Origin of the sequence: Ancylobacter sp. WKF20 (assembly GCF_029760895.1) — a bacterium.
Lineage (GTDB): Bacteria > Pseudomonadota > Alphaproteobacteria > Rhizobiales > Xanthobacteraceae > Ancylobacter.
In genome coordinates, this window is record NZ_CP121679.1 from 833,844 (window position 1) to 949,186 (window position 115,343).

The 115,343-nt window shown below is 67.3% G+C and carries 69 protein-coding genes, 1 tRNA gene and 4 pseudogenes (2 of these 74 cut by a window edge); 48 read left to right on the forward strand and 26 right to left on the reverse strand.

Annotated features, from left to right (window positions below):
* The 4 genes from AncyloWKF20_RS03865 to AncyloWKF20_RS03880 all read left to right on the forward strand — a co-directional run.
* Positions 1–333 carry the final stretch of a tripartite tricarboxylate transporter permease gene (locus tag AncyloWKF20_RS03865; RefSeq protein WP_279316607.1) on the forward strand. Its footprint begins 1,167 nt before the window's first position, so the window shows 333 of its 1,500 coding nt (coding positions 1,168–1,500); the start codon falls outside the window, past its left edge; the stop codon is at positions 331–333.
* A gap of 48 nt (positions 334–381) precedes the next feature.
* The gene (locus tag AncyloWKF20_RS03870; RefSeq protein ID WP_279316608.1) at positions 382–1,146 is read left to right on the forward strand and encodes an HpcH/HpaI aldolase/citrate lyase family protein; all 765 of its coding nucleotides are present in this window, start codon (positions 382–384) and stop codon (positions 1,144–1,146) included.
* A complete protein-coding gene (glxR, locus tag AncyloWKF20_RS03875; RefSeq protein ID WP_279317872.1) occupies positions 1,143–2,066 on the forward strand; it encodes a 2-hydroxy-3-oxopropionate reductase in 924 nt (307 codons plus the stop codon). Before AncyloWKF20_RS03870 ends, glxR begins: the two co-directional genes overlap by 4 nt.
* A 239-nt stretch (positions 2,067–2,305) precedes the next feature.
* Entirely contained in the window at positions 2,306–2,833 is a 528-nt protein-coding gene (locus AncyloWKF20_RS03880; RefSeq protein WP_279316609.1) for a GNAT family N-acetyltransferase, read from the forward strand.
* Positions 2,834–2,842: 9 nt separating this feature from the next.
* On the opposite strand, the gene AncyloWKF20_RS03885 is transcribed toward AncyloWKF20_RS03880, so the two are convergent.
* Together AncyloWKF20_RS03885 and AncyloWKF20_RS03890 are read right to left on the reverse strand one after the other, a co-directional pair.
* Positions 2,843–3,559, reverse strand: a complete 717-nt coding sequence (locus AncyloWKF20_RS03885; RefSeq protein ID WP_279316610.1) for a hypothetical protein — start codon at positions 3,557–3,559, stop codon at positions 2,843–2,845.
* A 199-nt stretch (positions 3,560–3,758) separates the two neighbouring features.
* A complete protein-coding gene (locus tag AncyloWKF20_RS03890; protein WP_279316611.1) occupies positions 3,759–3,992 on the reverse strand; it encodes a hypothetical protein in 234 nt (77 codons plus the stop codon).
* A 335-nt stretch (positions 3,993–4,327) separates the two neighbouring features.
* On the opposite strand from AncyloWKF20_RS03890, the gene AncyloWKF20_RS03895 reads away from it, so the two are divergent.
* Together AncyloWKF20_RS03895 and AncyloWKF20_RS03900 are read left to right on the forward strand one after the other, a co-directional pair.
* Positions 4,328–5,038 (forward strand): glutathione S-transferase N-terminal domain-containing protein, encoded by a 711-nt coding sequence (locus AncyloWKF20_RS03895; RefSeq protein WP_279316612.1) that lies wholly within the window; start codon positions 4,328–4,330, stop codon positions 5,036–5,038.
* A 277-nt stretch (positions 5,039–5,315) separates the two neighbouring features.
* Positions 5,316–5,407, forward strand: a tRNA-Ser gene (locus AncyloWKF20_RS03900).
* On the opposite strand, the pseudogene AncyloWKF20_RS03905 reads toward AncyloWKF20_RS03900, so the two are convergent.
* From AncyloWKF20_RS03905 to AncyloWKF20_RS03920, 4 genes and pseudogenes are all read right to left on the reverse strand, one after another.
* Positions 5,378–6,997 (reverse strand): annotated as a pseudogene (locus AncyloWKF20_RS03905) (recombinase family protein); the annotation flags it as partial. The gene AncyloWKF20_RS03900 and the pseudogene AncyloWKF20_RS03905 overlap by 30 nt on opposite strands.
* A 21-nt stretch (positions 6,998–7,018) precedes the next feature.
* Positions 7,019–7,243 (reverse strand): hypothetical protein, encoded by a 225-nt coding sequence (locus AncyloWKF20_RS03910; protein WP_279316613.1) that lies wholly within the window; start codon positions 7,241–7,243, stop codon positions 7,019–7,021.
* Between the two features lie 109 nt (positions 7,244–7,352).
* Positions 7,353–7,529: a type II toxin-antitoxin system PemK/MazF family toxin gene (locus tag AncyloWKF20_RS03915; RefSeq protein ID WP_279317873.1), complete on the reverse strand. Its 177-nt coding sequence runs from the start codon at positions 7,527–7,529 to the stop codon at positions 7,353–7,355.
* A gap of 24 nt (positions 7,530–7,553) precedes the next feature.
* A protein-coding gene (locus AncyloWKF20_RS03920; protein WP_279314132.1) for an IS3 family transposase occupies positions 7,554–8,701 on the reverse strand; the annotation gives its coding sequence in 2 pieces (ribosomal slippage) (positions 7,554–8,467 and positions 8,467–8,701; 1,149 coding nt in all).
* A gap of 10 nt (positions 8,702–8,711) precedes the next feature.
* Here AncyloWKF20_RS03920 and AncyloWKF20_RS03925 point away from each other — a divergent pair.
* Positions 8,712–9,913 (forward strand): IS3 family transposase gene (locus tag AncyloWKF20_RS03925; protein WP_279317874.1). Its coding sequence is split into 2 segments (ribosomal slippage): positions 8,712–8,973 and positions 8,973–9,913, totalling 1,203 coding nucleotides; the frame shifts between segments, so codons are not numbered across the junction.
* Between the two features lie 114 nt (positions 9,914–10,027).
* Here the strand turns inward: AncyloWKF20_RS03925 and AncyloWKF20_RS03930 are convergent.
* Positions 10,028–10,792 carry a hypothetical protein gene (locus AncyloWKF20_RS03930; RefSeq protein WP_279316614.1) on the reverse strand — a complete coding sequence of 255 codons (765 nt, stop codon included), beginning with the start codon at positions 10,790–10,792 and terminating at the stop codon, positions 10,028–10,030.
* Positions 10,793–11,184: 392 nt separating this feature from the next.
* Between AncyloWKF20_RS03930 and AncyloWKF20_RS03935 the strand changes: the two genes are divergently transcribed.
* Positions 11,185–11,658, forward strand: coding sequence for a hypothetical protein (locus AncyloWKF20_RS03935; RefSeq protein ID WP_267582170.1), 474 nt, complete (start codon positions 11,185–11,187; stop codon positions 11,656–11,658).
* 47 nt (positions 11,659–11,705) lie between these two features.
* Positions 11,706–11,981, forward strand: a pseudogene (locus AncyloWKF20_RS03940) (integrase core domain-containing protein); the annotation flags it as partial.
* A 277-nt stretch (positions 11,982–12,258) separates the two neighbouring features.
* On the opposite strand, the gene AncyloWKF20_RS03945 reads toward AncyloWKF20_RS03940, so the two are convergent.
* Positions 12,259–13,170 (reverse strand): efflux RND transporter periplasmic adaptor subunit, encoded by a 912-nt coding sequence (locus AncyloWKF20_RS03945; protein ID WP_279316615.1) that lies wholly within the window; start codon positions 13,168–13,170, stop codon positions 12,259–12,261.
* Positions 13,171–13,603: 433 nt separating this feature from the next.
* Here AncyloWKF20_RS03945 and AncyloWKF20_RS03950 point away from each other — a divergent pair, with 433 nt between their 5' ends.
* The 6 genes and pseudogenes from AncyloWKF20_RS03950 to AncyloWKF20_RS03975 all read left to right on the forward strand — a co-directional run.
* Positions 13,604–38,962, forward strand: a complete 25,359-nt coding sequence (locus AncyloWKF20_RS03950) for an LEPR-XLL domain-containing protein (RefSeq protein ID WP_279316616.1) — start codon at positions 13,604–13,606, stop codon at positions 38,960–38,962.
* A 73-nt stretch (positions 38,963–39,035) separates the two neighbouring features.
* Positions 39,036–39,809 carry a SapC family protein gene (locus tag AncyloWKF20_RS03955; RefSeq protein ID WP_279316617.1) on the forward strand — a complete coding sequence of 258 codons (774 nt, stop codon included), beginning with the start codon at positions 39,036–39,038 and terminating at the stop codon, positions 39,807–39,809.
* Between the two features lie 23 nt (positions 39,810–39,832).
* Complete coding sequence (locus AncyloWKF20_RS03960) at positions 39,833–41,707, forward strand: HlyD family efflux transporter periplasmic adaptor subunit (protein ID WP_279316618.1); 1,875 nt, start codon at positions 39,833–39,835, stop codon at positions 41,705–41,707.
* Between the two features lie 15 nt (positions 41,708–41,722).
* Positions 41,723–43,873 carry a PqqD family peptide modification chaperone gene (locus tag AncyloWKF20_RS03965; protein ID WP_279316620.1) on the forward strand — a complete coding sequence of 717 codons (2,151 nt, stop codon included), beginning with the start codon at positions 41,723–41,725 and terminating at the stop codon, positions 43,871–43,873.
* A gap of 19 nt (positions 43,874–43,892) precedes the next feature.
* Positions 43,893–45,875: a prepilin peptidase gene (locus tag AncyloWKF20_RS03970; protein WP_279316621.1), complete on the forward strand. Its 1,983-nt coding sequence runs from the start codon at positions 43,893–43,895 to the stop codon at positions 45,873–45,875.
* Positions 45,876–46,220: 345 nt separating this feature from the next.
* A pseudogene (locus AncyloWKF20_RS03975) lies at positions 46,221–46,640 on the forward strand (integrase core domain-containing protein); the annotation flags it as partial.
* A 130-nt stretch (positions 46,641–46,770) separates the two neighbouring features.
* On the opposite strand, the gene AncyloWKF20_RS03980 reads toward AncyloWKF20_RS03975, so the two are convergent.
* The gene (locus tag AncyloWKF20_RS03980; RefSeq protein ID WP_279316622.1) at positions 46,771–47,721 is read right to left on the reverse strand and encodes a LysR substrate-binding domain-containing protein; all 951 of its coding nucleotides are present in this window, start codon (positions 47,719–47,721) and stop codon (positions 46,771–46,773) included.
* Between the two features lie 185 nt (positions 47,722–47,906).
* Between AncyloWKF20_RS03980 and AncyloWKF20_RS03985 the strand changes: the two genes are divergently transcribed.
* From AncyloWKF20_RS03985 to AncyloWKF20_RS04055, 15 genes are all read left to right on the forward strand, one after another.
* Positions 47,907–49,412, forward strand: coding sequence for a sugar ABC transporter ATP-binding protein (locus AncyloWKF20_RS03985; protein WP_279316623.1), 1,506 nt, complete (start codon positions 47,907–47,909; stop codon positions 49,410–49,412).
* Entirely contained in the window at positions 49,409–50,356 is a 948-nt protein-coding gene (locus tag AncyloWKF20_RS03990; protein ID WP_279316624.1) for an ABC transporter permease, read from the forward strand. Before AncyloWKF20_RS03985 ends, AncyloWKF20_RS03990 begins: the two co-directional genes overlap by 4 nt.
* On the forward strand, positions 50,353–51,330 hold the full coding sequence (locus tag AncyloWKF20_RS03995) for an ABC transporter permease (RefSeq protein WP_279316625.1): 978 nt from the start codon (positions 50,353–50,355) through the stop codon (positions 51,328–51,330). The genes AncyloWKF20_RS03990 and AncyloWKF20_RS03995 overlap by 4 nt, the downstream gene beginning before the upstream one ends.
* Entirely contained in the window at positions 51,327–52,280 is a 954-nt protein-coding gene (locus AncyloWKF20_RS04000; RefSeq protein ID WP_279316626.1) for a TMAO reductase system protein TorT, read from the forward strand. The genes AncyloWKF20_RS03995 and AncyloWKF20_RS04000 overlap by 4 nt, the downstream gene beginning before the upstream one ends.
* Before the next feature lie 19 nt (positions 52,281–52,299).
* Entirely contained in the window at positions 52,300–53,208 is a 909-nt protein-coding gene (locus AncyloWKF20_RS04005) for a polysaccharide deacetylase family protein (RefSeq protein WP_279316627.1), read from the forward strand.
* 26 nt (positions 53,209–53,234) lie between these two features.
* On the forward strand, positions 53,235–54,065 hold the full coding sequence (locus AncyloWKF20_RS04010; RefSeq protein ID WP_279317875.1) for an aspartate dehydrogenase: 831 nt from the start codon (positions 53,235–53,237) through the stop codon (positions 54,063–54,065).
* 12 nt (positions 54,066–54,077) lie between these two features.
* Positions 54,078–54,863 carry an SDR family oxidoreductase gene (locus AncyloWKF20_RS04015; protein WP_279316628.1) on the forward strand — a complete coding sequence of 262 codons (786 nt, stop codon included), beginning with the start codon at positions 54,078–54,080 and terminating at the stop codon, positions 54,861–54,863.
* 18 nt (positions 54,864–54,881) lie between these two features.
* Positions 54,882–55,583: an RraA family protein gene (locus AncyloWKF20_RS04020; protein WP_279316629.1), complete on the forward strand. Its 702-nt coding sequence runs from the start codon at positions 54,882–54,884 to the stop codon at positions 55,581–55,583.
* Between the two features lie 72 nt (positions 55,584–55,655).
* Positions 55,656–56,984, forward strand: a complete 1,329-nt coding sequence (locus tag AncyloWKF20_RS04025; protein ID WP_279316630.1) for an amidase family protein — start codon at positions 55,656–55,658, stop codon at positions 56,982–56,984.
* Positions 56,985–57,612: 628 nt separating this feature from the next.
* Positions 57,613–58,470 carry a MurR/RpiR family transcriptional regulator gene (locus AncyloWKF20_RS04030; protein ID WP_279316631.1) on the forward strand — a complete coding sequence of 286 codons (858 nt, stop codon included), beginning with the start codon at positions 57,613–57,615 and terminating at the stop codon, positions 58,468–58,470.
* 299 nt (positions 58,471–58,769) lie between these two features.
* A complete protein-coding gene (locus AncyloWKF20_RS04035; RefSeq protein WP_279316632.1) occupies positions 58,770–60,335 on the forward strand; it encodes an ABC transporter substrate-binding protein in 1,566 nt (521 codons plus the stop codon).
* A 61-nt stretch (positions 60,336–60,396) separates the two neighbouring features.
* Positions 60,397–61,320 (forward strand): ABC transporter permease, encoded by a 924-nt coding sequence (locus tag AncyloWKF20_RS04040; protein WP_279316633.1) that lies wholly within the window; start codon positions 60,397–60,399, stop codon positions 61,318–61,320.
* 4 nt (positions 61,321–61,324) lie between these two features.
* Positions 61,325–62,209, forward strand: coding sequence for an ABC transporter permease (locus tag AncyloWKF20_RS04045; protein WP_279316634.1), 885 nt, complete (start codon positions 61,325–61,327; stop codon positions 62,207–62,209).
* A complete protein-coding gene (locus AncyloWKF20_RS04050) occupies positions 62,206–63,915 on the forward strand; it encodes an ABC transporter ATP-binding protein (RefSeq protein ID WP_279316635.1) in 1,710 nt (569 codons plus the stop codon). Before AncyloWKF20_RS04045 ends, AncyloWKF20_RS04050 begins: the two co-directional genes overlap by 4 nt.
* Positions 63,912–64,868, forward strand: coding sequence for a hypothetical protein (locus AncyloWKF20_RS04055; RefSeq protein WP_279316636.1), 957 nt, complete (start codon positions 63,912–63,914; stop codon positions 64,866–64,868). Before AncyloWKF20_RS04050 ends, AncyloWKF20_RS04055 begins: the two co-directional genes overlap by 4 nt.
* Before the next feature lie 336 nt (positions 64,869–65,204).
* Here the strand turns inward: AncyloWKF20_RS04055 and AncyloWKF20_RS04060 are convergent.
* The 3 genes and pseudogenes from AncyloWKF20_RS04060 to AncyloWKF20_RS04070 form a co-directional block, all read right to left on the reverse strand.
* Positions 65,205–66,304: pseudogene (locus tag AncyloWKF20_RS04060) on the reverse strand (IS3 family transposase).
* A gap of 262 nt (positions 66,305–66,566) precedes the next feature.
* Positions 66,567–69,605, reverse strand: a complete 3,039-nt coding sequence (locus AncyloWKF20_RS04065) for an efflux RND transporter permease subunit (RefSeq protein WP_279317876.1) — start codon at positions 69,603–69,605, stop codon at positions 66,567–66,569.
* The gene (locus tag AncyloWKF20_RS04070) at positions 69,605–70,693 is read right to left on the reverse strand and encodes an efflux RND transporter periplasmic adaptor subunit (RefSeq protein WP_279316637.1); all 1,089 of its coding nucleotides are present in this window, start codon (positions 70,691–70,693) and stop codon (positions 69,605–69,607) included. Before AncyloWKF20_RS04070 ends, AncyloWKF20_RS04065 begins: the two co-directional genes overlap by 1 nt.
* Positions 70,694–71,019: 326 nt before the next feature.
* Here AncyloWKF20_RS04070 and AncyloWKF20_RS04075 point away from each other — a divergent pair, with 326 nt between their 5' ends.
* Genes AncyloWKF20_RS04075 through AncyloWKF20_RS04105 form a run of 7 tightly spaced genes read left to right on the forward strand, consistent with a single transcriptional unit; the run spans position 71,020 to position 76,458 of the window.
* Positions 71,020–71,523, forward strand: a complete 504-nt coding sequence (locus tag AncyloWKF20_RS04075; RefSeq protein ID WP_279316638.1) for a Na+/H+ antiporter subunit E — start codon at positions 71,020–71,022, stop codon at positions 71,521–71,523.
* Complete coding sequence (locus AncyloWKF20_RS04080) at positions 71,516–71,797, forward strand: monovalent cation/H+ antiporter complex subunit F (protein ID WP_279316639.1); 282 nt, start codon at positions 71,516–71,518, stop codon at positions 71,795–71,797. The genes AncyloWKF20_RS04075 and AncyloWKF20_RS04080 overlap by 8 nt, the downstream gene beginning before the upstream one ends.
* Entirely contained in the window at positions 71,794–72,081 is a 288-nt protein-coding gene (locus tag AncyloWKF20_RS04085; protein WP_279316640.1) for a monovalent cation/H(+) antiporter subunit G, read from the forward strand. The genes AncyloWKF20_RS04080 and AncyloWKF20_RS04085 overlap by 4 nt, the downstream gene beginning before the upstream one ends.
* Entirely contained in the window at positions 72,078–72,995 is a 918-nt protein-coding gene (locus tag AncyloWKF20_RS04090) for a hydrogenase subunit MbhD domain-containing protein (RefSeq protein ID WP_279316641.1), read from the forward strand. Before AncyloWKF20_RS04085 ends, AncyloWKF20_RS04090 begins: the two co-directional genes overlap by 4 nt.
* The gene (locus AncyloWKF20_RS04095; RefSeq protein WP_279316642.1) at positions 72,992–73,321 is read left to right on the forward strand and encodes an NADH-quinone oxidoreductase subunit K; all 330 of its coding nucleotides are present in this window, start codon (positions 72,992–72,994) and stop codon (positions 73,319–73,321) included. Before AncyloWKF20_RS04090 ends, AncyloWKF20_RS04095 begins: the two co-directional genes overlap by 4 nt.
* Position 73,322: 1 nt before the next feature.
* Positions 73,323–74,819 (forward strand): proton-conducting transporter membrane subunit, encoded by a 1,497-nt coding sequence (locus AncyloWKF20_RS04100; protein WP_279316643.1) that lies wholly within the window; start codon positions 73,323–73,325, stop codon positions 74,817–74,819.
* Between the two features lie 10 nt (positions 74,820–74,829).
* Positions 74,830–76,458 carry a complex I subunit 5 family protein gene (locus AncyloWKF20_RS04105; protein WP_279316644.1) on the forward strand — a complete coding sequence of 543 codons (1,629 nt, stop codon included), beginning with the start codon at positions 74,830–74,832 and terminating at the stop codon, positions 76,456–76,458.
* A gap of 5 nt (positions 76,459–76,463) precedes the next feature.
* Here AncyloWKF20_RS04105 and gltS read toward each other — a convergent pair whose 3' ends face one another.
* The 3 genes from gltS to AncyloWKF20_RS04120 all read right to left on the reverse strand — a co-directional run bounded on the left by gltS (position 76,464) and on the right by AncyloWKF20_RS04120 (position 80,295).
* Positions 76,464–77,669: a sodium/glutamate symporter gene (gene gltS, locus AncyloWKF20_RS04110; protein WP_279316645.1), complete on the reverse strand. Its 1,206-nt coding sequence runs from the start codon at positions 77,667–77,669 to the stop codon at positions 76,464–76,466.
* Between the two features lie 85 nt (positions 77,670–77,754).
* Complete coding sequence (locus tag AncyloWKF20_RS04115) at positions 77,755–79,206, reverse strand: GntP family permease (RefSeq protein ID WP_279316646.1); 1,452 nt, start codon at positions 79,204–79,206, stop codon at positions 77,755–77,757.
* Positions 79,207–79,209: 3 nt separating this feature from the next.
* A complete protein-coding gene (locus AncyloWKF20_RS04120; protein ID WP_279316647.1) occupies positions 79,210–80,295 on the reverse strand; it encodes a patatin-like phospholipase family protein in 1,086 nt (361 codons plus the stop codon).
* 202 nt (positions 80,296–80,497) lie between these two features.
* Between AncyloWKF20_RS04120 and AncyloWKF20_RS04125 the strand changes: the two genes are divergently transcribed.
* Entirely contained in the window at positions 80,498–81,781 is a 1,284-nt protein-coding gene (locus tag AncyloWKF20_RS04125; RefSeq protein WP_279316648.1) for an MFS transporter, read from the forward strand.
* A gap of 12 nt (positions 81,782–81,793) precedes the next feature.
* Here the strand turns inward: AncyloWKF20_RS04125 and AncyloWKF20_RS04130 are convergent, their stop codons facing one another.
* Positions 81,794–82,768, reverse strand: a complete 975-nt coding sequence (locus AncyloWKF20_RS04130; protein WP_279316650.1) for an AraC family transcriptional regulator — start codon at positions 82,766–82,768, stop codon at positions 81,794–81,796.
* A 212-nt stretch (positions 82,769–82,980) separates the two neighbouring features.
* Between AncyloWKF20_RS04130 and AncyloWKF20_RS04135 the strand changes: the two genes are divergently transcribed.
* The 5 genes from AncyloWKF20_RS04135 (at position 82,981) to AncyloWKF20_RS04155 (ending at position 88,875) form a co-directional block, all read left to right on the forward strand.
* Positions 82,981–83,991 carry a helix-turn-helix domain-containing protein gene (locus AncyloWKF20_RS04135; protein WP_279316651.1) on the forward strand — a complete coding sequence of 337 codons (1,011 nt, stop codon included), beginning with the start codon at positions 82,981–82,983 and terminating at the stop codon, positions 83,989–83,991.
* Positions 83,992–84,254: 263 nt separating this feature from the next.
* Positions 84,255–85,691, forward strand: coding sequence for a basic amino acid/polyamine antiporter (locus AncyloWKF20_RS04140; protein WP_279316652.1), 1,437 nt, complete (start codon positions 84,255–84,257; stop codon positions 85,689–85,691).
* Between the two features lie 24 nt (positions 85,692–85,715).
* Positions 85,716–86,954 carry an arginine deiminase gene (locus tag AncyloWKF20_RS04145; RefSeq protein ID WP_279317877.1) on the forward strand — a complete coding sequence of 413 codons (1,239 nt, stop codon included), beginning with the start codon at positions 85,716–85,718 and terminating at the stop codon, positions 86,952–86,954.
* 68 nt (positions 86,955–87,022) lie between these two features.
* On the forward strand, positions 87,023–88,465 hold the full coding sequence (locus AncyloWKF20_RS04150; protein WP_279316653.1) for a basic amino acid/polyamine antiporter: 1,443 nt from the start codon (positions 87,023–87,025) through the stop codon (positions 88,463–88,465).
* Positions 88,466–88,515: 50 nt separating this feature from the next.
* A complete protein-coding gene (locus AncyloWKF20_RS04155) occupies positions 88,516–88,875 on the forward strand; it encodes a hypothetical protein (RefSeq protein WP_279316654.1) in 360 nt (119 codons plus the stop codon).
* A 401-nt stretch (positions 88,876–89,276) separates the two neighbouring features.
* Here AncyloWKF20_RS04155 and AncyloWKF20_RS04160 read toward each other — a convergent pair whose 3' ends face one another.
* Entirely contained in the window at positions 89,277–90,092 is an 816-nt protein-coding gene (locus AncyloWKF20_RS04160; RefSeq protein ID WP_279316655.1) for a hypothetical protein, read from the reverse strand.
* 209 nt (positions 90,093–90,301) lie between these two features.
* Between AncyloWKF20_RS04160 and AncyloWKF20_RS04165 the strand changes: the two genes are divergently transcribed.
* Both AncyloWKF20_RS04165 and AncyloWKF20_RS04170 read left to right on the forward strand, forming a co-directional pair.
* A complete protein-coding gene (locus AncyloWKF20_RS04165) occupies positions 90,302–100,165 on the forward strand; it encodes an autotransporter outer membrane beta-barrel domain-containing protein (RefSeq protein ID WP_279316656.1) in 9,864 nt (3,287 codons plus the stop codon).
* A gap of 249 nt (positions 100,166–100,414) precedes the next feature.
* Positions 100,415–100,981 carry a cupin domain-containing protein gene (locus AncyloWKF20_RS04170; RefSeq protein WP_279316657.1) on the forward strand — a complete coding sequence of 189 codons (567 nt, stop codon included), beginning with the start codon at positions 100,415–100,417 and terminating at the stop codon, positions 100,979–100,981.
* 1 nt (position 100,982) lies between these two features.
* Here AncyloWKF20_RS04170 and AncyloWKF20_RS04175 read toward each other — a convergent pair whose 3' ends face one another.
* From AncyloWKF20_RS04175 to AncyloWKF20_RS04190, 4 genes are read right to left on the reverse strand one after another with little or no spacing between them, the layout of a single operon-like run.
* Positions 100,983–101,741, reverse strand: a complete 759-nt coding sequence (locus AncyloWKF20_RS04175) for an ABC transporter permease (protein ID WP_279316658.1) — start codon at positions 101,739–101,741, stop codon at positions 100,983–100,985.
* Positions 101,738–102,661: an ABC transporter ATP-binding protein gene (locus tag AncyloWKF20_RS04180; protein WP_279316659.1), complete on the reverse strand. Its 924-nt coding sequence runs from the start codon at positions 102,659–102,661 to the stop codon at positions 101,738–101,740. The genes AncyloWKF20_RS04175 and AncyloWKF20_RS04180 overlap by 4 nt, the downstream gene beginning before the upstream one ends.
* On the reverse strand, positions 102,658–103,887 hold the full coding sequence (locus tag AncyloWKF20_RS04185; protein ID WP_279316660.1) for an ABC transporter permease: 1,230 nt from the start codon (positions 103,885–103,887) through the stop codon (positions 102,658–102,660). The genes AncyloWKF20_RS04180 and AncyloWKF20_RS04185 overlap by 4 nt, the downstream gene beginning before the upstream one ends.
* Complete coding sequence (locus AncyloWKF20_RS04190; RefSeq protein WP_279316661.1) at positions 103,884–104,807, reverse strand: ABC transporter substrate-binding protein; 924 nt, start codon at positions 104,805–104,807, stop codon at positions 103,884–103,886. Before AncyloWKF20_RS04190 ends, AncyloWKF20_RS04185 begins: the two co-directional genes overlap by 4 nt.
* A 149-nt stretch (positions 104,808–104,956) precedes the next feature.
* On the opposite strand from AncyloWKF20_RS04190, the gene AncyloWKF20_RS04195 reads away from it, so the two are divergent.
* On the forward strand, positions 104,957–105,859 hold the full coding sequence (locus AncyloWKF20_RS04195) for a fatty acid desaturase (RefSeq protein WP_279316662.1): 903 nt from the start codon (positions 104,957–104,959) through the stop codon (positions 105,857–105,859).
* Between the two features lie 24 nt (positions 105,860–105,883).
* On the opposite strand, the gene AncyloWKF20_RS04200 is transcribed toward AncyloWKF20_RS04195, so the two are convergent.
* The gene (locus tag AncyloWKF20_RS04200; protein WP_279316664.1) at positions 105,884–106,726 is read right to left on the reverse strand and encodes a PhnD/SsuA/transferrin family substrate-binding protein; all 843 of its coding nucleotides are present in this window, start codon (positions 106,724–106,726) and stop codon (positions 105,884–105,886) included.
* 57 nt (positions 106,727–106,783) lie between these two features.
* On the reverse strand, positions 106,784–108,562 hold the full coding sequence (locus AncyloWKF20_RS04205; protein ID WP_279317878.1) for a methanol/ethanol family PQQ-dependent dehydrogenase: 1,779 nt from the start codon (positions 108,560–108,562) through the stop codon (positions 106,784–106,786).
* 234 nt (positions 108,563–108,796) lie between these two features.
* Between AncyloWKF20_RS04205 and AncyloWKF20_RS04210 the strand changes: the two genes are divergently transcribed.
* Positions 108,797–109,258 (forward strand): DoxX family protein, encoded by a 462-nt coding sequence (locus AncyloWKF20_RS04210; RefSeq protein ID WP_279316665.1) that lies wholly within the window; start codon positions 108,797–108,799, stop codon positions 109,256–109,258.
* Positions 109,259–109,264: 6 nt separating this feature from the next.
* Here the strand turns inward: AncyloWKF20_RS04210 and AncyloWKF20_RS04215 are convergent, their stop codons facing one another.
* Positions 109,265–110,488, reverse strand: a complete 1,224-nt coding sequence (locus tag AncyloWKF20_RS04215) for a CaiB/BaiF CoA-transferase family protein (protein ID WP_279316666.1) — start codon at positions 110,486–110,488, stop codon at positions 109,265–109,267.
* A gap of 273 nt (positions 110,489–110,761) precedes the next feature.
* On the opposite strand from AncyloWKF20_RS04215, the gene AncyloWKF20_RS04220 reads away from it, so the two are divergent.
* A complete protein-coding gene (locus AncyloWKF20_RS04220) occupies positions 110,762–113,812 on the forward strand; it encodes a hypothetical protein (protein ID WP_279316667.1) in 3,051 nt (1,016 codons plus the stop codon).
* A gap of 69 nt (positions 113,813–113,881) precedes the next feature.
* On the opposite strand, the gene AncyloWKF20_RS04225 is transcribed toward AncyloWKF20_RS04220, so the two are convergent.
* The gene (locus AncyloWKF20_RS04225) at positions 113,882–114,847 is read right to left on the reverse strand and encodes an ABC transporter substrate-binding protein (protein WP_279316668.1); all 966 of its coding nucleotides are present in this window, start codon (positions 114,845–114,847) and stop codon (positions 113,882–113,884) included.
* A gap of 27 nt (positions 114,848–114,874) precedes the next feature.
* Positions 114,875–115,343, reverse strand: partial view of an ABC transporter permease gene (locus AncyloWKF20_RS04230; protein ID WP_279316669.1) — the 3' portion only. 527 nt of this gene lie beyond the right edge of the window; 469 of the gene's 996 nt are visible here — the last part of the coding sequence; the start codon falls outside the window, past its right edge; its stop codon occupies positions 114,875–114,877.

Below are 115,343 nucleotides of genomic sequence, written 5' to 3' on the forward strand. Positions count from 1 at the left end.
CTGCTCTTTCCGGCCATCGTGCTGTTCTGCTGCATCGGCACCTACGGCATCTCCAACAGCGCCTTCAATGTCTGGCTGATGCTGGGCTGCGCGGTGGTCGGCTACTTCTTCATCAAGGTCGGCGTCGAGCCGGCGCCGCTGCTGCTCGGCCTCGTGCTGGGTCCGCAGCTGGAGGAGAATTTCCGCCGCGCCATGCAGCTCTCCGATGGTGACCCGTCGGTGTTCGTCACCCGCCCGATCAGCGCGCTGCTGCTCGCCATCGTCGCGCTCATGCTGCTCGCCATGCTGTCGCCAGCGGTGCTGAAGACACGCAAGCAGGCCCTCGCCGAGTAGCGGCCCGGCCTTTTCCCTCACCTTCCCCTACGACAAGGACGCTGACCCGTGGACCTGCCCGTCAACAGCTTCAAACGCGGCCTCAAGGCCGGCCGCCAGCAGATCGGCTTCTGGAACAGCATGGCGAGCCCGACCGCCACCGAGATCCTCGCCGGCTCCGGCTTCGACTGGCTGATCATTGACGGCGAGCACGCGCCGAACGACGTGCCCGGCGTGCTCGCGCAGCTTCACGCGATGATGGAGAACACCACGCACCCGATCGTGCGCATTCCCGTCAACGACCCGATCGTGTTCAAGCGCTTCCTCGACATCGGCACGCTCACCTTCCTCGTGCCGATGGTCGAGACGGTGGAGCAGGCGCAGGCGGCCGTCGCGGCGACGCGCTTTCCGCCCCACGGCATTCGCGGCTTTGCCGGGGCGGCCCGCGCCTCGCGCTATGGCCGCGTCGCCAACTACCACGCCCGCGCCCATGAGGAGATCTGCATCCTCGTGCAGATCGAGACCAAGCAGGCGCTCGACAATATCGAGGCCATCGCGGCGGTGGACGGGATCGACGGCCTGTTCGTCGGGCCGGGCGACCTGTCCTCCGATCTCGGCTATCTCGGCGATCAGGGGAACCCGTACATCGTCGAGCTGATCGAGGGCGCGCTCCATCGCATCGTCGCCACCGGCAAGCCGGCTGGCATCCTCACCGGCGACGAGACGCTGGCGCGGCGCTACATGGCGGCGGGCAGCACCTTCACGGCGGTGGGCATCGACACCGGCACGCTGGCGCGCAGCACCGAAGCCATCGCGAAGAAGTTCAAGGCCTGAGACCGGTTCAACGAGCGAGGACATCTGAGATGGCGAAGGTTGGATTTGTCGGTCTCGGCATCATGGGCGCGCCGATGGCGGGCCACCTGATCGATGCGGGCCATGAGCTGTATCTCTACGACATCAAGCCGGTTCCGGCGGAGCTGACGGGCAAGGGCGGCGTCGCCGCCGCGACCGCCACGGAGGTCGCGAAGAACGCCGACATCATCATCACCATGGTGCCGGACACCCCGCATGTCGCCGCCGCGCTGTTCGGCGAGAACGGCATCGCGGCGGGCCTGACGCCGGGCAAGATCGTGGTCGATATGAGCTCGATCGCGCCGGTCGAGACCAAGGAATTCGCCAGGAAGATCAACGAGCTCGGCTGCGACTATCTCGACGCGCCGGTCTCCGGCGGCGAGGTCGGCGCCAAGGCCGCCTCGCTCACCATCATGGTCGGCGGCCCCGAGCAGGCCTTCGAGACGGTGAAGCCGCTCTTCGAGAAGATGGGCAAGAACATCACCCTCGTCGGCGGCAATGGCGACGGCCAGACCACCAAGGTGGCGAACCAGATCATCGTCGCGCTGAACATTCTCGCCGTCGGCGAGGCGCTGCTCTTCGCCTCGAAGGCGGGCGCCGACCCGGCCAAGGTGCGCCAGGCGCTGATGGGCGGCTTCGCCAATTCGCGCATTCTGGAAGTGCATGGCGAGCGCATGATCAAGCGTACCTTCAACCCGGGCTTCCGCATCGAGCTGCACCAGAAGGACCTGAACCTGGCGCTGAACGGCGCGCGGCAGATGCAGATGTCGCTGCCCTCGACGGCTCTGGCGCAGCAGCTGTTTAGCGCCTGCGCGGCCAATGGCGGCGCGGCGTGGGACCACTCGGCGCTGGTCAAGGCGCTCGAGCTGCTCGCCAACCACCAGGTCGCCCCCGACGCGTGAGTGGGCACCAAGGCCGGATCAACCCGCACCGGCCGATCCCACCCGCAGGGGGAGCCCCGCGCGGCAGCGGCGCGTGATCGCCGCTGCCAATTTGCCAGCATATGGCCGACATCATCGTCTCAGACTCGGGACGGGGCCGCTCCTGTTGGCGATTTGCGGGCGCGCCGAGCCGGCGACCGCGACATTGTTCCCGCGTCGCGCTAGGACGTCGCGAATGGCTGGAAGGCGGGGAATCAGGAATGACGGATCAGGTGACGCCGGCTGATCGCGCGACAGGAACAGGGAGCGACGCACCCGCGACCGCGCCCATTCTCGTCGAGCCCGCCACCCGCGCGGACCTGCCGGTCATCGTCTCCATCCTCGCCCGCGAGACGCTATTCGGCGTGCGCGACAGCGCCGATCCGGCCGATTTCGCCGATTATGAGCAGGCCTTCGCCGAGATCGCCGCCGATCCACGCGCGACGCTCTATGTCGCCCGGCTGGGCGGGCGGGTGGTCGGCACCTTCCAGCTCATGATGATGCGGGCGCTGACCCGCCACGGCGCGCGCCTCGCCATCGCCGAGGCGGTGCAGGTCGATCCGGATCTGCGCGGGCAGGGCGTCGGAGCGGCGATGATGGAATTCGCCATCGCCGAGGCGAAACGGCGCGGGGCCTCTTCCTTGCAGCTCGTCTCCAACAAGAAGCGGCTCGACGCGCACCGCTTCTATGAGCGGCTCGGTTTCGAAAAGCGGCTCGACGGCTTCAAGATCGACTTTACCGTCGGCTGACAGCCCTACTCAGGGCAGGCAGCGCGCCATGAAGACGTGCCAGGCCTTGGCGCCGGAGAGATTGTGCCGGGCCTTGTAGGCCTGCCACTCGCCATTGCAGCGGTTCACCGCCGCGCGGTCGGCCTCGTCGCTGGGCTTTTGCAGGCCCTCGGGCGGTGGAGGGGCGAGCGTCGTCACCGTCGCCGGGGGCACCGTTGGCTTGGGCGCTGAGGACGCGTCTCCCGGCTTCACGCCCGTGGGCGCGTTCGTCGCATCCGCCTTTGCCGCGTCTCTGGCCGGCTCGGTCGGGCCGGTGCCGGCGAGGCATTGCTGGGCGAAGTCACGATAGGTGAGATCGCCGGTCTGGTTCTTCGCCTTCAGCTCGTTCCAGAGGTCCGCGCATTGGCGGATGGTCGGGCGCGCGGCGGTGGCGGCCGGGCCGGTGGGCGTCGCCGGCTTGGCTGCCGGTGCCGCCGTGCCCGCGCTGCCGGCCTGCGCGGCGCCGGCCATGCAGGACTGGTAGAAGTCGCGATAGGTCGTCGCGCCCGTCTGGTTCGCCGCCTTCAGCGCATTCCAGCGATCGGCGCAGGCCTTGGCGGCCATCGGCGCGGGCGCGCTTGGGGCGGGTGAGCTAGCAGCAGGCGCGGGCGCCTGTGCGCGGGCGGGGAGCGGCGCTCCATGGAACAGCGCCGCGCCCACGAGCAGCGCGGCGAGGCCGGGCAAAGCGAGGTGATTCGCGAGCGGCATCCATCCTCCAGCAGCCGGCCTCCGCGCCGGTCCGCGCCTCCTAACGCGCGAGGTCGTGATTCGTCGCAGGCGCGACCTTCACCAGCGCGTGCGGTGCCGGCGTGACCAGCGGAATCATGGGCCGCGCGACGGGCCGGCGCCGGGGTTGCGCGTCGGCCCGCCTGCGATCCGGGAGCGGCTCAGGCGCCTTTCTGGCAGGTCACGCGCCCTTCTGGCACTTGGCGAGGAAGTCCTTCTGGTCGAGGCCGCCGAGTTTCCCGGCCTTCTCGCCGGTCTTCCATTCCTTCTGGCAGGCGGTCTTGGACGCGCTCGCGACTTTCTGATGCGTGGCGGTGGCGGGCGCGGCGGTCGGCGCCAGCGTGGCGGCGAAAGCGGAGGCCGAGGCGAGGCCGATGCCGGCGGCGACAAGCCCGGCGAGGAGACGATGGGTCATGATGTTTCCCTCGTAAATCCCGTTCGCGATGCTGCGAACAAGGAAGATTTCAGCCGCGTCGCCCGGCATAAGTGCGGTGCAAAGACGATGAAATGTTGAAGATCATCACGAATACATGACTCCCATTCCCATGGGGCATGTATATTTCGTCGGATACTCGCCGACATCGGTCCCGGCGGCAGGCATTCTTGCTTGTGGGCAACGGCGCCACGGCTTTGCCACAGCTTCGCGGGCGCGCTTGCCAGCGTGCCCGGCACGTCCTAGTTCTGATGGTTAACGGCCGCCAGGGGGCGGACGCGAGAAACGTCCACGAGCGTTCCAAAAGGCGCAAGGCCATGGCCCAGCTTCAGACCCAGCCGATCCAGCTTCATTACTGGCCGACCCCCAACGGGTGGAAGATCTCCATCATGCTGGAGGAATGCGGGCTGCCCTATGAGGTGCTGCCGGTGAACATCGGCAAGGGCGAGCAGTTCCGCCCGGATTTCCTTGCTTTGTCGCCCAACAACAAGATTCCCGCCATTCTCGACCCGCAAGGGCCGGACGGCGCGCCGATCTCGGTGTTCGAATCCGGCGCCATCCTGCAATATCTCGGGCGCAAGACCGGGCTGTTCTACCCGGCCGACGAGCGCGCGCGCGTCGAGGTCGACCAGTGGCTGTTCTGGCAGATGGCGGGCCTCGGGCCGATGGCCGGTCAGGCGCATCATTTCCGCATCTACGCGCCGGAAAAGATTCCCTACGCCATCGACCGCTACACCAATGAGGTGCACCGGCTCTATGGCGTGATGAACAAGCGCCTCGCCGACCGCCCCTTCCTCGCCGGCGAATACTCCATCGCCGACATCGCCTGCGTGGGCTGGGCGAAGCTGTGGGAGCGGCAGGGGCAGGACATCAAGGAATTCCCGCATTTCGCCGCCTGGCTCGAGCGCGTGCTCGCCCGCCCGGCGGTGAAGCGCGGCCTGGCGGTCAATGCCGAGGATCGCGGCAAGATGGACCTCGCCACCGACAAGGACGCGCAGAAAGTGCTGTTCGGCCAGCGCGCGCGCTGACAGCTGCGGCGCAAGGGGCGGCAACACGGGCGCGCCGACGCGGGCGCGCTCCGCCTGCCGGACAGGCCGGCGCCGCCCCGCGGCCGCCGGCTTCGGCGGGGGTGTCATCCCTCGGTCGCGGTCTTTCGATATCTCCCGCGCCGGCTAGCTTGCGCCGGGCATGTGGACGGCGCGCCCTCATCGGATGCCAATCCCGCTAAGCCCTTGACCGCGAGGCGCCGGAAACCTAGACAGAGCCCCGCTGGCTGCCGAACCCGTCAAGGGCCACGCGCCGGCTGGAGACGTGGCCGAGAGGCTGAAGGCACTCGTTTGCTAAATGAGCAGGCCCCCAAAAGGGCCTCGAGGGTTCGAATCCCTCCGTCTCCGCCATTTCAGTCCCTGAGTGGGCACTGTGTTTACGCCATTAGTCGATACCAGCGTCTGAAGCAGCCGGGATTTCGATCCCATGATCCGCACTTCACCTTCGGCAACTTCGACGCGCTGGGCGAGTGCGCGGAGATGGTCACGGCGATAGCCGCCGCCCTCTAGGCGGATACGCTGACGCGCAGCTTCGGCGAATTTGCTCAACATCTCCGGCGTGATGGCCTTGCTCCCGGCGTTCTGGAGCATGGCCTGGGCGCGGTCGGCATCAGCCTTAGCCTGATCGCGGATGGCTTTCAGGCCGACGATGCGGTCCTTTAGCGCTGGGTCGTCCAGATCGGCGACGCCGGCCTCTATGGCGTCATAAAGCCGCCTGAGGCGGGCTTCCGATTCGGCTGCACGCCTGTTCAGCTCGGCGATATGCTCGCGCTGGCGCTCAGATCGCTCCTCCCGCCGGTCGAGCACTGTGGCTAGAATCGTTTCCAGCCGCTCCGGCTGGAGCAGGCGTTCCTCCAGATGACTGGCGACAAGATCGTCCAGCTTTTCCATCGGCACGGCCATGCCGGTGCAGGCGGTCGGCCCCTGCCGCGCCTTCATGGAGCAGGCGTAGTAACGGTAGCGTCCACCCTTGCCGGTGCGGATGGTCATGGCCCCGCCGCACTTGGCGCAATGGATCAGGCCGGTGAGCATGGTCGGGCCGCTGATCACGGCGGATGGCGTCACCTTGGGATGTCGCGCCTTGAGGAGCGCCTGCACGGTATCGAACGTGTCCCGACTGATGATCGGCGGCACGGGCACGACAACGATCTCGCTGACCGGCTTCAGTTCCTTGGTCTTGGACCGCTTGTTGAACTCATGTTCGCCCATATAGGTGCGGCGGGTCAGGATGCGTTGAACCTGTCCGATGCCCCAACGCCCGCCGTCGCGCGTGAAGATGCGGCGTTTGTTCAGATAGGAGACGATGTTCTTGACGCCCATCTGGCCGGTGGTGCCGTCGCCTTCAAGGGCGAGCCGATAGATCAGCCGCACGGTCTCGGCGTGGAGCGGGTCGATCTCCAGCTTCTTCTTGGTCTTAGCCCCGCGCTGCTCGGCCGCGACGATGAGATAGCCGATCGGCGGCAGGGCACCGTTCCAGAAGCCTTGCCGGGCATTTTCCTTCAGGGCCCGCATCACATGCTTGGCGTTCTCCTTCGACTGATACTCGTCGAACAGCGCCATGATCTGGCGCATCATGACGTGCATGGGGTCGTCGCCCATCTCCTGGGTGATGGAGACGAGCTTCACGCCGTTCTTCGCCAGCTTGCGGACGTAGAATTCCAGCTCGAAATGATCGCGGAAGAAGCGGCTGAACGAGTGGACGATCACCACGTCGAAGGGCGCGGGTTTTGACGTGCCCGCTTCGATCATCCGCTGGAACTCGGGGCGGCGGTCATTGGTGGCCGATGCGCCCGGCTCCACATAGGTCTCGATCAGTCGGTAGCCCCGCGCGGCGCACCAGGCTTCCCCCTGGCGTCTCTGGTCGGGAATTGAGACATCGTGCTCGGCCTGGCGCACCGTCGAGACGCGCAGATAGAGGGCGGCGCGCAAAGGTGCGGTCATGACTGGTATCTCCCGAGAGGATCAGGTGTCCGGGCCGAGCAGATCATCGAACAGGTCGCCGAACCAGCGCTCGAAAACGTCGATCTCGGCCTCTGTGACCGGCACAGCTTCGGGCCAGTCATCGGTGACGATCCAGGTTGCGGGATTGTGCTTCGGAGGTCGGCCCGCAAACGGCCACGGATAGCCCAGCAGGGCCTCAAGCTCGGCGGATGCGCCGGAAGGGGGATGTCGTCGCGTTCTCGCCATGACGCCAGCTTCGCCCGGGACCGCGCTCGGACGAAGGGCCGATATCCACGCCACAGCCCACCGTTTCGCCCCGCGTCGCATAACGCTCGAACAGCGGGGACGCCGCACATCATGGCTCACTCCCTTTCCGGCTTGCCCGTGGCGACGCGGCCAACCCGAGGAAGACGATCATCGCCTGATTGAGCCGGACCATGTCCTCGTCGTCCAGGCGACCGACCTGCTGCCCGAACTTCGCCTTCCGAACCGTCGTGATCTTGTCGACCATCAGGCGGCAGACCGCGCGCAGGCCATTTGAACCGCCCCGCGTTTTCTAGACGCCCTCGGCTTTGGCTTTGTACTGCCGTTCGAACTCGATGGGCGACAGCATCCCATTCCGTGCGTGCTTGCGGGTGGGGTTGTAGAACATCTCGATGTAATCGAACACGTCCCCGCGTGCCTCGTCGCGCGTGCGGTAGACCTTGCGGCGGATACGCTCGCGCTTGAGCAGGTTGAAAAAGCTCTCGGCGACGGCGTTGTCATGGCAGTTGCCGCGACGGCTCATCGACGGCTGCAGATCGTGGTGTTTCAGGAACGAAGCCCACTCCATGCTGGTGAACTGGCTTCCCTGGTCCGAATGCACCAACACACGCTCCTTCGGCTTACGTCGCCAGACGGCAGCCAGCAGCGCCTGAAGCACGACGTTGGTCGTCTGCCGGGCCTGCATGGACCAGCCGACGACGCGGCGGGAGAAAAGATCGATCACGACCGCCAGATAGGCGAAGCCCTCATGGGTGCGGATATAGGTGATGTCGGTCACCCAGGCCTTGTCAGGCGCCTCCACGTCGAACCGGCGATCGAGCGTGTTGTCGACGGCCAGGGACGGCTTGCCGGCATAGTGGCCGGGGCGGCGCTTGTAGCCGATCTGCGCCCGGATGCCGGCAAGTCGCGTCAGCCGCGCAACCCGGTTTGGGCAGCAGCTCTCGCCCATGTCCGCCAGATCGTCGTGAAGCTTACGATAGCCATAGACCTTGCCGCTCTCGCTCCATGCCGCGCGGATCAGCTCGATCTGTCGTTGGTCCTCCCGAGCGCGCCTGCTCAGCGGATCCTTCAGCCAGGCGTAAAAGCCGCTGGGCTGGACACGCAGGCACCGACACATGGCGCGGATCGAAAACTGCAGGCGATGCGCGGCGATGAACGCGTACTTCACTTTGCATCCTTGGCGAAGTACGCGGCCGCTTTTTTTAGGATGTCGCGCTCCTCCGTCACGCGCTGCAACTCGCGCTTCAGCCGGCGGACCTCGGCAGCCTGATCGTCATCGCGGGCCACGGCGGCAGGCTTGCCGTACCGTTTCCTCCACTCGTAGAGCGAGTACTTGCTGATCCCTAGCCGCGCCGCCACCTCCGCAACCGGATAGCCCCGCTCGGTGATCTGAAGGACCGCGTCGCGTTTGAAGTCCTCGGTGAAGTTCGCTTTGCCCATCGGGGCCTCCTTGCCTCAAAATTTAGGGAAGAAGGCGTCCAGGAATCTAGGGGCGGTTCAGATCCTGAAGGAGCACGAGGCCGGGGTGCCGGTCGCGGACCTGTGCCGGAAGCACGGGGTCAGCGACGCCAGTATCTACAAGTGGAAGGCCCGTTTCGGCGGGATGGACGTATCGGAGGCCAAGCGGCTGCGGGCGCTCCAGGACGAGAACGCGAAGCTGAAGCGCATGCTCGCCGACGCGATGCTGGACAATGTCGCGATGAAGGATCTCCTGGGAAAGAAGTGGTGACGTCCTCTGCCGAGCGCAGGGCTGTCGCCCATCTCATGGAAGCCCATGGGATGAGCGAACGGCGGGCGTGTAAAGCCACCGGCTTCTGCCGCATGACCATGAGATACAGAGCCGCGCGCGGGAATGACGCCTCGCTACGTGAGCGCATGAAGGCCATCGCCCTGGAACGGCGGCGGTTCGGGTATCGACGTCTCCACGTCCTGCTCAGGCGGGAGGGCTTCCGGGTAAACCACAAGCGGCTGTTTCGCCTTTACCGCGAAGAGCGGCTGATGGTCCGACGGCGCGGCGGTCGCAAGCGGGCGATCGGGACCCGGGCGCCGATGATGATCCCGATGCGACCGAACGAGCGCTGGTCGCTCGACTTCGTTGCCGACCAGATGACCGATGGTCGGCGCTTCCGGATGCTGGCCATCGTCGACGACTGCACCCGCGAATGCCTGGCGCTGGTGGCGGACACGTCGCTGTCCGGGGTGAGGGTCGCTCGCGAACTCAATCGGCTGCTGGCAGAGCGCGGCCGGCCGAAGATGATCGTCAGCGACAATGGCAGCGAGTTCACCTCCAATGCGATTCTGGGCTGGGCCGACGCCGCGAGGGTTGAGTGGCACTACATCGCGCCGGGCAAGCCGATGCAGAATGGCTTCATCGAGAGCTTCAACGGCCGCCTGCGGGACGAGCTGTTGAACGAGACGCTGTTCTCCAGCCTGTCCCAGGCCAAGGCCGCTCTCGCCCGGTGGCAGGTCGATTACAACACCGACCGGCCGCACTCCAAGATCGGATGGCAGACGCCAAGCGCCTTCGCGGCCACGTTCCACAAGCGCCGGGATCAGACGCTACGAAACGTGAATAGCTCCGCGTCTGCCCACGCCGCTCAACCCGCCCGAGAGGGCCAAACCAACCGCCGGAACGAACTGACCGCTGGATAGAAGTTGGGGGGCAACGTCAGCCCAACGCAGCGGGCCACTACCCGGCGCAACCGTGGGCGGCTCGCCGGGTAGTCGTCTTTCCGGGCGGTCATCTGCCGACCGGGCCGATCGCGATCAGGGCAGCAGGCCCTTGCGGCTGAAGCATTCTTCGATCTTGGTCACAACGGCCGCCGAACCTGTGAGCGGCCACTTGACCGGTTGCGTGCCTTTGATCTGGGTGGTCAGCAGTTTGCCGTTCCTGAGGGCGGCGACAAAGCGATCGTCGAGCCCCGCCTCGCCCGCGCCTTCAGCGGTAAAGCCGAACTGGGCATCCACGCGGCGTCCGTCGAGCGTGATAATGCCCCCCTCAAACCCTTCCGTCTGTTCAGCAGGGACGCGCAGTTCCCAGCCATACGTCTTCTTCTGAAGGATGAGGAAGCCGGCCGGAAGGCTGATCGACCCGGCACAGCCGACAAACTCCGACCCCGCATGCAGCGAGACGACCTCCCAGCCGCGAGTGGAGCCATAGGGCACCATTTCAAGATCGGCTGTCGGCTGTAAGCTGGGGTCGGCCGGCTCGGCGCCTGCCTTCATGCCGGGCTCGTCGGCGACAGGCTCGCAGGAGAACTCCTCGACGCCAACGAAAAGCTTCGGCCCGTCGCCTTCCGGCCAGAACTGCAATTCACGGCCGGGATTCACCCAGGCGCCCTTGCCATCGGGCACGAGCGGCGCGCTGAAGGTGCCATGAAAGTTGCCACTGCTGTTCTCTGGATGGGTCTCGACAACAAGGCCGAGATCGCCGCCGCATTTGTAGAGAAGCTCGCCTTCCGCCCGCGCTGATCCAGCAGCGGCCACAAGTGCAGCCATAACAAGAAGGAGTTTGATCAGGCGGGTGTCCATGGATTGTCCGGCCAAAGGGGAGGGAGGGAGGGAGCAGGCGTGGGCACGCATTCTGACGTTGCCTGAGCATCGACAGACCTTGCCTGGGCATCGACAGACCTTGCCGATCCACAGGGTCGGATCTGCCGATAGCTTTAGCTGCGAGACACTGGGCGCCGATTTTGCACGTCCCCTGATACCGTTCAAGGTTCGTTAGGCCGGGAATCCGTGGCAGACGTCGACCGGGGAGGCCGCGTCCCGCATTGCGGTAATACTTCGCTGTTTCGGTAACCCCGGACGCCTGAAAGCAGCTTGACCGGGTTTTACGCAAAGGTATCGTGATGGCTGTAAGTCTATGAAGCTCCTTGAGCGGCCAGCCTGCGCGCGCGCCCTCCATCGCTGCGAAAGACATCATGAACAAGCCTGCACTTTTGGCGCTGGCCCTTGCCGCGTTCAGTCTTCACGGGGCTCCCGCACTCGCGGACGAGCGCGTCCTAGCCACTATCGGGGGATGGCGCGTGATTCTGAACCGTAACAATGACAACAGTTTCAACCGCTGCATCATTGAGACCAACCAGAATGGTCAGGTGCTGCGCGTAGCCCATAACGGCAAGGGCTCGGATTACAGCCTCTCGGTCCCGGCGCTGGGACACAGGAACGGCGACGACGCGACCATCGGCTTCAACGACGAACAGCCGGAATATTTCCGCTTCGCGTCCGACCGGCAGCGCGCCTGGACATCGATGAGCTGGGACATGTCGCAGCTTTTCGAAACGGCCCGCACAATCGAAGTCTGGATCGGCAACCGTGAGCTCAAGTGGAATCTCCGCGACGCGCAGAAGGCGATAATTCGCCTGACCGATTGCGTTAACGAGAATGCACAGTGAAGCTTAGAACGGCTTGCAGCGCACGTTCGTCATCGGCGATTGGGTTCGACGCCACCCGCGAATGCCTGACGCTTGTCGTCGACACCTCGCTCTCTGGCCAGCGGGTCGCCCGCGAACTCGATGCCCTCATCGACCTTCGCGGCGGCCGCTCATGGGCGTCAGCGACAACGGCACCGAGCTGACATCGCGGGCAATCCTGCAATGGCAGGAAGACCAGGGTGTCGAGTGGCACTACATCGCGCCCCGGCAAACCCATGCAGAACGGCTTCGTCGAGAGCCTGAACGGTCGCTTCCGCGACGAGTGCCTCAACGAGCACATGTTCCGCAAGCGCAAGGAGATCAAGACGTCCGCATCATGGGATCGAAGTCGGAACTGCTGCGAACGCTGGTGGCCGCTTCTAGCGGGCAATCGGCGGCATTCGGCGTTCATAGTTCTGTACTGAAATGGCGCGCCGACCAAATCGAAACTGCGAACACCTATGTCGTTGAAATTGCATTGGGTTAGCAGGTGCCGCCGCCACCTTTGCGGCTGCAACGGTCTTTGCGCGGTGATCCGAAGCAACGCCTGCGCTGCGCCAAGGCGAGGCGGTTACGCTTGGTTCAGTCCTTCTGGAAACGCAGGCGGCAGCGCAGGCCGGCGGGGATGGCGAGGTCGGGATTGGGCAGCGTCAGGCGCACCGCAAAGGTGCCACTGCCGGTGTCGAGGATCTGGTCGGCCACAGTGACGGTCGCCTGATGGCGCGAGGCGAGAGGAGCGTCGAAGGTGACTTCGGCGTGACGACCGGGAGGGGTCGCGCCGTAATAGGCGACGGGAATGAAGACCTCCACCTGCAGCGGATCGATCTGGGCGAGGGTAAGGATGCTGGACTGCTCATTGCGGTACTCGCCCGCCTCCATGGTCCGCTCGACGACGATACCGTCGATCGGGCTGACCACCCGCTTCTGGTCGAGAACCGCCAGCGCCCGCTCGACATCGAGCGCGGCGGCCTCAAGGTTCAGCTCGGCCTCGCGCAGGTTGAAGGCCGCGATATCGGCCTGCGACGTTACCTCATCGAACTGAAGCGCGGTGACGGCGCCGGGATTGGTCTGTTTCAGGCGAATGATGCGGTCGGCCGCCTGCGCGGTGAACTTCACCCGCGCCTGCGCCGCTTTCACCGGCTGGTCGTTGCGCGCCCTCGACCGCGCGATGGCGAGCTGCGCGCGCTCGACATTGGATTCCAGCTCGACCAACAACTGGCCCTTTTTCACCCGGTCGCCCCGCTCGACATGGATCGCCTCGATCAGACCGGGCACGGCGGCGCTGAGCTTCACCCGTGCCGGGGCGTCGACGAGGCAATCGAAGCTGCTGTCCTCCAGCGCGCGCCCCTGCGCAAAGGCCGAGGTCACGGCCAGTAACTGGGCCAGCGCAAGCGCCGCCGCGGCGAGGGGAGCAAGACTGCCACAGAGCCAATCAAGCCGCAGACCCGGGACGCCGAGCGGGTTGCGTGTAAGCGCGGCGGTGCTGCGTGACATTGTTCCGTCTCCTCGCTCATCGGTGCCTGCCGGCTCCGTCCGCGACCTATCCGCCTCCTCCCGACGATTCGCGGGAGGCATTCATATCGGGGCCCAGCACACCGGCACGCAACAGCGCTCCGCCGCCGCCATCGCCCGCCACGCGCTACCTTGCGGCGGTAACGCGGCCGGGCAGATGGCAAGTGAGCCACAGTGCCCAGAAATATACGGAAATTCATATTAATGAGATTGACGGTACTTCGGTGTAGCTTAGCATTTCTGCGCCATCTGGATTGCCGGTCGGCATGGGGCGGTACGCTGTGGGGGCTGCCGTCCTGCGGGTTTGACCCGGGCGTTGGGGGACGTGTTGGCGGGTGCAGATGGGAAGGCGCGTTCGCAGGAGCGCGCGCGGGAACTTTATCGCTGGTTGCGCTCCACCGCGTCGCGCGCTGTCATGGCGCCGCGCGAACGTCGTTCCGCCCTGCGTCTCGAGGCACTGGAACCCCGCCTTCTGCTGAGCGCCTCGCCGCTCACCATTGATCTTGCCACGGTCGGCGTGGACGTCGAGCCGCGCTCCGTTTTGCTGCGGGTGGTGGAGACCGCGGACGCCCAGCGGACCCACAAGCTACAGGTTGTGAACACCCGTAACGACCAGACGGTCTCTGAACTTGACCTGTCGACGGTGCTCAGCGTGAAGCTGGTCGGCACCGCTGGCAATGACACAGTGACCATCGGCGCCGGCTTCCCGACCACGACCCAGGTGCTGTTCTCCGGCACGGCGGGCGACGACAAGCTGATTTTTGCGGCGGGCAACAACGAGGTCATCGACGAGCTGACCGTGCGGCGCGTTGCCGTGAGTTCCGGCATCATTGCGGCGGACGGCTTCAACTCGGTGCTGTTCGACAAGGTCGGCACCGTCGAGATCACCTCCGAAGTCAATCACCTGACGCTGTGGGATGATCGTGCCGCGGCAAATGATCTGGTGCTTGGCGATGCCGGTGTCGCCGCTGAAGATGGTCGCCTCGTTTTCGCCGACGCTGGCGCCGTCGCCGGGCAGGGAATCGTCTTCCAGTCGCCGCGCCAGTCGCTCTCCGTGTCGGGCTCGCGCACGCTCTTCGCGGGCGACGACATCACCATCCGTACGCTCGATCCGGACTTCGCCGCCGATCTCGATGTAACGACCTCGCGGGGCTATGCCCCTTTCGCCGATGAGCCGGAAGAGGACGCGGGGCTGAACGCCGCGGACAGCTCCTTCTTCGGAAGTCTCATCGGCGCGGTGGCGCCCAGCGTGCCGGACGAGCAGCTGTTCGCCTATCTGACCAATGCCGGTTCGATCACGCTGGAGGGGCGGGTCGCGACCGGTGGCGGGACCGTCACTCTGGTCGCGGATGCGCTGACCATTGCGGAGACCGGGCGTATCGACACCTCCGTGTCGGGCGAGGAATCCGGTGCGATCGAATTGGGCGCGCGCAGTCTCTCCATCGCCTCCGGCGCCGAGCTTCTGGCGGGGGCGGCGGGTGCGGGGGGCGAGGCCGGGGATGTCACCATCAAGGTCGAGGCGCGGGAATCGCTCGCCAAGGCGGTGCTGGGTGCGCTGGTTCCCTTCAGCTTCGACCGGCAGGCGGCGGCCATCACTATCGGCAAGGCGACACTGACGGGCGCAAATGTCGAGATTTCCGCCACCTCTATTTCCGGCACGCTCGACGATGTCGATCTGGGCGTCGCCCTGCCGGCATTGCCGACTTTTCTAAAGGATGCGCTGGCCGAGAAGCTCGCCAGCATCCCCGGCCGGTCGGTAGCCGACTCCGCCCTGTCCAATCTCGGCGCGGCGGTATTCTTCAAAGGTGCCGACGCCACGATCACGCTCACCGACGCGTCGATCCATGCCGCGGGCAATGTCGCCATCGAGTCCGGCGCAAATATCTCGCTGCGGCCGGATGTGGCGGTGGAGCCGGGCGAGGACGCCACCTCCATCGGCGCGCAGATCGCCGTGGGAATCGGCAGCGCCGCCAGCAAGGTGGGCGTGGAACTGCTGGGCACGACCACCCTCGAGGCCGGCGACGACGTGCTGATCAAGGCCGGCGCCGAGCTGGAGATCGAGGGCAAGGTCGAGATTGCCGCCAAGAGCACGGAAAACGCCGGAGGCGCCAGCGCCGGCAACGCAAAGTCGCTGGCCGTCATCATAGGCATGCTCGATCTCGACGCCCATGTGACGGTGGCGTCGGGTGCCTCCATCTCCAGCCTCGGCGACGTCAATTTTGTCGCCGAGGGCAACCTTAAGATGAAGGCCGAGTCGGCCAGCAAGACGGTTGGCGATGCCAAGGGGGCCGTGGCGCTCTCGCTTGCCTTCTCCAGCGCCGATGTCGAGACGCGGATCGACGGCCGGGTCACAGCCCGCGGGAGCGTTCAGGAAGGCTCGCCCGATGATGAGGCGGAAAGCCCGGAGGCGTTCGACGGCGATGACACCGAGGTCGTGGACCTCGATGAGGACAGCTTCAGCATTGCCGAGCACGGCTTCGTGCAGGGGCAGAAGGTCTATTACAAGGCTGAGGCTTCCCCGGTGCTGGGCACGCCCGTCGCGGGCAGCGCCATTGGCGGGCTGGAGGATGGCGGCGTCTATTACGTCATCAAGACCGACGACGACACGTTCCAGCTCGCCGAGAAGCCGTCCATCGATCTGGGGACGGACGGGCTCGATCCGGAATCCACCCACAGCTTTCAGATTCCACAGGCGGCCAGCGGCAGCCTGAACGCTCTATCCGGCGCGACGATCCGCATCGATGGGCATGGCTTCGAGACGGGAGACCGCATCACCTATCAGGCGCCGGCCGGCGAAACGGCGATCGGTGGGCTGACGGACGGGGCGAGCTACATCGTCGAGGTTCTCGACGCGTCGACCTTCCAGCTCAAGGCGACATCCGGGGGGCCGGCCATCGCGGTGGCGCAGGGGGGAGCGCTTGGGCGGCACCTGTTCCAGCGCGCGGCGGAAGGCACGCGCGCGGCGCATGAGGCCGGGTTGACGCTGATGCGGCTCAACGACGTCGCCAACACCATCACGCTGCGCAATCACGGTTTTTCGACAGATCCGGCGGCGCCGACCACCGTGCATTACGCGCTGGACGGGGCGGACGACAGCGAGGCCCTGGCCGGGCTCAGCACCAGCGCCACCTATGCGGTGCGCGTCATCGACGCCGACACGTTCCAGCTTCTCGACGCCAGCACCGGCGCGGTGATCGACCTTGGCGCCGCGCCGTCCGGTGGCACGCATATGTTCGCCTTCCTCGGCGGCGGTGTCGCGATCAACGCGGCCAGTGCGGTGGACGATGATACCGATCTCGTCACCGCCACCGCGCACGGCTTCGTGGATGGACAGCAGGTCGTCTACCGCGTCGACCCGACCCGCACCCGCAGCGTCGAGCAGACCGTGCAGGATGGGAAGGGTACACTTGCGACCGAGACGGTGACGCTGGCGGATCGCGCGATCTCGGGGCTGCGTGACAACGCCACCTATTATGTCGTCGTCATCGATGCCGATCATTTCCGCCTTGTGGAGGAGGCAAGCGACGTCGAGGGCGCGCACGCCATCGATCTCACCAGTCTGGGCTCGGGCGACAAGCACAGCCTGTCGCCCAACGACCTCACCACCGGCGTCGGCGTCCATGCGGTGCTGAATGTCGAGCTGGAGAACGCCGCCGAGACCGAGACGGGCGCGGAGGAGGAAGAAGAGGACGACGGCGAGGAACGCGGCGACGTTGCGGGCGCCGGCGGTGACGCGCAGGATTATCTCGACGCGCTGCTTGGGGGCGCCACGGCGGATGACGCGCTACCCGACGCAGAGACCTCCGGCGAGGATGGCGACCCCGCCAAGGCCGGCGGCAAGGCCGAGGTGAAGGACGGCACGGAAGACGAGAGCGCTGCCACCAAGGAAGCGCCGAAGGCCGGCGCCAATGGCGGGCTCAGCATCGGCGGCACGGTTGCCTTCTCCTTCACCAATCACAAAGTGTCGGCGCTGGTCGGCACCGATCCTCTGGCGCGCACCGTCATCACCTCCGGCGCCGATGTCGATGTGAAGGCGGCGATCGAGCAGAAGTCGATCCTGGCCGCCAAGAGCTTCACCGTGAAGCCCGAGGACGGCGGATCCGCGTCTGACAAGGCGGTGGCGCTCGCGGTGACGGTCGGGGTCTACGGCAATGACACCAAGGCGGTGATTGGCGGCAGCGCCGATGTCGATGCGGTGGATACGGTGACGGTCGAGGCGACCACGCAGTATCCGTTCCTCGCCAGCCTTGAGGATGTGATCGGCGAGAGCCCGTCCGATTTCTTCGACAAGCAGCTCGAAGCCTTCAACGAAGACCCGGAGGATGCGCGCGAGACGTTAATGGACGGCACGCTGGGCTTCTCCCAGCTGGTCAATAACTGGTCGGTTGCCCTCGCCAACACCGGCGCGGCCGGCTCCATCGGCGTGTCGGGGTCCATCACCACACTGGTCTATGACGACAGCGCCAAGGCGCAGATCCTCAGCGGCGCGCGCATCAATCAGCGTTCCGACGACCTGTTCGGTCAGCCCTGGAGCCCGTCCGACGAGCAGAGCGTCGCGGTCAACGCGCTCGTGCTGCACGAGACGGTGGACATTGCCGGCTTCGGCAACTGGTCACTGGGCGAGGAGCTTTCCGACACCATCCGCAAGGAAGGTCTGGCGGAAGCAGCGAAGGGCGGCAGCCTGGTTGATTTCTTCAACCGTTCCGGCGGCTCGGGCGCCGGCGGCTCGCTCGGGGTGGCGGTCTATCTCTCCGACAGCGTCGCCCGCATCGAGGGCGATGTGCGCGTCGCCATCGGCGAGGAAGGCGCGCTCGACGTTACCGCCACGGAGACGCTGACGCGGGTCGCGCTCTCCCAGGCTGGTGCGCTGACGGGCGACGATGCCAGCTATGCCATCGCCGGCTCTGGCATCGTCACGGTCGTGCGCTCGCGCGTGGATGCCGGGATTGTCGCGACCGCTACCGCGGCGCCGACCATCACCGGCGGCGGAGCGGTCACGGTCGAGGCCGTGAATGACGGTTACATGTTCAACCTGGCCGGCGCCTTCGTCTGGGGCGGGTCGAACACGACCAGCGTGGGCGTCGCCTTCGGCGTGTTCAATGTCGACCGCGACGTGACCGCCTTCATCGGCGCCGATTCGCGTGGCGATATCCGGTCCACGCCGACGGCGGCGATCCGTATCGAGGCGTCTGAGGTGACCGTTTCCGCCAAGGCGACGGGAACGGCCGTCAACATCATCGCGGCCGGCGCGCTGAGCGGGCCAAGCGGGGATGGCGACGCGGAGTCGGCGCCGGAACTGGAATCGGACGCGACGCAGGAATCCGATCTGACCGGCGATCTCAAGCCCTCATCATCCATGGCGGGCGGCGGCGGCAACAGCGGCGGCGCGTCGCAGGTGGCCTCGCTCGATGCGTCAAAATCGGCGCCCTCCTCGCGCAGCGGCATCGGCCTTGCCGGCGCGGCGATGGTGTGGGTCGGCAACGACACGGTACGCTCTTATGTGAACGCCACCGGCGCCATCACCGCCTCCGACATGACGGTGGAGGCGGTGAACCAGGCGGACCTGTTCAACCTCATCGGCGGCGCCACCGTTGCCTATGGCGGGCAGGGCGGCCATGCGATAGGCGGCGCGTTCTCCGTCACGGTGAATTCCTCCATTACCGAATCCTTCGTCGCCAACCGCCTGAGCGGCCCGACGCCGAGCAACGCGCTGCTGATCACCCTCGCTGGGGCCGCGACCGCGGGCGCGGTGGCCGGCACGCGGCCGGGCAAGTTGTCGGTGAAAGCCACGCAGGCGGGCGAGATCGACACCTTCACCGTCGGCATCGGCGTCACCACGAATGCGTCGAAGCGCGGCTTTGGCGGCTCGGTCGCGGCCACCCACATCACCAGCAAGACGACGGCGACGCTGGACGGCGTGAACGTCGAGCGCGGCGAGGACGGGGCGGCGACCCCCGCCACCATGAGCGCGGCCGATGTCGCGGTGGAGGCCCGCAACGCGCTGGACATCTTCTCCATTGGCGGCGGTGTTGGGATCGGCGTGTCCGGAGCCGGCGTGGGCGGTTCGGTCGCCCTCAACATGCTGGTGTCCAGCACCAAGGCGGAAGCTCTCGGCACGACGCGCCGGGCCGATCTCGATCTCGGCACGGGCAACCTGGCCGTGAGCGCGGCCAATGAGCAGGAGATCGAGGCCTATGCCATCGGCGCGGGCGGCGGCGGCGGCTCCGGTGCCTCGGTCGGCTTCACCCTGGCGGCGAACCTCATCACCACCGATGGCGATGTGTTCGAGCGCGACAAGGGCGGGCAGACCGCTGCGACGCTGAAGAACGCCACGGTGACGGCCGGGTCTGTCGCCGTCGAGGCTACGGACAATGCCGAGATCACCGCGGTGGCGGGCGCGCTCGGCCTCAGCGGCAACAGCAGCGGCATTGGCGCTGCGCTCGGCTGGAATCAGATTTCCACGCGGACCACCGCGACCATCGACAGTGCGACGCTGACCACCTCGCGCGCCGGCGTCACCGTCAGCGCGCAGTCGAACGCGAAGATCGCCTCGCTCGCGGTCGGGGCGGCCCTCAGCGGGAAAACAGCGGTCGGTGCCTCACTCTCGGTGAACGGCGTCCTCAACTCGGTCTCCGCCGAGATCACCGGGCTTACCTTCATCGAGGCATTGGGCTCCGGCTCCACTGGCGGCGATGTCGAGGTGAGCGCGCAGGACGATTCCTCTATCCGCTCGCTCACCGGCTCGCTGGCGCTATCCGGCGGGACGGCGGTCGGTGCCGGCATCGGCGTGAACTACATCGTCAACGACGTCACCAGCCGTATCGCGGTCGCCGGGACCAGCAGCTATGACGGGCAGAGCGAAAAGGCGTTCGTCCGCACCGATGGCGATATCCGCGTCACCGCGCGGGAGGCGGCGACCGTCAAGACCCTGACGGCGGGCGCCGCCGGCGGGGCGCAGACCGCGCTCGGTGGCTCGGTTTCGGTCAATGTCGTCGACAATGACGTGCTGGCCGCCATTGACGGTGCCTCGCAGGTCGATGCCGGCAATAATGTGCAGGTACTGGCCGAGAACGGGGCGACCATCATCGCCGGCGCCGGCCAGATCGCGCTGGCCGGTACAACCGCGCTGGGTCTGTCCGCGACCGTTCTCGTCGCTAGCACGACGACCACGGCGCGGATTTCCTCTGGCGCCACGGTCAATGCCAGCGCGCGCCGGTCCAAGACCTTCACCGATCTCGAGGGCGCCGCGCGGCAGGGTGTGGGGGTGGAAGCCCGCTCGAACCTGCCACTGCTCATCATCGCCGCGGCCGGTTCCGGCGGTGGCAGCACGGCGCTCGCGGGCGCGGCGAGCGTCACCACGGTCGACGACACGGTCACGGCGACCATTGGTGCGGCCGATGGTACGGGTGGCCAGGTCACCTCCGCGGGCGATGTGGTGGTCAAGGCGCGGGGTGACCTTGAGCTGACCGGTGTCGCCGGCTCGCTCACCCTCGGCGGCTCGGCGGCGATCGGCGCGGGCGTCGATGTCGGCGTCCTCTCCCGCACGGTGGAAGCCTCCATCGCCGCGAAGGCGAATGTCGAGGCCCAGCGCGATGTCGTCGTCACCGCCGACAGCAGCGCGTCCAATCTCGGCGTCTCCGCGGCAGGCAGCCTCGGCGGGTCGGCCGCCGGGGCTCTCACGGCGGGCGTCTCGGTGGCGGATTTCACCACGCGCGCCTTTATCGGCGACGATGCCACGGTCCATGCCCGCGGCAATGTGGTGGTCGAGGCCGATTCCGACGTCGTTCTTACCGCCGTCTCGGCCAATCTAACGGTCGGCGGGTCGGCGGCGGCAGGTATTCCGCTCGCCATCGGTGTGCTGGACGTCACCACGCAAGCCTATGTCGGCGCCCGCGCCAAGGTTAGCGCGCTGGGCGAAGGAATGGCCGCTTCTGTGAAGGATGGCACCTTCGGGCAGGTGAGCGACACGAGTCCCGAGAACTCCGACCAGTCCGACCTGCCGCTGATCGTCAATTTCGACGACGCGGACGTGATCGGCTCGGCCATCACGGTCGCCGGCCATGGCTATAAGACCGGGCAGGAGGTCACCTATCTCGCCAATGGCGTCGCGCTGGGCGGGCTCACGGATGGCGCGCGCTATTATGTCGGGCGCATCGACGACGACAGCTTCGCGCTCTACCGCTCAGCAGCGGCCGCGGCGAGCGGACAGGCCGCGGACCGCGTGTCGGTGACCGATGCCGATAGCAGCACTCTGGGACGCCACAGCCTGGTCCCGACGCTCAGCCTGCGCGCGCCGGAGATCGACAATGATTCCTTCGATGAGGATCTCGACGACAGCAGTCATACCGGGGCGCTGACCTCGACGCGCAAGGGTCTCTCGGTCACGGCGGTCAGCACCAACCGCTTCCTCGGCATCGGGGCGGGCGCGGCACTTGCCGGGTCGGCCGCGGGGACGATCGCTGGCAGCGTGGCGGTGCACGACATCGCCACGAAGGCCGAAATCCGCGAGGGCGCCCGCATCAATGAGGGTGCGACGCCCTTTAACGAGGCGGGCGTTTTCGTCGCGGCCGGGCGCAGCTATGAAGCGTTGAGCATCGGCGGCGGCCTTGCCGGCTCCGGTACGGTCGCGGGCGCGCTGGCAGCGAGCGGCATCATTCTCTCCGGCGATACCATCGCCCAGATCAAAGGCACGCAGGCCGCGACGACGTTGGTGAATGCCGGTGGCGACGTCACCGTGCGGGCGCAGGCCGAGGCCGATCTCATTCTTGTCGGTGCGGGTGTAGGCGTGGCCGGCAAGGTCGCGCTGGCTGGCAGCTTCACTATCACCGACATTCACACGAACACGAAGGCGCTCATCGATGGCGGCGTGACCGTCACAGCCGGCGCCGATGTCGATGTCACAGCGACGGATACGACCGACATCATCCAGGTGGCGGGGTCGGTTGGCGTTGCCGGTTTGGGCGGCGGTGCCGGCGCGGTGGACTACATCTCGGTCGAGAAGACCACGAAGGCGCTGATCGGCGACGGGGCCACCGTCACGGCGACGAACGGCAGGGTCACGGTCGGCGCCAGCTCGGCCGAGAATACGACCACGGTCGCGGCCAGCCTCGGCGGCGGCCTCATCGCCGGTATCGGTGGCGCGGTCATCTATATCGCCCTCGACTCCGACACCACGGCCGCCATCGGCGAGAATGCCAGCCGTGCGCCGGTGGTCGACGCACGCGACGTGTCGGTCGCGGCCGACAACAAAGCCGATGTCACGCTCATCGCCGGCGCCGGCGGTGTTGGTATGGTCGGGGCCGGCGGATCCGTCGCTGTGGGTACGCTGCGCAACGACACCAAAGCCTCGATCGGTCCGTCGGCCCAGGTGACCGCCAGCGGGTCGGTCGCGGTGACGGCGGCGTCCGACTGGACGCTGGACACGACGGCCATGGCCGGCGGCGCCGGCCTTGGCGCCGCAGCGGGCGGCGTTGTCGTCTTCTCCATCGGCGGCAATCTCGACGACAGCTACGAAACGGACGGCAAGACCGGCAATGCACTGACGGGCGACAGCGGCAGTGTCAGCGACTCGACCAGCGGCATGCTCTCCTCGCTCCACGGCAAGCTGGGAACCGACGTCAGCGGCGGCCCGACGGAGGGCGCGACGGCGGCCGACAGGCAGGCCCGTCAGCGGCTAAGGGCCTGGGCAGCGCCGGAGGTGGAAGCCGTGGGCACGGCGGTCGATCCGGCCGGCACCAGTGCCTCGGTGCGTGATGGCGCGCTCGTCACCGTTGGCGCGAACGGCGGGACGGGCTCGCTGACGGTGCAGGCGACACAGGACGTCGATGTCACGGTGCGTGCGGGCGGCGCGGCGCTGGGTCTTGCCGGCATGGGTGTGGGCGTCGCTGTCATCTCGCTTGACGCCGATCTCGCGGCCTATGTCGGCGCGGGCGTCTCGGTCACCTCTTCCGCCGCTTCCAAGGTGAATGTGGCCGTTGCGGTCAGGCGCACGACGGAGCTCGATGTTCTTGGTTTCGCCGGCGCCGGCGGTGGTTTCGCGCTGGGTGGCGCTGTGGCGCTGATCCGCGACACCAGTTCGGTTTCCGCTTACATCGGCGTCCGGCCGGGCGACACCGGCACAGGCGCAAGCCTGACCCGCGTCGGCTCTGTGAGCGTCCGGGCGGAGAGCACGGATGTCATCGCCCAGACCGTCGCGGCTGCCACGGTGGGTGGTGTGGCGGTGGGCGTGGCGCTGCTCTCGACCACCCAGAATGTCGACGTGCTCGCCGCCATCGGCGATGGCACGCAGATCGGCGAGAACACGGACGGGGCGCGGGCGTCCTCGGTCACCGTGGATGCCGTTCGCCATACCACCCTCAAGCCGCGCGACGCGAAGGTTCTCGGCCGTGATGTGCCGATGGGCCTTGCCCTTTCGGCCGGCGGTATCAGCGCCCAGGCCGGCGCGCTGCTCATCAATGTGGGCGGCTCCACGACCGCCAGCGTCGGCGAGGACGCCGAGGTGAACACCAACGGCACCCTGAGGGTGAAGGCGGATTCCGTCGTCACCGTGCAGGAGGCGAAGGTGCTCGGTGGCCAGATCGGCTTCCTGGCGGCGGGCCTGGTGCTTGTCAACGTCTCGGCCAATCCGCGCACCAGCGTGACGGTCGGCAGGGGGGCCGCGCTGCGCGGCGGCGACGTCGCCCTACATGCGGAAGGCCGCGCGACCGTTTCCGCCGAGGGCCAGTCTGCCTCTTTTGCACTCGATTCCGGTTCGGGTCTCAGCGTCACGGTGACGGCGACGCCCGAAACCACTGTGACCGTCGAGGACGATGCCTCCATCGCCGGCACCAATATCGCCATCGGCACGGACGCCGATGTGACGCTCAATGTCACGGCGGACGGACGCAGTCTCGCCCTGCGCTCCGCCATTCTCGCCAAAGCCGTCGCGGAGAACGCACAAGTTAGTCAAACGCGGATCGGCAGCGCGACGATCACGGCGGGCACCAATCTCGATATCGTCAGTGAAGCCAGCCAGACGCTCGACGTGACGGCCTATGGCGGCAGCGGCGGCATCATCGCCGGGTCGCTGGCGAGAGCCTCGGTCAAGAATGCGAGCACGACCACGACGTCGATCGACTCCGACGCCGAGCTGAGAGCTGGAAGAAACCTGACGCTCGATTCGCGCACCGCGACCGAGATGGCGGTGGATGCCAGCACCAATTCGCTGGGTGGTGTCTCCGGTTCGTCCGCGACCGCCACCGCCGACAACAGTTCAACGACTCTCACCAGCGTCTCCGCGACGACGCTCACGGCGGGCGAGGCCCTGAACGTCCTCGCCAGCGTCACCAAGCTGCGCGTGACTTCCGATGCCGAGTCGAAGACCAGCGCCGGTGTGAGTGACACCAATGCGACGTCGACGATCGGCGGCACAGGCTCGTCCGTTGACGTGACGATTGAAGGCGCCGCCAAACTCTCGGGTCGCGCGGTGACGCTCAAGGCGGCCCAGGCCGGGATCTACGAGCGGGCGAGGGCCAATGCCGACATGTTCGGCCTTGGCGGCGACACGGACAGCAGGGCTGATCTTCTGGCCAAGATCGGCACGAATGTTACGGTCGGGCGCAATGTGGAAATCAACGCGGTGACGCTTGATGTTCTCGTCGATGCGCAGGCCGACGCGCAATTCTGGAGCAATGCCTATCGCAGTTCCGCGCTCGTTGATTTCGGCGATGCGACATGGAACCGCCAGGTCCAGTACACCCGCGCGATCGACTTCAATGGCACCGTCAAGCTCGCCGGTACTGGCGCGCCAAGCATCATCATCGATGAGAGCGGCCGGGTCGCCAAATCGGGTGTCACGGCGGATGTGACGGTGACGGACGATACCGTGACCGTCGGGGACATCAGTGCGGGGCAGGGGGGCGCGTCGCGTGCCCTGTTCCGCATCACGCCCTCCGATTGGGATGGGGGGGCCTCGAGGGCGACCATCGGCGGTGGCGACGCAAAGTTCTTCGCCGTCACCGGCTTCGAGACGCTGGGTATCACCAACAAGTCGAACAAGACGCTCCGGCTCGGCGCCATCAATGCTACCAGCATTAGTGCGTCGACAGCGAGTATCGTCGTCGAGGGTGGCACGGCGGAGGGCGCCTTCGTGACCCCCACGGTGAAGCAACCCGACACGACACCGGCCGGCAATGTGGCGATTGCCTCAAATGGCAGCGTCCAGCTGACGGGGGCGATTTCGACCACCGGCACCGTCGGGATCACCAGCAATTCCCTCAGCGGCGGCATCTATGGAGCGGGTGCCGCATCGGCCATTGATGCCGCCAGTATCTCGCTGGCCGCGGAGTACGGCGCGGTGGGCAATGCGGAGGCTGCGGTCGTCATCAAGAACGGCACGGTCACCGCGAATGCCTATAAGAGCGTGCGCATCGACGCGCTGGACGACCTTAAGGTCGTCAGCATCTCCAAGAGTTACGGAGAGGGTATTGTAACGCTGAGCGCCGGCGGCGGCATCTATGCCGCGGACACGGGAGCCGGGACAACCGCGGCCATCAGTTCCGTCAACACGCTCGAACTCAACGCGGGAACGCTCATCGGCAGCACCGATGCCGCGCTGATCGTGACAACCCACACGCTCTCGGCCGTCGCGGGCGGCCTCATCAATGTGGTGGGGACCGGCAGTCTGACCATCGGCACGGTCATCGCCCGGACCGGCGACATCACCCTCGCCACGCTGGAGCGGAGCTCGAACGGGGAGTCCATCAGCCTGACCCGCACCACGCTGGTGCAGGCAAAGGAGGGGGCGGTCACGCTGAAGGCCGCCGACAATATCACCATGGACCAGGCCGCGCAGATCGAGGCCGGTGGCGCCGCCGGCATCACGCTGCGGGGCGATGTGCCCAGCCTGAACGGCGAGAAGCAGCTTCAGACCGACGCCAACGGCACGATCCTCACCCTCGATGGCCAGCTCAAGGCGGCCAAGGTGACGATCGAGGGCGGCGCGGATGGCGACAAGATTTCCATCAGCCGCATCGAGAGCGACACGATCCTCGCCGTGAACGGGCTCGGCGGGGCCGACACGATCACGTTCAGCGCCGCTAATCCATTCCTGCTGGCCGGCAAAATCACGGTGACGGGCGGCGACGGCAGTGACAGCGTGCTGCTCGACCTGTCATCCGCCAGCACCTCGCTCGCGCTCGGGCTCACCACCGCCGGCAGCGCGACCCGCGTCACCGGCCTTGGCACCTCCGGGTGGCTCGATCTCGCGGGTGCAGCCGCAGGTGATGAGTTTGAGATCAGGACCGGCAAGGGCGAGGACCGCCTGACGGTCAGCGGGGTCGCGAGCGAGGCGCTGCTCAACCTCGGTGATGGCGACGATGCCGTTTCGGTCGACCCGACCGGCGTCTCCGGCCTGCTGCGCGTGCGCGGCGGCGCGGGAACGGATTCGCTGTTCATCGATGCATCCAACGCGACCTCCGCGCTGGTCGGCGTGCTGGAGAATGACGGGCTGCGGGTCACCGGGCTCGGCGTAGCGGCCATTGACCTTGGCACCTATAAAAATGTGGCCGGCAGCGTCGAGACGCTCGGCATCACCTTGGGGAAGGGGGCTGATCGCTTCACGGTTGAGGCCGCCTCGGCGTCGGTGACAACGACGATCACGTCCGGCACCGCCACCGCCGATGATGGTGCGGATACGATCCTCGTCGGCGATAGGAAGGCCAGCGGTGATTTCGCGGCTATTGCCTCGATGCTGACCCTCCGCGGCGGTGCCGACGACGCGGTGTCGTTCTCCCTGAAGGCCGACGCCATCGCCAATATCGCCTTTACCCTTGGCACCGATATGTCGGGCCGGGCCAGCGCGACCTACAAGGCCGATGGCAAGACCGCGACGTTGGCAAGCTTCGCCGGCTTCGGCGGCACGACCAGCGTGGAGCTTGGCGCCGGCGACGACACGGTGATGCTCACCGGCCCATCGGGGGCCGTCAGTATCGACACCGGCGGCGGCAACGACACGGTGACGGTCAGCCAGATCCGTCAGGCCGTTACCGCCAAGCTCGGCGCCGGCAAGGACGTGCTGGTGATCGGCGAGGCCGTTGCCAGCATTGTGGTCGATGGTGGCGAGGGCCATGAGGACGCGGTGCGGCTCGACCGTTCCGCTGCGACCGATACGCTGTCGGTCGACATTCACGACGAAGCCGGCGGTGTTGCCTTTGACGGTCTGCTGACCGGCGCGTTCACCTCGTCCGGCATCGAGGGCATCGATGTCGCGCTCGGCTCGGGCAATGACCGCGTCATCGTCAACACGACAGCGGTGGCGCAGGGCGCGCTCAAGATCACGGTGAGCGCCGGCGGCGGCAATGATGAGGTGCGGGCCATCAGCGTCGGCGGCGACGTGTTCATCGATGGCGAGGAAGGCAGCGATACACTCGCCGTCGTCATCCCGCCCACGATCGATACGAGCATCACCAATCGCTTCGCCAAGCTCTCCAAGGTGGTTGAACGCTTCGTCGCCGACGACAGCGCGAGCGGCGCGGCGCGCGACTGGGCCTATAATGGCGGTATTCTCAAGCAGGACGGCATTGTCGTGCTCGATGCCGACGGTGCCGACGAATTCGTGCTCAAGGCGGGAACTTCGAGCAGCGACCGGCTGACCGTCACCTCCGGCAGCGGTGGCGACGTCACCGGTGTGATCAATGGCGACCTTGTGCTGATGTCGGCCGATCCCAGCATTGTCAGCCAGACCGATCCGCGGACGGATTTCGACCGCCTATCGGCCATTCTCGGCGTCATTTCCTTCGACGGGACGATGGGTACCCGCTTCTACAGCGAGGATGGGTTCAACTTTACCATTGCCGCCGCCAATCCTGCCGGCAATCTCGCCCTGCAGGACCATGGCGGGCGCGTGCTGACCTCGACAGCCGGCACGACGGTGACGATGAAGACTTCGGCCACCGGCGGCGTGTTCAGCCTACAGGGGCTGACACTGCGTCTTGCTGAGGGCGCGAGCGGAACGGTGACCATCACTGGTACGACGCTCTCCGGCCAGACCGTGGCGAAGAGCTACACTGTCGACATGGCGGGCACGCCCCTGGTGTTCGGGGATGATTTCGCCGCGCTGACGCAGGTGAGCTGGAAGCTTGACGGGACGGGCAGCCTTTATGTCGACGACGTCAAGGCGCGCAGCCTGTTCGAGCGCGACAGTGTCGTCAAGTCGCTCAGCAATACGGTGTCTGCCACGGTGGTCCAGTTCGGCACGAGCGATGCCTCGACCCTGACCATCGACACGAGTGGCGCCACGCCGTCCATCAGCGGCTCCTGGTCGCGCCCGCACAGCTCTCTCGCGATCTGGGCCGTCGATGACGTCACCGGTGTCGCCACGCTCACGATTCACGGCAATCTCAAGATCACCGACAAAACCACAGTGAAGGTGATCGGCACGCGGGCGCTGGCGCTGAACGTGCTGGGCGACGTCGAGATCGGCGCCAATGTCATCTTCCAGTCCAATGGCGGCAATGCCTCTGAAGGCGCCGATGGCGCGCTCGACGCGGCGGGGACAGCCGGTGCGGGCGGCGGCGGCGGCGGGGCCACGAGCGCAGCCGGCACCGGCGGCACGGCGGGCACGGCCGGTGATGGGGGCGATGGCGGCCGGGGCGGAGCCGGCTCCCGGGCCGAGCGGCGCACCGCGAATGTCGATCCTCAATACGCTCCTTGGGGTCATTATCACGGCGAATGGGGCTTCGCGGGTGAGGATGGCACAGCGGCCGGGGCGAGCACCTCCGGTACAGCCGGCGGTGCCGGCGGGTCGGGCGGTCATGCGATGGCGGGCGGTTCGGCGGGCGGCAGCGCCTCGACGGTGGCCCAGGGCGGCGCGGCGGGTGCGGCGGGCGCGGGTGGCGATGGCGGCGGGGTCCTTGTCGACGGCGCGCTGACCGGGGGCCGGGGCGGCGGCTACTCCGATTCAGACGAGCGGAAACCTGAAATCATTGCCAGCAAGGAAGCCTACAAGGGCAAGACCTCGGATGCGCTAACCGGCGCCAGCATTGATGGCCTTGCCGGCGCGGCGGGCGCCGATGGCGCGGCTGGCAAGGGCGGCAGCAATAGCGGCACGGGTCTCGCCCTCTCGGCCGGCGGCGGTGGCGCGGCCGGCGGCTCGGGCGCGGGTGGCGGCGCCGGCGGCTCGGGGGGGGGCGGTGGCGGTGGTGCCGGCGGCGGCGGCGGCGGTTCGGAGCGTGGACCCTCCGGGCTGGGTGGCAAGGGCGGCGCCGGCGGCTCGGGCGGCGATGGCGTCGCGGGCGGCGCGGGTGGCGCCGGCGGCGCCGGTGGTGCGGGCGGCGGCGGTGGCGGTGCCTTTGCCATTATTGCCGCCGGCAAGATCGTCGCGCTGGGCGGTGGCACGCTCGAGGCGACCGGTGGCCAGGGCTCGAGCGGCAGTGCCGGCAGCGCCGGCGGGACATCCAGCTTTGGCACCAACGGGAGCGATGGCACGGCCGGCGGTTCCGGTGTGAATGTGGATTCCACGGGGGCGACCGGCGCGGCGGGCGCGGCGGGTGGCAATGGCGCGGCAGGTGGTGCGGGCGGCGACGGCGCGGGTGGTTCCGGCGGCGCGGGCGGCACGGTGCAGCTCATCGCCTCCGATATTCGCATCAACGGCATCGACGTGAAGGTGTCCGGTGGCGCGGGCGGCCTGGGTGGCGGAGACGCAGCGGCGGGCGCCAGCGGCAGCAATGGCCGCGCCATCGTGCTCGACAACACCGCCTATGCGGGCGGGCCTCATGACATCATCGGCAGCGCCAGCGTCGACACGGGCCATGCCACGGGAAGCGGCGGTGTCAATGCCATGTTCAATGGCACCGTGGAGACTGCCAACATTGTCGGCCTGCAGCACGGTGCGGGCACCGCGGGCATTCTGCTGAACGCCAGCGGCAACCTGCTGGACGGGCGCGGACTCGATTTCGATGCCGGCACGATCGGTATTCAGGCAGCCGATCCCGAGGCGCTGGTCGCGGTCATGCGCTTCGACACCATGGCACAGCTTTCCGCCCTGTCCGGCGGCGCCATCACGCTCGACCAGGATTATGCCGGCTTCGACGTGATCGTGGTGGTGAACCTCACGGGCACCGGCACCACATCCGGCATCACCTTCAACGCCCCGAAGCTCGGCATTAATGACGAGGCGGGCAAGGCGCTGACGCTTGATGGCTACCTGACCGAGACTTGGGATTCGGCCAAGCAGCAATGGGTTACCGGCCTGACGCAGGTCGACAAGCTGCTGCCGGGCCAGGTGTGGATCACGCTGGTGCGCGAGACCGATACCGGTGTCACCGCGAGCGTGGTCGCGGGTGGCACGACATTGTCGCTCGCTCCGCAGGACAGCATCATCGAAGATGGCGGGATCGCCTACATCACCATCGCGCAGGAGAAGTCGGCCGGCAGCAGCGACCTGCAAGGGCTTGACGAGGCGGTGCGCGCCACCACCACGACTGGCGCGGTGTTCTACGGCATCGACAAGTCCACCAATACGCTCGTGGTCATCGCCACGGACGGCACGGTGAAGCAGGCCTTCCGGCAGGGCGTGGAGGGACGCACCGAACTCGGCGCGCTCGGCACCATCACGGTGTCCGCCACCGAGCTGCACGTGAATGCCACCAACGCGGCTAACGAAACCGGCGTTGCGATGTTTACCCGCGCGGCCGACGGCACACTGACCTTCAATAAATTCGAGAAGGGTGCCCGCAACGCGGAGTCCCAGACGGCCACGACCAGCAGCGGGCTCTTTACCTTCACGATCACGGCCGGGATTCAATCCCCCGGGTCGTCCGGGGCGACGACGACACTGACGGTTGACAGCGCCTCGGCCTCGCTGTGGTCGGCGACGGCTTCGGGGACCGTCACGACGGTGGTCCGCGACGGCGTGATCGACACGGGGATTCCTACCCACACCGACGGTTCCTCGACGCGCCCGACCTTCGCCAGCCTGACGGACATGGCAATCACCGGCGCCTGGGTCCACATCAACGCGGTGACCAGCGAGGGCGTGGGCGGCCAGCTGCGATTCTTCCGCGACCTCTCGACCGGCGCCCTGTCCTTCGATGCGTTCATCACGTCCCGCCTGATTCCCGCCACCTCAAACGGCAGTTCAGTCGGCAGCATCAAGAGCGAGATCCGCTATGTGGCGCGACCGTCCCTGAACGGCTTCGACGTCTATCGTGGCGGCGTACTGATCCAGGAAGTGCGGCAGGGCGTGGACAATGCCCGCGGTGCGACCGACATTACCGATTTCGCGGTTGTGCCGGGCGGCAAATATGTGGTGGCTCTCAATGCCACCGGCGCGATTTCGATATTCGAGCGTGACGACACGACCGGAAAAGTCAATCCGCGGGCGATCCAGATCTTCCGCCAGGGCTCGGGCGGGGCAACTGGCCTGGTCGGCGCCAGCTCGATCATTCTGGGTGACCAGGTCGGCAATCGGCTCACGGTCTATGTGACGAGCATCGGCAATCCTTCCCAGCGCGGCGGGATCGCCACCTTCCATGTCGATTTGTCGGACGTGGTGACGCCGAAGGACTCGGTGCTGCGTCATCAGGGCGTGGACGATCTGATCGTCGAGACCGGCGGCGGTGCCGACCGCATCTCCTATATCGCCGCAGCCACCGGCGTGGCTTCCGTCACCATCAATACCGGCTCCGGCGCCGATCGGGTGGTGCTGTCCGATGTGGGCGCCCTCACCGTGGTCAATCTCGGCACCGGCGACGACACGATCTCGCTGCGCTCTGCAAATGCCGTGTCAAGCATCACGGTCAAGGGCGAGGAGGGCGACGACAGTTTCGATGTCGTCACGACGGGCACTGGTGCGCTGGCGCGTGTTTCCCTGGACGGCGGTGAAGGGGCGGACAGTTTCATTATCGGCGGCGTCGGGGCTTCCGCGTCGTTTGTTGCCTATGGCGGCGGTGGCAATGACCGTTTCACCGTCTATGCGACCGGTGTCGGCGCCATTGTCACCCTGTATGGAAACAGCGGCGCCGACCGCTTCGATCTTGTGCGCGTCGACGCTTCGCAGATCTCTGTCTACGGTGACAGCGGCTCGCAGAATGTCGGCAGCGACGGCATCGACACAGTAAACGTCACTGGTCAGGGGATGTCGAACGGCGCGACGGTTAATCTGTACGGCGATGGCGGCGCGGATGTGCTGTCCTTCGATCCCGGAAGCAGCACCCTGCTTGCCTATAACTCTGCGGGCACGCAGGTTGGATCGCTGGTGTTCGAAGACGGTCAGGTCGCGGCCACCGGCTCCGGACGAGTGATCTATTCCAGCTTCGGCACCTCGGCCCCGCCACCGACCGGCACCACCGGCCGGACCCTTCTGCCGCCGAGTATCGCCTTCGGGCCGGTGGCGGCGACGCAGGAAGGTTCCGGCATCGTGCTGAAGGTCGCGGTGAGCGACATTGGCAGCGCGGCGCTGGTCAATGGCCTCATCTCCTTCGACCTTGATGGCGACGGGCAGTATGGCGACAAATTCGCCCCGGTGGTGAACGGGCAGGCCATGCTGACGCTCAGCTGGCTCGATCTGCTCGCCATCGGCATCCTCGGCGATGGCAGCTTCACCTTCGCCGCGTTGGCGACGAATGAGGACGGACTTTCCGCCTATGCCAGCGTGCGCGTCACGGTGAACGACACCAAGCCGCAGGTCGGCGTCACGGTCGCGGCCAGCACTGTCACTTTCGGCGCCGCGGCGACCGTGCGCTTCTCCAGTACCGATATCTCCGAGGAAGACGTGCCGACCGGCTGGCGGATCGACTGGGGCGACGGCACGGTCAAGACTTATGGCGCCGGCGTGCGCGAGGCGAGCCATGTCTATGAGACGCCTGGCAGCTTCCAAGTGACGGTCGGGGTGTTCGACCAGGACAACCCGACCACGCCGACGACCGCGACGCCGGTGACGATGAGCGTCGTCATGCCCGCGCCCTCCACCACGCCGGGCGCCGGCGACACGGTCGTGCTCGCGGATGCCACCATGGTCGCGGGCGGCGCCGTGCAGCTCTCGGTGACCGCGATGGGCCTGCCGACCAGCTATGTCTGGAGCGTCAACAATGTGGTGGTGGCCGGACTGAGCGGTGCGGCGCCGACTCTGAGCTGGGAACAGGCAAAGGCGGCCGGCATCATCGCCAATGGCATCTTTGCCAACGCGATTTCGGTTGACGTGATCTACGGTTCGGGCGGCAGCGCGACCTCGATCACGCGTCAGGCGGACCTCACCGTCACCAATGCGGTGCCGACGTTTACCGCCTTCAGCCAGCTCAAAGCCGGCACCGAGGGCGCGTCGACTCCCGATACGCAGACGGTCATCGGCTTTACCGGGGCAACCGATGCGGCGCCCTACGACGCCGCGCGGCTTCGTTATGATTTTGATTTCAACGGCGATGGCACGTGGGATCTGACGGACCAGATGACGGCGACCGTGGCCATACCGGCGGCTTATGCGTTGCGCTCCGGCTCCTTCATCGTTGCCGGACGGGTGAAGGACACGAGCGGCGCTATGGCCCTTGGCTACGCGTCGGTGACCATCGCTGACATCGCCCCGACCGTGACGATTACCGACACAGGCGCGGTCAAGGAGGGCGATCCGGTCACGCTCAACCTCACCGCGACAGACCCGGGCTTCATCGACCCCACCCAATCCGTGCTCGTGGGCGACAGAATTACCGGCTGGACCATTGACTGGGGTGATGGCGCGACGGTGAGCCTTGACGCCGGCGCTAGCAAGGCCGCCACGCACAGCTATGGCGCGCAGGGCACCTACACGGTGAAGGTGACCTATTTCGACAGCGAGGGCCGGACCGATACGCTGCAGCACCGGGTGAGCGTCAGCAATGCGGCGCCGGTACTGAGCGCTGTCAACGCGCCGACGACGATTGCCGAGGGCACTCCCTTCCGCATTACCGGACTGATGGCCGATGCGGGCCTCAGGGATGCACGGAGCCTCGCGGTGAACTGGGGTGACGGCAGCAGCAGCGACTATGACTTTGCCGCCGGGACGGCGAGCTTCGACATTGCGCACGTCTATACGGCGGACTCGGCCGGAGTGCCGCGCATCGTCATTCTCACGCTGAAGGATGGCGACGGCGGCAGCGACGCCACGGCGCTGTCGGTGACCGTGACCAACGCCGCCCCGGTGGTGACGGAACTCGCCGTCTCCAGCGCGACGCTTGACCAGATGGAGGCGGTGCTCATCACCGGCCGCTACAGCGATGCCGGGTCCGGTGACCGGCATTCCATCACCATCGACCTTGGCAACGGCACCGTGCTTTCCGGCGCCGCTGTGAAGGTGAACACCGTGACCAGAACCTTCTCGGCGGTTGGGACCTTCCCGGTCGCCGGGGTCTACCAGATCAAGGCCGTCATCGCCGACACCAACGATACCAGCTCCAAGGGCGAGCGCAGCACCAGCGTGAACGTGGTGAACCCGCAGGCCTCGATCCGCAACGTGAAGGTCAATGGTGTGGATGGCACCGAGGGACGCGCCAGCGCGGCCGTGGTCAGCATCGACAAGGGTGAGGCGGTGACGGTGAGCTTCACGCTTACCGATCCAGGCAAGGAGGGCAGCTACACCGTCCAGATCGACTGGCGCGATGGCCGCGGCCCGGTGACGCTCGAGGCGACGACCTCGACCTACGACGCCGCAGAGAACCTTACCGTCAACACCTACACGGCGACGCGCGTCTTCACACGCGGCGGCGGCAATGCGGCGGACCCGACTCTCTCCGGCATCGACATTCTCATGGGCGAAGGGAGCGCCACGCCGATCCTCGCCGGCAGCATCGCCATTGCGGTGTTGAACGCCGCGCCGATCGTCAGCACGCTCACCGTGACACCGCAGGACACGCGCGAGTCCGGCTCGGTGACGGCGACGCTGGTCTTCACCGACAGTGACGTGGACGACATCCATGGCGCCGTCTTTACCTGGGGCGATGGCAGCACCACGACGCTCGATGCAAGCGCGCGGGTGCTCGAAGTCGGCGGCGGCTATTCCTTCTCCGCTACCCATACCTATGCCGACAACGCGGCGGGCGTGGCCAACTATGTCGTCTCCGCCACGGTGACGGATCAGGATTTCGGCACCGCCACCAGGACGGCACTGGCGCCGGTCGCCAATGAGGCGCCGTCCACCCTGGTCGTCGCTCTGGACGAGAGTCGGGTGGTCGAGGGTGACTATGTAACCCTGCGCGGCAGCTTCGTGGATGCCGGCCTCCTGGATACGCACAGTGTCACCATTGACTGGGGCTTCGGCACCGACGCGGTACGCTACGAGACGGTCACCCTGAACGGGGGCGAGCGCAGCTTTGTGGTGCAGCACCGCTATGGCGAGGGTCTGCGCGTCGCCAGCGGCGCGGTGCCCCTCGCGATCGCCATCAAGGTTGAAGACAAGGATGGCGGCGCGGGCGAGGCGCGCCTGGCGCCGGAGGTGGCGAGCGAACCGCCGAGCCTGACCGGCCTCAAGCTCGACACGCCCACGCTGGTCGAGGGCGGTTTTATCCGGCTCACCGGTCTCATCGAGGACGCCGATGTCTCGGACACGCACAGCCTCGTGATCACCTGGGGCGATGGGGCGGTGGAGACGGTGGCCATCAGCGCGGCCGACCGAGCCATAGACCTGAAACACCGCTATGCCCAGGACGCGAAGACTGCGCTCGGCTCCGATAGCTACGCGATCTCGGTGCGCGTCACCGACGCTGTCGGCAAGAACGCCACGCAGGATCTAGCGGTGGCGGTAACCAATGCCGCGCCGCAGCTTGGCTCGGTCAACCTCACCGGCATTGTCGCCGAGAACGGCACAGTCACGCTCACCGGCAAGGTGACCGATGCCGGCCGGCTTGATGTGCTCAGCCTCGTCCTCCTCTGGGGTGACGAAGCGGCGGGCGCGAGCCCGGTCACGGTCGACCTCGTGCCGGATGGCAGTTTCACCGCCTCGCATCGCTATCTCGACGATGCCCGCTCGGCTGGCCTTGAGGCGGACAGCTACACGGTGACGCTGAGCGCCGGCGACGGCGTGACCCAGACCGTGACCACCCGCGCAGTGACCGTCACCAATGTCGCGCCGGTTCTTAACGATGTCGCGGTCACCTCCACCATCGACGAGAACGGCACTGTCACCTTGACCGGCACCGTGACCGATGTCGGCACGCTCGACGGCCATGTGCTGACGATCCTGTGGGGCGACGAGGCCGAGGGGGGCGTGGGTCAGAGCGTGACGGTGGGTGCCGACGGCACCTTCCGCGTGACGCATCGCTACCTCGACGATGCCTTGTCCGCCGGTAGCAAGGTCGACAGCTACACCGTCGCCCTCCGCGTGACGGACGAGGCGGGCGACGATGCGACCGCCTCGCGCAGCGTCGTGGTGGTCAACACCGCCCCGAAGCTCACCGACATCGCGATCACCAGCGCAGTGGACGAGGGCGGGTTGGCCCGCTTGACAGGCGTGATCGTCGACGAGGGCTCGCTGGATACCCATGTACTGACCGTCGACTGGGGCGACGGCACGGTGCGCGACTACAGCTTCACCGCTGGCCGCGCCATCGATCTGACCCATGCCTACGCCGATGATGGCCGCAGCTTCGGCAATCTCACCGACAGCTACACGGTGAAAGTGGCGGTGAAGGACAATCGCGATGCTAGCTCGGCGGTTTCCGAGGCCAGCGTGCGGGTCGACAATGTGGCGCCGGAGTTCCACCAGGTCACCGTGACCTCGGCAATCGACGAGAACGGCATCGTCACGCTCACCGGGCGGATCAGCGATGTCGGCGTCAATGACAGCCATCTGCTGACCGTGTTCTGGGGCGACGAGACCCTTGGGGCGACGCCGGAAATCGTCACGCTCACGGTGGATGGCAGCTTCACCGTCACGCACCGCTATCTCGATGATGGCCGCTCCTTCGGACTGGCGACGGACAGCTATGCGGTCAGCCTCACGCTCACCGACAATGCGGGCGCAAGCGTCGGGGCCGGGGCTGCCGTGCAGGTCTCCAACGTCGCGCCGGAACTGTCGGACATCATCCTGACGCCGGAAATCGACGAGGACGGCACGGTGACGCTGAGCGGACGGGTCAGCGATGTCGGCTCGCTGGACAGCCATGTCATCACCGTGCTGTGGGGCGATGAGTCCCTGGGCGAGATGGGTGAGGTGGTTACGCTCGCGGCGGATGGCACCTTCACTGCCGCTCATCGCTATCTCGACGATGCCCGCTCCTTCGGCCTTGAGGCTGACAGCTACACGGTTCGCATCACGGCGGTGGACGACGCCATTGGCGATAACGTGGCGCGGGAGGATGTTGAGACGGCGCAGGTTCTCGTGCGCAACGTCGCACCGAGCCTCCCGACGGTCGCGGCGACGGCTGAGATCGACGAGAACGGCATTGTCACTCTCACTGGGACAGTGGCGGATATTGGCAGCCGCGACACGCATGAGGTCGTCGTCGACTGGGGTGACGGCGAGGCTTCGCTGGTAACGGTTGACCCGCTCACCCGCAGCTTCAGCGTCGAGCACCGTTATCTGCAGGACGCACCGACGGCCCTCGGCACGGAGCGCTACACCATCGCCGTCACCTTGGCCGACAATGCCGGCGCCACAGCGACGGCCGTGCTGGAGACGACGGTCAACAATGTGGCGCCGGTGCTGGCCGATATTGCCTTCGTCCGGCGCGGGGCGATCCTGCCGGGCGCGGTCGATCTGAGCGGGCGCGTCACCGATGTCGGCCTCAAGGACATTCATCAGGTGAGCATCGACTGGGGCGACGGGCGGTCGAGCACGGTCGCGGTCGATCCGGTGACCGGCACCTTCGATGTCCGGCACTTCTTCGGCCGCAGCGGCGCCTTCAACGTAACCATCACCGCCATGGACGATGCTGGCGATGTTTCGGAAGCGCTGTCCATCGTCATGACGGTCACCGTGCCCGATCTGACCGCCACGCTGGAGCCGAATATCGACGGGGCGCCGGCCGGCTCCACCGGAACGGATGAAGGCGCGGCGGCACCGGGCGAAGATGGTCCTGGCGACGACGGGACCGATACCGGCGTCCAGTTCGGTACCCCGCCGAGCTTCGGCTTCTTTGGGCGTGACGGCGCCGAGGACGGGGCCGATCCGGAAGGTGACGGGCAGACGATCCGCTTCAATCTGGAAACCCCGAGCGGCGGGCGGTCTCCCTCGCAATTCGGTGGGGCGGGCCCGACGATCGAGCCCGGTTCTGGGGCGCCCGCATCCACGGGTGGGAGCAGCGGATCGGGCCAACCGGACGAGACTCCGGCGGGCAATCAGGGCCAGCTTCGCGAGGAGGGTGTGCCCGCTACTCAGGGACAGTTCCCCCCGGAGGGCGATCCCGCCTCGCGCGGCGCCGCGCTGCCCCCGCCGACACGTCTCGCGCTGGCCTCGGCATCCGGCATTGTCTTGCCGGAACTCGCGGTCATGCACCCCTTCGCCAGCGCCGCAACGCTGGCGCCGAGCCTGGAGGCGGTCATCGCGCTGCGTCCGGCAGTGGCGCCGCATGGCGAGGCTCCGGGGATGGACGCGGATTACCGCGACAGGCGCGACGCGGAACCGTTCGTCGGGGGCGCCTCGCTTGCCGCCGGAGGGCTGTTCGCGCTCACCGCCGACCGAGCCTCGGCGCGTCACCGCCGCAAGCGGGCGCAGGCCCTGCGTGAGGCGCTCGGCCTGCCCGTGAATGATGCGTGGGAAGTTCCCCATCCCTCCGCCGCGCCATTGGCGGGTTGGGGCGAGAGGGTAGATGTTTCACAGGATTGGCGCTGATTGAGGTAATTTAATACCTCGATCGAATGCCTGTCCCCGGCCTTACGGTTCTCAAGAAACGGATCGACGAGATATGTCCGACCTGCCGCTGTTTTATTCTTCGGTGGTGCCGCTCGACAGCCAGGCGCACCGCTCCCACCGCATCGCCACGGCGCAGGCTCCCTTCGCCTTCGCCGCCGGGGCGCATCTCATTCCGGCGGTGGTCGACGAGTTCGCGGCGGCAGCGCGGGAAATCCCGGTGGTGTTCGCACCGGCCGGCACGCGGTATGCGGCGGTGTTTCTGTGCGGGTTGAAGCCGCAGAGCAACCTGTTCGTGGATGCGCAAGGTCGGTGGACCGGCACCTATCTGCCGGCCTATCTGCGCCGCTATCCCTTCATTCTGGGCGAGCGGCAGGGGGGCGATCCGCTTGTCTGCGTTGATACGGGCTTTGCCGGCTTCGCCCCGGATGAGGACGGGCAGGCGCTGTTCGACGCGGAGGGCAAGGCGACGCCGGCTCTGAACGCCATGGTGAAGCTGGTGACGGACTACGCCACTTCCGCCAAGCGCACCGAGCTTCTGGGCAGCAAGCTGCAGGAATTCGACCTTCTGCGCAGCGTGACCATCGATGTGCAGGGCGCCAATGGCCCGAGCGCGAGCATTCACGGGTTGTCGATCGTCGACGAGGCCAAGTTCGCGGCTCTGCCCGACGCGGCGCTGCTGGAGCTGCGGCGGCTGAACCTACTGGGCGCGATCTACGCGCATCTGTTCAGCGTCGGCGCGACGCAGACGCTGTCGGCCAAGCTGAAGGCAAATGAAGCGACGGCCGCAGAGACTGGCGCAGACGCTTACGACAAGAGCGCGGCCTGACGGCGCAGGGGAGATCGGCGCCCGTGCTTCACAGTCTGCCGCGGGATCGTCACGGCCCGGAGGCCTTCGCCGAGAGCGAAGGCTGGCAGCTTCTGGGCGCCGAGGCGGGCACGCGCGCCCTTTCCGACGTCACGCAGCTGCGTCCCTGGCTGGAGGCGTGGCTTTCGCTGCAATGCGCGCTGATTGGCGATGTGGCGGCCGCCACGGTGACGCTCGACGCAGCGGTTGGCGTGTCGGTCTCCGTTTTCTGGCCGCCCGGTTCGCGCGCGTCCTATCCCGTGGAAGCCGCCGCCAGCGTCCGCACCCGTACGCGCGGCATGGTCAAGGATGAGGCGGAGGACGGGGCGGGCGCGGCGACGGTTCTGCTCGCCTTTCCGCTGATGCTCGATGGACAGGCGTTCGGCGGTGTCGCGCTTCGCCTTGAGCCGCGCTCCCCCGAAGCCCTGCGCCTCGCCATGCGGCACATGCAATGGGGCGTCGCCTGGCTGCGGGAATGGCAGGCGGGCGGGCGGCTCGACGCGCTGCGCGCCGGCGATTCCGCCGGACGCGCGCTGCTGGATCTTCTGGCCGCGGCGCTTGAACCTCATGGCCTCAAGGCAAGCGTACGCAGCCTTGCCATCGAGCTGGCGGAGCGCTTTGGCTGCGAGCGCGTCTCCGTGGGCATCGTCCGGGGCAATCACGCCACGGTGCTTGCGATCTCCCACAGCGCGAGCTTCGGCAAGGACATGAACCTCGTGCGCCTCATCGGCGAGGCGATGGACGAGGCGATTGACCAGCGCGCGCTGGTGCAGGTGCCCGCGCCGCCGGGGTCGCTGGTCGCCAGCCGGATGCATGAGCAGCTGATGCGGGGCCATGGCGCCGCGACGGTGCTGACCGTGCCGATGCCGCTGCGCGATGGCTTCATCGGGGCGATCACGCTGGAGAGGTCGGGGAGTGACGCCTTCGCCGCCGAGGATGTGCGGCTGATCGACCTGTTGGCCACTGCGCTTGCACCGATCATTGAGGAAAAGCGGCTGAATGACCGGCCGCTGGCGGTCAAGGCCTGGGATGCGCTGCTGGCGGAGATCGGCAGGTTCACCGGGCCGCGCCATGCCCTGCGCAAGGCGTTTGCGGCGGGGGCTGTGCTTCTCCTGCTGCTCTTCACCTTCTGGTATGGCAGCTACCGCGCGACAGCCGATGCGCTGATCGAGGGGCGGGTGCAGCGTGCCATGACGGCCGGCTTCGACGGTTTCCTGCGCGAAGCTCCGGTGCGGGCCGGCGACCAAGTGCGCGAGGGCGACGAACTCGCGCGGCTCGACGATCGTGAACTGGTGCTGGAGCGGCTCCGCTGGGCGACGGAACGCCAGCGGCTCGCTTTCGAGTATGAGCGCGCCCTAGGCGAGCGCAACCGCAGCGAACTGCGCCTGCTGACCAATCAAATCGAGCAGGCCGATGCGCAAATTCAGCTGATCGATGCCCAGATACAGCGGGCCCGGATCACCGCGCCCTTCGATGGGTTGATCGTGTCCGGTGATCATTCCCAATCCATCGGCGCGGCGGTGCAGCGTGGGCAGGTACTGTTCGAGGTCATCCCCGACGGTGGCTACCGCATCGTGCTGCATGTGGATGAGACGCAGCTTGGCGAACTGCGGCCCGGGCAGAAGGGTGAACTTGTGCTCGCCGCCCTGCCGGGAGAAACCTTCCCTTTGACGCTCGCCCGCATCACCTCGGTCGCCGAGGCGGCGGAGGGACGCAACCGTTTCCGGGTCGAGGCGACGCCCGACGGCGCCACGCAGGAGCTGCGGCCGGGCATGCGTGGTGTCGCCAAGATCGAGGTCGGCGAGCGCCGGGTTATCTGGATCTGGTTGCGCAGCGCCATCGATTGGATGCGTCTCGCGCTCTGGCGCTGGATTCCCTGATCAGGCAGGGCATTCATGGCCGTTTCCCACCACAGCCCCTCCTGGTACCGCGTCTGCGGGCTGCGCCCTCGGCTGCGCGCGCATGTGCAGATCCACCGGCAGAGCTTCCGCGGTACCGTCTGGCATGTCGTGCAGGACACCCAGTCGGGTCGGTTCCACCGCCTGTCGACAGCCGCCTATCACCTTGTCTGCCTGATGGATGGGAGACGGACGGTTGAGGAGATATGGCTCGCCGTGTGCGAGCGGATGGGCGCCCAGCAGCCAACGCAGGAGGACGTGGTGCGGCTGCTCTCCCTGCTGCACGCTGCCGACCTGACGACTGGCGGCACTGCGCCTCATCTCGACGATCTCACCGAGCGCGAGCGTGCCAAGAGCCGTCAGGACATGTGGTCCCGGGTGCGCAATCCGCTGGCGATCCGTCTTCCGCTGGTGGATCCCGACCGGTTCCTGACCGCCACATTGCCCTTTCTGCGGCCGCTCTTCACGCGCTGGGCGCTGGTTGCCTGGAGCGTTCTGGTGCTCATTGGCGCGGTGCTGGCGGCAGTGAACTGGGACGCCCTGATGGCGTCCGTGTTCGAGACCGAGTTTCTGGCGCAAAACATCGCGCTCGCCTTGCTGATCTTTCCCATCGTGAAGCTCGTTCACGAGCTTGGGCACGGCTACGCGACCAAGATGTGGGGCGGGGAGGTGCATGAGCTCGGCGTCATGCTGTTGGCCTTCATGCCGGTGCCCTATGTCGATGCCTCGGCCTCGACCGCCTTTCGCGAACGCGGCCGCAGGGCCGTGGTGGGCGGGGCAGGGATCATTGTCGAGCTGGCGATTGCCGCCCTCGGCATGATCGTCTGGGTGCTGGCGGAGCCGAGCCTTGTCCGCGCGGTGGCGTTCAACGTGGTGCTGACCTGCTCAGTCTCGACGCTCGTCTTCAACGCCAACCCGCTGCTGCGCTTCGACGGCTATTATGTGCTGAGCGACCTGATCGAGGTGCCCAATCTCGCCCAGCGGTCCAATCGCTACATCATGCATCTGATCCAGCACCGGCTGTTCGGTCTGCCGGACCTCGAATCGCCGGTGGAGGCGCCGGGCGAGCCGCTGATCTTCGTCGTCTACGCGGTTGCCTCCTTCATCTATCGCACGCTGGTGATGGTAGGTGTGGCGCTGTTCATCGCCACGCATTTCTTACTGATCGGCGTGCCGCTGGCCATCGCCAGCCTTGTGACGGCAATTGTCTGGCCACTGATGAAAGGGCTGCACTATGTGCTGGCCGATCCGCGGCTCGGGGCGCATCGCCGACGCGCGGTCATAGTGAGCGGGCTCGGCGTCGGAATCCTTCTTGTGCTGCTCCTCGCTGTGCCGCTCCCCTATGCCACCCTCGCGCAAGGCGTGGTGTGGGTCGCCGACGATGCGGCGACGGTGCGCGTGCGCAGCCCGGGCGTGGTTGCCGCCGTGCCGGCCGGCGATGGGAGCAAGGTGGATGCTCAGGCCCCGCTGATCGACCTCTATGATCCCGTCCTCGCGATCAAGGCGCGCATCGCCGAGAAGCAGCTGGAGGAACTGCGCATCAAGCTGGAGGCGCTCGACCTGACGGACCGGGTCGGCGGCAACATCCTGCGCGAGCAGATCCGCGAAAGCGAAGCACAGCTTGCCGATATGCGCCGCCAAATCGACGATCTGGCCCTGCTATCCCCGGCCGAAGGCCGGCTTCGGCTGCTTGACGCCACCGACCTGATGGGCCGCTACCCCCGCAAGGGCGACGTGGTCGGCTATGTCGTCAGCGGGGAGGGGCCGGTCGTGCGGGCCTTCGTGCCGCAGAGCGAGATTGACCTTGTGCTGCGCCATACCAGCGCCGTCGCCGTCCGCCTTGCCGCGGACAAATCCCGTAGCCTTCCGGCGCAGATCGAGCGCCAGGTGCCGGCTGCGGTGACGGAGCTGCCACATCCAGTGCTCGCGCCGGGGGGCGGTGGCAGCCTGCTGGTCGACCCGAATATGCCGGGCCGGCTGAAGCCACTCGACACGCTGTTCGAGGTGGATCTACGCGTCAGCGGCCTGCGCGATGACGCGCCGCTCGGCATGCGGGCTTATGTGCGCTTCCAGCATCCCCCGGAGCCGATCGCCCTTCGCTGGATACGGGACCTGCGCCAGCTCTTCCTGCGGCATTTCGATGTCTGAGCCGGTTGATGGATGGGCGATGGGGCCCCTGCCAAGCCCAGTGCTCTATGCCGAGCGTTCCAGCGAGCCGCCGCGCCGGGCCGACCGGCTGCTCAAGCGCCTTGAAGGCTTGGTCATTCCCCACTTTGCCGGCCGACGGCAGGCGCAGCTCGCCCGCATCGTGCCCCTGGTTCATGCCGCCGCGGCCGAGTTGGAGGGGGTGGGTGAAGATGAGGTCGCCAGCCGCGCGCGGGCTATGGCGGGGCGACTGCGGCGCAGCCGGAGCCCGGCGATGGAGGATATCGCCGCGACCTTCGCTCTGGTGAGGGAGGTTTCCGGCCGCACGCTCGGCATGAAGCATCATGATGTCCAGCTCATGGGCGGGTTTGCCCTGATGAGCGGTATGGTCGCCGAGATGAACACAGGCGAGGGCAAGACGCTCACCGCCACGCTCGCCGCGGTCACAGCGGCGCTCGCCGGCAAGCCGGTGCATGTGGTGACGGTGAACGACTATCTCGCCCGCCGCGATGCGGAAAAGCTCGCGCCCATCTTCGGCTTCTTCGGCCTCTCCGTCGGTGTCGTCGCCGCCGGCATGGAGCGGGAGGCACGGCGCGCGGCCTATGCCTGCGACGTGACCTACTGCACCAATAAGGAACTGGCGTTCGATCACCTCAAGGATCGGCTGGTCCTTGCCGGAGCCGGCGGCAATCTGCGCCGCAAGATGCGTTTCGCCGGGATGGGGACGGGTGGCGATGCGCCCGGCCGTGATCTTCTGTTGCGGGGTTTGCATGTCGCGATTGTCGATGAGGCCGACAGCGTGCTGATCGACGAGGCGCGAACGCCGCTCATCCTCTCCGGGGAGGTTGAATCCGCTGCCGAGGCGGAATTGCTTCGCCAGGCGCTGGCGGTGGCCCAAGCTCTGAGGGCAGGGCACGACTACGTCCTCGTCGCCCATCAGAGCCGGATCGACCTTACCGAGGTTGGTCGCAAGCGTCTGGATGGCGAGGCGGCGGCGCGGGGCGGCCTCTGGCTCAACCAGGTGCTGCGCGAGGATGTGGTGGTCAAGGCGCTGACCGCGCTGCATGTGATGCTGCGGGGCGAGCAGTACATCGTCCGTGACGGCAAGGTGGAAATCGTCGATGAGTACACCGGCCGCATCATGGCCGAACGCTTCTGGAGCGATGGGCTTCACCAGCTCGTGGAACTGAAGGAGGGCGTATCCCTCTCCCCGCGCCGTCGCACGCTGGCCCGCATGACCTATCAACGTCTCTTCCGCCGCTACGAGCATTTGTGCGGTATGTCGGGCACGGTGGCGGAGGTGGCGGGCGAACTCTGGGAGGTTTATGGCCTGCGCATCGCGCGGATTCCGACACACAAACCACCACGGCGGAAGTTGGTCACGGATGTCATCCTTCCACGTTCGCAGGAGCGCTGGAGGACGGTCGCCCAAATCGCCGCGCGTTTCCAGCGCCAGCAGGTGCCCCTGCTCATCGGCACGCGCTCTGTCGCGGCCTCGCTGGAGGCCAGTCACCATCTGAGCGAGGCCGGTGTGGTCCATCAGGTGCTCAACGCCACTGACGAGGCCGCGGAGGTCAGCATCGTCGAGAAGGCGGGCCATGCCGGGCAGGTTACGGTCGCGACCAATATGGCCGGCCGCGGTACCGACATTCCGCTCGGCCCGGGCGTCGCCCAGCGGGGTGGGCTGCTGGTGTTGATGACGGAGCGGCACGATTCTGCCCGTGTCGACCGCCAGCTCGCGGGCCGCACCGCGCGTCAGGGCGACCCCGGCGTGTTCGTCGCGGTGCTGTCGCTTGAGGACAAGCTTCTGGCCGACTGCCCGCTGCTGTCGGTGCGCCTTGCTGCGAGGCTCGCCGCGCGATGGGGCTCTGCGCGCCTTGCCCGCCTCGCCATGCGCCTCGCTCAGCGCCATGCCGAGCGCGATCACGCCCGCATCCGCCGCCAGCTGCTTCAGGCCGATGAGGCGCTGGAATCCGTGCTGGCGATTACCGGCACGCTGGAATAGCCGGCGCGCGGCTTTCCAGCCGCAGAACCGCGCATTTTCTGCGTGGAACAAGAGAGCAGAGTTTTGTTGATAGAGCCTCTACCCTCCACAGAGGGGTCGCGGCGACTAAGTCGCACCACGGAGTAAAGTTGGCAGTGCTGGCGCGCCCGGCGCGATTCGAACTATCTTTTGATCGTGAGGCTATCGCAATGATGTTCGTCCGCTTTTGGGGATCCGCCCATTCGAACCCGAATGTCCGCAATCGGGGCGCCTTGCTGACAGGCGGCTACGGGGCCGTAACCGGACTGTCGGCTCCTGGGTGAGCAATGCGCATAGCGGGACTTTCGGCGTCTGCCTCAAGCGGACACCCGCGAATGCCTGGCGCTTGTCGTCGACACCTCGCTCTCCGGCCAACGGGTCGCCCGCGAACTCGATGCCCTCATCGACCTTCGCGGCCGGCCGCTGATGGTCGTCAGCGACAACGGCACCGAGCTGACATCGCGGGCAATCCTGCAATGGCAGGAGGATAGCCAGGTCGAGTGGCACTACATTGCGCCAGGCAAGCCGATGCAGAACGGGCTTGTCGGGAGCCTGAATGGTCGCTTCCGGGACGAATGTCTGAACGAGCACATGTTCCATAACCTGCCGACCGCTTGCAGGCTGATCGAAGAATGGAGGATGGACTACAATGCCCACCGGCCGCACACGAGCCTTGGCGGCCTCACCGCAAACGAGTTTGCAACCCGGTCCAGGACGGACCACATCGAGAACAGAGTCCAGTTATGAACGAGGGCAAATAAGGGGCAACGTCAGCAGAAACTGACTTGGCGCTGGGCAATACGCGAATGTTCTTCCCGCGCGACGATCTGACAAGCTCTGGAGGATACGAAGCGGCTACATGGGAAGTGACGAAGAGTTATTCAGTCATTGGCGTGAAGCTGCGTGTGCGCAAAGTCACCGCTTCGTCGAGAACCCATGATCGGAAGATTTGCACCCGGCTATCCTCCATCCGAGATTCATGGATGAGTAGGTAATATTCTCCGGCACTCGCAATCTCGCTGGAATAGGGAATGCAAAGGCCCCGCTCACCTTCCTCCTGCGCCAGGAGGATATCGGGCACCAAGGCGATGCCGCGGCCCTGCCGCGCCGCGTCGAGCGCCATGAAGAAATGCCCGAACTGCAGGTGCGGATCGCTCTCCGCCTCGTAGCGCAAGCCATTGGCCCGCAACCAGTCGGGCCAGGCATAACGTCGCGTTGAGGTGTGGATCAGCGGATAGGCGAGGAGATCGGCCGCCTCGCCCACGGCGCCGGTCAACAGCGCCGGCGCGCAGACCGGTACGAGCCGATCCGGGAATAGTTCGTCCGCGTGCACGCCGTCCCAGCGCGTGACCATGGGCAGCTCGATGCGAGGTTGGTTGCGCTCATAGCGGCGGCCCGGCAGGCGACCGACCCGAATGGCGATGTCGGCATCATGGGCGAGCAGGTCCGCCGCATCGATCGAGGAGACGATACGCGCCTCGATTTCCGGATGGCGGGCGACCAGCAGGTGCAGCCGGGGCATCAGCCAGACCGTGGCGATGGTTGGAAGCGCGCTGATGGTGATGGCGGGATCACTGCGCCGGCGCGTCAGGCGCAAGGCGGCGCGCTCCAGATCGTCGAAGACCCCTTCCACCACGCGGTAGAACTGCTCGCCCTCGGCGGTGAGCTCGATGCGCCTTGTATGGCGCACGAACAGGTCCTGACCGAGTTCGACCTCGAGTTCCTTCACCTGCCGGCTGACCGCGCCCTGGGTGAGATGAAGCTCGTCGGCCGCACGAGTGAAGGAGAGATGACGCGCCGCGGCCTCGAACCCCTTCAACGCATTCAAAGGCGGCAGTCGCCTCTTTCTCATCCAGCACCCCCATCATGCATGAACATAGATCATGCATGAGTGCCGAACAAATCGTTTGTGACAGGCCCACCCGCCCGGCATCGTAGCGGCACCCGATTTCCACCGGCCAGCCACCATCGTCGCACGCACCTCGGACCCACGGCGTCCGGGCGAGGATTCCCATGCCCGCATCCGATGAAGCGCTCCTCGCCACCGGCATCGCCAAAACCTATGGCGCAACCTGCGCGTTGCGCGATGCGCGGCTTACCCTACGGCGCGGGCGCGTGCATGCGCTGCTTGGCGAGAACGGCGCGGGAAAGTCCACAATGGTCAAGATCCTTGTCGGCGCGGTGACGCCCGATGCCGGCCGCCTCGATCTGAACGGCGCACCCGCCGCCTTCGGCTCCGTGACGCAGGCGATCCGTGCCGGCATCGTACCGATCCACCAGCACCTCAGCCTGTTCCCGGAATTGAGTGTGCATGAGAATCTCTCGGCGTTCGCTCTGGCCGGCGGCGGCGGACTCTGGGCGAGGTGGCATCTCGTCGATCCCGCCCGCGCCCGCGGCTGGCTGGCCGAGGTCGGTCTCGATGTCGATCTTGCCGCGCCGCTTGGCACATTGTCGCTTGGCGAGCGCCAGTTGGTCGAGGTGGCTCGCGCGCTCAGCCTCGACTGCCGCGTGCTGGTGCTCGACGAGCCGACCGCCGCACTCAATGCCGGCGAGGCCGAACGGCTGTTCGCCGTTGTGCGCCGGCTCTGCACGAACGGGACGGCGGCGCTGTTCATCTCCCATCGCTTCGACGAGATCGAGGCGCTCGCCGACGATGTCACCGTATTGCGCGATGGCCGCACGGTGATCGACGCCGCGCCCATTGGTCGCCACAGCCGCGAGGAACTGACCCACGCCATGCTCGGAGCGGGGATCGAGGCCGTACCGGAACGCCTCAGCGCGCGTGCCGAGCCGGTGCTGGTCGGGCGGGGTTTTGCCGGCCATCGCGACGCAGGCGGCGGCACCGACGTAACGGTCCATGCCGGTGAGATCGTCGGGCTGGCCGGCCTGATCGGCTCCGGTGCGCTCACCCTCGCCGCGTGGCTGGCCGGCGCGCAGGACGGCGCGGGAGAGCTTTCGGCGGCGGGCCACGCCTTCACACCCGGCGACCGCAGACGGGCGGCGGCGCTCGGCATCGCCTATGTCCCCGCCGATCGTCACGTCGACGGCCTGTTCGCGCCGCTCTCGGCGCGGCGCAACGTCTCGGTCTCAGCGCTTGGCCATCTGGCGCGTCTTGGCTGGCTGCGCGCGTCCGAGGAGGCGGAGCGGATCGACCCGCTGCTCCGCCGCCTGAAGCTGCACCCAGCGCATCCCGAGGCGGACGCGCGGACCTTCAGCGGCGGCAATCAGCAGAAGCTGCTCATCGCACGATGCCTCGCTCTGCCGGGACTGAAAGCGATGGTCCTTCTGGAGCCGACACGCGGGGTCGATGTCGCGGCGCGCAGCGTCATCCACGATGCCATCCGCGAAGCCGCCGCAGCGGGTATCGCGGTCCTGATCGCGACCAGCGACCTCGACGAGCTTATGGTGCTGGCCCATCGCTACCTCGTGGTGCGTGACCACAGGCTTGCCGCCGAGCTGCCACAGGACGCCCCGCGCGCGGCGCTGCTGGCGGTACTGTCCGGGAGCGCCGCGGCATGAGGACCAAATGCCCGCCGGCGGTGGCGCTGGTCTGCCTCGGCCTGTTCCTGCTGTGCTGCCTGTTCGTGCCGCGCTTCGCCACTCTCGGTAATATCGAGAACGTGCTGCGCGTCGCCGCCATCCTTTGCATCGTCGCCTGCGGGCAGGCAATCGTCATCATTCTCGGCGGCATCGAGTTCTCGTTCGGTGCTTCCGTGGCGCTCTCCAGCGTCGTGACCGTAATGACGCTGCCCACTGCCGGGCCGATCGGGGGTCTGGTCGCAGGCGGCGCGACCGTCATCGGCATCGGCGCAGTGAATGGCTGGCTGGTCGGGCGCATGGGGCTGCCGCCGGTCATCGTCACCCTCGGCACGCTGATGATGGCGTCCGGCACGGCCGCCTGGCTGGTCGGCGGCCTGCCGCTTGATGCCCCGCCTTCCGCCGTCTTCTCTTGGCCGGCGCGTGGCCGCGTCCTCGGCATTCCCGTCTCGATCCTCACGGCCATGCTCGCCTGCCTCGCGCTGCATCTGCTGCTGGCCCACGGCCGGATCGGGCGGCTCTGGTACCATGTCGGCGCCAATCCGCCGGCCGCCCGGCTCGCCGGGATCGATGTCGCCCGCATCACCCTGCTCGGCTACGTGGTTGCCGGCGCCTTCTGCGCCGTCGGAGCCATCATCCTGACGAGCCGCGTCGCCTCCGGCCAGCCGGCCCTCGCACCAAATCTGGCCTTCGAGACCATCGCAGCCTGCGCCATTGGCGGCCTGCCGCTGTCGGGCGGGCGGGGGCATGTGCTGCAGGTCGTGTTCGGCGTGCTCACCGTCGCCATGCTCAACAACGCCGTGGTTCTCATCAACCTGCCCGTCGCCTGGCAATTGGTGCTGCTCGGCCTCGCAGTGCTGGCGTCGGTCGGCCTGCAGAAGGACTGGGGCGCGCTGAAGCGCCTCGCCGGGAGGGCCGACCGATGAGGCCCCTCAGCGATAGCGGCGCCCGGTTCCTCGTCGCGCCCGCCTCTATTCTGGCGGCATCGGCTCTGTTCGGCCTCGCCACGCCCGGCTTCCTGACGCTCGACAACGGACTGAGCATTGCCGGCCAGCTCTGGATCCTCGCCCTGCTGGCGGTCGGGCAGATGTTTGCCCTCACCGTGCGCGGTTTTGACATCTCGGTCGGCGCGGTCGCCGCCTTGTCGGGAACGCTCGGCGTGATGGCGGCGAACGCCTTCGGTTTGCCGGCGCTGCTTCTTGCCGTGCCGGTCGGCCTCGCTTGCGGCACCGTGAATGGCTGGCTGGTCGGCCGTGCCCGCTTTCAGCCGATTGTCGCCACGCTCGGCACGGTGCTGGCGGTGAAGGGCCTCGCGCTTCTCGTCACCGGTGACGGACAGGTGGTGCCCCTTGCGGCGGGGGACACGGCCGGGCTGGCCTTCGACACGGTGCTCGGCCTGCCCCCCCTCGGCTGGACTTCTCTCGCCTGCATCTTCTTCGCGCATCTGCTGCTTCGCCACCTGGTCCTTGGCCGGCGCCTCCTGATGCTCGGCTCGAACCCGGAAGCGGTCGCGCTGGTCGGCGGGTCTCCCTGGCGCATCGAAATGCGCGCCTACCAGCTCTGCGGCGCCTTCGCCGGGCTCGCTGGTGCGCTGATGGCGGCCCGCGCCGGCGCAGGTCTGCCGACCGAGGGCGCCGGCATGGAACTGCAATCCATCGCTGCGGCGGTAATCGGCGGCACCGCTCTGGCGGGCGGACGCGCCAATGTGTGGGCGGTGCTGGCCGGTGCGGCCTTCGTCCAGGTGGTGCTCACCGGTCTGAACCTGTCCGGCGTCTCGCCCTTCTTCGCCCAGATCGCCGTCGGCGCCGTGATCATCGCCTCAGGACTGATGGACAGGGGCCTGCGCGTCCTTCTTTCCCGCCTTTCCAGAACCTTCCAACAAAAAGGGACATTCCAATGAAGCTGTTCCGTGCCGCTTCTCTCGCCGCCCTGCTCCTGTCGACGGCCTGCGCGCCGGCCCTCGCCGCCGAACCCGTCATCGGGGTCTCAGTCCCAAATCTCGGCTCGTCCTTCTGGATTTCCGTGCTGTACGGCGTCGATACCGCCGCCAAGGCCGACCAGGCGAAACTCGTCACGCTGAGCGCCGGCGGCGATGCCAATTCGAGCCAGCAGATCTCGCAGATCCAGGATCTGATCCAGCGCAAGGTCGATGCGATCATCGTTGGCGCCACCAATGGCGACGCGGTGAAGGCGATCGTCGAGCGGGCGGTAGCCGCCGGCATTCCCGTGGTCGGCATCTCCTCGCCGCCCAACACGGACAAGCTCGCCGCCATGGTCAGCGCCGACCATTACGACATGGGCAAGCTTCAGGCCGAGTGCCTGGCCAAGGCGATCGGCGGCAAGGGCGAGGTGGCGATGATGGCCGGCCCGAGCGGCCAAGCCTGGTCGGACCTGCGGGCGCAGGGCTTCAAGGACACCCTGGCCAAGGTGGCACCGAACGTGAAGATCGTCGCGGAGTCGCGCCTCGCCGACAACCGCAACGCCGCACTGACCACCGCCGACGACTGGATCCAGCGCTTCCCGGACCTCTCCGGCGTCTACAGCGCCACCGACGACATGGCGGCCGGTGTGGTCTCCGCGCTCAAGAGCGCCGGCAAGGGTTCGGTGAAGGTGTCGGCCTCCAACCTCTCGCCCACCGCCCAGCAGATGCTGAAGGACGGTGATCTCGCCTGCACCTCGATCCAGCAGATCGTGGCGCAGGGCAGGGCGGCGCTCGATCAAGCGGTCGCCGCCGCGACCAAGGGCAAGGTGGAAGCGAAGGTGGTCACACCCGCCGTGCTTGTCACGCCGGACAATGTCGGCAGCATCGACCTCAGCCTCGTCGTCGCCCCCGCCGACTATCGGCCCTGATCGTTCTGGAGCCCCTTTCATGCTGCCGTCCCATGACCGCTTCGCCTATTCGCCCATCACCGCCCGGCCGGACTTCTCCTGGCCGGACGGCAAGCGCCTCGCCGTCTATGTCGCGCTGTGCGTGGAGCATTTCTCCTATGGCTCCGGGCTCGGCCTCGCCTATTCGCCGGGGCTCAGCCATCCGAATTCCTACAATTGGGGCTGGCGCGAATATGGCAACCGCGTCGGCGGCTGGCGGCTGATCGAACTGTTCGAGGAGTATGGCCTGCCGCTGACCGTGCTGCTCAACAGCGCCTGCTACGACCATTGCCCGGAACTCGTCGCCGCCCACCGCCGACGCGGCGACGAGATCGTCGCCCATGGCCGCACCAATTCCGAGCACCAGAACGGCATGGATGAGGCGAGCGAGCGCGCGATCATCGCCGAGGTGACGGCCAGAATCCGTGAAGCCGAGGGCGCGCCCCCCGCCGGCTGGATGAGCCCCGGCGCGCATCCGAGTGCGCGCACCGAGGATCTGCTGGCGCAGGCCGGCTACGGCTACACGCTGGACTGGCCGATCGACGACCAGCCGGTGTGGATGGCGACAAAGGGCGGCCCGCTGCTCGCCATGCCCTATCCGCACGAGGTCAACGACGTGCCCATGGTGGTGCTGCATGACGGCACCGCCACCGCCTTCGCCGACATGGCCATCGACAATCTCGAGGAGATGCTGGCGCAATCCGAGCGCCAGTCGCTCGTCTACGGCATCACCATTCACAGCTTCATCGTCGGCCAGCCCTTCCGCCTCCGGCAGTTCCGCAGGGTGATGGAGGCGCTGGCCCGCCATCGCGACCGCATCTGGTTCACCACGGCGGGCGCCTGCGCGCAGCATTACGCGACGCTGTTTCCCGCCCCCGGCGATCTTTCCACGCAAGGCACGCAGTCATGAGTTCTCCCGACACCGAGCCGGCACGCATGTCGGCCACCACCGATCACAGTAGGGGCGTGCGTCGCGTCGCCATCGCCGGCCTCGGCGCGGTCGGCCTGCGCGTCGCTGAGGCCCTCGACCAGGGCCTGCCCGGCTGCACACTCGTCGCGGTCTCCGCCCATGACCGTATGCGCGCGGCCGAGCGGCTGGCGCATCTGCGGCGCCCGGTGCCCGTCGTGCCGGTCGAGGAACTGGAGGCACTCGCCGACATCGTTGTCGAATCCGCGCCGGCGGCGCTGCTGCCAGCCATCGCCGAACCCTTCCTCAGGGCGGGTAAGACGGTGATCGTGCTCTCCTCCGGGGCGATCCTCTCGCATCAGGAACTCGTCGAACTCGCTCGTACCCATGGCGGGCAGATCGTGGTGCCGACCGGCGCCCTACTGGGGCTCGACGCCGTGACGGCGGCGGCGGAGGGTGACATCCGCTCGGTGCGCATGATCACCCGCAAGCCGGTGAAGGGCCTCGTCGGGGCGCCCTATCTGGTCGAGCACGACATCGCCATTGACGACATCACCGAGCCGCTGCGCGTCTTCGACGGCACGCCGCGCGAGGCGGCCATCGGCTTCCCCGCCAATCTCAACGTCGCCGTGGCGCTGGCGCTGGCCGGCATCGGGCCGGACCGTACCCGGCTGGAGATCTGGGCCGACCCCGCGCTCACCCGCAACACTCACACGATCGAGGTCGACGCGGATTCGGCGAGCTTCACCATGTCGATCGCCAATATCCCCACCGACAACCCCAAGACCGGGCGCATCACCGCGCTCTCGGTCATCTCGTACCTGCGAAAGCTGAACGCGCCGCTGCGGGTCGGGTCGTAGAAGGTCATTCCCATGGATCTGCAACTGAACGGACGCGCGGCGCTGGTTCTCGGCGCCGGCGGCGGGCTCGGCCGTGCCATTGCCCGGACATTGGCGGCGGAAGGGGCAAGGGTCGCCCTCGCCGACATCGATACCGACGCGCTGAAGGCCACGCAGGCCGAGGTTGAAGCCGGCGGAGGGGCCGCGCTGCCACTGCTGTGGAACATCGCCGACATCGAGGCCTGCGACGGCCACGTCGCGGCGATCGAGGCGGCGCTCGGGCCGGTCGACATTCTCGTCAACAACACGGGCGGCCCGCCGCCGAGCCCCGCACACGGCGTCGCGCCGGCAGACTGGGAAGCGCAGTTCCGCGCCATGGTGCTGTCGGTCATCCATCTCACCGATCGCGTGCTGCCGAACATGCGGGCGCGCAAATGGGGCCGCATCGTCACCTCCACCTCTTCCGGCGTGGTGGCGCCAATCCCCAATCTCGGCGTGTCCAACGCGCTGCGCTCCACCCTTGTCGGCTGGTCGAAGACGCTGGCGCGCGAGGTGGCGGGCGACGGCATCACCGCCAACATCATCCTGCCCGGCCGCATCGCCACCGCCCGCATCCGCTTCCTCGACGAGCAGAAGGCCAAGCGCGAGGGCCGGCCGGTCGACGAGATCATCGCCGAGAGCACGGGCTCCATCCCCGTCGGGCGCTACGGCACGCCGGAGGAATATGCCGATGCCGTCGCCTTTCTCGCCAGCGCCCGCGCCGCCTACATCACCGGCTCGGTGATCCGCGTCGACGGCGGCTATCTGCCGAACATCTGACCTTAGGGAGACTCCCCGATGACCACCACGGACAACGCGCCGGCCCTCACCCCGGCGCAGAAGGCCGATATCCGCCAGCGCTACCTTGCCGTCGACACCTCGAACGTCGCCGACGTACTCGACACGCTCGGCTTCATGGACCAGAGCCTTTCCGCCGATTTCGCACCCTATCCCGCGCACAACAACCGCATTGCCGGCTGGGCCTACACGATCCGCGGCCAGAAGACCCCCTATCCGCTCGGCGGCGACGCCGAGAAGATGAAGGCCTGCCACGGCGTCGGCCCGGACGAGATCACCGTGTGGAGCGGCGACGGCGAGGGCGTGTGCTATTTCGGCGAGCTGATCGCCCTCGGCATGAAGGAGCGCGGCAGCGTCGGCGCGGTGATCGACGGCGGCATTCGCGACATACGCTGGATCGGCGAGCACGGCTTTCCGGTCTTCGCGCGCTACCGCACGCCGACCCAGTCGATCGGTCGCTGGAAGGTAAATGCCTGGCAAATTCCGGTGGTCATGCGCGGCGCCACCAGCCGCACCGTCAAGGTTTGCCCGGGCGACTTCCTGCTCGGCGACGAGGATGGCGTGATCGTCATTCCGGCCGGCGTGGTTGAGACCGTGCTCGTCGAGGCCGAGCGCCTCACCCGCACCGAGGTCGCCATCCGTGCTGAACTGGCCAGCGGCCTCTCGCTTGCCGATGCGCTGGCGAAGTACGGTCACGTCTGACACACGCGCTTGCGTGCACGGCCGGCGCCGTTGCCCTGCCGGTCGTGAGCTTTACTCGACGCGGAGCCGATCATGCCCGAGAGCCTCGACGACCTCGCCGCCGATCTCGCCACCGGCCGGACCGATTCGGTCCAGCTCGTCGAGAGCGCGCTGGAGCGGGCGCGGGCCTCCGACGCCGTGTTCATCACGCTGATGGCGGAGACGGCGCTTGCCGACGCCCATGCTGCCCGCCAGCGCTGGACGCAGGGGCGCCCGCTCAGTCGCCATGACGGCATCCCGATCGCGTGGAAGGACCTGTTCGACATTGCCGGCACGCGCACCAGCGCCGGTTCGCGCACCCGCGACGAGGTGCCGCCGGCGACGGTGGATGCGCCCGTAGTCGCGGCGACACGGCGCCTCGGCTTCATCCCGATCGGCAAGACCAATCTCAGCGAATTCGCCTTTTCCGGCCTTGGCGCCAACCCGCATTTCGGAACGCCGACCGCGGACCTGCCGGGGAGCGCGCGCATGCCGGGCGGCTCCTCCAGCGGCTCGGCGGTCGCCGTCCAGCGCGCAATTGTGTCGGCAGCGGTCGGCACCGACACGGCCGGTTCTGTGCGGGTGCCCGCCGCCTTTACCGGGTGTGTCGGCTACAAGGCCTCGCAGGCGCGTTACGACATGGCCGGCGTGTTTCCTCTGGCGGGCAGCCTCGACAGCCTCGGGCCACTTGCCAGCTGTGTCGCCGATTGCGTGACGATGGACGCGGCGATGCGCGGGGTTGCACCGCGACTCCTGCCGCTCACGCCGCCGCAGTTCGTTGTCGACGATTCCATACTGGACGACCCCGCGGTCACGGCGCCGGTTCGCGCGCATGTCGAGGATGTTCTGGCACGAGTGTCGTCATACGCGCCGATCCGTCGCCAGCGCGTCGAGGCCTGGCACCGTGCCCGCGAGGCCATTACGACTCTCGGCTGGCTTGGCGCCTATGAGGCGCGCCAGCTACATATCGACACGCTGACCGGCCCCAAGCGCGCCCTTGTCGATGCCCGCGTGCTAAGCCGGCTGGACGGAGCCGCCCACATCTCGGCCGAGGCGGCGGCGGAGCTCGTCGCGATCCGCGCACGGGAAATGCAGCGCCTGCGCGCTGAGCTCGCTGGCTCGATGCTGATCCTGCCGACCGTCAAACATACAGCCCCGCTGCTGGCCCCGCTGGAAGCGGATGCCGCGCGCTTCGCTGAGGTCAATGTCGCGACCCTGGCCCTGACGATGATCGCCAGCTTCCTCGACATGCCGGGTGTGGCGTTGCCCACGGGCTTCACGGCTGACGGCTTGCCGCTCTCGACCCACCTATGCGCGCTTTCGGGGCAAGACGACCACGTTCTCGCTCATGCGAAATGGCTTGAGCAGATTCTACTACGTTGAAGGCAGCGCCCCTGTCCGCGCGCTTGAACCGGCTACGATGTGGAGGCGGTTACGAATGGGATGCTGACGCGCAGATCCCGGCGAGCAACTATCTGTCTCGATCTTTGCCAAGGCGCTCCATCGCCCCCTCAGGGCAACGACATAACTTCAGAAGGGAGGTTCTGGAACGAGCAGCTGGAGGCGTGTGACCTGCTGGCCAGCCAAGCGCTGCATGTCGGCATTCGGCGGCAGTATCATGATCCCGCTGTCTGTCGACAGCATTTGGCGCGCCGACCAAGGTGAAACTGCGAGCACCTATGTCATTGAAATTTCAATGGCGTAAGAGGCAAGGGGGATGGACTTAAGCGACGTCTCGAAGTCGAGAAGGCGGTTGCCGCACAAACACATTCGCGCTGACCGCCGATTCTACCTCGTCCAGTTCCGCCCGCTCAGCCAACTTCTCCCTGTTGTCTGCGAGCGAGGCCATAAGCCTCTGGCCGACATCAGGCGCTGTTGATCATGCGCCTATGGGAGAGCCTGCGCAGGACATTTCCGACGCGAGCTTACGCATGGAGTCCCATAGCAAGCTCTTCAATTCTGTGTCGGATAAGAGTATAGATGCCACGAAAATTTCATTTTTGAAAAGCCGATGGCCGAGACGACTCTTTCGCAGCGCATCCTTGAAAGCTATGACGACCTGACGCGGCAGGAGCGACGGCTTGCGGATCTCCTGCTGGAGAATCCCGATCTCCTCGGCTTGCACTCCGCGACCGAAATTTCCGACAAGGCAACCGTTTCCAAGGCCACGACCGCCCGCTTCTTCCGGCGGCTCGGCTATCCCAGCTTCAAGACAGCGCAGAAAAAGGCACGGGAAGGGGCCAACGCGTCCGAGCCGCGGGCGCTGCCCAAGGGGCTGGAGCGCAAGGTTGGGCGCGGCCAGTTGGCGGACCATCTGGCGGGTGACGTCCAGAACCTAGTGCGCACTATCGAGACGTTGCGCAGTGACGAGCTGAACATGGCTATCCATCTGCTGGCGCGGGCGGAAAAGTTCTGGGTGGTGGGGTTTGGCGACAATTACCCGCTAGCCCATTTCGCCCGCGCCCTGCTGATCCGCATCAAACCGGATATTCGTATGATCCCGATCGGCGGCTTCTCCGTGCCGGAAGAGTTCGCCTCGATCAGCCCGACCGACGCCATGCTCGCGTTGGGTGTGGGGCGAAAGACGCGCAATCTGCGCTCCATTATGCGCTCGGCGATCCATGCCGGGGTCCAGGTGATCTATCTCACCGATCAGGCCGGGCGCGGCTCGGCGGAAGTGGCCAATGTGACGCTGCGCTGCCGGACACGCGGCGTGTCGGTCTATGAGTCGGTCGTCGCCCCCGTGTCGCTCATCACCTATCTCTGCTCGGCGGTGGCCTTGCGGATCGGCGAGCAGGCTATCGAACGGCTGCACTTCATCGAGCACATTCACGAGGAGTGGGGCGACCTGGTGCCGGGCGACCTCTGATCGCAGATCATTTCTGAAACGAATTTGAGAGTTTCGGCGATATTTGTTTCATCGCGGGAAATAATATTGTCAGTTCTGAAATTCCGTTGACTTGCCTTCCCGCCTAAATCAGCTTGTCGGCCAAGCGGAAGGGCACGTCACGCGCCACGCCTCGCCGGGGTCCGACAGGCCCGGCAGGAGACGGCGACCGTCACGACATAAGTCATTGGGAAACCTCTCGCGGGCCTGGCGTCCGCGAGCTCGCGGACCCGTGTCTGTCAGGTCTTCCCGCCAAGGAACCAGGAACGGGGACAGGAACGATGGGTGCAATTCGCCGTCTATCTCATGGCATCGCCGTCGCGGGCGCGATCGGCCTTTCCGGCATCACCGCCGCGCATGCCGCCGACATCGTCTGGGCGCGCTATGGCGATATCGACACGCTGGACCCGCAGAAAGCGACCAGCACCTTGTCGCTCCAAGTCTGGAGCTTGATCTACGACACGCTGCTCGCCACCGACAAGGACGGCAACCCGGTGCCGAACCTCGCCAAATCATGGACGGTGAACGGCGCCGGCACGGAATATGTATTCACCCTCAATGCCGGGGCTGTGTGCCATGACGGCACGCCGCTCGACGCCAATGACGTGAAATACACCGTGGACCGCGCCTTCGACGCGGCCGCGCCGAGCGTGACTAAGGCGAGTTGGGGGCCGATCAGCAAGGTTGAGGTGGTCGATCCGCTGACGGTGAAGTTCACGCTCGACAAGCCATTCGTCGCGCTGGTGCCCTTCCTGGCCGACAGTTTCTCCTCGATCGTCTGCGATTCCAACAAGGGTAAGGAAGGCTTCGGCACCAGCTCCGCCATCGGCTCCGGCCCGTGGAAGCTGGTGTCCTGGACCAAGGGCGACAAGATCGTCCTGGCGAAGAACGGGGCCTACAAGAATTTCGGCAAGCTCGCGGCCAATAAGGGTGCGCCCTATATGGACGGCCTGGTCATCACGGTTGTGCCGGAGCCGCAGGCCCGTCTTGCCGCCCTGAAGACCGGCGAGGTCGACATTGCCGAACCGCCGCTCGACGATGTGGAGGCGCTCAAGGCCTCAGGGGCTCTCAAGATCGCGGTCGCCGGCAATACCGGACAGAACGTGTTCTGGGAGTTCGCCGCCCACCGCCCGCCCTTCAACGATGCGCGCGCCCGTCTCGCCGTGGGCTACGCCACGGATGCCGCCGCCGCGATCAGCCTGGTCTATGGCGACCTGTCTCTGCCGGAGGCCTGCCCGGTCTCGCGCGGCGTGTTCGGCAACGATCAGGAATTCTGCCTGAAGTACCGGCCGAATTACGACCCGGAAAAGGCCAAGGCGCTGCTCAAGGAACTCGGCTATGGCCCGGCCAAGCCGCTGGAAACCAGCATGCTGGTCTGGACCGGCGGCAATCGGCAGAAGCTTGCGGAGGTGTTCCAGGCGCAGCTCGCCGAGGTCGGCATCAAGGCCAATATCGAGATGATGGACATCGGCACCATGAATGCCCGCGTCCGCCAGGAGAACGAGACGGCGACCGGCAAGGGCAGCATGGATATGATGACCTGGTCCTGGTACGACCCGGACATTCTCTACGCCCTCTGGCACTCGCCCGGCGCCTATCGTGGCTACACCTCGCCCGAACTCGACAAGCTGCTGGACGAGACGCGCGTGCTGACCGATCCGGCGGCCCGCAAGGCCAAGGTGCAGGAGGTGTTCAAATATCTCCTGAGCAAGGGCATCCACATTCCGCTCTACACGCCGGGCTGGGAATGGGTGTTCGCCGCGCGGCCGGCCGTCGAGGGCTTCCAGATCGCGCCCTTCGTCTATCCCGTCTTCAACGATGTGAAGATCGGCGACAAGAAGTCCTGATCCTGCCCGACGGGCCCGGTCTCGTCCGGGCCCGTCTCTCCCCTCCAAGGGTTCGGCTCTCATGTGGCGCTACGTTCTCGGTCGCCTCGCCATGGCGCTCCTCACGGTGTTCATCACGACGGTGGCGGTGACGCTGCTCATCCATCTGGTGCCCGGCGACCCCGTGCAGATCATGTACGCCCAGAGCCAGGGCACGACGCCGGAGCAGATCGAGGAGATCCGCCGCAGCCTTGGCCTCGATCAGCCGATCTACGTCCAGTACCTCACCTATGTCGGCAAGCTGCTGCAGGGCGATCTCGGCTACACGATCCGCGGCCATCAGCCGGTGCTCGACGTCATCCTGCAGCGCCTGCCCAACACGCTGCTTCTGGCCAGCGCCGCCATGCTGGTCGCCATCGCCATCGGCCTGCCCATCGGCTTTCTGGCGGCCTACAAGCGCGGAACCCTGCTCGACACCGGCTTGATGATCGGCGCCATTGCCGGGGTTTCCATCCCGCATTTCTGGCTCGGCTTGCTGCTGCTGCTGTTCTTTGCCGTCGATCTCGGCTGGTTTCCGGTGAGCGGCACCGGCCTTGCCAATCTCGTGCTGCCGGCGGTGACGCTCGGCCTGTCCAACGCCGCCATCATCGCCCGCATGACCCGTTCCTCGATGATCGACACCCTGCATCAGGATTTCGTGCGCACCGCCGAGGCCAAGGGGCTGCCCAAGGCCGTGGTGCTGCACCGCCACGTCCTGCGGGCGGGCCTTGTGCCCATCATCACCATGATGGGTCTGCAGTTCTCCTTCATGATGGGCGGCGCCATCGTGGTGGAGAATATCTTCGCATGGAACGGCGTCGGCCGCATGGCGATCGAGGCCATTTTCCAGCGCGACTACCCGGTGATTCAGGGCTTCATTCTCACCTTCTCGATTGTGGTGGTGCTGGTGTCGCTGTTGATGGACACGATCTACGCGCTGGTCGATCCGCGCATCCGGCGGAGCTGAGGTGATGGCGGATATCGTCGACGCCTCGCCCGCGGCGCAGCTTTCCCCCAACATTCGGCCCGGCTTCCTGCGACGCGTGGCCCGCACGCCGGCCGGTACGATCGGGTTGACCCTTGTCGGCCTCCTCATTCTCAGCGCCGCATTTGCCGATATCCTCGCGCCGTACTCCCCGATCAAAATGGGCGTCGGCAAGCGCTTTCTCCCGCCGAGCCTCGCCTATCCCTTGGGAACGGACGAGTTCGGCCGCGACCTATTCTCGCGGATGCTGCATGGCAGCCGGCTGACCTTGATGATCGGCGCCATCGCCGTGGGCATATCCATGACGGCTGGGCTCCTCGTCGGTCTGGTGGCGGCCTATCGCGGCGGTTGGACCGAGCGGGTGCTGATGCGGCTCACCGATGTGCTGCTGTCCTTCACCGAAACGCTGATCGCACTCGCCTGCGTGGCGGTGCTTGGGCCAAGCCTGACCAATGCGATGATCGCGGTGGGGCTGGCCGGCATTCCTTTCTATGCCCGCACGTGCCATTCGGCCGCTCTGGTCGAGCGGTCGAAGCCCTATTTCGAGGCCAGCATCGCCGCGGGCGCAGGGCATGGCCGGCTAATCGTGCTGCACCTGCTGCCGAATGTGCTGCCGACCATGATCGTGGTGGCGACCCTCGGCATTTCCGGCGCCATACTGGCGGCGGCCGGTTTGAGCTTTCTTGGCCTTGGCGCCCAACCGCCGCAGCCGGAATGGGGGGCCATGCTGTCGGGCGCCCGTGACTACATGAACCGCGCTCCCTGGCTGATGGCGATCCCCGGCATAGCGATCGCGTTGACCGTCCTCGGCTTCAACCTGCTCGGCGATGCCCTGCGTTCCGCCCTCGATCCACGGGAGAACGGCACATGAGCGAACCACCGGTGCTGGACGTCGAGAATCTGCGCGTCGTCTTCGGGCGGGCCCCGCATGCGCGTGACGTGGTGCGCGGCATCTCCTTCACGGTCGGCGCCGGAGAGACGCTGGCCATTGTCGGGGAGTCCGGCTCGGGCAAGTCGGTGACGGCACTGGCGATCATGGGCCTGCTGCCCGAGCCGGCGGCGCGGATCGCGGCGGGCAGCATCCGCCTGCTGGGCGAGGAACTGGTGGGCTTGCCGCCAGAGGCGATGCGACGGCACCGCGGCGCGCGCATGGCCATGATCTTTCAGGAGCCGATGACATCGCTCAATCCCGTCCTGACCATCGGCCGGCAGATGACAGAGGGGCCTATGGCGCATGGGCAGGCATCCGTTCGGGAGGCGCTGGCCGAGGCGGCGCGCATGCTTCACCGCGTCGGCATGGCCGATCCCGCCCATTGCCTGCGGCAGTATCCGCACGAACTGTCCGGCGGCATGCGCCAGCGTGTCATGATCGCCGCCGCCATGATGATGCGCCCCGCGCTGCTGATCGCCGACGAACCGACAACGGCGCTGGATGTCACCGTGCAGGCGCAGATCCTCGACCTTCTGCGTGGTCTCGCGCGGGAGAGCGGTACGGCGCTGATGCTCGTTACCCACGATATGGGCGTTGTCGCCGAGATGGCCGATCGCGTCCTTGTCATGCGGCAGGGGCAGGCGATCGAACAGGCGGATGTGGGCCCGCTCTTCGCCACGCCCGCGCAGCCCTACACGCAGCGCCTGCTCGCCGCCGTGCCGCGCGAGGAGCCGCCGGCCGCCCGCACCACGGGCGCTGATCCGGCGTCGGAGCCCGTATTGACGGCCCGCAACCTCTGCAAAAGTTTCGGCGTGGGTCGCCTCTTTGTCCGCGGAACACCGAAGCGTGCGCTTGACGATGTGAGCTTCAGCCTCGGCCGCGCCGAGATCCTCGCCGTTGTGGGCGAGAGCGGTTCCGGCAAGTCGACGCTCGGGCGCGCCGTGGCGCGGCTCATGGATGTCGATGAAGGTACGGTCAGCTTCGAGGGGCAGGATCTCACCCGCCTGTCCGGGCGGGCCCTCCGGCGCCATCGGGCAGGCATCCAGATGATCTTTCAGGATCCCTATGCCTCGTTCGACCCGCGCTTCACCATTGGCCGCACGTTGGCCGAGCCGATGCTGATCCATGGCCATGCCGACCGGGCGGAGGCGGGCGCGCGCGCCGAGGCGCTGCTGGAACGCGTCCAGCTGGAGCCGGGCATGACGCGTCGCTACCCGCACGAGTTCTCCGGTGGCCAGCGCCAGCGCATCGCCATCGCCCGAGCGCTCGCCGCCCAGCCCAGGATCATCATTGCCGATGAGCCGACCTCCTCGCTCGACGTGTCGGTGCAGGCGCAGATTCTCGACCTCCTCGCCGAGTTGCGGGCGCGAGACGGGCTGTCCTTCCTTTTCGTCTCGCACGATCTCGCCGTGGTGCGCCGCATCTCGGATCGCGTCGCGGTGATGCGGGGAGGGCGCATCCTGGAGATCGGCCCGACCGAGGCGGTGCTGCGGGCGCCCGCCCATGCCTACACGCGCGCCCTGCTCTCCGCCGCGCCGGTGCCGGACCCGCGGCAACGCCAGCGCCCCCGCCTGTCCCTGTCGGGTGAGGGGTATCCGATAGGTCCGCTTGTTGAAATCTCTCCCTTGCATTGGGTCGCGTCATGACGATCGGAATAGCTGCCTACGGCCCTCGTGCCGGCCTTGCGATCCTGCGCGCGCTGGCGGCGGTCGAGACGATCGGGCGCGGCTCCATCGGCGGCTTCGTCAGCGTCGTCGCGCTGTCGCCCACAGGCGCCATCATCCGGGCCGAGGCGCAGCAGGGCGGCAGCCGGGGCATGTTCCCAGCGGGAATCGACAGCGCCCCCTCGGAACTTCTGACAGCGCCGGTAGCGGGTCTGATCTCGAGCGGCCCGAACCGTCCCGAACCGCTCGCGCAATTCACCCCCGCCCTTGCCGGCGTCGGATTGGTGACGGGACACCGCATGCCGAATACGGTCGGCGTCAGTGGGCGCCAGATCAATGATGAGGTTGTCGACCTCATGCGTGAGGGCATCGGCGCCGAAATGGCCGTGCGGAGGGTGTTGGCGGCCAATCCTATGGCCGATGCGGGCATCATTGCCCTATCCTGCGATGGCGATCTCTTTGCGGCCGATTCCGATTATGTCACGCGGCGGGGCGATTCCGGGCAGGCCATCGCCGGCTCTCGCGAAGGCGGTGCGGTCGTCGGCGTGCTGCATAATTCCATCCACCCGTCTCGGCCGATCGCCACCCTGGCTGCGGAGGTCGCCTTGGACGTGATGCAGCCGATGGACAGGATTGACGGATGGATCATCCTGCGCGCGGACACGCCACTCAGGGCAGGATCCGCCAATGCGGTTGAGATCACAGGAACCGGCGGCGTCGACATGATCGTGGTGGAAGACCATCGCTTCCTCAGCGGGTGCTGGAGCGTCGGTCTCGGCTACGAGACTCCCATCATGCAAGGCGGGGACTATGTTGGCATCATGCTGCACGAGCCCTACATGGTCGTGCGCGATGCCTGCGTCGTCACCATCGATGGCGAGCGGGAGCTGAGGATCCCCATTCGCACCGTTGGGCGGACTGCGACAATATCTTAGGTACAAGCATCCAAAGGAAGACCATAGCCCGCGAGACTGTGGAGGTACCGCATGCCGGGCGCTTCACGCGCGTCCGCAGGGATGATTGTACGGTTGTCCTTGCTCCGGAGACCTTCTGATCGGTGCGTCGCACTACGGAGTACAATCGGCGGTGATGGCGTAACGGGGGAGATTCGAACTTTCTTTTGATCGTAAGGCTATCGCAATGATGTTCGTCCGCTTTGGGAATCCGCCCATTCGAACCCGAATGTCAGCAATGGCGGCGCAACAGGACCTCTAACCTGAGACGCTTTTCTTCTCCGGCTTAGGAGAGAGTCCTTGGGTTGATTTTTGGCCTCATGCGGCCTGGGTTTCCAATGGGATTGTTGCCGCGAACTCGGCGGGGGATCGATTGCCGAGAGCTGAATGAGGGCGGTTTACATTGTAGTCCTCCTTCCACGAGGCGATTGCGGCACGGGCTTGGCCCAGGCTCGAGAATAGGGTCTCGTTCAGGCACTCGTCCCTGAACCGACCGTTGAAGCTCTCGACGAAGCCGTTCTGCATCGGCTTGCCGGGAGCGATGTAGTGCCATTCGACGCCGCTCTGCTGGCACCATTTGAGAACGGCCATCGAGGTCAGCTCGGTGCCGTTGTCGGAAACGATGGTTGCGGGCCTGCCTCGGATGGCGAGCAGCGCATCGAGTTCGCGTGTCACCCGAAGTCCCGAGAGCGAGGTGTCGGCCACCAGCGCCAGGCACTCCCGGCTGAAGTCGTCGACGACGGCCAGCACGCGGAAACGCCGACCGCCCGTGAAGGCATCCGACACGAAGTCGAGGCTCCAGCGGACGTTGACCCGATCCGGGACCAGGATGGGACGCCTCGTGCCGAGCGCTCGCTTGCGTCCTCCGCGGCGGCGGACCTGAAGCTTCTCTTCCCGATACAGCCGCCGGAGCTTCTTCTGGTTCATGACGATGCCCTGGCGCCTCAGCATGATGTGGATGCGCCGGTAGCCGAAGCGGCGGCGCTCGCCGGCCACGGCCCGCATGGCCTCCCGCAGACTTGCATCGTCGGAACGGATGCTTCAGTAACGCACGCTGGTGCGATCGACGCCTGGCGCCTTGCACGCCCGACGCTGGCTCACCCCGTGCGCCGCACAGGCATGAACCACGGCTTTGCGCCTCGCATCGGGCGTCACCATTTTTTTGCGCTGACATCCTTCAGGATCGCGTTGTCGAGCATCTGCTCGGCCAGCAGCCTCTTCAGCCGCGCGTTCTCCTCCTCGAGCGCCTTCAGCCGGCAGGCATCGGACACATCCATGCCCCCGTACTTGGCCTTGAACTTGTAGAAGGTCGCCGAGGAGATGCCGTGCTTGCGGCAGACGTCAGCGGTCTTCGCGCCCGCCTCCTGCTCCTTCAGCATCCCGATGATCTGTTCCTCTGTGAAGCGGCTGCGCCTCATGTTCTGGTCCTCTCATTGGGCCAGAACGAACTTCAAGCTGGATTAGCCGGGAGGGGCAACGTCAAAACGCCTCGTGGATCTGTGCTCCCGTTATCGCCTCCTACACTTGGATGGCGCCAATTCCCGGCACTATTGGCGGGCCCGAGGATGCGCCTCCCGGGGAACGGAAAAACCATGCCTTTCTCGGGGATCCCGCGCCGGCTGGCCGCTTCCTATGCCATCTCAAACGCGCTTGGCCGCCAGCGCCTGTTGACCGCCGGCCTCACCCCGGCGATGGGCGTTCCCGCCCGATCGTCGCCAGATAGAGAGCTGGCAGGAAGACCAGTGTGAGCAGTGTGGCCACCATCAGCCCGCCCATGATGGCGAAGGCCATGGGGCCCCAGAAGACAGTGGGGGCGATGGGGATCATGCCGAGCACGGTGGACAGCGCCGTCAGCATGATCGGGGTGAAGCGGGCGCAGGCGGCGTCGATCACCGCCTGCCGCGCATCCTTGCCGCCGGCCCGCTCGGATTCGATCTGACCTACGAGAATCACAGCGTTTTTTATGATCATGCCGATCAGCGCCAGTACGCCGAGAATGGCGACGAAGCCGAGCGGGCGGCCGGACAGCAGCAGTGCGATGACGACGCCGATGAGACCGAGGGGAGCGACGCTGATGACCAGTGCGGTCAGCGAGAACCGCCTGAGCTGGAACATGAGGACGGTGAGCATGATGAGGATCATCACCGGCACCACCGCGATCACCGAGGCGAGCGAGGCCGCGCTCTCCTCCACCGTGCCGCCGGTCTCGATCCGGTAGCCCGCCGGCAGCGTCGCCGCCAACGCGTCGATGGCGGGGGTGAGCTGGTCCACCACCGTCTCCGGCAGCTCGCCCGGCGCGATGTCCGACTGCACGGTAAGCGCCGGCAGCCGGTCGCGGCGCCACACCAGCGGATAGGTCTGCTCATAGCCGAAACTGGCAAACTGGCTCAGCGGCACGGTGCGCCCGCCCGGCAGCGGGACTTCCAGCGTGCGCAGCGTGTCGAGCGAGACGCGCTGTTCGTCGGTGGCCCGCAGCACCACGTCGATGAGATAGATATCGTCGCGCACCTGGGTCACCGGGGCGCCGGTGACCACGGTGTTCAGAACCGAGCCGATAGCCTCCGTCGACAGGCCGAGCAGCCGCGCCTGATCCTGGTCGACGCGGATGCGGATTTCGCGGGCCGGCTCGATCCAGTCATAATTCACCGTCCGCGTCAGCGGGTCGGCGGCGATGACCTCGGCGAGCCTGAAGGCGATGTCGCGGACCTGGCCGAGATCGGGCCCGACCACGCGGTATTGGATCGGCCAGCCGACCGGGGGGCCGAGTTCCAGCGGCGAGACGCGGCTCACCACATTGGGGAACTCGTCCGCCAACAGCGTCGCCAGCTTCGCTTCCAGCCGCTGCCGAGCCGCCACATCCTTCGCCACGACCACCGCCTGGCCGAAGAAATCATTGGGCAGCTGGGCGTTCAGCGGCAGGTAGAAGCGGATCGCGCCCTGCCCGACATAGCCGCTCCAGCGCGCCACGTCCGGGTCGTCCCGCAAGGCGTCGTCGAGCCGCTCCATGGCGCGCTCGGTGGCATAGATCGAGGCGTTCTGCGGCAGCTGCAGGTCGACCAGCAGTTCGGGACGGTCGGATGAGGGGAAGAACTGCCGGGGAATCAGCGGCAGCGCCATCACGGCAGCGACGAACAGCGCCAGCGTGACGGCGATGGTGACCCAGCGGGCGGCAAGCGCGGCCGAGAGGAAGCCGCGATAGAGGCGCATGATCCGGCCCGGCTGGCCATTCGTCGCCTTTGGCGGCTTCAGGATGACCAGCCCGATCAGCGGCGCGAACACCACCGCCACCAGCCAGGAGACCAGCAGCGCGATGGTGACCACCGCGAACAGGGTGAAGGTGTATTCGCCGGCCGAGGAGGCAGCAAAACCCACGGGCACGAAGCCGGCGATGGTGACCAGCGTGCCAGCCAGCATGGCGAAGGCATAGGTCTTGAAGGCAAAGACCGCCGCCACTTCCTTGGATTCGCCGGCGGCAAGGCGGCCAAGCGTGGCGTCGGTGGTGGTCATGGCGTCGTCGACCATCAGCGCCAGCGCGATGATGAGCGCGCCGAGCGAGATGCGCTGCATGTCGATGTGGAGCAGCCACATGATGGCGAACACGCCCGCGAGCGTCAGCGGGATGGTAAGCGCCACCATGAGCCCCGCGCGCACGCCCAGCGCGATGAAACTGACCACGAGGATGATGAGAATGGCCTGCCAGAGCGACTCCATGAATTCGGAGATCGCGCCGGTCACCGTCACCGCCTGATCGGCCACCAGATGCGGCTCGATGCCGAGAGGCAGGTCCGCCGTGATCTTCGCCATCGCCGCGTCGACATTGCGGCCAAGCTGGAGAATGTCGCCGCCCTCGCGCATGGCGATGGCGAGACCGATGGCGGGCTCGCCATTGGTGCGGAACAGCGGGCGCGGCGGGTCGGCATAGCCGCGCCGCACCGTGGCGATGTCGGCGAGCCGGAGCATGCGCCCGTCCACCGCGAAATTGATATTGGCGATGTCCTGCTCGGAGCCGAAGGCGCCGGAGACGTCGATCACCAGCTTCTCGTCGCCGGTCTGGATGGTGCCGGCGGGCTGCACCACGTTCTGCGCCCGCAGCGCCGCCACCAGCGCCGAGCGGTTAATGCCGAGGGCGGCCAGCTCCCGCACCGAAAACTCGACGAAGATCTGCTCGTCCTGTTCGCCGAGCAGCTCGACCTTGGCGACATCCGGCACCTGGAGCAGCCTGGCGCGTGCGGCCTCAACATGGTCGCGCAATTCGCGATGGGTGAAGCCGTCGGCGGTGAAGCCGTAGATCAGGCCGAACGTATCACCGAACTCGTCATTGAAACCGGGCCCGACCACGCCGCGCGGCAGGGTCGGGGCCATGTCGCCAATGCTCTTGCGCACATGATACCAGACGTCCGGCACCTCGTCGGCCGTGGTGCTGCCCTTGAGGTTCACGAAGATGGTGGTGACGCCCGGGCGGGTATAGCTGCGGATGAAGTCGAGATGGGGCGTCTCCTGCAGCGTCCGCTCCAGACGCTCGGTGACTTGCTGCAGCGTGTCTTCGATGCCCGCGCCGGGCCATGCCGCTTGCACCACCATGGTCTTGATGATGAAGGACGGATCCTCGGCCCGGCCGAGCCGCGTATAGGCGAAAAGCCCGGCGACCACGACCGCCAGCATGAAGAAGATCACCAGCGACCGCTCGCGGACCGCCCATTCCGAGAGGTTGAACCGCATCACGAGCCCGCCCCGAGCAGGCGCACTTTCTGGCCGGGATGCAGGGCCTGGACGCCGGCGGTGACCACCACCTCGCCGGGACTAAGCCCGGTATCGATGGTGATCGACGCCTGGGAGAATCGGCGCAGCTCGACATTGCGCAGCGCCACGGTCGCCGTCGCCGGATCGAACACCCAGACCGCCGGACGGTCATTCACCGAGGTCAGCGCGGACGCCGGAAGCTTGATCGCCGCATCCGTGTCGAGTTCGACCCGGCCGACGACGGTGGAACCGAGCCGCATCGCGGCCGGCGGATTGTCGAGGCCGACACGCACGCGGAAGGTGCGCGTCACAGGGTCCGCCTGCGGCGCAACTTCGCGGACCCGGCCGGTGGCGGTCACCGTGGGATCGTCGCTCAGCGTAACGGTAATGAGCGAATCGGCCGGCGCCGCACGCAGGACGTTTGCCGGCACGTCGAACACGGCATCGCGTCCCCCTTGCCGGGCCAGCTGGAGAATCATCTGCCCCGCCTGCACCACCTCGCCCGGCTCGGCGCCGCGCGCCGTCACCGTGCCGGCGGCGTCGGCGACGAGTTCGGTATAGCTGACATTGTCCTGCGCGATCTTGAGTTGGGCCTCGGCATTGTCCACGCCGGACTGCGCCGCCTGCAGCGCCGTGCGGGCGGCGTCGTGATTCGCCTGGGTGGTGAAGCCGTTGCGGAGCAGGTGCTCCTGCCGCTCGAAGGTGTTGGCGGCCGTGACGAGCTGACTTTCCGCCGCCGCCAGCGCCGCCTGCGCCGAGCGCAGCGCGTTAAGGGCATTTTGCGGGTCGAGCCGGGCGACAATCTGTCCGGCCTTGACCTGATCCCCGACATTCGCGCTGCGTTCGATCATCCGGCCGGAAACGCGGAAGGCAAGGGAGGCCTCATCCTGCGCCTGAACATCGCCGGTAAAGGAGACAGACTGCCCGCCGGTAGCCTTCTCGACCGTGACGACGCGCACAGGCCGCGGCTGAGGCGCCTCGACGGCGGCATCCTCGCCGCATGCCGCAAGGAGCAGGCTCGCGCCGGTGATAATGGCAATCGCCAAGGGCCTTACCGTCATCGTCATCCTGGTCTCGTCCCCTTGCAAATCCAGATCAATCGTCAAGAAACGACGATGCTTGAGACGACCAGGAGCAATAGCGTCGGCCGCTCATCCCATTGTGACAGCGCGCCCAGCATCGGCAAGCGGAACAACTATACTTAGCGGACGGGGTCGGGAAACCGGCGTGACGTCCCGTTTCTGTACCTTCCGTCCCGGCCGCCAGTGGTTTTTCGTGCGATGCACATGGGAGAGCGGTTCGCCATATTGCTTTGAGCGCGCATCGCTCGGCACAGTAGCGCCGAGCGGCAACCGCGCCGCGATTGTCTTTGTCACGCGGGAGTCTGTCCCTGGTGTCACGCCGTTTGCGCTTGATCGATTCTGTGCGTCGCGGGGCACCGCGGGCGCTGGGCTTCTTCGCGCTCTGGCTCGTGCTGCAGGGCGGCGGTCTTGCTGGTGCCGCCGTGGGAGCACTGACCGCGGCGGCGGCAGCATGGCTCAGCCTCCGGCTGTTGCCGCCCGACGGACGACGCGTCGCGGTTGGCGCGCGGGTCCGGCTGGCTCTGCGCTTTCCTGGGCAATCCGTGCTTGCCGGCCTCGATGTCGCGCGCCGGGCGCTGGCCCCGTCTCTGCCCCTGCAGCCGGGCCTCGTGGCCTGCCGCAGCCGGCTTCTCTCCGGCACCGGCCGCGACGCTTTTCATGCCTATCTGAGCCTGCAGCCGGGCACATTGCCGGTGGGGATGCGCGATGAGGCGACCCTGCTCGTCCATGCGCTCGATACCAGCTACCCGGTGGCCGCCGCCGTCAGCGCCGCAGAGCGCGATTTCGCCGCCATCCCGAGGCTCGCCGATGGCTGAACTGCTGAACCTCGCCGCCCTCCTCCTCCTGCTGCTGATGGCCACCGGCCTGGTCTGGCTGCTGCGGGCGCCGAGCGCCGCGGACCGGCTGATGGCCGTGCAACTCGCCGGCACCGGCGGCACGGCGGTGCTGGCGCTGCTCGCCATTGCCGAGGGGGTCGCTGCCCTGCTCGACGTCGCGCTCACCCTCGCTCTGGTTGCCGCCTTCGCCTCCGCCGCGCTTTTCGCCGCCGGCCCGGCCAGCCCGCCGGATGAGAGGCGGGAGCCGTCATGAGTGCGCTGATCGACCTGTTTACGCTCATCGCCGTGGCGGCGGGGTTGTTTTTCTTCCTCGCGGGAACGGTCGGGCTGCTGCGCTTTCCCGATGCGCTGTCGCGCCTACACGCCTTGACCAAGGCCGACAATCTCGGCCTCGGGCTGATCCTGCTGGGCCTGATGCCGCAAGCAGGAGGCGCGCTCGGCGCGTTGAAGCTGCTGGTGATCTGGCTGCTCGTGCTGGTCACCGGCGCGGTGGCCAGCCAGATGATCGCACGGCTGGTGCAGGGCGGGCGAGGATGATGGACGCGATGCTCGACGCGGTTCTGGTCGTCACGCTGCTGGCGGTGGCGCTGTTCAGCGTGCTCGCGCGGCAGGCGCGCACCGCCGTCATCGCCTTCATCGCCTTCGGTCTGCTGCTCGCCCTCGCCTGGGTCCGCCTCGGCGCCGTCGACGTGGCGCTTACCGAGGCGGCGATCGGCGCCCTGACAGCCCCGCTGCTGCTCGGCGCCCAAGCCTTTGTCGGCGCGGAGAAACCGGCCGCTCTTCCCCTGCGCCTCACTCTCGCCGCTCTCGCGGCCCTCATTGCCGGGGCGCTGGCCGTCATCATTCTGGGCGCGCCGGAGCCGGCGCCGAGCCTTGCCGCGCAAGCCGCCGCGCCGCTCGACGCACTCGGCCTCGGCAATCCGGTGACCGCGGTGCTGCTCGCCTACCGGGCGCTCGACACCTTGCTGGAGACCGTGGTCGTGTTGCTGGCGCTGATCGGCATCTGGTCGCTGGCGGCTGACGAGACATGGCGCGAGGCGCCCGCGGCGCCGGCCGTGCCGAGCCCGCCCTTGCGCCTGCTGGCCCGCACCCTGCCGCCGGTCGGGCTCGTCGTCGCCCTGCATCTGCTCTGGGTCGGCGCCGACGCGCCGGGCGGCAAGTTCCAGGCGGCAACGCTGATCGCCGCCATGGGCCTGCTGGTGATGATGGCCGGCCTGGCGCCGCCGCCGGCACTGTCCGACGCGCGGCTGCGCGCGCTCCTCGGGCTCGGGCCGGCGGTCTTCCTCGCCATCGGCTTCGCCGGTTTTCGCGCGGCCGGCGGTTTCCTCGCTTATCCCGACGGTTGGGCAAAGCCCTTGATCGTGGTCATCGAACTGGCTCTGACGGTGTCCATCGCGCTCATGCTGATGCTGATGCTCCTCGGACCGGGCGCGCGGAAACCATCGGCATGAGCGGCACGCTGATTTTCGGCCTCGCGGCCTGCGGGCTGGTCGGATGCGGCCTCTATGGCGCTTTTGCCCATGCCGCGCCGGTGCGCCGGGTGCTGTCCTTCAACCTGCTGGGCGCCGGCGTCTTCCTGCTGTTCGGGGTCGCGGCGCGCCGGGGAGCCGCGGCCGGGCTGCCGGGCGATCCGGTGCCGCAGGCGCTGGTGATCACCGGCATCGTCGTCGCCTTCGCCGCGACCGCGCTGGCGCTGACACTGCTCCGCCGCCTGGCCGCCATCCGGGCTGCCGAGCGATCCGTTGGCGGGCTCCGCGACGAGCCAAAGGGCCGGTGAGATGGGCGTGGCAATAACCACCGGCCCGCTCCTTGTCTTGGCCGTCGTCATGCCGGTCATCGGCGTGCTGGCCATGCTGGCGATGCCGTGGCTCGGCATAAGGCGCCCCGCGACGGTTGTGCTCGGCGTGGTCGCCGGGGGCATCGCCATCGCGACCGCGATCATCATCGACCTCCTGCGCTCGAGGGAAGCCATCGTCTATGTGCTGGGTGGCTGGGCGCCCCCGCTCGGTCTTCAGTTCCGCGCCGACGGCCTCTCGGGCGTGATGATGGCGATGGCGACGCTGGTCATCGCCGCTATCGCCCTCTATGCCCGGCCGCACTTCGACGCGGCGGAGGATGCGACAGGCGGGCGCCGCGCTTTCGCCTTCTGGTCGCTGCTGCTGGGGCTGTGGAGCGCGCTCAACCTCGTCTTCCTCGGCCAGGATCTGTTCAACCTGTTCGTCGCGCTGGAACTGCTGACCTTCGCCGCCGTGCCGCTGGTCTGCCTCGACGGCAGGGCGGAGACCATCGAGGCGGCGCTGCGCTACCTCGTCTTCGCGCTTGTCGGATCGGCGCTCTATCTGCTCGGCACGGCGCTGCTCTATGGCCAATATGGCACGCTCGACATCGCCGCCCTGCACGGCCTGACCGCGGCTAACCTCGCCACCCACGCCGCCCTTGCGCTGATGATCGGTGGGCTGATGGCCAAGGCGGCCCTCTTCCCCCTGCATTTGTGGCTGCCGCCGGCCCATGCCGGCGCGCCGGCCCCCGCGAGCGCGGTGCTCTCCGCCCTGGTGGTAAAAGCGCCGTTCTTCATCATTCTTAGGCTGTGGTTCGACGTGCTGCCGGCGACATCGCACGCGGCGGCGGCACAGGTGCTGGCCGCGCTCGGTGCGGTGGCCATCCTGCTGTGCAGCCTCGTCGCGCTGCGGCAGCAGCGGCTGAAGCTGATGATCGCCTACTCCACCGTGGCGCAGATCGGCTATCTGTTCCTGATGTTCATCCTGATCGAGCCGGGGGGCGCCCCCTCAACGACGATCGGATGGACCGGCGGCATGCTGCAACTCATCTCACACGCCTTCGCCAAGGCGGCGATGTTCCTCGCCGCCGGACTGATCGCCGAAGCACTCGGCCATGACCGTATCGCCGACCTCGCCGGAGCCGGGCGCGCTGTCCCGGTCAGCGTGTTCGCCTTCGGTCTCGCCGGTCTGTCGCTGATGGGACTGCCGCCCAGCGGCGGCTTTATCGCCAAGCTTCTGCTGCTCAACGCCGCGGTCCTGAGCGGGGCGTGGTGGATCATCCTCGTCATCAGCCTTGGCGGTATGCTCGCCGCCGCCTATGTCGCGCGCGTGCTCAAACGCGCCATGGCCGCGCCGGCACGCGCGATCGAGACCCGCCCGGTGGCGCGGATCAGCGAGTGGTCGGCGCTCGGGCTTGCGCTTGGCGCGGTGGCGCTCGGCTTTGTGCCGCTGCAGCCGCTCGGCATGCTCGCCATCGGCCGTGCGGCCCTGCCGTGAGACGCCGGACATGACGTTCGCCGGAATTCTGCTCGCCGCCTCGCTCGCCACGCCGCTGGCCTGCGTAGCGCTCTGCCTTCTGCCGGGCCTGCGCCGGCGCGTGTGCGATCTCCTGCCCCTCGCGCCGTTGCCGGCGCTGGCGGCGGCGCTCATCGCGCCCGACGGCTCGTGGGTCCTGGCGCCGGCGCCAATTCGTCTGGTGCTGGCGCTTGACTCGCCCGGCGCGGTGCTGCTCGGCGGCGCGGCGCTGCTATGGGCCGCTGCCGGCGTCTATGCCCGCGCCTATATGGCGGCGGACCCGACGCGCATCAGCTTCGCTGTCTGGTGGCTGCTGACGCTTGCGGGCAGCCTCGGCGTGTTCATCGTCGCCGACATGACCAGTTTCTACCTGATGTTCTCGCTGGTCAGCCTCGCCGCCTACGGACTGGTCGCGCATGAGGGCACGCCGCGCGCCGAGAGCGCCAGTCTGACCTACATGGCGTTGGCCGTGCTGGGCGAAGCCTTCCTGTTGCTCGGTTTCGTGCTGCTCGCGACCGCCGGACCGACGGGAAATCCGTTGATCGCCGAGGCGGTGGCCGCGCTGCCCGCATCGCCCTGGCGGGAGGCGACGCTGGTACTGCTCATTCTCGGCTTCGGTCTCAAAATGGGCCTCGTGCCGCTGCATGTGTGGATGCCGCTCGCCCATCCGGTCGCGCCGATGCCGGCCTCCGCCGTGCTGAGCGGCATTATCGTCAAGGCCGGTGTGATCGGGCTGATCCGTTTCCTGCCGCTCGACCAGCCCGCCGCCGACTGGGGCACGTTCCTCATCGTACTGGGGCTTTTCACGGCCTATTACGGCGTGGCCATCGGCATCACCCAACGCCATCCGAAGACCGTTCTGGCCTATTCCACCGTGAGCCAGATGGGCCTGGTGGCCGCGATCATGGGGGCCGGTCTGCAATTGGGCGATGCCGGAGTGTCCCGGCTCGCGGCCTATTACGCCCTTCACCACATGCTGGTGAAGGGCGCGCTGTTCATGGGCGTGGGGATCGTCGCGGCTACCGGGGCACGCCGCCGGCTCCTCGCTTTGGGGGTAATGGCCGTGATGGCTCTCAGCCTTGCCGGCCTGCCGCTCACCAGCGGCGCGCTGGCCAAATTTGCTGCCAAGGGCCCGCTCGGCGACGGCCTGGCCGGCACGCTCGCTGCATTGTCGGCGGCCGGCAGCACATTACTGATGCTGCATTTTCTGCGGCTGATCGCGAAGACCACGCCGCTGCGGGCGGATTCCGTCGCCTCCTGGGGGCTGTGTGCGCCGTGGCTGGCGACGGCCGCGGCCTCGCTGCTCGCCGGATGGATGCTGTTCACGCCGATAACGGGCTATGCATCCGCACTGGCCCTTACCCCCGGCGCGCTATGGGGCTCGACATGGCCGCTGCTGCTGGGCGCGGGACTGGCGCTCAGCGTTGCCCGCACGGGACGCAACCTGCCGGAGATTCCCGCGGGCGACGTGGCCGCGCTGGCGGTGCACGCCCTGCCGGCCGTCCGCCGCCTCGGCGACGGAGCGGAGCGGCTCGATGCCACCTTGCGCCGCTGGCCGGTGGCCGGGCTGGCGCTGATCGTCATCGTGCTCGTGCTGGCAGCCGCGCTCGGCGGGGGGTGACAGACTCAACGGGCAAGAAAGCCGATGGCCGCCGCGTTGAAGATGTCGATGAAGAAGGCGGACACAAGCGGCAGGATGATGAAGGCGCGCGGGGAAGGTCCATGCGCCTTGGTGACGGCGGTCATGTTGGCGATGGCGGTCGGCGTGGCGCCGAGGCTGATGCCGGTGAAGCCGGCCGAGATGACGGCGGCCTGGTAGTCGCGCCCCATCGCCGGGAACACCACGAAGATGATGTAGGCCACGGCGGCCACGGTCTGCACCGCCAGAACGAGCACCAGCGCCAGCCCGAGCCCGCCAATGCTCCAAAGCTGCATGCTCATGAGCGACATGGCGAGGAAAACGTTGAGGGCGAGATCCGAGACCAGCGCCAGCGCCCGTGTCCGGGTGGGCCAGCGCACACGCGGCAAGAGGCGCGGAACCGTGTTGGTGAGCACGATGCCGACCAACAGGCAGACGACAAACATCGGCAGCTTCAGCCCGCTCCACTCCACAACGGCCTCCAGAGCCAAAGCAATCAGAATGGCGACGTTGAGCACCAGCACGGTGCGCAGGAGACTGACATGGCTGATGTCGTCATCGGTGCGCTCGCTCACTGCCTTGGGCAGGCCGACCACAGCCTCCTGACCCGGCTCACTCCTCAAATGGTGGCGGGTGATGAGATAGCGGGCGATCGGCCCGCCCGCGAGGCTGGCCAGCACGAGGCCGAGCGTCGCCACAGCGATGCCGACCTCCATCGCATTGGCGACGCCGAAGCGCTCGGCGATCAGCGGTGCCCAGGCGATCGTGGTCCCATGGCCGCCGATGAGCGAGGCCGAGCCCAGGAACACGGTGAGCCCATCCGGCAGGGCGAGGAGGCTGACAGCGCCAAGCGCAATCAGGTTCTGGATGATGAGATAGGCAATGGTGAGCGCGAGGAGGATCAGCAATGGACGGCCACCGGCGAGAAGATCGTCAAGCCGGGCATTGAGGCCGATGCCGGTGAAGAAATAGAGCAGCAGCATGTCCCGCGCGTCGAGATCGAAGACGATGGCGGTGCCAAAGAAGCGATAAGCGACGAGCGTGCACAGCGCCGCCAGCAGACCGCCGGTCACCGCCTCCGGAATATTGAACCGGCCGAGCGGCGGTATCGCCCGGTTGATACCCGCGCCGGCGAAGAACACCACAATGGCGAGGGTAAAGGTGAGGAGGCCGGAAACTTCGATTGCTGGCATCGTCTCTCCGTCAGCGCTGCCCTTCCAAGGGCGCCGCACTCGTCAGGACCGGCGCAGGCATATCGCAGCCATAGCCGCGCGGCGGTCAGAAACTGCCCGTCAGCGAGCCGAGCCCGATGACCGCCACCAGGGCCAGGATGGCGCCAACGATAGCCACCATGACGATGTCGAGATAGCTTTCCTTCGGCGTCACGCCGCAAACGGCGAGCAATGTCACCACCGCGCCGCTATGCGGCAGGCTGTCGAGCGTGCCGGCGCTCATCACGGCCACGCGGTGCAGCAGCGCCGGCTCGATTCCAAGGGCGCCCGCGCGTTCGAGGAACACGGGCCCCAGCGCGTCGAGCGCGATGGTGAGCCCGCCCGACGCCGAGCCAGTGAGCGCGGCGAGGATGTTGACCGCGACCGCCAGCGAAACCAGGGGCCCGCCGTCGATCGACAGAACCCAGTCGCGCACCAGCGCGAAGGCCGGCAGTGCCGCCACAACGGCACCGAATCCCACGAGGCTCGCTACCGAGAAGATCGGCAGAACCGAGGCGTTGGCGCCCGCGTCCATGGTCTCGCGCAATTTGGGCAGGCGATGCCAATTGATGATGAGCGCCGCCAGTATCGCCACGGCCAGCGCGACGGCTACCGACCAGACTCCGCTGACCGCCGACAACTGCACCCCGCCCCAGCGCGGCTCGGCCAGAAAGGCAAAATCGAGACGCGGCAGGATCACGAAGGACATTAGCAGATTTACGGCGATCACCAGGCCCAGCGGCAGCGCCGCCAGCCCGATGGAGGGACGCTCCTCGCTCTGGTGACCATGCGCCAGCTCGGCCGGGTCGAACTCGCGCGCCGTGGTCGCCCGCTCGCGCAGCCCGGGATCGTCGAGATGCGCGTTCACCTCGGCGCGGCCGTCACCGAACCCCTCACCCGCCCGGCGCGCCGCCGCTTCGGCGCGGCCAAGCCACCACAGGCCGAAGCCGAGCATGATGGCGGAGGCGATGAGGCCGAGCCCCGGCGCGGCGAAGGGAGTCGTGCCGAAGAAGGGCATGGGAATGGCATTCTGGATCGCCGGCGTGCCGGGCAGCGCCATCATGGTGAAGGTAAAGGTGCCCAGCGCGATGGCCGGCGCCATCAGCCGGCGGGGAATGTCGGCGGCTCGGAATAGTGCCTGCGCCATCGGCGCCAGCACGAACAGCGCGACGAACAGGCTGACGCCGCCATAGGTGACGATGGCGCCGGCCAGCACGACGGCGAGAATGGCACGTTGTGCCCCCAGCTTTGCGGTCATGAAGTCGGCAATGGCCGAGACCGAGCCGCTGTCCTCCATCAGCTTGCCAAACAGCGCGCCGAGCAGGAACAGCGGAAAGAACTGCCCGACGAAGCTCGCCGCGCTGCCCATGAAGGTCTGCGTCCAGCTGGCCAGCAGCTGCTCGCCGGACAGCAGCGCGGCCGTCAGCGCCGCGAGCGGCGCCAGCAGCAAGACGCTCCAGCCGCGATAGGCGAACCAGACGAGAAGACCGAGGCCGAGCAGGATGCCGAGCAGGCCCATGGCTCACACCCCCTCAAGCAGCACGTCGAGATCCACCGAGGAGCGCTGGCCGATATTATCGGCATTTGCCGCCAGGAACGCATCGGCGGCTTTGCGGCCTTCGTCACGGAGCAGGCTCAGGAACTTCCATTCCGCGTTGAGCTTCGACGAATAGCCCAAAGTGTCCATGATGGAGTTGCGCACGAGATGTATCCGCATCTTGGCCCATTGCGAGCCCTCGCTATTGCCGGGATCGGCGACCTGCCGGAGCAGGGCGATCATCCGCAATTCCTTGAGCAGCACGGCGTTGAACGAGACTTCGTTGAGCCGGTTGAGGATTTCCGGCGCGGTGCGCGGCGTGCCGGGCCGCTCCACCGGGTTGATCGGAATGAGGATGGTGTCATCGGATTTCAACTCGCGCACCAGCGGCGTCATGGTCGGGTTGCCGGAATAGCCGCCATCCCAGTAACTGTCGCCGTCGATCTCCACGGCCTGGAACAGGGTCGGCAGGCAGGCCGAGGCGAGGAGCACATCGGGCGTGATCTCCGCATTGCGGAACACCCGACCGCGCCCGGTGCGCACATTGGTGGCGGTGATGAACAGCTTGACCGGCGACGTGCGAAGCCGCCCGAAATCGATGGCCTTCTCCAGCACGGCGCGCAGCGGATTGGAGGCGCCGGGGTTGAGGTCATAGGGCGAATAGAGCCGCGACATCAGATCCATGGTGACGAAAAGCGGCGAATGGTCCAGTGTCCAGCGGCCCAGAAGCACATCGAGCGGCCCGCGCTGGAACGGGCTGAAGCGTGCCGCGTCAGCGACGTAACGCCAATAGGTGTCGAGCGCGGCGCGGGCGCCCTCCCGCCCGCCGGCGGCATAGCCATCCGCCGTCACCGCCGCGTTCATCGCTCCGGCGGAGGTGCCCGAAATGCCCTCGATCTCCAGCCACGCCTCCTCAAGCAGCCGGTCCAGTACGCCCCAGGTGAAGGCGCCGTGCGAACCACCGCCCTGCAAGGCCAGATCGATGAGGACCGGCTCGCGCGCTGTGCGTGCGTCAGAATTGTCGGTTTTGACTGGCTGTCGGCGTGGCGCGGCGGATGTAGGACGTCGCATAAGCGCCACCTTTGTGAACCGGACAGGATACATCGGTAGCAGCCGCTTTGTTGCGCTGCAACATTCTTTGCGGCGACCGGCGTGAAACAAAGCCGCTTCTCCGCTCCTGGCGGCCATGCTTAGTTACCATCACACATGTCCAAGCCCTCCGAGACAGCATGCTTTCGTTGCCTTGCCTGCCATGGCCAACCCTGGCCGACTCATGATGACCCTGCATGATCCGGAACACACTGCCACGCCGCGGCGTCGCGCCTTCATCGGGGTGCTGCTATGCAATGTTCTCGAATGGTATGACTTCGTCATTTACGGGCTGCTCACGGTCTATATTTCGCAAGCGTTTTTTCCTCGGCACGACGATACCGCCGCACTGCTTGCCACCCTGGCCGTGTTCGGCGCCAGCTTCGTAATGCGCCCGCTCGGTGGGCTGGTGCTCGGCGGCCTCGGTGACCGGAAGGGGCGCAAACCTGGCCTCGTGATCACCGCCGGGCTCATGGGCGTGGGCACATTTGCGATCGGCATCCTGCCGACCTTCGAGGCGATCGGACTTGCCGCGCCGATACTGCTCCTGCTGGCCCGGCTGGTTCAGGGCCTTTCCGCCGGTGGGGAATGGGGCATCGCCAACGCCTTCCTTCTCGAAGCGTCGCCCGAAGGTCGGCGCGGCTTCTCCACCAGCTTCCTGTCGGTCACGGTTGCCGTCGGCAGCGGGCTTGCCAGCGCGGTTACCGCAATCCTCGTCAGCACGCTTTCGCCCGAGAGCATGAAGGATTGGGGATGGCGCCTGCCTTTTCTTATCGGGGGCTCGCTGGGGATTGTGGCGCTTTGGTTGCGCACCAGCATGGTCGAAACGCCGGTCTACCGCCGTGCCACCACGGCTGTCACGTCCACCGCTGCGGTGCTGCGGCGCGTACGCCGTCCCAGCCTGACCGTGATCGGTTTCACCATGCACTGGACGGTTTGCTACTACATCTTCCTCGTTTACATGCCGCTCTTTGGCCAACGGCATGCCGGCTTGAGCGCGGCGCAGGCGACATGGTCCAACACTCTTTCCCTCGTGGTCATCATCCTGCTCGTGCCGCTCATCGGTAGGCTTTCGGATAGATTTGGCCGCCGGCCTTTTCTGATGTGTTCCTGCCTGCTTGTGCTGGTGATGGTGATCCCCGCCCTGTGGATGATCGTCACCCTTCGCAGCTTCCCGCTTGTGGTTGCCGTACAAGTGCTGTGCGGCGTCGCCATCGCGCTCTATTCGGGCCCGGCTCCGGCGGTGGTGGCCGAGCTGTTCTCGACGCCCGACCGTTCGCGCTGGTCGTCGGTGTCATATGCCATAGCGGCGGCTGTGTTCGGCGGTTTCGCGCCCTTTATTGCCGTCTGGTTGACCTCAACACTGGACAACCCACTGGCGCCCGTGGGCTATGTCGTCGTCGCTTCGACCACGAGCCTTCTTGTGGTCTGGCGTATGCCGGAGACGGCTCACAGGTCGATCTCCTGAGCGTACCCCGCGCTACTCCCCGGCTTCCGCCGGTGACGGCGTGCATCCGTAATAGGCGTGATAAGCGCGGGCAAAGCTGGAATAGCCCTCATAGCCGATACGCCGGGCGACTTCGCTAATCGCGAGATCGCCGCCCCGCAGCATTTCCTGCGCATGTTCCATGCGGCGCGCATGCGCATAGGCATGGGGCGTGACACCAAATAGGTCGCGGAAACCCTTGGACAATTCGTTGCGGTTGAGGCCGACACGCCGAACGAGTTGTTCGATGGTGGGCGGATCGGCGATTTCGCGGCGGTAAATGGCCGCTGCCGTCTGGATCGCCCTTATCTTCGCCTGTTCGCCGATCAGGCGCGGCGCGGCGCGCTGGCGAAGGCCGTGTAGCTGGGAGACGACGTCGCAAAGGATCTCGACGGCCTTCGCGCTGACAAAGACGCCGCGCAGCGGTTCTGCATAACGGCAGGAGACGATCTGGTCGACCATCGCGATGCCCGCCGGCGAGAGCGGCAGTGACAGAACTTCCTGTGTCCCGTGCTGCGACATGAATATCGGCCGGTAGGCGGGCGGCACACGGTCGATGTCGAGACCGTATCGGTCGATGAAGTGCCGGCGCTCGCAGACGATCAGGACGCCACGGAGCCGTGCCCCGGCATCGGTATCCGACACGGACAGGGGAATATTGCTGACCTGCAGCATGTGCGGGTTGATGACATCCATGCGCTGGCCGATCCAGCGGCTGTAGCGGCCCGCCACGACGGCCTGGATGCAGACGAGATCGGTGCGCACCATCTTGAGACTGTAGGACTCGACCACGTCGAAATTCATGACGTGAAGGAGGGTGAAGTTGTCGATGCGGCGGTAGCCATGTTCCCTGGCGCGAAACACGTCATCGGCACGTGCGAACACTTGGCTGGAGCGCACGAACTCGCCGACTCCCAGACTCGAGCGCATGGCTCGAAAATCCAGATCCAACTTGTGCCGCTCGTTCATAAGCCACAATCCGCGCCCGCCGTCCAAACGTTGCAACGGGCCGCCGGCAAAGCCGCATCGTTCCTGGCAGTCGTTCGGTCGCACGTTAGTACCCGCTCCGAAGACTATCGCGTCTTTTCACACCCTATGTCCAGTTGTCACGCGGGCCTGTGCGATCCTTGGGGAAGATGCGATTTCGCGCGTTAAGAAGCTTTCCCGATCGAACGACGCACGTGCATCCCATCCTGTTCACCACCGCCTCCCTGCCGCCGCACCAGCAATTCGGGGCGTTCCGCGTCGCCCATGAGGCGATTATGGACATAGTCCCGCCTGCGGACGGCCAGACGTCCTTCGCCATGTCGCAGCGCATCTGGCCACTCGGCCGCCTCGTGCTGACCAGCACAAGCTTGCCGCGCAAAGGTCATCCTGTCCGCTGGACACATCTGCCAAAGGGCGTGCTCGACCACTGGTACGTCGTGCTGCCGTGCCGCTTCGACGAGGCGGGGCTGGCGCATCCCAAGCCGGAAGCGCGGCCCTGCATCCACTCACTGGCGCGGCCGCTCACCACGGAAATCGAAGATGACGGGGTTCTAACACTGTTCGTGCCGCGAAACCTGTTGGCCGATTCGTGCCTCGACAACTTCCTCGACGTGCCGCTCGCCAATGGCCCGGGAACGCTGCTGGGCGACCTGATGCTGGCGCTGGATCGCCGGCTGCCACTCATCGAACCCCACGACATCGATCACCTCGTCGAGGCGACGCGCTGCTTCCTCAATGCCGTTGCACAACCGTCCCCTGACCATGTGGCCGAATCCCAGGCGCCCATCGACCTTGCACTGCTCGAACGGGCACGGAGGCTCATCCGGCAGCGTCTGACGGAGCCGGCCCTCACCCCGGACGCGATCTGCAAGGAACTCGGCGTGTCGCGCTCTCGGCTCTACCGACTGTTCGAGCCGATCGGTGGCATATCGGCCTATGTGCGGCGCCAAAGGCTGCTGGCGGCGCGGCACGCGCTGCTCAACCCGATGGATGTCCGCCCGATCACGCGCATTGCCGAGCACTGGGGCTTTCCCGATGCGTCGGTATTCAGCCGTACCTTCCGGCACGAATTCGGCGTGTCCCCAAAGGACGCCCGCGAAGCGTGCCGGATGGGTCGGCGGGGAATAGGCGGCCTTGAGGGAACCAGCGTGGCCTGCAGCCACATGCCGAGCCTTGCCGACCTGCTTCGTCGGCTCGCCGCTTAGCGGGCCGTGGCCGCGCGCGTTCGGCACCGGCCTCGTCGGGCAATACAGAGTTCATGCTGCACCTGCGAGCAACGCTCATGGCGTTATTTCGGACGCGAGCCACTGTTCTTTCAAGCTTGTAGCATTTCGTGGATATGGCGTAGGGTAAAACGTGTAGATTGGGACTCATCGCCAATAATTGGGACGGAAAGCCCATTTATTGGTATGCCAGCTGGTCTATAGGTCGAGCGCACGACGCTCCCTGCATTTTCAAGAGGCGCAACATGGCGGAAACCTCCGCTGGCAAGCTCTCGCTTCCCACCCTGACCGCCGTGGTGGTGGGCTCCATGGTCGGCGCCGGCATTTTCAACCTGCCCGGCCGCTTTGCAACCGCCACCGGTCCGTTCGGCGCGATCATCGCCTGGATGATCGCCGGAACCGGCATGTACATGCTGGCCCGGGTTTTCCAGTCATTGGCCGGACGACGGCCCGACATCGACGCCGGCGTCTTCGCTTACGCCAAGGCCGGCTTCGGCGATTACATGGGTTTCATTTCGGCCTTTGGTTATTGGCTCGGAAGCTGCCTTGGCAACGTCTTCTACTGGGTCTTGATCAACTCGACGCTCGGACGCTTCTTTCCGGATCTGTTCGGCGACGGCAGCACGGCGACGGCGATTACCCTTTCGCTGGTCGGCATCTGGTCCTTTCATTTCATGATCCTGCGCGGCATCGAGCAGGCGACGGTCATCAACACCATCGTCACCATTGCCAAGATCGTGCCGCTCGTCGTGGCCATTCTCGCCTTCATATTCTTTTTCAATTACGCGCAGTTCGCGGAGAACTTCTTCGGCGGCGTGAACATGCCGGAAAAGACGCTGCTGGCACAGGTGCGCGACACCATGCTGATCACCGTCTTCGTGTTCCTCGGCATTGAAGGGGCGAGCGTCTACTCGCGCTACGCCAAGAAGCGGTCGGATGTCGGCACCGCCACCATCCTGGGCTTCGTAGCCGTGACCGGCCTCATGGTCGCCGTGACCATGCTGCCCTATGCCAATGCGCCGCGCGCGGCGATCGCCGGCGTGGGCAACCCGTCCCTGGCGGGCGCGCTCGAGCTTGTCGTCGGGCATTGGGGTGCGGTGTTCATTTCCATCGGCGTGCTGGTCTCCGTCCTTGGGGCCTATCTCGCCTGGTCGCTGATCTGCGCCGAAGTGCTCTTTGCCGCCGCCAAGTCGCAGGACATGCCGAAACTGTTCGCGGCCCAGAATGGTAACGGCGTGCCGGCCAATGCTCTGTGGCTAACCAATGGCGTGGTGTCCTTCTTCGTCATCTCGACCTACTGGTCGCGGGACGCCTTCAACTTCATGCTCGACATGACGAGCGTGACCTCGCTGCTGCCCTATCTACTGGTGGCCGGCTACGGCGTGCTGCTGGCGCGCAGCGGCGTCGGCTATGAGGCAGACCCGCAGGAGCGCCGCCGCGATCAGATCGTCGCCTGGATCGCCGTGATCTACACGCTGTTCATGTTCGTCGCCGCCGGGCTGAAATACGTGCTGCTCGTGGCCGTGCTGTTCGTGCCCGGCACGATCCTCCTCTACTTCTGGGCGCGCCGCGAGCAGAAGGCGCGCGTGTTCACCCGCGCCGAGCTGCTTGTCTTCGCCATCACGGTTTTGGCCGGGGCCGTCGGGGCCGTCGGCCTGCTCACCGGCACCATCACACACTGATCGACCAGTCATAGGAGTCCCATGATGGAAACCCCCTTCGGTGTTCACTCCGAAGTCGGACAACTGCGCAAGGTCATGGTGTGCGCGCCGGGGCGCGCGCATCAGCGCCTGACCCCCAGCAATTGCGACCAGCTCCTGTTCGACGATGTGCTGTGGGTCGATGTGGCCAAGCGCGATCATTTCGACTTCATCACCAAGATGCGCGACCGCGGCATCGACGTGGTCGAGATGCACAACCTGCTGACCGAGACGGTCGCCATTCCCGAGGCGAAAGCCTGGATCCTCGACCATCAGGTGGTGCCGAACGCGATCGGCGTCGGCTTTGTCGATGAAGTGCGCTCCTATCTCGACGGCCTGCCGAACCGCCAGCTGGCGGAAACGCTGATCGGCGGCCTCTCGACCTATGAATTCCCCGACACCATTGGCGGCGAGACGCTGGCGCTGATCCGCGACGCCGCCGGGGTGAACGAATATCTGCTGCCGCCGCTGCCGAACACGCTCTACACCCGCGACACGACCTGCTGGATTTATGGCGGTGTGACGCTGAACCCGCTCTACTGGCCGGCGCGGCACGAAGAAACCATCCTCACCACCGCGATCTACAAATTCCATCCGGATTTCGCCGGCAAGGTGAAGGTGTGGTGGGGCGATCCCACGAAGGATTGGGGCCTCGCCACGCTGGAAGGCGGCGATGTGATGCCGATCGGCAAGGGAAACGTGCTGATCGGCATGAGCGAGCGCACCTCGCGCCAGGCGATCAGCCAGGCGGCCGCGGCGCTGTTCGCGCAGGGCGCCGCCGAGCGCGTCATCATCGCCGCCATGCCGAAGCTGCGGGCGGCGATGCATCTCGACACCGTCTTCACCTTCGCTGACCGCGACTGCGTGCTGCTCTATCCCGACATTGTCGACAAGATCGACTGCTTCTCCTACCGCCCGGACGGCAAGGGCGGTGTCGAACTGCGCAAGGACAAGGGGGGGCTGGTTGAGACGGTTCGCGAGGCTCTGGGCCTGAAGGAAATGCGGGTCGTCCATACCGGCGGCAATGACTATATGCGCGAACGCACCCAGTGGGATTCGGGGGCCAACCTCGTCTGCGCCTCGCCGGGCGTCGTCTTTGCCTATGACCGCAACACCTACGCCAACACGCTGCTGCGCAAGGCCGGCATCGAGGTCATCACCATTGACGGCTCCGAACTCGGGCGCGGGCGTGGCGGCGGGCATTGCATGACCTGCCCGATCATTCGAGACGCGGTCGACTACTGAACGAGACCCCTCTCTCTCTCCCGATGGGGAGAGGGAGGCAGCGCCACCATCGTCATAGAGGCGCTCGGATGACTCAGCCCACGGACCAGAAATTCGCGCTGCCGACGCTGACCGCCATGGTGGTCGGCTCCATGGTCGGGGCCGGGATCTTCTCGCTACCGCAGACATTCGGGCGAGTGACCGGCGGTCTGGGCGCCCTCATCGCCTGGGGCATCGCCGGCGGCGGCATGCTGATGCTGGCGTTCGTTTTCCAGACCCTGTCGCGTCGCAAGCCGGATCTCGACGCCGGCGTGTTCGCCTATGCCAAGGATGGCTTCGGCAATTATCTCGGCTTCGCCTCGGCACTGGGCTACTGGACCGTCTGCTGCCTCGGCAATGTGTCCTATTGGGTGCTGATCAAGTCGACGCTCGGCGCGCTGTTTCCGATCTTTGGCGATGGCAACACCGTCATCGCCGTGGCGGTGTCGTCGCTGGGCGTGTGGACCGTGCATTTCCTCATCCTGCGCGGCGTGCGCGAGGCAGCGGCGCTCAACACCATCGTCACCATCGCCAAGATCATTCCGATCCTGCTGTTCCTGGTGTTCGTCGGCTTCGGCTTCAGGGCCGAGATCTTCGCCGCGAATTTTTGGGGTGGCGTGGATGCCGGCGGCCTGTTCGACCAGGTGCGGGGCACGATGCTGGTCACGGTGTTCGTCTTTGTCGGCATCGAGGGCGCGAGCGTCTATTCGCGCTATGCGCGGCGCCGCTCGGATGTCGGACTGGCGACGCTGATGGGCTTTCTGGGCGTGCTGTGCCTGCTGGTCCTGGTGACCATGCTGTCTTATGGCGTGTTGCTGCGCCCGGAACTGGCGGGCCTGCGCAACCCGTCGATGGCCGGCGTGCTGCAGGCGGTCGTCGGTCCCTGGGGCGCCGTGTTCATCTCCGTCGGGCTCATCGTTTCGGTGCTCGGCGCCTATCTCTCCTGGTCGCTCTTGGCGGCCGAAGTCCTGTTCTCGGCCGCGCGCATGGAGACCATGCCGGCCTTTCTGGCGGCGGAAAACCGCAATGGCGTGCCATTCGCGGCCCTGTGGCTGACCAATCTTCTGGTGCAGTTCTTCCTCATCATGACGCTGTTTGCCGAGCAGGCCTTCCTGCTGGCGCTCAAGCTCACCTCCTCGATGATCCTGCTGCCCTATCTTCTGGTCGCGGCCTATGCGCTGAAACTGGCGTGGAGTGGAGACACCTATGCCGATGGGGCCAAGACGGGCGCGGGCGATCTGGGTCGCACGGGTGATCTGGTTCGCGCCGCTCTCGCCACGCTCTATACGGTCGGGCTGATCTATGCGGGCGGACTGAAGTTCCTGCTGCTGTCCCTGGTGATCTATGCGCCGGGCACCGCCCTCTTCATCCTTGCGCAGCGCGAGCGTGGCCAGCCGATCTTCACGCCCCCCGAACGGCTGTTGTTCGCGGCCGCGATCGCGGGCGCCGGGACGGCCATCTTTGCCCTGGCGACCGGGTGCATCAGCGTTTGAACTGAAACCCGCGGCAAGATTGTCTAGCGTCCGAAGCAGGCATTTCGAGGATGCGTCGCCTGCTGTTCTATCTCCACGCAGCGAACGCCACCCGCCCTTCAGCCACGCCGGGCGTGCCTCTCATCGAACGCGGCGCAAGCGCATCGAATGGCTACCAAATCACGCTTCTGCGCGCCACCGAGGCCCGCAAGGACCATCGCAGCCCTCTCGGTCGTGCTGAAGCGATCAAGGTGGCTGCCGCCGGAAGCGCCCGCATGCATGAGCGCGCGACGCCCGACATTCGTTCCGGTGGCTATTCCGTGGCTATTCAGACCACGCAGAGCCGCCGACAGAGAGGCAAAGTTCTGAAATTCGTCAGGTTTTTTCAGGAGTTAAGTGGCGCGGCCGGCGCGATTCGAACTATCTTTTGATCGTGAGGCTATCGCAATGATGTTCGTCCGCTTTTGGGGATCCGCCCATTCGAACCCGAATGTCCGCAATGAGGGCGCAAGGCGGACGTCGCTGAAAGGCGGCGAGGGGCAGGCATGGGTCAGCATGCGTCATAGGGCTATAGCGAACACATAGTTCTCTTCTTGGTCGTTCACTGCCCGCCACACCGCCGATTCTATCCGGCGGTGCGAGCCACCCGCCGATTTCTGTATATTTTCAGATGCTTAGGCGCTGGGATAATATCCATTTCTATGCACCATGAAGGTCGCATGCGCGAATAACGGCTCGCCTTGCTGATGGCCTAACCGTTCGCCTTCGCTCGCTCCGGCGACACACCCGCGAGCGCAGCCGTTCAGCTTGGCGAAGGTGTTCTTGCGCCGATCTAGCTGTAAGCTTGTCGTTCCCCCTGTCTCAACGCCGTCAGGAAGATGAGGAAAATGACGGCATAGAACCGCTTGAGGGCCGGTTGCAGCGCCGGGCCTGCTCGATAGCCGTTCCGGCCCGGCTCTCTCGACGCCAGCCCGTATGTCTCGGCAAGCTGCAGGACATTGGTGACATGAGCGCGGGAGACGGAGAATTGCCGCGCGAGCTGGGTGATGGACAGGGCGTCGGCCGTGGCCAGGAGCGACACCAGCATGACGAGCCCAGCGTCGCGCTCCGCCACGTTACGGAGTTCGGGGGCGGCGTCGAAGGCCCGGACGCCCTGTCTGAAGCACTCCGCCATGGCGTGGAGGCATGGGCCATAGAGCCGATCGTCTGGTAATGCCCCGGCGTCCATCGCGGCCTCCGGGTCGATGTGGGCAATCGCCGCGAACATGCCGTCCCAGCGCTCGCGGTGCATCTGCAGAAGCGCCGCGCTCGGCATCAGACGCCGTTCCTTTGCATCGCGTCTCGGAGAGACGGTGAGCAGATTCTTGAAGCGCAGAGCGGCGAGGAAGGCCGTGGCTCGGCCGGCGCTGCACACGCCGAGATCCACGACCTCCCGGCGCAGCCGCGCTCCGGTAACCCCCCTGCCGCCGCTTTCGGTGAAATGGAGATCCAGAATGAGCAGGACGGTCAGCACCCGACCGCGATCATTCAGCAACCGGTTTCGAATCCAGCTTCCGTCATAAATCCGCACGGCATTTTCCGCAGCCGCCCGAACGGCCGCTGGAAATCCGGGCGCCGCCATGAGGTCGCCGAGCGCCGCATCGCTCAACACCCTCCCGACGGTTTCGGGAAACGGTGTGCAATCTCCAGGCGAGGCAACCATGCTTCGACGCAACTCAAGTCTATCCGGCCGATGATTCCAAAATGTGACGTTGCTTATAGCACGCCGTGTCTCCAAACCTTACTTAGGGGACCGTCTCCCTGAAATGTAGTGGTCGGTGCTGGCGACGCTGGCGTCGTTTTGCAGTGGACCAGGAAATGCGTATCGACGTCCTGACGTTGCTTTATCAACCGCTCGTCGCTGCCGCTCCCCGCCGATCCCTGCAAATACTGATGTCGTCAGCGGCGCTGTGTGCGTTGACCGCCTCTGCCGCCGCCCAGAGCACGGCACCCGCGATCGGGACCAGCACCCTCTCCAGCAATAACCAGACCGGCTACACGGGCGGCAGCGGCCAGAATGCCCAGGGGGTGTGCGATTACCCGCCTTATCCGGGGGCGGGGGGCGGCACGGCAAACTCCGCCACCATCGACTTCACGACCGGATTGAACTCCGGCGCGACCTATAACGCGACGATGGCTCTGGCGACCGCGGTCGGCGGGCAGGGTGGCGCGGGCGGCAGCGGCGGGAGCTGTTACGGTGGCTATCCCGGCGGCGCGGGCGGCGGCGGCGGCTATGTACAGATTGAGACCAGCACGCAGTCGGGTACCTACACCTTCACCTATACGGGGATCGTCGGCATCTCGCAGGGCGGGCGCGGCGGCAATGGCGGCAGCACGTCCAATGTCAGCTTTAATGGCGGCGGTGGCGGCGCGGGCGGCAGCGGCAGCGAAGTCTACATCGAGAACTACGTCGCGCTGACGACTTCGGGCCCAGATTCCTACGGCATCTGGGCGCAGAGCGTGGGCGGGCAAGGCGGCAATGGCGGCAACGAGACCAGCTCCGTCAGCAGCGGCAATGGCGGCGCCGCCGGCGCCGGCGGAACCGGCGGTCCGGTGGAGGTTTTCAACTTTGCCCCCATCACCTCCGAGACGACGGCTATCTTCGCCCAGAGCATCGGCGGGAATGGCGGCGACGGCGGCAGCGCCAATGGATGGTATGGCGGGGTGTCCGGCGGCGGCGGCTATGGCGGCGATAGCGGCCAAGTCAATGTTATGAACGGTCTCAATACCAACGCTGCCCTTACCACCAGCGGCGCGGGTGCCTACGGCATCTATGCCCAGTCGGTGGGCGGCGGCGGCGGCAATGCGGGCGTCGCTGCCGGCCTGATCGCGCTCGGGGGCTCGGGTGGACCTGCCGGCTATGGCGGGGCGGTCGAGGCTCTCAACTATTCCAGCATCACCACGACCGGCGGCTCGGCCGCCGCCATCTTCGCCCAATCGATCGGTGGCGCCGGCGGCTCGGGAGGCATGGCTTTCTCCGGTGCTCCGGACCTTGCGGTGGCGCTCGGCGGAACGGGCGGCGATGGCGGCGACGGTCAGCAGGTCGTGGTGGTCAATTCCGGCGACCTGTGCACCGGTGCTTGCAACGGGAGCGGCACGCCGAATTCGGCGGGAGGCTCCTACGGCATTCTCGCCCAGTCCATCGGCGGCGGTGGCGGCGCGGGCGGGTTCGGGCTGTCGGGGTCCGCCTCGCTGGTGGCGGGCGTATCGCTCACCGTGGGCGGCACCGGCGGCGAAGGTGGCGGCGGCTCCAGCATCTTCGTCGGCAATACCGGCAACATCACCACCTCTGAAATCAACTCCGCCGGCATTCTCGCCCAGGCGATCGGCGGCGGCGGCGGCGCGGGCGGCGGCAGCCTGGCGTTTGACCTCTCGGGCGGGATCTCGGCGGCCATCGCCCATGGCGGAACCGGCGGGACCGGTGGTGGCACAAGCCCGGTCGGCGTGAACTGCAACACCTATTCCGGCAATTCCGGCAATAACGACGCCTGCTCGACCATCACCTTCACCGGCTGGCAAACCATCTCCGGACCGGCCAGCTCCGCGCTGATCCTCACCCAGGGCGATAGTTCGCCGGGCATCGTCGCCCAGTCGATCGGCGGGGGCGGCGGCGCGGGCGGTTATGCCGTCTCGCTTTCAGGGTCGTCCGTCGGAGGCTTTTCGATGGCGTTCGGCGGCGCGGGCGCCAGCGGGGGCGATGGCAACAATGTCTATACCAGCACCAACGCCGCCAGCATCACCACCAATGGCGACGATTCCTCCGGCGTTGTCGGCCAGTCCATTGGCGGGGGCGGCGGCGCGGGTGGCGCGTCGATTTCCGGCACCGTCACGGCCGGTTCGGCCATTGGCATCGGTGTGGGCGGATCCGGCAGCGGGGGCGGTAGCTCGGCCTCGGTAACCGCCGACAATTCCGGCGGTGTCATCACCACCAATGGCGAACGCTCCCACGGCATTCTCGCCCAGGCTATCGGCGGCGGTGGCGGTGCTGGTGGCAACACCATTTCGGTGAATGCCGGCTCCATAGCCGGCAGCCTCGCCGTGGGCGGAGCCGGTGGCGCCGGCGGCACGGGCGGCGAGGTCTGGGTCTATAATCAGGACAGCGCCGTCAACAGCAGCTACGGATCGGCGGACATCACCGTCAATGGTTCCGGCTCGAGCGCCATCATGGCTCAATCGATCGGTGGTGGCGGCGGTAGCGGTGGCTTCAGCGTCAACACGGATCTCAGCATCTCCGCATCCGCCGGCATCACTGTCGGCGGGGCGGGCGGGGCGGGCAACAGCGCCGGCGACGTGACGGTGCTGAACTATGGCGACCTTACCTCGAACTATGGCGGTGCTCCGGTCCTTCTCGCGCAGTCCATCGGCGGGGGCGGCGGCAATGGCGGCTTTGTCGCCTCGGGTGATATCTCGGGCGACGGTGCCTTCGGCATCGCGGTCGGCGGCGGCGGGGGAGCCGGCTCGGGTGCGGGCACGGTCGTGGTGACCAGCTACGGCGTCATCACCGGCGCAGCGGGGAGCTACAACACGCAGCCACGTGGCACGGCGCCGGGCATTCTCGGCCAGTCCATCGGCGGCGGCGGCGGCAATGGCGGTTTTGCCGCCAGCGGCGATTTTTCCGGCTCCGCCTCGGGAAGTTTCACGGTCGGTGGCAGCGGCGGCGCGGGCGGCGCGGGCGCCGCCGTCGCCATCACGGCCAACGCACTCGTACAGATGAACGGCCCCTTCTCGCCGGGTGTCGTGGGACAAAGCCTCGGCGGTCAGGGCGGAAACGGCGGCTTCGCCGTGGCCGGGGGTCTGGGAGACAGCCTGTCAGCGGGCGTCAACCTTGGCGGCTCAGGCGGTGCGGGCGGCACTGCAGCCGGCGTTACCATCGAGACGCAGGACGTGATCTCGTATGGCTATAACCAGTCCGCTGGCATCATCGCGCAATCCATCGGCGGCAATGGCGGTAACGGCGGCTGGGACTTTGGCGGTGAACTCGGCGTCGGCGCGAGCGCCCCTGTCAGCATCGGCGGCACCGGCGGGACAGGGGGTGGAGGAAACGGCCTTGTCCAGGTGACCTCCAATGGCACCACCGCGACAAACGGCCTGTTCTCACCCGGCATCATAGCCCAATCCATCGGCGGCAATGGCGGCAATGGCGGGTTCACGGCCTCGGCGGCGGGCGCTGTCGTCTTCGCGTCAGATGTCTCGGTTGGCGGCGGCGGTGGCACCGGGGGCGGATCAAACACAGTCATTGTCACGGCGTCAGGCGACTTGACCACGAATGCAGACCAGTCGATCGGCATCCTCGCCCAATCCATCGGCGGCGCTGGCGGCAATGGCGGTTTCGCTATCGCTGGCGCGGGCTCCACCGGCGGCGGCGATGCCAAGATCGCTGTCGGCGGTGCGTCGTCTACCGGCGGCGGCGGGGGCTCCGGCCAGAATGCGGCAAACGTCACGGTAACGGCCGGCGACATCGGCACGGCCGGCTTCGGCTCAATCGCCGTTCTCGCCCAGTCGATTGGCGGCTCGGGTGGCAATGGCGGTTCGAGCCGGTCCTTCAGCCTGTCGGGTGCCGGATCGGAAACCGAAGGTTACGCGGCCTCCGTGGCCATCGGTGGTTCCGGCGCCTCGGGCGGCACGGGTCTCAACGTGACGGTGACGCAGGCGGGCACGATCCAGACCGGTCTGGGCAGCGGCCTCTCGGACCAGGCGGCCGGCATCGTCGCCCAATCCATCGGCGGCTCGGGCGGCAATGGCGGCTCAGCGTACGCGAACGCCATTTCCTCCACCGCCTCGGTCTCTGTCGCCCTTGGGGGCGGCGGAGCCAATGGCGGCAATGGCGGTACGGTGACCGTCAATAGCAACGCGGCCGGCACGTCCGGTCAGATCATGACCGAAGGGCAACATGCCTCCGCCATCATCGCCCAGTCCATCGGCGGCGGCGGCGGCAATGGCGGCTGGACCCAGTCCACCGCGTCGAGCAACGATTACGCGGCCGGCCTCGCCATTGGTGGCTTTGGCGGCGGCGGCGGTAGCGGTGCCCAAGCCTATGTGACCAATGGCAGCCAGCTTGTCACCTACGGCGCGCTGTCCTACGGCATTCTCGCGCAGTCGATCGGCGGCGGCGGCGGCAATGGCGGCGCGGCCTCCAGCACCAGCAATGCCGGCGACGGCGAGGAGCTTCAGGGCGGCGTGACCTCGGTCGCGGGAGCCGGTGCCGGACAGGACGCCAGCACGGTCAGTTCGGCGATCTCGGGCAGTTCCGGCTCCCAGCCGGAAAGCAGCAGCGATGGGGCGGTTTCGGGCATCGCCGCGTCCCTCACCATTGGCGGCTTTGGCGGCCTCGGCGGCACGGGCGATATCGTGGATGTCGTCAATGCGGGCGCCATCTTCACCTATGGCGACCAGGCCACGGCCATCCTCGCCCAGTCCATCGGCGGCGGCGGCGGCAGCGGCGGCGCGAGCAGCACCAATGCCAATGGCGATTCCTACGCCGCCTCCTTCAGCCTCGGCGGCGGGGGCGGGCCGGGGGGCGGCGGTGGCGATGTCTCGGTGGGATCCACCGGCTCCATACAGACCACCGGCCTCCAGGCCATGGGCATTTTCGCCCAGTCGGTGGGCGGCGGCGGCGGCGTGGGCGGGTCATCCTCCAACACCGCCTCGAGTGGCGGGCAGGCTGCGGTGAGCATGAGCCTTGGCGGCAGCGGCGGCAACGGTGGCGACGGCGGCACCGTCACCGTCACCTCGGGAGCCGCCTCAGGCTCCACCTTCATCAACACCCTCGGTCCGAACGCGGCAGGCATTTTTGCCCAGTCCGTGGGCGGCGGAGGTGGGTCGGGCGCGTCCAGCAGCGCGGCCGCTGCCGCGCCGGGCTCGTCCAGTTCCGGCGGCAACTCATCCAGCGCCACCGGCAGCCTGTCGGGCTCGGCGAGCGGCTCCAGCACCTCGTCTGCGGCCGGGCAAAGCGGCGGCAAGCCCGGCGCGCAATCCGGAAGCGATGGCGGGTATTCGCTGGCCATGAGCCTCGGCGGCAGCGGTGGGACCGCGGGCGATGGCAATGCGGTCTCGGTCACCAACACCTACGGAATATTCACAGGCTTCAATCTCGCGACCGGGACCAACAGCCTCGTTCCCGCCGACCAATCCCCGGCCATCTTCGCCCAATCGGTCGGCGGCGGCGGCGGCAATGGGGGCGCGAGCAGCACCAACAGCTCGGCAGGTGAATATAGCGGCTCGCTGGCGCTCGGTGGCAATGGTACCGCGGGTGGCGCGGGCGGTACTGTCACTGTCACCACCATTGGCACCCTGCAGACGACGGGCGCCAATTCCGCCGGCGTTTTCGCACAGTCGGTGGGTGGCGGCGGCGGCAATGGCGGATCTTCCTCGACGACGGATTCCACGGGCGGGACCATGGCGCTGGCGCTCGGCCTCGGCGGTTCGGGGACGGGCGGCGGCGATGGCGGAACGATCAACGTCACCGTCAATGCGGCGGTCGATGAGGCCAATCTCATGGGCATCGCCACGGCCGGTGCGACCTCCCACGGCGTCTTCGCCCAATCGGTGGGTGGAGGCGGCGGTAATGGCGGCGCGCTGATCGCGGCCGCGACCGGCGGCAGCACCAGCGACAGCTCCGGCGCGACCTCCTCGGCGTCGAGCAGCGGCACCTCGACCTCAACCTCGAACGGCGTTGCCCTGGCGATGGGACTTGGCGGGTCGGGCGGCGGCGGCGGCGCGGGCGGCAATGTGACGGTCACCACTTATGCTCCGATCCTGACGCTCGGCGCGCAATCGGTCGGCCTGTTCGTCCAATCGGTGGGCGGCGGCGGCGGCGCGGGCGGCGCCAGCACCACCAATGCCAATAGCGGCACTTATGCGCTGAGCCTTGCTTTGGGCGGTTCGGGGGCCAGTGGCGGCAGTGGCGGCAACGTGTCGGCAACGCAGAACGCCAGCACGGTCACCTATGGCGTGCTCGCCCACGGCATCCTCGCACAGTCCGTTGGCGGCGGTGGCGGCGTCGGCGGCGCCAGCAACAGCACCTCCGCAAGCGGCGGCGACGCCAACATCGCGCTCGGCCTCGGCGGCTCGGCCGGCACGGGCCAGATCGGCGGCAGCGTCAATGTGAATGTGAACGCCGAGGTCCAGACCAGCGGCTACGGCGCCATCGGCGTGCTCGGCCAGTCGGTCGCGGGTGGTGGCGGCGCCGGCGGCGCCAGCCATTCCAGCGCCTCGGGCGGCACCGTGGCGGGGGCCGTGACGCTGGGCAGCAGCGGCGGCACCGGCAATAACGGCGGCGCCGTCTCGATGAGCCAGTACAACAGCGCCCCCATCACCACCAGCGGCGGTGGCGCCCATGCCATGCTGTTGCAGTCCATCGGTGGCGGCGGCGGCGTTGGCGGCATCTCGACGTCGAGCACAGCCGGCGCGAGCAGCAGCGGGACGAGTTTCGCGCTCGGCGCCAGCGGCGGCGCCGGCGGGAATGGCGGCGACCTATCGCTGTGGACGATTTCCGGATCGATCACCACCAGCGGGCTGGGCGCGGCCGGCATCCTCGGCCAGTCGGTCGGCGGCGGCGGCGGCGCAGCCTCCTTGAGCAGCGTCACGGCATCGGCCGACACCAGCGACGGGGCGAGCGGCTACGCGGCCGGCGTGGCGCTTGGCGGAACGGGCGGCGCGGGGGGCGATGGCGGCACGATCACCTTCACCACGCAGGTGGGCATCGTGACGAGCGGCGCCCTCGCGCCCGCGGTGCTGGCCCAATCCATCGGCGGCGGCGGCGGTCTCGCCGTCGGCACAGTGACGCTCGACGCGAACCTTGCCACGTCCTCCGCCACCCTGTCGCTCGGCGGTTCGAATGGCGTTACCGGCGCCGGCGAGTCCGTCACGGTGACCAATTACTGGAACCTCGCGACGAGCGGCGTCGAATCCTATGGCATGGTCGGCCAGTCCATCGGCGGGGGCGGCGGCCTGTCCGGTCTTGTCGCTGGAGGCGGGAGCCCATCCTTCGATTCCGGCAGCACCGTCCAGCTCGGTACGCTCGGCACCAGTAGCGGCGGAGGTGGCGCGGTCTCGCTCGTCTCCTATGCCCCGATCCAGACGACGGGCGCGCGGGCGGTCGGCATGATCGCCCAGTCGATCGGCGGTGGCGGTGGCATCGCGGCAGCCCCGGGCTTCGGCAGCACCAGCGAGGCGAGCGTGACGCTCGGCGGCAGCGCGGGCGGTGACGCCGGCATCGTCTCGTCCACCTGGGCGCAGTACACGCTTTCAACCACCGGCGACTTCGCCATCGGAATGCTGGCTCAGTCCATCGGCGGCGGCGGCGGCCTCTCTACCGTCCCGGCGAGCACGGCAACGCTCGGCGGCACGGGCGGCGGCGCCGGCAACACCGTCACCGTCAGCACCGACGTGAACACGCTGATCTCCACCACCGGCGTCGGTGCCGTTGGCATCCTCGCGCAGTCGATCGGCGGAGGTGGCGGCGTGGTCGTCGGCGCTCCCGGTCAAGTCAGCTTCGCCGCCAACAGCACCGAAGCCGATGGCGCGGCGGTGTCGCTCACCATCAATGGCAACATCACCACCAGCGGCACCAATGCGGCCGGCGTCATCGCACAGTCGATCGGCGGCGGCGGCGGCGTGGTGCTGAGCGACGCGGCAACGAGCTGGACCGCCAGCGGTGGCGACGGCACGGGCGATTCCGTCACCGTGACGGTGTCGGGGTCGATCACCACCACTGGTGCCGGCGCGGATGGCGTCATCGCCCAGTCCGTCAGCAATGGCGGCGGTCTCGTCATCAACGGCACAACCGCTGAACTGGTGAACGGCACGCCCGCCAATTCGGGCAAGGTGACCGTGAGTGTCGTGGGCAGCGGCTCAATCATCGCCACCGGCGCAGGGTCGAACGGCATCAATGCACAGAACTACGGCGACCCGATCATCAACATCGCCTCGGGCGCCACGGTCATCGGCGGCGCGGGCGGCACGGCGATCACGAGCGTCGGCTCCGAGAACTACATCAACAATGACGGCCGGCTCTCCACCGTCGACGGCGCCGAGGGCATGGCCATCCGCGCCAGCGGCGGCTTCACCGAGGTCTCCAATGGCGGCGACCTGTTCGGAAACATCTCGCTCGCCGACGGCTTCGTGAACAGCGTCGTCAATCTGTCCACCGGAACGATCTATGCCGGCTCGTCCCTCGACCTTGGCGGACCGCAATCGGTTCTGCGCAACGACGGCGTGCTGCGCCGGGGCACCACCACCCTCGGCTCGACGGCCATTGATGGGTCACTCGTTCAGGGCGCGACCGGCAGCCTCGTGGTGCGCACCGACCAGATATCGCTCGGGGTCGACCAGTTCACCGTGAGTGGGACAGCCCAACTCTCGGGCGCCATTGTGGGCCAGGTCTATCGGCCGGGCTTGGCCATGCCGGGCGCGTTCTCTGTGCCCTTCCTCAGCGCGGCGGGCGGCGTCGATTGGTTGGGCCTGACGGCGATGGGTGATACGGCGATTCTCGACTTCTCGCTGTCCGGCTCCTCGGCGCTTCTGAGCCTCGACACCCTTATCGACTTCACTCCCGCGGGCCTGTCATCGGATGCGCAGGAGATCGGCGAGACCATCGGCATCATCCAGACCCGGGGCTCGTCGGGGCTGTTCCAGGCCCTTGTCCCGGCCCTGCTGGACATCCCGACCGTCGACCGGCTCGAGACCTCCTATCAGACGCTCGGGGGCGGCGCGGTCTCGCTGGTCCCCCAGAGCATGATCAACGCGACATCGGCAGCGATGGCGAGCGTCACCGATCAGATGGATGATTGGCGCCTGCGCCAGCGTCACGCGGCGCCGTCAAACGCGACCGGTGCGGCGCGGAGCCGCGAAACGTCGGCGACGTCGTATTTCTGGGGCGCTCCCATGGGCAGTTCGACCACCGGCGGCGGGCTCTCGGGCACCTTGCTCGGCATCACCATCGGCACGGATGGGGAACTGCCGGACCTGCCCGCGCTGGTCGGTTTCGCCGGCAACTTCTCCTCCACCAACCTGTCGGCGGATGACTACGGCGCCAGCACCTCAACCACCTATGGCGGGTTCAGCGCCTATGGCGTCTACGAGATGGGACAAGCCTATATCTCCGCCATCGCCACGCTCGACTATGGCAGCGCCGACTTCGACCGCAACCTCTATGCGCTCGGCCTCAACCTCGCGACAGATACGGATCTTGACGGAACGCTCCTCGGTAGCCGGATTGAAATCGGCTACAGCTTTGACATCGGCGACAGCGCGACGCTGACCCCCTTCGCCGCTTTCCAGCCCATGCAGCTCTGGCTGGGATCGGGCACGGAGAGTTTCGGTTCTCTGGGCGCTGGATTGACCTACGATTCCAGCACGATCACAGCGCTGCCGGTCTATCTGGGCGTGCAGTTCGACGGCCTGTGGCAGGGAACGAACGGGACAACCTATGCCCCCTTCCTGCGCGCCGCCTGGATGCACGACTTCAGCCCGGAGCGTGATGTCTCGCGCAGCTTTGCCGAGGCGCCGGACCTGACTTTCTCCGGAACACCGATCCCGGTCGTCACCGACGCGCTCGACCTGCATGCGGGACTTCAGGTCAATCTGCGCGGCAACATGAGTATCTCCGCCGGTTTCGACGCCCAGATTGGCGACGGCTATTCCGTCCTCGGCGCCAGCGGCAGCTTGCGCGTCAGGTGGTGAGCCGAAGGCAGGACGACGACGGGACGGCTCGCCGTTGGTCATAGTGCAATGGCGAACACATAGTTCTCTTCTTGGTCGCTCGCGGCCCGCCATTGCCCTTTCCCCGACAATCCGTGTGAACGAGCCGTCGCCTCGCCGCGATGGCTTGTGCCGCGTGGCGTCTTGATCGGCGGCTCGCAGCCGTCATCATGGGGCCGATGTGGCTTTGGTGGGCGGGCGAGGGTCGGCCCCCGGCGGGAGAACGAGACGATGAGCGACGATCCGCACGATCACTCCCACGATCACTCCCACGATCACTCCCACGATCACTCTCACCAGCACTCCCACGAGCACGCGCCCGATCAACCGCACGATCCCGACCACTGGAAGCATCATGGCGTGCGGGTCATCAAGGGCGACCGGCTCGATTCCAACACGGCGCAGACGCCCGGCATGTTCCGGCAGGCGGCGATCAACCATGCTCGCGTCGGGGCGCAGAAGATCTGGGCCGGCACGGTCACCATCCAGCCGGACGCCAAGACCGGCGTGCACCATCATGGCGCGCTGGAGAGCGTGATCTATGTGGTGCGTGGCAAGGCGCGGATGCGCTGGGGCGAGCGGCTCGAATATGTCGCCGAGGCCGAGGCGGGCGATTTCATCTTCGTGCCGCCCTATGTGCCGCATCAGGAGATCAACGCCGATCCGAACGCGCCGCTCGACTGCGTGCTGGTGCGCTCCGACAATGAGGCGGTGGTGGTGAACATCACCGATGTCGAGCCGGTGGAGAAGCCGGAAGCGGTCTACTGGGTCGACCCGATCCACAAGGTGCCGGACTAGCTCAGCCGTTCGTCGCGAGGCGCCGTTCCAGCTCGTCGAACCACAGATCGGTGGCGATGGCGAACAGGCCGACCAGCAGCGCCCCCTGCACCACATAGGCGGGGTTCGAGCCCGACAGGCCCTCGATGATCGGCGAGCCGAGGGTGAGGGCGCCCACCGTCGAGCCGATGGTCGCGGTGCCGATATTCAGGATCACCGAGGTGCGCACGCCCGACAGGATGACCGGGGCGGCGAGCGGCAGTTCAACCTTGAGCAGCCGCCCGCGCGGGGAGAGGCCGAGCCCGTCCGCCGCCTGCAATGTCGCCGCCGGCACCCCGCCGAGGCCGGCAATGGTGGCACTGACCACGGGCAGCAGCCCATAGGCGATGAGCGCGATCACCGTCGGCGCGCCGCCATAGCCGATGGCGGGCACGGCGAGCGCCAGAACGGCGGTGGGCGGAAAAGTCTGGCCGACGGCGGTAAGCGTATCGACCGGCCCGGCGAAATCCCGTCCCGCCGGGCGGGTCACGAAGACGCCAATGCCGACGCCGACGATCACCACCACAAGGCTGGCGGCCGCCACCAGCGCAGCATGGGACAAAGCGAGCTCGAGGAAGCTGGCGCGCGTGTAGAGCGGGCGGGCGAGATCGGGAAACAGCGCGTGGAACAGCGGCGCGCTATAGGGCAGCAAAAGCAGAGCGGCGGCGAAGGCAAGGCTGGCCCACAAAGCCGGGGAGCCGGCGCGGCGTGCGGCGCCGCTGCGGCTGGCGAGCGTGCTCATGGCGTCACCACATCGGCCAGCGCCAGCGCGCCGCGCCGCCCGCTGGCGTCGATCACCGCCAGCCGGTCGGTGCCGCGCGCCACCATCTGCGCCAGGGCGGCGTCGAGCGGCGCCTCGGCTTGGATCGGCTCGCCTTCCACAGTGGCGGCGAAGTCGGTCCGCTCCCCAACGCGGGTGACCTGCAAAAGCCGCAGCCCCCGCTTCGGTCCACCCACGAAACTCTCCACGAAGCCATTGGCCGGGTGGGTGAGGATGTCGCGCGGGCTGCCATGCTGGATCAGCCGGCCACTGTCGAGCACGGCGATGAGCGAGCCCAAGCGGATGGCTTCGTCAATGTCGTGGGTGACGATGATGATGGTCTTGCCGGTGCGCGCCTGGATGTCGAGCAGCGCCGCCTGCAGGCCGTCGCGCGTCACCGGGTCGAGCGCGCCGAAGGGCTCGTCCATCAGCAAGAGGTCGGGATCGGCGGCCAGCGCCCGCGCGACGCCGACGCGCTGCTGCTGGCCGCCGGAGAGTTCGTGCGGGCGGCGGTCGCGGTAGGTGTCGGGGTCGAGCCCGACCAGCGCCAGCAATTCGTCCACGCGCTGCGCGATGCGGGCGGTGGGCCAGCCGAGCAGATCGGGCACGGTGGCGATGTTGCGGGCGATGTTCCAGTGCGGGAACAGCCCGATGGACTGGATGACATAGCCGATGCGCCGGCGCAGCGTGACCGCCGGCAGGCCCGCGGCGTCGACGCCGTCGATCAGCACCCGCCCGCCATCCGGTTCGATCAGGCGGTTGATGAGGCGCAGCGTGGTGGATTTCCCGCAGCCGGAAGGCCCGACCAGCGCGCAGATCGCGCCGGTGGGGATGGTGAGGCTGATCTGGTCGACGGCCGTGGTCGCGCCGAAGCGCTTGGTCAGGCGGTCCAGCACGATCATCCGCGCACCCTCCGTGTGACGAGCGCGCCAAGGCTGCGCAGGGTGAAGTCGGCGGTGAGCGCCAGGGCGATGGCGGAGAGCGCGCCGAGCAGGATGAGGTCGGTCGCGGTCTGGCCGAGCCCCTGGAAGATGAAGGCGCCAAGCCCGCCGGCGCCAATCAGCGCGGCGACCACGGTGAGGCCGATAAGCTGGACGACCACCACGCGGAGCGCGGCGAGCAGAACGGGCGCGGCCAGCGGCAGGCTGACACGCCACAGGATCTGCACGTCGCTCAGCCCCATGCCGCGTGCCGCGTCGGTCACGGCGGGCGGAACCGAGGCGAGCCCGGTGAAGGTGCCGCGCGCGACGGGGAGCAGGCCATAGAAGGTCAGCGCGATGATGGCCGGCGCCGCGCCGATGCCACTGATGCCGAGATCGCGCAGCAGGGGAAAGCTGCCGGCCAGCGCCGAGAGGGGGCCGATCAGCAGGCCGAAAAAGGCGATGGAGGGGATGGTCTGGACGAGGTTGAGCGTCGCGAAGACCGGCTTGCGCCAGCCGGGACGGCGCAGCGCGGCAAGGCCGAGGAGGGCGCCGAGCGGCACCGCGCCGGCAAGGGCGCCGCCGACCAGGGCGATGTGGCGGGCGAGTTCGCTCCAATAGGCGTCACGCCGGTTGGTGAATTCGCGGGCGATGGAGAGGTCCGACAGCGCGCCCGACAGCGCCAGCGCCAGCAAGGCGCCGGCGACGGCGAGCGCGATGAGCGTTTGCCCCGCTGCGCGGGTGCTGAGGCGGCCACTCGCGTCCGCCAGCGCGAAGCCGGCGCCGGCGGTTACAATCCAGAAGGCGGCACCGAGCGAGGTGCGGGCGACCGGCCCGCTCGCCGCCACGACGAGGCTCGCCGCCTGCGCCGCCGCGACCACCCCGCCGACCAGCAATAGCGCGGCAAGCGCGGCGACGAGGCGATCCCGCCACAGGGCCGAGCGCACCAGCGCCGCCGCGCCGAGCGCGACGACCAGCGCCGCGATCAACCCGGCGACGGCAGGCTCGACCGCCTGCCACAGGGCGACCGGCTTGCCGCTGACGATGCGGTTCGCCGCGACGGAGACGAAGCCGAGGCTGCCCAGGGCCACCACCATGCCGGTGACGATGAGCACCAGCAGGGGATTGGCGCGCGACGGCGCCACCGAGGGCCGCGGCGTTGCCGCCGCGACCTCGGCAAGGGCGATGCCGTCGCCGGCAAGACTCACTTCAACAGGCCTTTCTGCGTCAGATAGGCCTTGGCCACGGTGCGCGCGTCCTGCCCCTCGATCTGCACCTTGGCGTTCAGCGCCTGCAGCGTCTCGAGATTCAGCGTCGCGAAGGCCGGGGCGAGGAGGGTGGCGATCTGCGGGTATTTCTCCAGCGTCGCCGCCCGCACGACAGGCGCCGGCTCATAGACCGCCTGCACGCCCTTGGTGTCGGTCAGCACTTTCAGCCCGAGCGCGGCGATGCCGCCATCCGTGCCATAGACCATGGCGGCGTTGACGCCGGAGGTGCCTTCCGCGGCAGCCTTGATGGTCGCGGCGGTGTCGCCACCGGAGAGCACCAAGAGCTGGTCGGGTTTCAGCGTGAAGCCGTAGGCGGTCTGGAAGGCGGGCAGGGCGGCCGCGCTCTCGACGAACTCGGCCGATCCGGCAAGCTTCACCTTGCCGCCCCCGGCGACCCATTTGCCGAAATCGTCGAGCGTCGCGAGCTTGTTCGCCTGCGCCACGTCGCCCCGCACGGCGATCGCCCAGGTGTTGTTCGCCGGGGCGGGTTGCAGCCAGACGAGCTTGTTGGCGGCGTCCAGCTCCTTGGCCTTGGCATAGGCGGTGTCCGCCTTCTTCCAGGCGGGGTCCGCGTCGACATTGAAGAAGAAGCCGGCATTGCCGGTATATTCCGGATAGATGTCGACCTCGCCCTGGATCAGCGCGGTGCGCACGATCTTGGTCGGGCCGAGCGAGATGCGCTCCTTCACCGGCAGGCCGCCCTGTTCCAGCAGCAGGGCGATGATGTTGCCGAGCACCGCGCCCTCGGTGTCGATCTTGGAGGCGACGGTGATCGTGTCGGCGGCGCGAACCGGGGCCACGGCGCCAAGGCCAAGGCCGGTCGCCAGCGCGGCGACGGCGAGAACACGGCTGAAGCTCATTCTGGACTCCCTCATTCGCGCCGTCACCCCGCGCGTCGGATAGCTGGACAAATAGCTATTAAATTTATAGACAATATAGCATGAAGCCGTTCCCGGCTGTCCTGTCAACCTTTCCAGCCACCTGTCGTTCCAGCCCCCGAGTCCGCCCCATGCCGTCCCGCCGCCTCGAATGGCCGACCATTGCTCTCGCACTCATTATCTATGGCGGCTGGCTCATTCTGACATGGGCGTGGGCGCATGTGCCGCTGCTCGGACTCTGCGCCGTTGGCGGCTGGCTGGTGGCTTGGCAGGGCTCGCTGCAGCACGAGGTGATGCACGGCCATCCGACGCGCTCGCGGCGGATCAACGACGCGGTCGGCTGGCCGCCGCTGTCGCTGTGGCTACCCTACACGATCTACAAGAGCGCGCATCTGCGCCACCATAAGGACGAGAACCTGACCGATCCGATCGAGGATCCCGAGTCGGTCTATCTGCGCCAGACCGACTGGGACCGGCTGCATCCCGTGGTCCGCGCCATCCTCACCTTCAACATGACGCTGGTCGGCCGGCTCACTCTCGGCCCGCTCATCATGATCGGTGGCTTTCTCTGGACCGAACTCGGTGCGGTGTGGCGCGGCGAGGGGAGCGGGCGCCGCTCCGCCCGGCGCATCTGGGCCCGCCATACCGTGGGCGTCGCCGCCGTGCTGATCTGGGTGGTCGGCGTGTGCGGCATGCCGTTGTGGCTGTACCTGTTCGCCTTCGTCTATGTCGGCGCGGCGCTGACGCGGCTGCGCTCCTTTGCCGAGCATCGCTTCGCCGAGCGGCACGAGGAGCGCACCGCCATCGTCGAGAAGGGCGGGCTGCTCGGCCTGCTCTATCTCAACAACAACCTGCATGTGCTGCATCATTTGCGCCCCGGCGTGCCCTGGTATCGGCTGCCCGCGCAGTACCGGGCGGAGCGCGCGGCGCTGGTGGAGCGCAATGGCGGGCTGGTCTATGCCGGTTATCTGGATGTCGCCCGCCGTTTCCTGCTGCGCGCCCATGACAATCCGCGCCATCCGCGCGCATCCTGACGGCGAGCGGCCGGTGGGCCGCGCTCAGGCGAGCGTGGGATAGCCCGCCGCCACCGCCGCGCGCTCCAGTTCCAGCACGCGGTCATATTCCGCCTCGGCAATGTGGGCGAAGCCGGTGAGGCCGAAGGCGGCTCGGGCCGGCGCGGCGCTCTCGTCGGCCAGCAGCGCCTCGAGCGCCCGCCGCACCGCCGCGACATAGGCCTCGGACCGCTCCACCGGTACGACCAGCGGCAAAGCCGGGGTCGCCGGCGTCTCGCCGATGACCTTCACGCCCGCGACGCGTTCCGGCGCATGGCGCGCGGCGAGGGCAAAGGTCACGCCATCAATGGTCGCCACATCGGCGCGCCCCTCCGTCACGGCGGCGAGGCTGATCAGGTGGCCGCCAGTCTCGATCACCCGCGCGAAGAAGGGACGCCCCTCCGCCAGCGGTGCGACAGTGGCGCGGAACAGGTTCATGCCGGTGTTGCTGTCGCGGCCATTGATCGCCGCCACCCGCCCGCGCAGATCGGCGAGCGTGCGTGCCGGATCCTCTGCCCGCACCACGATGGCGCTGCAATGCCAGCCGTCCCGCGCGAAGGGCGAGGCATAGACCGGGGTGGCGACGGGCTTCAGCCGGCCGGCATAGAGCGTGCGGAGCGGATAGCCGCAGGTATGGCCGAGCGCGAGGCGTGGATCGGCCAACGCGTCGCCGATCGTCCGGTCGCGGTCGAGCGCGATGGGCAGGTGCCCGACGCTGTCCTCCACCCCCTCCGCCACCAGCGCGCGCCGCAGCGCCGCCCAGAGCTGATCCTGCGCCGCGTGGAGATAGGGCGGGTCATACATGCCCAGCGTCACCACGGCATCGGCGGAGGCGGGCAGGGCGGTCATGGCAGGCCTCTTGGGTAGCGTCGCGAGGAGAGGGCGGGGGCAACCGGCGCCGCCCGTTCACTCCGGCAGGGCGAAGACGGTGAGCTGGCCGCCCAGCGCGGTGTAGCTGGAGAGCGCCGCATAAGCGTCCTTGGCGCCGGAGCCGGCATTGGGATCGGTCAGCCCGGCCGCGAGGCCGATGCCGGCCCAGCCGCCGACGCCGGAGAGCACCGCCACATATTGCCGGCCGCGATGCTGATAGGTCATCACATTGCCGACGATACCGGAGGGCGTCTTGAAGCGGTAGAGCTCCCGGCCCGTCGCGGCATCCACCGCCTTCAGATAGCCTTCCAGCGTGCCGTAGAACACCAGCCCGCCGGCGGTGGCGAGCGCGCCGGACCAGACCGAGAAACGTTCCGGCACCTGCCAGACCACGCGGCCCTTCAGATTGTCCCAGGCGATGAAGCGGCCAGTACGGCCTTCCGCGTCCGGCGGCGGGTACATGGTCAGCGTCGCCCCGACATAAGGCTGGCCGGCGGCGTAATCGACATGGAAGGGCTCGTAATCCATGCAGAGCTGGGTGCCCGGCACATAGAACAGGCCGGTGTCCGGCGAATAGGCCGCCGGCTGCTGGTTCTTGGCGCCGATGGCGGCCGGGCAGATGCCGGAATAGGTGACGTCCTCACCCTCGGCTTCCGTGCCATAGCGCGGGTCGCGGAGCGGCCTTCCATAGGTCGGGCTCGCTTTGTCCATGTCGATGCCGCGCGCCCAGTTCACCCCCTCCGCGAAGGGCGCGGCGACCAGCAATTCGCCGGTGGCGCGGTCGAGCGTGTAGGCGAAGCCGTTGCGGTCGAAATGGGTGAGCAGCGGCCGGGGGCGGCTATCCACGGTCTGATCGGTCAGGATCATTTCGTTGACGCCGTCATAGTCCCACTCGTCATGCGGGGTCATCTGGTAGACCCAGCGCGCCACGCCGGTATCCGCGTCGCGGGCGAAGATGGCGGAGGCCCAGCGATTGTCGCCCGGCCGCTGGGTCGGGTTCCAGGTGCCGGGATTGGCGGTGCCGTAATAGATGAGGTTCAGCCGGGGATCATAGGAGAACCAGCCCCAGGGCGCGCCGCCGCCGAGCGTCCATTGCTCGCCCTCCCAGCTCTTCAGCGAGGAATCCGGCCCGACCGGCCTGCCGAGTTCGGTGGTCTTGTCCGGGTCCACCCGCATGTCGGCATCCGGCCCGGTAGAATAGGCCCGCCAGAGCCGGGCGCCGTCCTTTAGCGCATAGGCGGTGATATGACCGCGCGCCCCGAACTCCGCGCCGGCGATGCCGACGATCAGCTTGTCCTTCACCGGCATCACCGTGGCGGTGTTGGATTCGCCGTGCTTGGGGTCGCCATTGGCCACCTTCCAGCGCACCGCGCCGGTCTTGGCGTCGAGCGCGACAATGGTGGTGTCGGCCTGCGCGAGGAACACCATGCCGTCCGCATAGGCGAGGCCGCGATTGACGAGGTCGCAGCACATGATGCCGGCGACGTCGCGCGTCTGCTGCGGCTCGTAGCGCCAGAGGATGCGGCCGTCATGGTCGAGATCAAGCGCGTAGACGATGTTCGGAAAGGGCGTGTGGACATACATCACCCCGTCCACCACCAGCGGGCTGCCCTCATGCCCCCGCAGCACGCCGGTCGAGAAGGTCCAGGCGACGTGGAGCTGCCCGACATTGGCGGGGGTGATCTGGTCGAGGCGGGAATAGCGGGTGTTGGCGTAGTCGAGCGTCTGCAGCACCTGAACGGCAGGGTCGGCCATGCGGGCGAGCACATCGTCATTGGCGCGGGCATGGCCTCCGGCCAACAGCGCGAGCCCCATCGCAAGCGCGGCGAGCCCACCCCGAAGCGTCCCGGATGCTGTCATGCCCGGCTCCCCTTGCCGATGGCGCGTGAGCCGCGCCGCCCGCTTCGATAGCACGCCCGCCCGGCCCGGCGGCAAGATCGCGTTGGGGAAGCGCGCCGCCGCTCGCGTCGGGTGGTGAATGCCAATGTTGACACTATTAACATTCGGCGCCACTGATGCGTTCCCTCATCCCTTTACCGCGTGTCGCCCGTGCTGTTCTTCGTTCTCGTCGCCCTCGCCAGCGGGCTGGCCTATCTCGTCCAGGCGCTCGCGATGCCCGCTGCCGATGTGCCGCTTGCCATGGCGTGGGGGCTGGCCTTCGGGCTGGTCTTCGCCGGGGTCGATCACCTGCGCACGCCCGAGCGCTACCGGGCGATGCTGCCGCGCGCGGTGCCATGGCCGGGCTTCGTTATCGCCTTTACGGGTCTGTGCGAAATCGCCGGCGCGGTCGGGGTGCTCCTGCCGCCGACGCGGCCGCTCGCCGGCTGGATGCTCGCGCTCTATTTCGTCTGCGTCTTCCCTGCGAACATCCGCAACGCCGTCGAAGGATTGGCGGTGGACGGCCTGCCCGGCGCGCGCTGGTACTATTGGGTCCGCCTTCCGTTCCAGCCGCTCATCATTTGGTGGGCGCTGTTCGCCAGCGGCGCGACGGGCTGGCCGTTTGCCGGCTGAATTCCCCTAGATGGCGCCGGTCGCGCGCAGCCGCGCCCGCTCGGCGGCGTCGAGGCCGAGCACATCCGCCAGTACCTCGTCCGTATGCTGGCCGAGCAGGGGCGGCGGCAGCGGCGCGTCCATCGGCGAGTCGGCGAGCCGCAAGGGTGAGCGCACGCTCGCCGCCATGCCGCCCAGCGCGTGCGGGATGGACAGAGCAAGCCCGCGCGCCAGCGCCTGCGGCTCGGCGAAGGCCTGAGCGATGGTGTTGATCGGCCCAGCCGGAATGCCGGCGGCGTCAAGCATGGCGAGCCATTCTGCCGTGGTCTGCCGCTTCAGCGCCTGCGCGACGACCGGAATCAGGCTGTCGCGATGGGCGACACGCGCGGCATTGGTGGCGTAGCGCTCATCCCCCGCCAGTTCCGGCAGCTCCGCCAGCCGGCAGAAGCGGGCGAACTGCCCGTCATTGCCGATGGCGAGGATGAGGTGGCCATCCGCCGTCTCGAACGCCTGATAGGGCACGATATTGGGGTGGGCATTGCCGAGCCGGCGCGGCGCGGTGCCGCCGACGAGGAAGTTCAGCGCCTGATTGGCGAGGCTCGCCATGGCGACATCGAACAAGGCCATGTCGATATGCTGGCCGCGCCCGGTGCGTTCGCGCTGCTGGAGCGCGGCGAGGATGGCGATGGTGGCGTTGAGCCCGGTCAGCACGTCGATCAGCGCGACGCCGACCTTTTGCGGCTCATCCTCAGGGCTGCCGGTCACCGACATCAGGCCCGCCATGCCCTGGATCATGAAGTCGTAGCCCGCGCGCCCCGCCTCCGGCCCGTCCTGCCCGAAGCCGGTGATCGAGCAGTAGACAAGGCGCGAGTTGAGGGCGGCGAGGCTCGCATAATCGAGGCCATAGCGCGTGAGCCCGCCGACCTTGAAATTCTCCACCACCACATCGCTCGCGGCGGCGAGGCGCCGGATCAGCGCCTGCCCGTCCGGCTGCGCCATGTCGATGGTGACCGAGCGCTTCGAGCGATTGGCGCAGAGGAAATAGGCGCTCTCGCGCGTCGGATCGCCCTCGCCATCCGCCAGCCAGGGCGGCCCCCAGCCACGCGTATCGTCGCCGCTGCCGGGCTTCTCGACCTTGATGACCTCGGCACCCAGATCGCCCAGCGCCTGCGTCGCCCACGGCCCCGCCAGCACGCGGGAGAGATCCAGCACGCGAATGCCGCTGAGGGCTTGTGGGCTGCCAGCTTCCATCGCGATTCTCCCGCGTCCTCATCCGTGCGGCGGTCTAGCGCAACTTCGCGCGCCCGGCGATGCTGCGGCAGATCGCGCACGTGGCGTTCCAGCGCGATGTCGTCGCGGTGGATGAGGCGTTGATGTTCAAAATTGTCGCCAATTTCATCTCGACTTCTGCATAACTCCTTGCAACGATATTGCCGGGGCAGGGGGATCGAAGGCGGCGGCGTTCAGTCGGCGGGCGCCATAAAATCTTTCGCTGCATGTATTCGCTGCGTTTGTCTGTGCAACGTGCCTCGTCGGGCGCGTTGTTTGCATTCCGCAGTTTCCAAAGCGGAAGTATCCATGACTGTACGTATGTTTGGCGTTGCGGCTGGCATCACCCTTGTGTTGTCGGGCATGTTCGTATCGTCCCCCGCCCGGGCGCAAGTGGATGGCATCATCAATCTGATGGGCCAGGCGATCCAGATGGACATGCAGCGCCAGCAATATGAGCGCCAGCGTGCCTATCAGGAGCAGCAGCGGCGCGAGGCGATCCGGCAGGAGCAGGCGCGGCGGCAGGCCGAGATCAACGCCATTCGCGAGCAGGAGGCGGTCGTTATCCGCCGCGTGCAGACGGCGTTGGCCGAACTCGGCTTCTACAAGGGCAAGATCAGCGGCGTGCGTGGACCGGATACCCGCAAGGCCGAGAGCGCCTACTGCGCCGCCTTCGGGCTCGCGCCTTTCGAGGCGAGCGACGCGCAGATGGCCCAGCTCGAGGCTCTGGCCGCGAAGGGGTTCCGCAGCCCCAAGGAGGCGGAGGCCGCGGCAACTGCGGGGTTCAGCACGCGCAAGGATATGGCCGCCGCCCAGGCGGGCGGGTTCTCGACCGCGCGCGATTATGCCGAGGCCAGGGCCAAGGGCTTCGAGCAGCGCGAGGAATATCTGCTGTTCCTCCAGTCCGGCCTCAGCGATCGCACTGCCTTTCTTCAGGAACGCAACCTGCTCGTGAAGCGGAAGGAGGCGAGCGATGCCTGCGTGGCGGCCTCCGCCAAGTTCGTCGATCCCGCCAAGGCCGTCGAGACGTGCCTGGACGCCATCAATCTCGGGGTGACCGGCTCCGCCTTTACCGATGCCTACGCCGCCGTCGGCCAGAAGTTGGAGGCGCGCATGGCCGAAGCCGCCGCGCTGGCCGCCGAGCCGCAAAAGCTCGCGTCGACCGAAAAGGTGAAGCTGAAGGACGCGCGCAAGAACGCCAAGGACGCCGGTGCCGGGGCCGTGCTCGAAGCGCGGATGCGCACGGGCGAGCTGCTCAAGGCGCATGCCTGTGGCGAGGCGGTGCTCAACAAGGATTATCCGGTCGCCCTGTCCAAGTGCCGTGTCGAGGCGGGCGATCTGCTGTCCGTGCCGCAACTGGCGCTGCTCAGCACCGCGACGGAGCAGGAGAAGAGCGAGAGCGAGAAGGCGGCGGCCGAGCAGGCCCGGCTGGCGCTGGAGGCCGCACGGAGCCGCGCCGCGGAACTGCTGCGCCAGGTCGAGGACTTTGCCTCCGCGCAGCGTTTTGGCGCGGCCGTGGACATCGCCAAGGCCATCGTCGCTGTGCGGCAGAGCCAGTCCAGCGACGACGCGGCCACGATCCAGCAGGCGAACCAGAAGCTGGAGACCTATCTGGCGAAGGAGGTGGCTTTCCAGACCTTCGTCGTCGAGCGGGAGCGCAACGCCCGCCAGCTCAAGGTGAACGCCGCCGCGACCGCGCAGGCGGAGCTGACCCGCCTGCAATCCTTCCTGCAGCAGTACATCGCAGACAACATCCTCGACAAGAACATCGACGCCCTGCTCGCCTTGCAGGCGGACCTTGCGGCGGCCCAGTCGCCCGACGATGTCGAGCGCACCATCCGCGTGCAGCGGGACGGCCGCGAGCGGTTGTACAAGCTCGGCCTGCAAGCGAAGTTCGATGCCTACAAGATCCCTGAAACGTCCGCCGCCATCGCCAAGGGCACCGAGGTCGCGGGGAACGGGCTCGCCGTCAATGTGGCGAATGAGGCGCTCCTCAAGGGCGAGGGGCGGGATGTCCTGGTGCTCGGCAATTTCACCGCGTGGGCGCCGCATCTGATCATCAATCTCGTCGGCGAGACCGCGTTCGATGGCCGGCGGGCCACGACCTGCTGGTTCGGCGACGAGGCCCGCGCGCCCGAAAGCACGCGGGCCGCCCTCCAGCGCCTGAAGGCGATGGGCGTCGACGAGATCGTCGAGACCGGCCGCTGCGACGCCGGCACGGTGGGCCGGATCGACGTGGTGCTGCTCCAGCGCGACCGGTTCCTCGCAAGCGACCTGGTGGCGGCGCGCGCGCTCGTCGAGCGTTTCGAGAAGGGCGATGTCCGCCTGCTCCATGTGGTCGCGTGGAGCGAGATTGGGGCTACCGCGCAGAATGACGACGGCACCGCGCGCACCATCGAGGCGGATATCGGCGCCGGGGCACGTGCTGGTTTCGGCCTCATCACCTTCAAGACCAGCGCCAATCGCGTGTGTCTGGTGGTGGCGGAGGCCGAGCTGCCGGTCCACGAGCTTGTGGTTACCGAGCGCCGCAACGGTCTCGACCGGTTCGTCACGGCGGATGTCGTGCGGGCCCGGTTCACCGTCGAGCGGGTTTTTGTCAGCATCCAGCGGCAGGAATGTTCGGCTGTCTATGCTGAGCAGGCTGACCTGAAAGCGCTGCTGACCGGCCTCCAGCGCGCGAAGCTCACCTATGCGGTCGTGCCCGTGTGGCTGTCGCCGGACGACATCAGCGCCGCAGCGGCCCGCCGCGCGGAGCTCGATCGCCAGCAGCAGGCCGAACTGGCCTCCCGCAAGCAGACCGCCGAGGGTTTGCAGCAGCTCGAAGCGGAGAAGCAGGCCGAGCAGGAGCGGGTGCGCGCAGCCCGGCAGGCGGAGCTGCGGACCCGCTACGGCCAGGAAGCGGCGGCGGCCACCAATGAACTGGCCGATCTCTCCCGGCGCTTCTTCGCCTCCGGTGGCAGCTCGCCTTTCCGCGAGCTGTTCCCCCGCGCGGCGCAATGGCGCGACCGCCGCGAGGCGGATCACTGGGACTTCACCGACACCGACACGGCGCTGGTCGACTATGGCACGGCCGAGTGGAAGGGGCGGCGCACGGAAGTGGTGTTCATCGAGGCGCGCGTTTCCACCCGTAACCGCGCGCTGGGCGAGAACGCGACCACCTGCTTCGTGCTGGGCTATCTCATCGATGCGGAATTCAAGGTGCGGCGCGATCCGCTTGAACTGCCCTGCGCCGATGAGGCGTCCGGGATAACCGCGTGGACATCCGGTCGCGCCTTTGAAAGCCGCTGGCTGGTGAGCGCCAACTAGCCGGAGCTCTTCCCCTCGACCGCGACCGGTTCTCGCGAACCGGTCGCGGCGGAGGCGCGGAGGAGCGGGCTAGAACGGGCTGTTCGGGAAGTAGAACTGCGCGGCGTTTTCCGGGGTGATGAGGGTCGAGCCGATGATGAAGCGGCCATAGACCGGCGTGTCGGAGACGAAGCGCAGCGCGGTGACTTCCAGCGCGGTGGAGATCTGCGCGGGGGTGTAGGACACGTCCACCGGGATCTGCGGATCCTTGTCCATCACCCGCTTGATGATCTCCTTCATGCCGGCGCCGCCGACGATCCACATTTCCTTCTGCCGGCCGGCCTGGGCGATGGCTTCCATCACGCCCAGCGCCATGTCGTCATCGGCCGCCCACACCGCGTCGATCTTCTTGTGCTTGGACAGGTAGTCCTGCATCACCGCGAAGGCCTTGTCGCGGTTCCAGTTGCCGTGCTGCATGTCGATGATTTCGATGCCCGAGCCCTTGATGGCGGCCTGGAAGGCCTCCACCCGCTCATTGTCGAGCGTGGTCGGGATGCCGCGCAGCACGACGATCTTGGCACCGGATTTGAGGTTCGCCTTGAAATACTCGCCGGCCACGCGGCCGAAGGCGACGTTGTCGCCGGCGACATAGAGATCCTCGATACCGGGTTGGGACAGGCCGCGATCGACCACGGTGACCCATTTGCCGGCGTCCTTCACCGCCTTCACCGGGCTGGTCAGTGGCTCGGATTCAAAGGGCAGCACCACCAGCGCGTCGATGTTGCGGGTGGCCATCATGTCCTCGATGTCGTTCACCTGCTTGCCGACGGCGCCGGCGGTGGCGAGCACGAAGTCGAGGTTCGGGTAGGTCGCCTTCAGCCGCTTGATGGTTTCCTGCGCGTGCCAGTTCAGCCCGCCCATGAAGCCGTGGGTGGCGGAGGGGATCGAGACGCCGATCACCGCCTTCTTGCCCTGCGCGGCGGCGGGCGTGGCAAGGCCGGCGGTGGCGGCCGCGGCGGCGATGGCGCCCGTGGTGAGGAATGTCCTGCGTTCCATTGTCGTCTCCTCCCGTTTTTTCCGCTCTCAGGCGGATGATTTGCCCCGCTGCAGCACGACAGCGAGGACGATGATGACGCCCTGGATCGCCCCGTTGAGATAGGGCGAGACCAGATCGGCAAGGATCAGGATGTTGTCGATGAGGCTGAGGATGAGCACGCCGACGACGGTGCCCCAGACCCGGCCATAGCCGCCTTTCAGCGCCGTGCCGCCGATGATGACGGCGGCGATGGCCTCCAGCTCCCACAACATGCCGGTGGAGCCCGAGGCCGAGCCGAGGCGCGGCACATACATGATGGTGGCGAGGCCCACGAGCAGGCCGAGCAGCACGTAAGTGAGCAGGCGGATGCGCTCGACATTCACCGCCGAATAGAGCGCCACCTTGTCGTTGGAGCCGATGGCTTCGCAGTAGCGGCCGAAGCGCGTGTGCCGCATCGCCACCTGCCCGGCGATGGCGACGGCGGCGAACACGAGGATGGGCCAGGCGATGCCCAAC

Coding starts and splice junctions, on each gene's coding strand:
- AncyloWKF20_RS03880 (WP_279316609.1), top strand. CDS start 2,306: ATGACGGATCAGGTGACGCCGGCTGATCGCGCGACAGGAACAGGGAGC.
- AncyloWKF20_RS03885 (WP_279316610.1), bottom strand. CDS start 3,559: ATGCCGCTCGCGAATCACCTCGCTTTGCCCGGCCTCGCCGCGCTGCTC.
- AncyloWKF20_RS03890 (WP_279316611.1), bottom strand. CDS start 3,992: ATGACCCATCGTCTCCTCGCCGGGCTTGTCGCCGCCGGCATCGGCCTC.
- AncyloWKF20_RS03895 (WP_279316612.1), top strand. CDS start 4,328: ATGGCCCAGCTTCAGACCCAGCCGATCCAGCTTCATTACTGGCCGACC.
- AncyloWKF20_RS03910 (WP_279316613.1), bottom strand. CDS start 7,243: ATGGCGAGAACGCGACGACATCCCCCTTCCGGCGCATCCGCCGAGCTT.
- AncyloWKF20_RS03930 (WP_279316614.1), bottom strand. CDS start 10,792: ATGGACACCCGCCTGATCAAACTCCTTCTTGTTATGGCTGCACTTGTG.
- AncyloWKF20_RS03935 (WP_267582170.1), top strand. CDS start 11,185: ATGAACAAGCCTGCACTTTTGGCGCTGGCCCTTGCCGCGTTCAGTCTT.
- AncyloWKF20_RS03945 (WP_279316615.1), bottom strand. CDS start 13,170: ATGTCACGCAGCACCGCCGCGCTTACACGCAACCCGCTCGGCGTCCCG.
- AncyloWKF20_RS03950 (WP_279316616.1), top strand. CDS start 13,604: ATGGCGCCGCGCGAACGTCGTTCCGCCCTGCGTCTCGAGGCACTGGAA.
- AncyloWKF20_RS03955 (WP_279316617.1), top strand. CDS start 39,036: ATGTCCGACCTGCCGCTGTTTTATTCTTCGGTGGTGCCGCTCGACAGC.
- AncyloWKF20_RS03965 (WP_279316620.1), top strand. CDS start 41,723: ATGGCCGTTTCCCACCACAGCCCCTCCTGGTACCGCGTCTGCGGGCTG.
- AncyloWKF20_RS03970 (WP_279316621.1), top strand. CDS start 43,893: ATGGGGCCCCTGCCAAGCCCAGTGCTCTATGCCGAGCGTTCCAGCGAG.
- AncyloWKF20_RS03985 (WP_279316623.1), top strand. CDS start 47,907: ATGCCCGCATCCGATGAAGCGCTCCTCGCCACCGGCATCGCCAAAACC.
- AncyloWKF20_RS03990 (WP_279316624.1), top strand. CDS start 49,409: ATGAGGACCAAATGCCCGCCGGCGGTGGCGCTGGTCTGCCTCGGCCTG.
- AncyloWKF20_RS03995 (WP_279316625.1), top strand. CDS start 50,353: ATGAGGCCCCTCAGCGATAGCGGCGCCCGGTTCCTCGTCGCGCCCGCC.
- AncyloWKF20_RS04000 (WP_279316626.1), top strand. CDS start 51,327: ATGAAGCTGTTCCGTGCCGCTTCTCTCGCCGCCCTGCTCCTGTCGACG.
- AncyloWKF20_RS04005 (WP_279316627.1), top strand. CDS start 52,300: ATGCTGCCGTCCCATGACCGCTTCGCCTATTCGCCCATCACCGCCCGG.
- AncyloWKF20_RS04010 (WP_279317875.1), top strand. CDS start 53,235: ATGTCGGCCACCACCGATCACAGTAGGGGCGTGCGTCGCGTCGCCATC.
- AncyloWKF20_RS04015 (WP_279316628.1), top strand. CDS start 54,078: ATGGATCTGCAACTGAACGGACGCGCGGCGCTGGTTCTCGGCGCCGGC.
- AncyloWKF20_RS04020 (WP_279316629.1), top strand. CDS start 54,882: ATGACCACCACGGACAACGCGCCGGCCCTCACCCCGGCGCAGAAGGCC.
- AncyloWKF20_RS04025 (WP_279316630.1), top strand. CDS start 55,656: ATGCCCGAGAGCCTCGACGACCTCGCCGCCGATCTCGCCACCGGCCGG.
- AncyloWKF20_RS04030 (WP_279316631.1), top strand. CDS start 57,613: ATGGCCGAGACGACTCTTTCGCAGCGCATCCTTGAAAGCTATGACGAC.
- AncyloWKF20_RS04035 (WP_279316632.1), top strand. CDS start 58,770: ATGGGTGCAATTCGCCGTCTATCTCATGGCATCGCCGTCGCGGGCGCG.
- AncyloWKF20_RS04040 (WP_279316633.1), top strand. CDS start 60,397: ATGTGGCGCTACGTTCTCGGTCGCCTCGCCATGGCGCTCCTCACGGTG.
- AncyloWKF20_RS04045 (WP_279316634.1), top strand. CDS start 61,325: ATGGCGGATATCGTCGACGCCTCGCCCGCGGCGCAGCTTTCCCCCAAC.
- AncyloWKF20_RS04050 (WP_279316635.1), top strand. CDS start 62,206: ATGAGCGAACCACCGGTGCTGGACGTCGAGAATCTGCGCGTCGTCTTC.
- AncyloWKF20_RS04055 (WP_279316636.1), top strand. CDS start 63,912: ATGACGATCGGAATAGCTGCCTACGGCCCTCGTGCCGGCCTTGCGATC.
- AncyloWKF20_RS04065 (WP_279317876.1), bottom strand. CDS start 69,605: ATGCGGTTCAACCTCTCGGAATGGGCGGTCCGCGAGCGGTCGCTGGTG.
- AncyloWKF20_RS04070 (WP_279316637.1), bottom strand. CDS start 70,693: ATGACGATGACGGTAAGGCCCTTGGCGATTGCCATTATCACCGGCGCG.
- AncyloWKF20_RS04080 (WP_279316639.1), top strand. CDS start 71,516: ATGGCTGAACTGCTGAACCTCGCCGCCCTCCTCCTCCTGCTGCTGATG.
- AncyloWKF20_RS04085 (WP_279316640.1), top strand. CDS start 71,794: ATGAGTGCGCTGATCGACCTGTTTACGCTCATCGCCGTGGCGGCGGGG.
- AncyloWKF20_RS04090 (WP_279316641.1), top strand. CDS start 72,078: ATGATGGACGCGATGCTCGACGCGGTTCTGGTCGTCACGCTGCTGGCG.
- AncyloWKF20_RS04095 (WP_279316642.1), top strand. CDS start 72,992: ATGAGCGGCACGCTGATTTTCGGCCTCGCGGCCTGCGGGCTGGTCGGA.
- AncyloWKF20_RS04100 (WP_279316643.1), top strand. CDS start 73,323: ATGGGCGTGGCAATAACCACCGGCCCGCTCCTTGTCTTGGCCGTCGTC.
- AncyloWKF20_RS04105 (WP_279316644.1), top strand. CDS start 74,830: ATGACGTTCGCCGGAATTCTGCTCGCCGCCTCGCTCGCCACGCCGCTG.
- gltS (WP_279316645.1), bottom strand. CDS start 77,669: ATGCCAGCAATCGAAGTTTCCGGCCTCCTCACCTTTACCCTCGCCATT.
- AncyloWKF20_RS04115 (WP_279316646.1), bottom strand. CDS start 79,206: ATGGGCCTGCTCGGCATCCTGCTCGGCCTCGGTCTTCTCGTCTGGTTC.
- AncyloWKF20_RS04120 (WP_279316647.1), bottom strand. CDS start 80,295: ATGCGACGTCCTACATCCGCCGCGCCACGCCGACAGCCAGTCAAAACC.
- AncyloWKF20_RS04125 (WP_279316648.1), top strand. CDS start 80,498: ATGATGACCCTGCATGATCCGGAACACACTGCCACGCCGCGGCGTCGC.
- AncyloWKF20_RS04130 (WP_279316650.1), bottom strand. CDS start 82,768: ATGAACGAGCGGCACAAGTTGGATCTGGATTTTCGAGCCATGCGCTCG.
- AncyloWKF20_RS04140 (WP_279316652.1), top strand. CDS start 84,255: ATGGCGGAAACCTCCGCTGGCAAGCTCTCGCTTCCCACCCTGACCGCC.
- AncyloWKF20_RS04145 (WP_279317877.1), top strand. CDS start 85,716: ATGGAAACCCCCTTCGGTGTTCACTCCGAAGTCGGACAACTGCGCAAG.
- AncyloWKF20_RS04150 (WP_279316653.1), top strand. CDS start 87,023: ATGACTCAGCCCACGGACCAGAAATTCGCGCTGCCGACGCTGACCGCC.
- AncyloWKF20_RS04155 (WP_279316654.1), top strand. CDS start 88,516: ATGCGTCGCCTGCTGTTCTATCTCCACGCAGCGAACGCCACCCGCCCT.
- AncyloWKF20_RS04165 (WP_279316656.1), top strand. CDS start 90,302: ATGCGTATCGACGTCCTGACGTTGCTTTATCAACCGCTCGTCGCTGCC.
- AncyloWKF20_RS04170 (WP_279316657.1), top strand. CDS start 100,415: ATGAGCGACGATCCGCACGATCACTCCCACGATCACTCCCACGATCAC.
- AncyloWKF20_RS04175 (WP_279316658.1), bottom strand. CDS start 101,741: ATGAGCACGCTCGCCAGCCGCAGCGGCGCCGCACGCCGCGCCGGCTCC.
- AncyloWKF20_RS04180 (WP_279316659.1), bottom strand. CDS start 102,661: ATGATCGTGCTGGACCGCCTGACCAAGCGCTTCGGCGCGACCACGGCC.
- AncyloWKF20_RS04190 (WP_279316661.1), bottom strand. CDS start 104,807: ATGAGCTTCAGCCGTGTTCTCGCCGTCGCCGCGCTGGCGACCGGCCTT.
- AncyloWKF20_RS04195 (WP_279316662.1), top strand. CDS start 104,957: ATGCCGTCCCGCCGCCTCGAATGGCCGACCATTGCTCTCGCACTCATT.
- AncyloWKF20_RS04200 (WP_279316664.1), bottom strand. CDS start 106,726: ATGACCGCCCTGCCCGCCTCCGCCGATGCCGTGGTGACGCTGGGCATG.
- AncyloWKF20_RS04205 (WP_279317878.1), bottom strand. CDS start 108,562: ATGGGGCTCGCGCTGTTGGCCGGAGGCCATGCCCGCGCCAATGACGAT.
- AncyloWKF20_RS04215 (WP_279316666.1), bottom strand. CDS start 110,488: ATGGAAGCTGGCAGCCCACAAGCCCTCAGCGGCATTCGCGTGCTGGAT.
- AncyloWKF20_RS04225 (WP_279316668.1), bottom strand. CDS start 114,847: ATGGAACGCAGGACATTCCTCACCACGGGCGCCATCGCCGCCGCGGCC.